The 104,022-nt window shown below is 36.9% G+C and carries 104 protein-coding genes, 1 tRNA gene and 8 pseudogenes (1 of these 113 only partly in view); 38 read left to right on the top strand and 75 right to left on the bottom strand.

The window, feature by feature from the left end; translation table 11 throughout:
- Positions 1-108 precede the first annotated feature (108 nt).
- From gyrB to E4O00_RS13950, 4 genes and pseudogenes are all read left to right on the top strand, one after another.
- A complete protein-coding gene (gene gyrB / locus E4O00_RS13970) occupies positions 109-2,025 on the top strand; it encodes a DNA topoisomerase (ATP-hydrolyzing) subunit B (RefSeq protein ID WP_253677947.1) in 1,917 nt (638 codons plus the stop codon).
- A gap of 198 nt (positions 2,026-2,223) precedes the next feature.
- Positions 2,224-2,944: pseudogene (locus E4O00_RS13960) on the top strand (DUF5058 family protein).
- Positions 2,945-2,969: 25 nt separating this feature from the next.
- Entirely contained in the window at positions 2,970-3,644 is a 675-nt protein-coding gene (locus E4O00_RS13955) for a hypothetical protein (RefSeq protein WP_253677945.1), read from the top strand.
- Complete coding sequence (locus E4O00_RS13950; RefSeq protein WP_253677944.1) at positions 3,645-5,483, top strand: ABC transporter ATP-binding protein; 1,839 nt, start codon at positions 3,645-3,647, stop codon at positions 5,481-5,483.
- Here the strand turns inward: E4O00_RS13950 and E4O00_RS13945 are convergent.
- The 7 genes from E4O00_RS13945 to E4O00_RS13915 all read right to left on the bottom strand — a co-directional run bounded on the left by E4O00_RS13945 (position 5,480) and on the right by E4O00_RS13915 (position 12,329).
- A complete protein-coding gene (locus tag E4O00_RS13945) occupies positions 5,480-5,833 on the bottom strand; it encodes an arsenate reductase family protein (protein WP_253677943.1) in 354 nt (117 codons plus the stop codon). The genes E4O00_RS13950 and E4O00_RS13945 overlap by 4 nt on opposite strands.
- Positions 5,834-5,855: 22 nt before the next feature.
- Positions 5,856-7,739: a tetratricopeptide repeat protein gene (locus E4O00_RS13940; protein ID WP_253677942.1), complete on the bottom strand. Its 1,884-nt coding sequence runs from the start codon at positions 7,737-7,739 to the stop codon at positions 5,856-5,858.
- Between the two features lie 4 nt (positions 7,740-7,743).
- Positions 7,744-8,751, bottom strand: a complete 1,008-nt coding sequence (gene pta / locus E4O00_RS13935; RefSeq protein WP_253677941.1) for a phosphate acetyltransferase — start codon at positions 8,749-8,751, stop codon at positions 7,744-7,746.
- An 11-nt stretch (positions 8,752-8,762) separates the two neighbouring features.
- Positions 8,763-10,184 (bottom strand): polysaccharide biosynthesis/export family protein, encoded by a 1,422-nt coding sequence (locus tag E4O00_RS13930; RefSeq protein ID WP_253677940.1) that lies wholly within the window; start codon positions 10,182-10,184, stop codon positions 8,763-8,765.
- A complete protein-coding gene (locus tag E4O00_RS13925; RefSeq protein ID WP_253677939.1) occupies positions 10,171-10,566 on the bottom strand; it encodes a hypothetical protein in 396 nt (131 codons plus the stop codon). Before E4O00_RS13925 ends, E4O00_RS13930 begins: the two co-directional genes overlap by 14 nt.
- 19 nt (positions 10,567-10,585) lie before the next feature.
- Positions 10,586-11,188, bottom strand: coding sequence for a GumC domain-containing protein (locus E4O00_RS13920; protein ID WP_253677938.1), 603 nt, complete (start codon positions 11,186-11,188; stop codon positions 10,586-10,588).
- A gap of 67 nt (positions 11,189-11,255) precedes the next feature.
- Positions 11,256-12,329 carry a biotin--[acetyl-CoA-carboxylase] ligase gene (locus E4O00_RS13915; RefSeq protein WP_253679748.1) on the bottom strand — a complete coding sequence of 358 codons (1,074 nt, stop codon included), beginning with the start codon at positions 12,327-12,329 and terminating at the stop codon, positions 11,256-11,258.
- Between the two features lie 86 nt (positions 12,330-12,415).
- On the opposite strand from E4O00_RS13915, the pseudogene E4O00_RS13910 reads away from it, so the two are divergent.
- From E4O00_RS13910 to E4O00_RS13860, 11 genes and pseudogenes are all read left to right on the top strand, one after another.
- Positions 12,416-14,069, top strand: a pseudogene (locus tag E4O00_RS13910) (AMP-binding protein).
- Between the two features lie 143 nt (positions 14,070-14,212).
- A pseudogene (gene fabF, locus E4O00_RS13905) lies at positions 14,213-15,461 on the top strand (beta-ketoacyl-ACP synthase II).
- A 315-nt stretch (positions 15,462-15,776) separates the two neighbouring features.
- The gene (locus tag E4O00_RS13900) at positions 15,777-16,019 is read left to right on the top strand and encodes a hypothetical protein (protein WP_253677937.1); all 243 of its coding nucleotides are present in this window, start codon (positions 15,777-15,779) and stop codon (positions 16,017-16,019) included.
- A complete protein-coding gene (locus E4O00_RS13895) occupies positions 16,012-16,428 on the top strand; it encodes a type II toxin-antitoxin system VapC family toxin (protein WP_253677936.1) in 417 nt (138 codons plus the stop codon). Before E4O00_RS13900 ends, E4O00_RS13895 begins: the two co-directional genes overlap by 8 nt.
- Positions 16,429-16,705: 277 nt before the next feature.
- Entirely contained in the window at positions 16,706-17,131 is a 426-nt protein-coding gene (locus E4O00_RS13890) for an HIT family protein (protein WP_253677935.1), read from the top strand.
- Between the two features lie 72 nt (positions 17,132-17,203).
- Positions 17,204-19,096, top strand: a complete 1,893-nt coding sequence (locus E4O00_RS13885; protein ID WP_253677934.1) for an McrB family protein — start codon at positions 17,204-17,206, stop codon at positions 19,094-19,096.
- A gap of 5 nt (positions 19,097-19,101) precedes the next feature.
- On the top strand, positions 19,102-20,457 hold the full coding sequence (locus E4O00_RS13880; protein ID WP_253677933.1) for an McrC family protein: 1,356 nt from the start codon (positions 19,102-19,104) through the stop codon (positions 20,455-20,457).
- An 89-nt stretch (positions 20,458-20,546) separates the two neighbouring features.
- Entirely contained in the window at positions 20,547-21,281 is a 735-nt protein-coding gene (locus E4O00_RS13875; protein ID WP_253677932.1) for a hypothetical protein, read from the top strand.
- Between the two features lie 30 nt (positions 21,282-21,311).
- Complete coding sequence (locus E4O00_RS13870; RefSeq protein WP_253677931.1) at positions 21,312-22,091, top strand: hypothetical protein; 780 nt, start codon at positions 21,312-21,314, stop codon at positions 22,089-22,091.
- A gap of 53 nt (positions 22,092-22,144) precedes the next feature.
- The gene (locus tag E4O00_RS13865; protein WP_253677930.1) at positions 22,145-23,143 is read left to right on the top strand and encodes a DHH family phosphoesterase; all 999 of its coding nucleotides are present in this window, start codon (positions 22,145-22,147) and stop codon (positions 23,141-23,143) included.
- Positions 23,116-24,306, top strand: coding sequence for a TraB/GumN family protein (locus tag E4O00_RS13860; protein ID WP_253677929.1), 1,191 nt, complete (start codon positions 23,116-23,118; stop codon positions 24,304-24,306). Before E4O00_RS13865 ends, E4O00_RS13860 begins: the two co-directional genes overlap by 28 nt.
- A gap of 77 nt (positions 24,307-24,383) precedes the next feature.
- On the opposite strand, the gene E4O00_RS13855 is transcribed toward E4O00_RS13860, so the two are convergent.
- Positions 24,384-24,455 (bottom strand) — tRNA-Cys (locus E4O00_RS13855).
- A gap of 83 nt (positions 24,456-24,538) precedes the next feature.
- Here E4O00_RS13855 and E4O00_RS13850 point away from each other — a divergent pair.
- From E4O00_RS13850 to E4O00_RS13840, 3 genes and pseudogenes are all read left to right on the top strand, one after another.
- Positions 24,539-24,997 carry a hypothetical protein gene (locus E4O00_RS13850; protein ID WP_253677928.1) on the top strand — a complete coding sequence of 153 codons (459 nt, stop codon included), beginning with the start codon at positions 24,539-24,541 and terminating at the stop codon, positions 24,995-24,997.
- Between the two features lie 8 nt (positions 24,998-25,005).
- Positions 25,006-26,680 (top strand): annotated as a pseudogene (locus E4O00_RS13845) (glycoside hydrolase family 3 protein).
- Positions 26,680-27,576, top strand: a complete 897-nt coding sequence (locus E4O00_RS13840; RefSeq protein WP_253677927.1) for a GNAT family N-acetyltransferase — start codon at positions 26,680-26,682, stop codon at positions 27,574-27,576. The pseudogene E4O00_RS13845 and the gene E4O00_RS13840 overlap by 1 nt, the downstream one beginning before the upstream one ends.
- Here the strand turns inward: E4O00_RS13840 and E4O00_RS13835 are convergent.
- Genes E4O00_RS13835 through E4O00_RS13825 form a run of 3 tightly spaced genes read right to left on the bottom strand, consistent with a single transcriptional unit; the run spans position 27,573 to position 30,567 of the window.
- Positions 27,573-28,142, bottom strand: coding sequence for a hypothetical protein (locus E4O00_RS13835; protein ID WP_253677926.1), 570 nt, complete (start codon positions 28,140-28,142; stop codon positions 27,573-27,575). The genes E4O00_RS13840 and E4O00_RS13835 overlap by 4 nt on opposite strands.
- Before the next feature lie 20 nt (positions 28,143-28,162).
- On the bottom strand, positions 28,163-29,200 hold the full coding sequence (locus E4O00_RS13830; RefSeq protein ID WP_253677925.1) for a CDP-alcohol phosphatidyltransferase family protein: 1,038 nt from the start codon (positions 29,198-29,200) through the stop codon (positions 28,163-28,165).
- A gap of 14 nt (positions 29,201-29,214) precedes the next feature.
- Positions 29,215-30,567 (bottom strand): glycine--tRNA ligase, encoded by a 1,353-nt coding sequence (locus E4O00_RS13825; protein WP_253677924.1) that lies wholly within the window; start codon positions 30,565-30,567, stop codon positions 29,215-29,217.
- Positions 30,568-30,739: 172 nt separating this feature from the next.
- Here E4O00_RS13825 and E4O00_RS13820 point away from each other — a divergent pair, with 172 nt between their 5' ends.
- The 3 genes from E4O00_RS13820 (at position 30,740) to E4O00_RS13810 (ending at position 34,149) form a co-directional block, all read left to right on the top strand.
- Positions 30,740-32,404, top strand: coding sequence for a formate--tetrahydrofolate ligase (locus E4O00_RS13820; RefSeq protein ID WP_253677923.1), 1,665 nt, complete (start codon positions 30,740-30,742; stop codon positions 32,402-32,404).
- Positions 32,405-32,527: 123 nt separating this feature from the next.
- Entirely contained in the window at positions 32,528-33,028 is a 501-nt protein-coding gene (locus tag E4O00_RS13815; protein WP_253677922.1) for a LysM peptidoglycan-binding domain-containing protein, read from the top strand.
- 92 nt (positions 33,029-33,120) lie between these two features.
- Entirely contained in the window at positions 33,121-34,149 is a 1,029-nt protein-coding gene (locus E4O00_RS13810; RefSeq protein ID WP_253677921.1) for a M42 family metallopeptidase, read from the top strand.
- Between the two features lie 70 nt (positions 34,150-34,219).
- On the opposite strand, the gene E4O00_RS13805 is transcribed toward E4O00_RS13810, so the two are convergent.
- The 3 genes from E4O00_RS13805 to E4O00_RS13795 are packed head-to-tail and all read right to left on the bottom strand — an operon-like array spanning position 34,220 to position 37,227.
- The gene (locus E4O00_RS13805) at positions 34,220-35,545 is read right to left on the bottom strand and encodes an AAA family ATPase (RefSeq protein WP_371922700.1); all 1,326 of its coding nucleotides are present in this window, start codon (positions 35,543-35,545) and stop codon (positions 34,220-34,222) included.
- On the bottom strand, positions 35,538-36,590 hold the full coding sequence (locus tag E4O00_RS13800; protein ID WP_253677920.1) for a hypothetical protein: 1,053 nt from the start codon (positions 36,588-36,590) through the stop codon (positions 35,538-35,540). The genes E4O00_RS13805 and E4O00_RS13800 overlap by 8 nt, the downstream gene beginning before the upstream one ends.
- 19 nt (positions 36,591-36,609) lie before the next feature.
- Entirely contained in the window at positions 36,610-37,227 is a 618-nt protein-coding gene (locus E4O00_RS13795) for a TP0733 family outer membrane beta-barrel protein (RefSeq protein ID WP_253677919.1), read from the bottom strand.
- Between the two features lie 201 nt (positions 37,228-37,428).
- Between E4O00_RS13795 and folD the strand changes: the two genes are divergently transcribed.
- On the top strand, positions 37,429-38,310 hold the full coding sequence (gene folD, locus E4O00_RS13790; RefSeq protein WP_253677918.1) for a bifunctional methylenetetrahydrofolate dehydrogenase/methenyltetrahydrofolate cyclohydrolase FolD: 882 nt from the start codon (positions 37,429-37,431) through the stop codon (positions 38,308-38,310).
- Positions 38,311-38,431: 121 nt separating this feature from the next.
- On the opposite strand, the gene E4O00_RS13785 is transcribed toward folD, so the two are convergent.
- The 3 genes from E4O00_RS13785 to E4O00_RS13775 all read right to left on the bottom strand — a co-directional run bounded on the left by E4O00_RS13785 (position 38,432) and on the right by E4O00_RS13775 (position 40,299).
- Complete coding sequence (locus tag E4O00_RS13785) at positions 38,432-39,079, bottom strand: peroxiredoxin (protein WP_253677917.1); 648 nt, start codon at positions 39,077-39,079, stop codon at positions 38,432-38,434.
- Positions 39,080-39,097: 18 nt separating this feature from the next.
- Positions 39,098-39,535, bottom strand: coding sequence for a Dps family protein (locus E4O00_RS13780; protein ID WP_253677916.1), 438 nt, complete (start codon positions 39,533-39,535; stop codon positions 39,098-39,100).
- Between the two features lie 197 nt (positions 39,536-39,732).
- Entirely contained in the window at positions 39,733-40,299 is a 567-nt protein-coding gene (locus E4O00_RS13775) for an NUDIX hydrolase (protein WP_253677915.1), read from the bottom strand.
- Positions 40,300-40,383: 84 nt separating this feature from the next.
- Here E4O00_RS13775 and E4O00_RS13770 point away from each other — a divergent pair, with 84 nt between their 5' ends.
- Positions 40,384-41,205, top strand: a complete 822-nt coding sequence (locus tag E4O00_RS13770) for a cytidylate kinase family protein (protein WP_253677914.1) — start codon at positions 40,384-40,386, stop codon at positions 41,203-41,205.
- Positions 41,206-41,310: 105 nt separating this feature from the next.
- On the opposite strand, the gene E4O00_RS13765 is transcribed toward E4O00_RS13770, so the two are convergent.
- Entirely contained in the window at positions 41,311-43,923 is a 2,613-nt protein-coding gene (locus tag E4O00_RS13765) for a heavy metal translocating P-type ATPase (protein ID WP_253677913.1), read from the bottom strand.
- Between the two features lie 280 nt (positions 43,924-44,203).
- Between E4O00_RS13765 and E4O00_RS13760 the strand changes: the two genes are divergently transcribed.
- The 4 genes and pseudogenes from E4O00_RS13760 to E4O00_RS13745 all read left to right on the top strand — a co-directional run bounded on the left by E4O00_RS13760 (position 44,204) and on the right by E4O00_RS13745 (position 52,766).
- Positions 44,204-46,087 (top strand): MBL fold metallo-hydrolase, encoded by a 1,884-nt coding sequence (locus E4O00_RS13760; protein ID WP_253677912.1) that lies wholly within the window; start codon positions 44,204-44,206, stop codon positions 46,085-46,087.
- Between the two features lie 289 nt (positions 46,088-46,376).
- On the top strand, positions 46,377-49,976 hold the full coding sequence (locus tag E4O00_RS13755; RefSeq protein ID WP_253677911.1) for a DEAD/DEAH box helicase: 3,600 nt from the start codon (positions 46,377-46,379) through the stop codon (positions 49,974-49,976).
- A 70-nt stretch (positions 49,977-50,046) separates the two neighbouring features.
- A pseudogene (locus tag E4O00_RS13750) lies at positions 50,047-51,667 on the top strand (ATP-binding protein).
- Positions 51,668-51,719: 52 nt separating this feature from the next.
- Positions 51,720-52,766: a threonine aldolase family protein gene (locus E4O00_RS13745; RefSeq protein WP_253677910.1), complete on the top strand. Its 1,047-nt coding sequence runs from the start codon at positions 51,720-51,722 to the stop codon at positions 52,764-52,766.
- A 72-nt stretch (positions 52,767-52,838) separates the two neighbouring features.
- Here E4O00_RS13745 and E4O00_RS13740 read toward each other — a convergent pair whose 3' ends face one another.
- The 3 genes from E4O00_RS13740 to E4O00_RS13730 are packed head-to-tail and all read right to left on the bottom strand — an operon-like array spanning position 52,839 to position 55,428.
- Positions 52,839-53,480 (bottom strand): cyclodeaminase/cyclohydrolase family protein, encoded by a 642-nt coding sequence (locus tag E4O00_RS13740; protein ID WP_253677909.1) that lies wholly within the window; start codon positions 53,478-53,480, stop codon positions 52,839-52,841.
- Between the two features lie 40 nt (positions 53,481-53,520).
- Positions 53,521-54,762, bottom strand: a complete 1,242-nt coding sequence (gene hutI / locus E4O00_RS13735) for an imidazolonepropionase (RefSeq protein ID WP_253677908.1) — start codon at positions 54,760-54,762, stop codon at positions 53,521-53,523.
- Positions 54,763-54,792: 30 nt separating this feature from the next.
- Entirely contained in the window at positions 54,793-55,428 is a 636-nt protein-coding gene (locus tag E4O00_RS13730) for a hypothetical protein (RefSeq protein WP_253677907.1), read from the bottom strand.
- A 558-nt stretch (positions 55,429-55,986) separates the two neighbouring features.
- Between E4O00_RS13730 and E4O00_RS13725 the strand changes: the two genes are divergently transcribed.
- From E4O00_RS13725 to E4O00_RS13715, 3 genes are all read left to right on the top strand, one after another.
- The gene (locus tag E4O00_RS13725; RefSeq protein WP_253677906.1) at positions 55,987-57,996 is read left to right on the top strand and encodes a leucine-rich repeat domain-containing protein; all 2,010 of its coding nucleotides are present in this window, start codon (positions 55,987-55,989) and stop codon (positions 57,994-57,996) included.
- Positions 57,997-58,085: 89 nt separating this feature from the next.
- Positions 58,086-58,547 carry a hypothetical protein gene (locus E4O00_RS13720; RefSeq protein ID WP_253677905.1) on the top strand — a complete coding sequence of 154 codons (462 nt, stop codon included), beginning with the start codon at positions 58,086-58,088 and terminating at the stop codon, positions 58,545-58,547.
- Positions 58,548-58,557: 10 nt separating this feature from the next.
- On the top strand, positions 58,558-59,400 hold the full coding sequence (locus tag E4O00_RS13715; protein WP_253677904.1) for a RipA family octameric membrane protein: 843 nt from the start codon (positions 58,558-58,560) through the stop codon (positions 59,398-59,400).
- Between the two features lies 1 nt (position 59,401).
- Here the strand turns inward: E4O00_RS13715 and E4O00_RS13710 are convergent, their stop codons facing one another.
- The 3 genes from E4O00_RS13710 to E4O00_RS13700 form a co-directional block, all read right to left on the bottom strand.
- Positions 59,402-60,292, bottom strand: coding sequence for an Rpn family recombination-promoting nuclease/putative transposase (locus tag E4O00_RS13710; protein WP_253677903.1), 891 nt, complete (start codon positions 60,290-60,292; stop codon positions 59,402-59,404).
- Between the two features lie 165 nt (positions 60,293-60,457).
- Positions 60,458-61,243 (bottom strand): TrmH family RNA methyltransferase, encoded by a 786-nt coding sequence (locus E4O00_RS13705; RefSeq protein ID WP_253677902.1) that lies wholly within the window; start codon positions 61,241-61,243, stop codon positions 60,458-60,460.
- Between the two features lies 1 nt (position 61,244).
- Positions 61,245-62,396: an iron-containing alcohol dehydrogenase gene (locus E4O00_RS13700; protein WP_253677901.1), complete on the bottom strand. Its 1,152-nt coding sequence runs from the start codon at positions 62,394-62,396 to the stop codon at positions 61,245-61,247.
- A gap of 130 nt (positions 62,397-62,526) precedes the next feature.
- Between E4O00_RS13700 and fliQ the strand changes: the two genes are divergently transcribed.
- The 6 genes and pseudogenes from fliQ to miaA all read left to right on the top strand — a co-directional run bounded on the left by fliQ (position 62,527) and on the right by miaA (position 68,144).
- Positions 62,527-62,796 carry a flagellar biosynthesis protein FliQ gene (gene fliQ, locus E4O00_RS13695; protein ID WP_002666830.1) on the top strand — a complete coding sequence of 90 codons (270 nt, stop codon included), beginning with the start codon at positions 62,527-62,529 and terminating at the stop codon, positions 62,794-62,796.
- A gap of 24 nt (positions 62,797-62,820) precedes the next feature.
- Positions 62,821-63,616: pseudogene (gene fliR / locus E4O00_RS13690) on the top strand (flagellar biosynthetic protein FliR).
- Positions 63,613-64,794 carry a flagellar biosynthesis protein FlhB gene (gene flhB, locus E4O00_RS13685; RefSeq protein WP_253677900.1) on the top strand — a complete coding sequence of 394 codons (1,182 nt, stop codon included), beginning with the start codon at positions 63,613-63,615 and terminating at the stop codon, positions 64,792-64,794. The pseudogene fliR and the gene flhB overlap by 4 nt, the downstream one beginning before the upstream one ends.
- Complete coding sequence (gene flhA / locus E4O00_RS13680; protein ID WP_253677899.1) at positions 64,795-66,888, top strand: flagellar biosynthesis protein FlhA; 2,094 nt, start codon at positions 64,795-64,797, stop codon at positions 66,886-66,888.
- Positions 66,889-66,926: 38 nt separating this feature from the next.
- A complete protein-coding gene (locus tag E4O00_RS13675; RefSeq protein ID WP_253677898.1) occupies positions 66,927-67,133 on the top strand; it encodes a DNA-directed RNA polymerase subunit omega in 207 nt (68 codons plus the stop codon).
- An 18-nt stretch (positions 67,134-67,151) separates the two neighbouring features.
- Positions 67,152-68,144: a tRNA (adenosine(37)-N6)-dimethylallyltransferase MiaA gene (miaA, locus tag E4O00_RS13670; RefSeq protein WP_253677897.1), complete on the top strand. Its 993-nt coding sequence runs from the start codon at positions 67,152-67,154 to the stop codon at positions 68,142-68,144.
- 48 nt (positions 68,145-68,192) lie between these two features.
- Here miaA and E4O00_RS13665 read toward each other — a convergent pair whose 3' ends face one another.
- From E4O00_RS13665 to E4O00_RS13430, 49 genes and pseudogenes are all read right to left on the bottom strand, one after another.
- Positions 68,193-68,417: a hypothetical protein gene (locus E4O00_RS13665; protein ID WP_253677896.1), complete on the bottom strand. Its 225-nt coding sequence runs from the start codon at positions 68,415-68,417 to the stop codon at positions 68,193-68,195.
- A gap of 232 nt (positions 68,418-68,649) precedes the next feature.
- Positions 68,650-69,207, bottom strand: coding sequence for a DUF4143 domain-containing protein (locus tag E4O00_RS13660; protein ID WP_253677895.1), 558 nt, complete (start codon positions 69,205-69,207; stop codon positions 68,650-68,652).
- 239 nt (positions 69,208-69,446) lie between these two features.
- Positions 69,447-69,593 (bottom strand): ASCH domain-containing protein, encoded by a 147-nt coding sequence (locus E4O00_RS13655; RefSeq protein ID WP_253677894.1) that lies wholly within the window; start codon positions 69,591-69,593, stop codon positions 69,447-69,449.
- 75 nt (positions 69,594-69,668) lie between these two features.
- The gene (locus E4O00_RS13650; RefSeq protein ID WP_253677893.1) at positions 69,669-70,064 is read right to left on the bottom strand and encodes a DUF3021 family protein; all 396 of its coding nucleotides are present in this window, start codon (positions 70,062-70,064) and stop codon (positions 69,669-69,671) included.
- A gap of 251 nt (positions 70,065-70,315) precedes the next feature.
- Positions 70,316-70,546, bottom strand: coding sequence for a helix-turn-helix domain-containing protein (locus E4O00_RS13645; protein WP_253677892.1), 231 nt, complete (start codon positions 70,544-70,546; stop codon positions 70,316-70,318).
- A 136-nt stretch (positions 70,547-70,682) separates the two neighbouring features.
- Positions 70,683-70,925, bottom strand: coding sequence for a single-stranded DNA-binding protein (locus tag E4O00_RS13640; protein WP_371922699.1), 243 nt, complete (start codon positions 70,923-70,925; stop codon positions 70,683-70,685).
- A gap of 772 nt (positions 70,926-71,697) precedes the next feature.
- Positions 71,698-72,555: a DUF5071 domain-containing protein gene (locus tag E4O00_RS13635; RefSeq protein ID WP_253677891.1), complete on the bottom strand. Its 858-nt coding sequence runs from the start codon at positions 72,553-72,555 to the stop codon at positions 71,698-71,700.
- Positions 72,556-72,577: 22 nt separating this feature from the next.
- The gene (locus E4O00_RS13630) at positions 72,578-73,258 is read right to left on the bottom strand and encodes a hypothetical protein (protein WP_253677890.1); all 681 of its coding nucleotides are present in this window, start codon (positions 73,256-73,258) and stop codon (positions 72,578-72,580) included.
- A 67-nt stretch (positions 73,259-73,325) separates the two neighbouring features.
- On the bottom strand, positions 73,326-73,730 hold the full coding sequence (locus E4O00_RS13625) for a hypothetical protein (protein WP_253677889.1): 405 nt from the start codon (positions 73,728-73,730) through the stop codon (positions 73,326-73,328).
- 86 nt (positions 73,731-73,816) lie between these two features.
- Complete coding sequence (locus E4O00_RS14380) at positions 73,817-73,942, bottom strand: SMI1/KNR4 family protein (protein ID WP_371922698.1); 126 nt, start codon at positions 73,940-73,942, stop codon at positions 73,817-73,819.
- A gap of 93 nt (positions 73,943-74,035) precedes the next feature.
- Positions 74,036-74,242 (bottom strand): hypothetical protein, encoded by a 207-nt coding sequence (locus tag E4O00_RS13620; protein ID WP_253677888.1) that lies wholly within the window; start codon positions 74,240-74,242, stop codon positions 74,036-74,038.
- A gap of 23 nt (positions 74,243-74,265) precedes the next feature.
- A complete protein-coding gene (locus tag E4O00_RS13615) occupies positions 74,266-74,505 on the bottom strand; it encodes a hypothetical protein (protein WP_253677887.1) in 240 nt (79 codons plus the stop codon).
- Positions 74,506-74,515: 10 nt separating this feature from the next.
- The gene (locus tag E4O00_RS13610; RefSeq protein ID WP_253677886.1) at positions 74,516-74,911 is read right to left on the bottom strand and encodes a hypothetical protein; all 396 of its coding nucleotides are present in this window, start codon (positions 74,909-74,911) and stop codon (positions 74,516-74,518) included.
- A gap of 29 nt (positions 74,912-74,940) precedes the next feature.
- Entirely contained in the window at positions 74,941-75,333 is a 393-nt protein-coding gene (locus tag E4O00_RS13605) for a hypothetical protein (protein WP_253677885.1), read from the bottom strand.
- Between the two features lie 24 nt (positions 75,334-75,357).
- Positions 75,358-76,068 (bottom strand): DUF4241 domain-containing protein, encoded by a 711-nt coding sequence (locus tag E4O00_RS13600; RefSeq protein WP_253677884.1) that lies wholly within the window; start codon positions 76,066-76,068, stop codon positions 75,358-75,360.
- Positions 76,069-76,094: 26 nt separating this feature from the next.
- The gene (locus E4O00_RS13595) at positions 76,095-76,457 is read right to left on the bottom strand and encodes an Rpn family recombination-promoting nuclease/putative transposase (RefSeq protein WP_253677883.1); all 363 of its coding nucleotides are present in this window, start codon (positions 76,455-76,457) and stop codon (positions 76,095-76,097) included.
- A gap of 10 nt (positions 76,458-76,467) precedes the next feature.
- Positions 76,468-77,073: a hypothetical protein gene (locus E4O00_RS13590; protein ID WP_253677882.1), complete on the bottom strand. Its 606-nt coding sequence runs from the start codon at positions 77,071-77,073 to the stop codon at positions 76,468-76,470.
- Between the two features lie 35 nt (positions 77,074-77,108).
- A complete protein-coding gene (locus tag E4O00_RS13585) occupies positions 77,109-78,011 on the bottom strand; it encodes a hypothetical protein (RefSeq protein ID WP_253677881.1) in 903 nt (300 codons plus the stop codon).
- Positions 78,012-78,247: 236 nt separating this feature from the next.
- Positions 78,248-78,802 carry a hypothetical protein gene (locus tag E4O00_RS13580; RefSeq protein WP_253677880.1) on the bottom strand — a complete coding sequence of 185 codons (555 nt, stop codon included), beginning with the start codon at positions 78,800-78,802 and terminating at the stop codon, positions 78,248-78,250.
- 14 nt (positions 78,803-78,816) lie between these two features.
- Positions 78,817-79,260, bottom strand: coding sequence for a hypothetical protein (locus tag E4O00_RS13575; RefSeq protein ID WP_253677879.1), 444 nt, complete (start codon positions 79,258-79,260; stop codon positions 78,817-78,819).
- 18 nt (positions 79,261-79,278) lie between these two features.
- Entirely contained in the window at positions 79,279-79,671 is a 393-nt protein-coding gene (locus E4O00_RS13570) for a DUF5071 domain-containing protein (RefSeq protein ID WP_253677878.1), read from the bottom strand.
- Positions 79,672-79,785: 114 nt separating this feature from the next.
- Positions 79,786-80,808 carry a DMP19 family protein gene (locus tag E4O00_RS13565; RefSeq protein WP_253677877.1) on the bottom strand — a complete coding sequence of 341 codons (1,023 nt, stop codon included), beginning with the start codon at positions 80,806-80,808 and terminating at the stop codon, positions 79,786-79,788.
- Between the two features lie 60 nt (positions 80,809-80,868).
- Complete coding sequence (locus tag E4O00_RS13560; RefSeq protein ID WP_253677876.1) at positions 80,869-81,294, bottom strand: DUF1294 domain-containing protein; 426 nt, start codon at positions 81,292-81,294, stop codon at positions 80,869-80,871.
- The gene (locus E4O00_RS13555) at positions 81,291-81,626 is read right to left on the bottom strand and encodes a DUF2200 domain-containing protein (RefSeq protein ID WP_253677875.1); all 336 of its coding nucleotides are present in this window, start codon (positions 81,624-81,626) and stop codon (positions 81,291-81,293) included. The genes E4O00_RS13560 and E4O00_RS13555 overlap by 4 nt, the downstream gene beginning before the upstream one ends.
- Before the next feature lie 46 nt (positions 81,627-81,672).
- Entirely contained in the window at positions 81,673-82,341 is a 669-nt protein-coding gene (locus tag E4O00_RS13550) for a hypothetical protein (protein WP_253677874.1), read from the bottom strand.
- A gap of 49 nt (positions 82,342-82,390) precedes the next feature.
- Complete coding sequence (locus E4O00_RS13545) at positions 82,391-82,543, bottom strand: hypothetical protein (protein WP_253677873.1); 153 nt, start codon at positions 82,541-82,543, stop codon at positions 82,391-82,393.
- A 116-nt stretch (positions 82,544-82,659) separates the two neighbouring features.
- Positions 82,660-83,913 carry an ATP-binding protein gene (locus E4O00_RS13540; RefSeq protein ID WP_253677872.1) on the bottom strand — a complete coding sequence of 418 codons (1,254 nt, stop codon included), beginning with the start codon at positions 83,911-83,913 and terminating at the stop codon, positions 82,660-82,662.
- A 166-nt stretch (positions 83,914-84,079) separates the two neighbouring features.
- On the bottom strand, positions 84,080-84,328 hold the full coding sequence (locus E4O00_RS13535) for an immunity 17 family protein (RefSeq protein ID WP_253677871.1): 249 nt from the start codon (positions 84,326-84,328) through the stop codon (positions 84,080-84,082).
- A 178-nt stretch (positions 84,329-84,506) separates the two neighbouring features.
- On the bottom strand, positions 84,507-84,941 hold the full coding sequence (locus tag E4O00_RS13530) for a DUF2004 domain-containing protein (RefSeq protein WP_253677870.1): 435 nt from the start codon (positions 84,939-84,941) through the stop codon (positions 84,507-84,509).
- Complete coding sequence (locus E4O00_RS13525) at positions 84,919-85,659, bottom strand: hypothetical protein (RefSeq protein ID WP_253677869.1); 741 nt, start codon at positions 85,657-85,659, stop codon at positions 84,919-84,921. Before E4O00_RS13525 ends, E4O00_RS13530 begins: the two co-directional genes overlap by 23 nt.
- Before the next feature lie 273 nt (positions 85,660-85,932).
- Positions 85,933-86,841 carry a hypothetical protein gene (locus E4O00_RS13520; RefSeq protein WP_253677868.1) on the bottom strand — a complete coding sequence of 303 codons (909 nt, stop codon included), beginning with the start codon at positions 86,839-86,841 and terminating at the stop codon, positions 85,933-85,935.
- A gap of 92 nt (positions 86,842-86,933) precedes the next feature.
- On the bottom strand, positions 86,934-87,263 hold the full coding sequence (locus tag E4O00_RS13515; protein ID WP_253677867.1) for an integrase core domain-containing protein: 330 nt from the start codon (positions 87,261-87,263) through the stop codon (positions 86,934-86,936).
- 17 nt (positions 87,264-87,280) lie between these two features.
- Positions 87,281-87,808 carry a DDE-type integrase/transposase/recombinase gene (locus tag E4O00_RS13510; protein WP_253677866.1) on the bottom strand — a complete coding sequence of 176 codons (528 nt, stop codon included), beginning with the start codon at positions 87,806-87,808 and terminating at the stop codon, positions 87,281-87,283.
- Positions 87,809-87,834: 26 nt separating this feature from the next.
- Positions 87,835-88,113: a transposase gene (locus tag E4O00_RS13505; protein WP_210121237.1), complete on the bottom strand. Its 279-nt coding sequence runs from the start codon at positions 88,111-88,113 to the stop codon at positions 87,835-87,837.
- 148 nt (positions 88,114-88,261) lie between these two features.
- The gene (locus E4O00_RS13500) at positions 88,262-89,953 is read right to left on the bottom strand and encodes an SMI1/KNR4 family protein (RefSeq protein ID WP_253677865.1); all 1,692 of its coding nucleotides are present in this window, start codon (positions 89,951-89,953) and stop codon (positions 88,262-88,264) included.
- Entirely contained in the window at positions 89,938-90,309 is a 372-nt protein-coding gene (locus tag E4O00_RS13495; RefSeq protein WP_253677864.1) for a hypothetical protein, read from the bottom strand. The genes E4O00_RS13500 and E4O00_RS13495 overlap by 16 nt, the downstream gene beginning before the upstream one ends.
- Before the next feature lie 4 nt (positions 90,310-90,313).
- Positions 90,314-90,673: a hypothetical protein gene (locus E4O00_RS13490; RefSeq protein ID WP_253677863.1), complete on the bottom strand. Its 360-nt coding sequence runs from the start codon at positions 90,671-90,673 to the stop codon at positions 90,314-90,316.
- A complete protein-coding gene (locus E4O00_RS13485) occupies positions 90,670-91,560 on the bottom strand; it encodes a hypothetical protein (protein ID WP_253677862.1) in 891 nt (296 codons plus the stop codon). Before E4O00_RS13485 ends, E4O00_RS13490 begins: the two co-directional genes overlap by 4 nt.
- Positions 91,561-91,599: 39 nt before the next feature.
- Entirely contained in the window at positions 91,600-92,244 is a 645-nt protein-coding gene (locus tag E4O00_RS13480) for a DUF4304 domain-containing protein (protein WP_253677861.1), read from the bottom strand.
- 540 nt (positions 92,245-92,784) lie between these two features.
- Positions 92,785-93,897, bottom strand: a complete 1,113-nt coding sequence (locus E4O00_RS13475) for a tetratricopeptide repeat protein (protein WP_253677860.1) — start codon at positions 93,895-93,897, stop codon at positions 92,785-92,787.
- 121 nt (positions 93,898-94,018) lie between these two features.
- Positions 94,019-94,843 (bottom strand): annotated as a pseudogene (locus E4O00_RS13470) (VirD4-like conjugal transfer protein, CD1115 family); the annotation flags it as partial.
- Between the two features lie 11 nt (positions 94,844-94,854).
- A complete protein-coding gene (locus E4O00_RS13465) occupies positions 94,855-95,040 on the bottom strand; it encodes a transposon-encoded TnpW family protein (protein ID WP_253677859.1) in 186 nt (61 codons plus the stop codon).
- 235 nt (positions 95,041-95,275) lie between these two features.
- Complete coding sequence (locus E4O00_RS13460; protein WP_253677858.1) at positions 95,276-95,899, bottom strand: hypothetical protein; 624 nt, start codon at positions 95,897-95,899, stop codon at positions 95,276-95,278.
- 227 nt (positions 95,900-96,126) lie between these two features.
- Positions 96,127-96,708 (bottom strand): hypothetical protein, encoded by a 582-nt coding sequence (locus E4O00_RS13455; protein WP_253677857.1) that lies wholly within the window; start codon positions 96,706-96,708, stop codon positions 96,127-96,129.
- An 83-nt stretch (positions 96,709-96,791) separates the two neighbouring features.
- Positions 96,792-97,970 (bottom strand): annotated as a pseudogene (locus tag E4O00_RS13450) (MobA/MobL family protein); the annotation flags it as partial.
- Positions 97,971-98,110: 140 nt separating this feature from the next.
- Positions 98,111-98,659: a DUF2812 domain-containing protein gene (locus tag E4O00_RS13445; protein WP_253677855.1), complete on the bottom strand. Its 549-nt coding sequence runs from the start codon at positions 98,657-98,659 to the stop codon at positions 98,111-98,113.
- Entirely contained in the window at positions 98,643-98,981 is a 339-nt protein-coding gene (locus E4O00_RS13440; protein ID WP_253677854.1) for a PadR family transcriptional regulator, read from the bottom strand. The genes E4O00_RS13445 and E4O00_RS13440 overlap by 17 nt, the downstream gene beginning before the upstream one ends.
- 134 nt (positions 98,982-99,115) lie before the next feature.
- Positions 99,116-99,580: a hypothetical protein gene (locus E4O00_RS13435; RefSeq protein WP_253677853.1), complete on the bottom strand. Its 465-nt coding sequence runs from the start codon at positions 99,578-99,580 to the stop codon at positions 99,116-99,118.
- 69 nt (positions 99,581-99,649) lie between these two features.
- The gene (locus E4O00_RS13430) at positions 99,650-100,156 is read right to left on the bottom strand and encodes a YfbM family protein (protein ID WP_253677852.1); all 507 of its coding nucleotides are present in this window, start codon (positions 100,154-100,156) and stop codon (positions 99,650-99,652) included.
- Positions 100,157-100,334: 178 nt separating this feature from the next.
- On the opposite strand from E4O00_RS13430, the gene E4O00_RS13425 reads away from it, so the two are divergent.
- Both E4O00_RS13425 and E4O00_RS13420 read left to right on the top strand, forming a co-directional pair.
- A complete protein-coding gene (locus E4O00_RS13425; protein WP_253677851.1) occupies positions 100,335-100,826 on the top strand; it encodes a PTS sugar transporter subunit IIA in 492 nt (163 codons plus the stop codon).
- Between the two features lie 179 nt (positions 100,827-101,005).
- Complete coding sequence (locus E4O00_RS13420) at positions 101,006-102,493, top strand: DUF5312 family protein (RefSeq protein ID WP_253677850.1); 1,488 nt, start codon at positions 101,006-101,008, stop codon at positions 102,491-102,493.
- 35 nt (positions 102,494-102,528) lie between these two features.
- Here E4O00_RS13420 and E4O00_RS13415 read toward each other — a convergent pair whose 3' ends face one another.
- Positions 102,529-103,845 carry an ATP-dependent 6-phosphofructokinase gene (locus tag E4O00_RS13415; protein WP_253677849.1) on the bottom strand — a complete coding sequence of 439 codons (1,317 nt, stop codon included), beginning with the start codon at positions 103,843-103,845 and terminating at the stop codon, positions 102,529-102,531.
- A 13-nt stretch (positions 103,846-103,858) separates the two neighbouring features.
- Positions 103,859-104,022, bottom strand: the final stretch of a protein-coding gene (locus E4O00_RS13410) for a DUF192 domain-containing protein (RefSeq protein ID WP_253677848.1). The gene runs 352 nt beyond the window's last position; the window shows 164 of its 516 coding nt (coding positions 353-516); its start codon lies off the right edge, out of view; it ends in the stop codon at positions 103,859-103,861.

Here is a 104,022-nt window from a genome sequence, read left to right as displayed (position 1 = left end):
AGTCTGCCATTATACTACTTCTTTACTTTTTTTTGCAATAATGATAGAATAAAAAGAGGCATTTATTGTCAAATTTTATGGGAATTTATAAGTTTTTAAGGAAAAAAAATGACAAAGTCAAATTATTCGGCAAATAATATTACGGTTTTAAAGGGATTGGAAGCGGTCAGAAAAAGACCGGGTATGTATATAGGTTCAACGGGGCCGGACGGCCTTCATCATCTTGTTTATGAGGTTGTAGATAACTGTATAGACGAGGCTATGGCCGGCTTTTGCGATAAAATCTTGGTAGTTCTTGAACCGAACGATATTGTGCGTGTAGAGGACAACGGCCGAGGTATTCCTGTAGATATTCACCCGACAGAAAAAATAAGCGCCTTAGAGCTGGTTTTAACCCGCCTCCATGCCGGAGGTAAGTTCGACAAGGGCTCCTACAAGGTTTCGGGCGGTTTGCACGGTGTAGGTGTTTCGGTTGTAAATGCCCTTTCAGTATGGATGGAAGCCAAGGTCTACAAGGACGGCTTTGAGCACTATGCAAAGTTCGAAAAAGGCTCAATCCTTGAACCGGTAAAAAAAATAGGCGAAACAGAAAAAAGCGGTACGGTTATCAGGTGGGCAGTCGATTCTTCCATCTTTACCGAAACTACAGTATACAATTTTGAAGTGCTTGCAACCCGCTTGAGGGAATTGGCCTTCTTAAACAGCCGAATTTCCATCACGATGAGGGATGAACGCCTTTCTACTCCAAAAGAAATTACCTTTGCCTTTGAGGGCGGAATATCTCAGTTTGTGTCATACCTAAATGCCTCAAAACAAGTTTTCCCCAAAACTCCGGTTTTTATCGAAGGTGAAAAAAACGATATTATCTGTGAGGCTGCCCTTCAGTACAATGACGGATATAACGAAAACCTTCTTTCCTTTGTAAACGATATAAATACCCGCGAGGGAGGAACTCATCTTGAAGGCTTTAAGACAGCCCTCACCCGCGTAATGAACGAGTTTTTAAAGAAATATCCTAAACTTGTAAAAAAGATGGACAAGGAAGAAAAGCTCACGGGTGAAGATGTCCGCGCAGGTCTTACAGCCATCGTTTCCGTGAAAGTGCCCGAACCCCAGTTTGAAGGACAAACCAAGACAAAGCTGGGCAACAGCGATGTTCGCGGTATAGTTGACTCCTTTGTAAACGAAAAGCTCACCCTCTTTTTTGAACAAAACCCGAACGAGGTCGAAAAGGTTTTGGAAAAATGCGTTGCCGAGGCTGCAGCCCGAATTGCAGCCCGCAGGGCAAAGGAAGCTACCAGAAGAAAGAGCGGTTTGGACAGCTTCGGTCTCCCCGGAAAACTTGCAGACTGCTCCTTAAAAGACCCCGAATCTTGCGAGGTTTATATAGTTGAGGGAGACTCTGCAGGCGGTTCAGCCAAAAAAGGCAGGGACAGCAAAACTCAGGCCATCCTCCCCCTTTGGGGAAAAATGCTCAATGTCGAAAAAACCCGCCTCGACAAGGTTGTAAACAACGAGAAACTTCAGCCGATTATTGCCACCCTCGGCACAGGTATAGGCAAGGATTTTAATATAGAAAAACTTCGCTATCACAAGGTTATAATAATGGCCGACGCCGACGTTGACGGCTCCCATATCCGCACCCTGCTATTGACCTTCTTTTTTAGATATATGCCTCAAGTTATCGAAAAGGGCTATGTCTACATTGCCATGCCTCCCCTTTATAAAATTTCTCACAATAAAAAAGAATGGTATGTCTACAATGATGATGAAAGGGATTCGGTTTTGGACCAAATAGGGCGCGGAAACAATGCAGCTGTTCAGCGCTATAAGGGTTTGGGTGAAATGGACGGAACCCAGCTTTGGGAAACGACCATGGACCCTGCAAGGCGGAAGATGATGAGGGTTACCCTCCCCGATGCCGTTGAGGCCGATAGAATTTTCAGCACCCTAATGGGCGAAGAAGTAGAGCCCCGCCGAAAGTTCATCGAAGAAAACGCCGTCTATGCAAATCTGGATGTATGATAAATAGTTGATTAATTAATAAAAAAGTTTTTATGGAGGTGTGATAAACAGTTCGGCACAAATGCTGCCTCTCTGTTTATCTTCGAGTTTGCCTTTCAGGCAAACATCGAGTTATTCTATGCGGTTCGTAAACAAACCGCATCAAAAAACTTTTTTCGGAAATTGATATTTCCTGCAAAAAGTTTTTATGGAGGTAGGATGTTTGATGTTAATAGTTCTGTGCTCTTTTGGTTTGCAGGAGTTGTGATTCTCTTTGTTCTGCTTCAATCAGTCTTTTTTTTGGTAAAGGCTTTAAGGCGGGCAAAAGAGTTAAACATGCCCAAAAAAAAAGATAAAGCAAATTATTTCCGGAGCGGCGGTTTTTACGATTGCTCCGGCCATTTCCATCATTCTCGGAATGATAAGCCTTTCCAAATTTTTAGGTCTTCCTCTGCCCTGGCTTCGCCTTTCGGTTCTAGGAGCCTTGACCTATGAGCTTACGGCAGCAAGCACGGCAGCCTCGGTCTTGGATATACCCTTGGATCAGCCGATATCAGATGCAGCAGCCTATACCACGATTTCTTGGGTTATGGCCCTCGGAATAATTTCCGGGATTGTGGTGATTGCTCTTTTTTTACCCAAGATGCAAAAAAATCTTATTCGAATGAAGTCCAAGGATGAAAAATGGAGCAAGCTACTCATCGATGCCCTCTTTATGGGAATGATTTCAGCCTTTTTAGGAATGATATTTTCCGAAATTCGTCTGGGACTCAAGGGATGGATTCCCGTTTTTGTGATGTTCTTTTCGGCCCTCTTAATGCTTATCTGCGGTTTAATCGTAAAGAAGACAAGGGCTAAATGGCTTGAAAGCTATGCTATGCCGATAAGCCTTTTGGGCGGGATGGCCTTTTCCATTCCGATTACAATGCTGATAGGTTAAATCAGCGGTTCTTATAGGGGGAATTATGCAAGATAAACAGATTGAATTCAGTTCATATGAAAAAAACATACATAGGTGGGGAAGAATATGGATGGTAGGAGCCATTATGATGTTTCTTTCTTATCCTCTTTTTACCTGCATTTATTATAATACTTGGCCCAACTTTTGGCTTCTTTTGAGGGGGCTTTTCGGTGTTGCCGTTATTTTTTGGCCGGTAGGAATTATTGAAGCCTTTACCTTTGCCCCCATGCTCGGTGCAGGCGGAACCTATGTAGGCTTTATCACAGGAAACTTAACAAACCTAAAGGTGCCCTGCGGAGTTTTAGCCTTGGAGGCTGCAAAGGTTGAAGCCAACACCGAAGAAGGCGATGTCGTTACCACAATAGCCGTAGCGGTTTCTTCCATTACCACAACCCTTATCTTGGTCTTGGGAATGCTTTTGTTAACTCAGCTAAAACCAATTTTGGAATCCCCCATCATGGCCCCGGCCTTTAAAAATATCCTGCCGGCCCTTTTCGGCGGACTCTTGGTAGTCTTCGTCGCAAAAAATCCCAAGATTGCCGTTGTTCCCTTTGCCTTTATGCTGATTCTTTTTATTGCCATGCCTCAGCTGGGAAAAGCCATAAGTATGCTCATCCCAGTAGGAGCTATTATCACGATAGTCTACACGAGGATAATGTATAAGACCGGAAAAATCTAAATGACCAAATACCCCTTTATCAGAACCTTTAAGCTTTTTTTTAAGGCGTCTCCTTTTAGGGTAAGTGCCGTAATTGTGCTGACCCTTGCCTTGGGAATTTTCCCTTCTTTGAGAATTTTTATTTCGATGAAGCTCATAGACTTAATAGCAAGCTTTTTGCAAAGCTCAGCGGAAATCGCCTTTGGGGAAACTTTTAAGCTTTTGACAGCTTGGGCTGCTATCACACTTGCTTCCGAATTGGCAGTAAAACTGCAAGGCACCTTAAATACCCTCATCCACGAAAAATTCTCTGCCTCCATTATGACAGGGCTATCCGAAAAGTTGGCAAGCCTTACCGATCTTTCTTTTTTTGAAAAAAGAGAAAACCTCGTAAAAGTCGATATGGTAAGAGAGCAATTACAGGTAAGGCCTCAAAACTATGTTTTTAACATCATTTTAAATTTTCAGCGAATTGTAAATTTAATAAGTATGTTTGCAGTTTTGTTTTCGATAGATTATTCTTTACCTCTTTTAATGATTTTTTCAACCCTGCCCGTGTTTTTAATTTCGCAAAAAGCGGGAAGACTTCAATGGGCAGAAACCGAAAAGCTCCAAGATAAGAGACTCAAGATGGCTACATACATTAAGCACGGACTTGAAGGCGAAAAAGCAAAGGATAATTTTTTATTCGGCTTTACCAAAAACTTTAAAAACACTTATTTGAGCATAAGAGATGAGTACCTAAAGAACTTTATCAAAATTGCTCATAGGGGTTTGGTCTTTCAATTGATTACAAGTTTGGTTTCTGCCCTGATTATGATAGCCTTATTTTTCTTAATGATTTTTATTGTCGTAAAAAAAAGAATTGCAGTCGGTGCCGTAGCAGGTTATGTACAAGCCTTTATGTACACCCAATACGAGATACAGGACCTCGCTATGTACGGAAGATGGTATTTTACGATAATGGGGTACTTTCAAAACTATTTTGATATTATGGATTGGAGCGAGAAACATCAGGGTATTGAAAAATCCGAGCGGATAATCTTAAACGAAAAAATAGAATCCATCGAGTTAAAGAATATCCGTTTTGCTTATAGAGGAAAGGAATTCGACAAGGACGGAAACGATATAAGCGATTATGCAATAAAAGATTTATCTCTTTTTATAGACGGTAAAAAAACTTATGCAGTTGTAGGAAAAAACGGCAGCGGCAAAACCACCTTGATAAAACTTTTAACGGGCTTTTACACGCCCCAAGAAGGAAGCATCATAATAAACGGTAAATACAATCTTTGTGATTTGGATATGGATTCATACAGGGAAAGGCTCTCGGCGATATTTCAAGACTTTGCCGTTTACGCAGGCTACACTGTGGACGAAAATATTTTTGTAAAGCCCAGACACTGTGAAGAAGAAGAAAAAGAAAAGATAGAAAAGGTAAAATATTTAGGAAAAGACTTTGAAAAGAAGCTTGAAAATAATTACTCCCTTGTTTTAGGAATGCAATACGGCGGCAAAGAATTTTCAGGAGGGCAAAGACAGAGGCTTGCAGCCTTGCGTTCCTTCATCAAAAAAAGCGATATAATATTTTTTGACGAACCTACCTCAGCGATAGACCCGATAGCCGAAAACGAATTTATCGAAAGCATTCTTATGCAGGGCAAGGGAAAAATCTCGCTTATCGTAACTCATAGGATGGGAAGCGTAAAGTCCTGCAGCGATATAATCGTAATAGATTCCGGCTGCGTAATCGAAAAAGGGACCTTTGAAAGCCTTCTAGCTCAAAACGGTTTATTTGCAGAACTTTATAACAGCCAAAGAAAAAATTTTATAGAAGAAGAACTTGACTCAGAGACTTAGTTTAAAAGAGCAGCTTCCCAATCCTTAGGTTTAAAACCGATGATGACAGAAGTTTCGGTAATTAACAAGGGGCGTTTTACCAACATACCGTCGCTTGCGAGAAGATTATACATTTCTTCTTCGCTCATATTAGGTAATTTTTCTTTAAGGTTTAAACCGCGATAAACCAAACCGCTTGTGTTAAAAAATTTCTTTAAGGGCAGGCCGCTCTTTTTATGCCATTTTTTAATCTCGGCGGCTGTAGGATTTTTCTCCTTGATATGTCTTTCGGTATAAGACAGTCCATTCTCATCAAGCCATTTTTTTGCATTTATACATGTAGTACATTTCGGGTAATAAATAAAAATCATCTTTCCTCCATAAACAAAGTAATTACTTCACGTAAGCTTTTTCCAAAAATTCAGCTGCATGTTTATTTTTAGGTTCTTTTTCCAATATGTATTGAAAAGTTTTTATTGCATCTTCTTTCTTTTTTAAGCGCATTTGAAGGATACCCTTGATAAGCAGAGAATCGGTTTTAATACCGAACATTTTTTCGGCAGCTTTTAATAGGTCGAGGGCAATCTTTGTTTGTCCCATCTTATCAAGGCAGAATACAAGATTGTGTAATAAAAGCCTTTCTTCAGGTTTTGCCCTAAGCATCTTTCTATATAGGATAGCGGCTTTTTGGTACTGCCCGGCTTTTCGCCGGAACAAGGCAAGCTCAGGATCAAAATTAACTTTTTCGCCCTGACTCATCAAAATTTCAAGTTGGTTGCCGGCATCTTCCCAACGTTCGCATTTTTCCAAAAATAGTACGTAGTCCCGCCTTATGTAAATGTTCTTTTCCCATTCTTTTAGATAGGCTTGATAGGCTTCATCGGCTTCTTTATTTAATTGCAAATTTTCGTAAGAAGCGATAACTCCTATTTTAGCTTCCTCATCTTTTTCATTGATGCTTAAAGTTCTTTCATACCAGTTGAGAGCCAAATCGGGCATGTTAAGCTTTATGTAGCAGCAGCCCATCGCATTAAAGATGACCGAATCGGCTTTTCCGTTTTGAATAAGGGCTTGAAGATGCGGTAAAACATCTTCGGGCGGATTATCGATATGGGCGGCAGTAATTATTTTATAATAATAAATATCGTCCGCATCGCAAACTCCGCTTGCTTCGGCCCGCAGGATTGCGGAACTAAGCTCTTCCCAACGGTATGCTTCTTGGAGAGAAAGCATTATGCCGTAATGCGGATAAGGGTTTTCAGGTTCGTGTTCAAGTGCACATTTATAATGCCCTAAGGCCGTGTTGGTGTTGCCCATAGAACGCTGAGCTTCTGCAGCAAGAAGCCTGATTTCGGCATCGCTTCCAAAACTTTTTATAAAGATGCGGGCAGCAACGGCAGCCCTGGAATAGTCTCCCCGTTCCATGTGTTTTTTGATAACACCCATTGCAAAAAAGCGGTCCGAAACTCCGTCATCGGGAAGCTCAATTCCCAGCTTTGCAAAGTCTTCAGCGGCTCCGGCAGCATCGCCCAGCTGCATCTTTATCATTGCAGGGTACCATTTTAGTGCCGGATCATCGGGCTCGAACTCGCAGGCAGCCTCGTACTGACATAGAGCTTCGGAAAGATAGCCTTCCATTTTGAGGGCGTGCGCGAGATAAAGACGCGGAGCAACCCCGTCTATTCCGTTTTTTATTGCAAAGCTGAACATTTGGCGGGCCATATTTGCGTTACCGCCTCTTAATTCATAGACACCCTCAACAAAAAGAGAGTTTAAATATCCGGTATTCAGCTTTGCATCGGAAGGAGCAAATTTTAAGGCTTCTTCAAATGTTTCTCTGGCAAGCCTCGGTTTTTTCCATTTTAAATAGGCCGAGCCCAGCATTGCCCTCGTTTCAAGAGGATGTGGGTTGAGTTTTAAGCTTTTTTCAAGGCAATAAACAGCCTTGTCATACTGTCCTGCAGCCAAATAGGATCGGCCCAAAAAAAAGAAGCCCATGGGCAAATCCGCATTACAGGAGGCCGAATCGGCTGAACATCTTTTAATGTAGGCTTTTCCATAGACTATGGATCTGCCGTAATTGTTTACGGCAGCCCAAGCCCTTGATAGGTATAAATATATTTCGGGATGTCCCTTTTTTTCGGCGTAAAAGGGAGAAGATACTTCGGCTAAGCCTTCTGCAGCTAATTTTTCTAAAATTAAAATTGAAGTCTTATAATCGCGTTTTTTTCCGGCTTCAACAGCTTCATTTATTAACCCGCTTACAGACTTAGCCATAGTTTTATTTTCTTCCGGCTTGAACCAAGGTTACAGCCGAGGTGGTGATTATGTCATCTATCGAACAGCCTCTGGAAAGGTCGGATATTGGTTTTGCAAAGCCCTGGAGGAAGGGACCGAGGGCCTCTGCTCCGGCAATTCTTTGTACCAGTTTGTATCCGATGTTTCCGGCTCCAAGGTCAGGGAAGATCAGGGTATTGGCCTGTCCCTTGACGGGAGAATCGGCGGCCTTCTTTTGCATAACGGAAGGAACTATAGCACAGTCCAACTGAATTTCTCCGTCAAAGACAAAGTCGGGCTTTCTTTCCTCTAAGATTTTTACGGCTTCGCGGACGCGTAAAATATTTTCATCCTTGTCGCCTCCGGAGCCCTTTGTAGAAAAGGAGAGCATCGCAACAACGGGTTCAACTCCTGCAAAGGTTCTACAGCTCATGGCAGCAGAGCAGGCAATGTCGGCCAGCTGTTCCGAGCTGGGAGTAGGAATTACGGCACAGTCCGAAAAGATAAAGACTCCGTTTGCTCCGAGTTTGGGATTTTTTGTATCCATCAAAAAACATGAAGAAGCGGTTTTCATTCCGGGAAGAGTTCCGATAACCTTTAAGCCTGCACGGAGAACATCAGCTGTTGTGTTTAAGGCTCCTGCAACCATTGCATCTGCCTTATCTTGAACGAGCATCATTGCGGCAAAGCCGAGTTCTGCACTCATATCTATTTTAGCCTGTTCGAGTGTCATGCCCTTGGCCTTTCTTTTTTCGTAATAGCTTTCGGCAAAGGAATCAAGCCATTCGGATTTTTTCGGATCAATTACCTTAATCCCGTCCAGCTTTACTCCTGCCTTAGAAGCGGCAGCAGAAACAGCCTCATCAGAACCGATTAAAAAAAGTTCCGACACCAATTTTTCATCTACGATAGATCGGGCTGCTTTAAGAGTTCTTTCTTCAGTACCCTCAGGCAAAACAAGACGGTTTGCGTACATTTTTGCCTTTCTTTTCATTTCGTCTACAAAACTCATAACTTTATCTCCTATTTTTTTAAGTTTCCAACTATTGTAAAAACAGTGCCAATTATTGTAAGAACGGTAGCAACAAATGAAAGGTAAGGCATCACATTATATAAAAATGCATTGGAGCTCGCCGTTATTATTGAACCGGGGAGAACATAATCTTTTTTATTGGCTTTTTTACCTGAAACATCTTTAATTTTTACTGATGATATAGCATTTCTCTGTAAATCAAAACCGCCAGCCAAAGCTATATAATACTCATATGTCTTTCCTGGAACATATGGATAAGCACCAGGCCTAAGAACGGCTCCTATGACGATTACAGTTTGTTGCAATACCGGTACTACAATTACATCGCCTCGTTCCAACACTATTAATTCATTATAATCTATGTCATAAAAAATTCTATTAAAATTAGTATATACTTTTTCACCATTTCGCATCAAATAAGCATTTTTTGTATCCGAAAGCGGGGAAAATTTGCCTCTATATGACCTAACAACTGATACTAAATCTGCCCCTTCTGTAAAAGGAATATGTGTAATACCCGATCCTGCATCCAATATGATAGATGACTTAAATTCCATTTCATTAGGAATATGTACAATATCATTATTATTAAGTTTAAATGGTGCTATGCTTTCTTTATTTTCTATTTTGAAAAAACTTCCTACAGGGAAATCTTCTGTTTTATTATTTCTAGTTACAGTAATTTTAGATATATCCGTAAACTCTTTTAGACCTCCGGCATAAATCTCAATAAGATCTTTTAAATTTTCATTTTCTAACAGTTCATAGACCCCAGGCCGTTCAACACTGCCGCTTATCGTTACCCTACGCTCAACTCTTTGAATAACAACTGTATCTCCTGGCCGCAAAAAAGGATTTTGAGAAAAATCACCATTACGTGAGGCTTGAAAAAGATCATATTCTTTCTTATTTCCTTCTACAGATATGACTTGAATATTTCGGCTGGAAGAGTAAGTTGTAAAAAAATTTTTAACAACAGACGAGAGCCTTGTTAAAGATGATACTCTAACCTCCCCAGAAGATATGACTTCGCCCTTTACGGCAACAGTAAAAACTGCAGGTTTTATCATAATAAGCTGAACACCGCTTAAAGGATAATTCTGCCTTATAATATCCTCGACTCGTTTCTTAAATTGAGTATAAGTTAGACCATTTACAGAAATAGTTGCAAGATTCAAAATCTTTACATTGTAGGAGATGTCTATTATAAGCTTAACCGAAACAGGCTTATCACGCAAAACAAAAGCAAGTTCATATACGTCTCCTGCAGATACCAAGTAATTAGGATTAGACATTGCTATCTCTGCACTTAAAACTTCATCCACAGCTTTAAATTGTAATGATGCATCCTGTGAAAAAACAGCAAGATGAATAATCAAAATAAAAGCAATTATAAATCTAGTTTTTTTCATTATTCTTTCCCCTTAATTTTCTCATTGCCTCTGGATCTTGCCTTATAGTATTAATAGCATTAAGTAAAAATGCCAAAAATATAGAAAAAAACAAGGCTGCAAAAGTAAAAATTATGGATAGTTTACCTCTACTGGGATCTGATTTTAAATCCGGCACCTCAGGATATTCTAAAACTTGTAATATCGGAGTATTGCTATTTATCTTAATTTTAACCATTTCATATTGAGCCTTTAATTGAGCATAAATAGCCTTTTGTGCAGATAGTTCTGCTCCAAGTTTTTCGGCATCAATACCAACAGAAGGTATATTATTATCATAAACATTCATGGAAGCAGTCTCAAGTCTTTTTAATTTCTCCGTAATATTGTCTATTTCTCCCAAAACATTTTTTATACTCTTTTCAAGATTTTTCTTTTTCTATTCTATCTTTATCCAAACCAAGTTCAATAAATTTATCATCATAGTATTTAACACAAAACATAACTACTTTTTGTGCAAATTCCGGATCTATATCTTTAAATCCTATTTCAAAAACACCAGTTTTATCATCGAATTTAGTTTTTAGGTTCTTTGACAAAGCTTTACGGCTTTCTGCTTTTAGATGTTTTTTTATATTATATCTTTCAATTAAATCAAACTCTTCAACCACGCTATCCAAGAACGAATTTGTAGTTGCCAAAAACATTGCCAGGCGGCTATAAGTTTGACCTACAGCAGTCCCCCCCATTAAACCGGCAAGACTACCTAAACCTGTCGACTCAAGTTTTCCTGCTAAATTTCCTCCTTTAGAATTGGAATCGTTTATAAGCATAAGAGCCTTAGGCATATACACATTAGGTAAATAAGACTTTTCAGGCGGCAGTTTTAAAGAAATTAAGGAATACGTAAAAATAAAAACCGCTGCAAAAAAGGTAGTAAATATTATCAGCTTCTTGTATTTTAGTAATACGGCAAATAAGTCAATTAAACTTATTTCATCATTTGTGTTTTCTTGAATATCCATAGAATTGTAATTTTAGCATTTTTTTTGATTTATGTCTAGCAAAATGCCGATACTAAAAATAAAGTTTTCAAGCCTCAAACTCTAAACTTACCTCGCCCGAAACCAATTCATTTTTTTTGCCATCCTTAGTTTCCATTATAAGATGACCCAAATCGCTGATTCCCAAAACCAAGGCTTCATAGGGGGAACCGGCAAAGGGCAGAACCATCACTTTTTTTCCTGTAAGGAGGGATAGGCTTTTATATTCTTCCATTAATTTGCTTTGAGAATGCAGGCCGTAAAGGGCTTCTATCAGCCTCGATATAATAGAAGAAGCTAGGGCATTCCGGCTGAAAGAAGAGACTTCTTTAAACGGGATACCGGCTTTGCCGGAAAGTGAAAGAGTCTCACTAAAAAGTGAGCCGGCCTTGTTTTTGAGTTCGGGAGGAAAATTCGAGTCTTTTACGTTGAGGCCTATGCCTATAATTACGGCTTGCACTGAGGAAGTTTCCATATCGATAATTCCCTCGCTTAAAATGCCGCAGATTTTTTTTCCGTTAAGATAGATATCGTTTACCCATTTTATTTTTGGAGCAAAGCCCAGTTCCTGTAAACAGCGGCAGATGACTACTGCCGAAATTGCCGTGTAAAGACTTGGATCGGGAGCTTCCCTATTATCTTTTACCCGAATTGAGGGGGAAAAAATAAGACTAAAATAGAGGCCTGCTCCTTCAGGTGAATAAAAGTTTCGCGAAAAGCGGCCCCTTCCGGCACTTTGGTGCTCAGCAAAGAGAAGAGTTCCGTGGAGCAGCTCTGAATTGCTGCAAGAATTCAACCTCCTTTTCGCCTCGGTGTTTGTAGAATCTATCGTCTTAAAAACCTCGATTTTACCGCCGCAAACAGATTTCGCAAGGCCGGATAAGTTCTTTTCGATAAAAAAAGCGTTTAACACATCGGAAGAAGACTTTAGGACATAGCCTCTATTTTTTCCGCCTTCAATATCATAGCCTTCACCCCGCAGTTTTTGTACGGCCTTCCAAACGGAAACCCGCGAAAGCCCCAAGCGCAAAGCAGCTTCTTCACCCGAAAGAGGTTTTCCGTTTTGTTCTATCAGCATATCCAAAAGGATATCGCTCGTTGTCCTTGATATAAGCTCTCCCATAAAACCGAATTCTAGCATATTTTTCCTTTTTTTTCTATTGCAACCTTTTGGGAACGGCCTTGTCTATAATCTTATAAGGTGAAAAAATGTTTTACAAAGAATACATAAACTATATTGAAAGCGATGATTGGGAAACAGTACATAACTCTTTTTCAGTCAAAGCTCCCGAAAATTTTAATTTTGCTTATGATATAATAGATAGAATGGCTAAGGAAAGCCCTGAAACTGAAGCCCTCGTCTGGTGTGATGAAACCGAAGAAAGGATTTTTTCGTTCGGAGAATTGGCAAAACAAATAAATAAGACAGCCAACTTTTTTAAGGCGATGGGAATAGGAAGAGGCGACACGGTTTTGCTTTTTTTGAGAAGAAGATACGAGTTTTGGTTCGTTCTTCCGGCTCTGCACAAGATCGGAGCCATAGCCGTCCCTGCGACGGTTCAGCTTGCAGCCCACGACATTGAGTACAGAATTCAATCCGCCAATATAAAAATGGTCATGGCCGTACAAGAAAAAAACTTGCAGGAAGAAATTCAAAAGGCTGCCGAATCAGCCTATAATAAGCCCCTTCTTGTTTGGGTACATGACGAGATGGAAGGCTGGATTTCCTTTGATAAGCTTGTAAAAAATATGAGCGATGAGTTTACGCCCCCCGCAGGAGAAGCCTATCCTTGCGGAAAAGACATAGCTCTTTTGTACTTTACTTCCGGCACTTCGGGTAATCCCAAAATGGTAGAACATAATTTTCTATATCCGCTCGGACATATAGCAACGGCAAAGTTTTGGCAAAATGTCAAAGAAGGCGGAAGGCATTTAAGCGTTGCGGAAACAGGCTGGGCGAAAGCCATGTGGGGAAAAAATCTACGGGCAGTGGCTTTGCGGCTGTTCCGTCTTTGTGTACGACATGAAAATGTTCATACCTAAAAACATGCTCGAAAAACTATCGAAATACAAAATAACTTCATTTTGCGCTCCGCCGACGGTTTACAGATACTTAATCCGCGAAAATATAGAAGACTATGATTTATCTTCTCTCGAAGAGTGCACAACGGCTGGCGAAGCCCTGAGCATGGATATTTTCAACACCTTTAAAGAAAAAACCGGATTGGAGCTGCGCGAGGGCTACGGCCAAACGGAACTTACCCTCACAACCGGCACCTTCCCGGGAATGAAAATAAAACCCGGCTCGATGGGAAAACCTGCCCCCGGCTATGAAATAGATATTATCCGCCCCGACGGTTCTTCTTGCGAGGCAGGAGAATCGGGAGAAATAATTCTGCGTCTGGATAAAAAAGTTCCCTTCGGAATGTTCGGCGGCTATTATAAAAATGAAGAAAAAACGGCAGAAGTTTTTAAGGACGGAGTTTATCACACGGGAGATGCAGCCTATAGGGATGAGGACGGCTATTTTTGGTTTGAAAGCCGAACCGATGACCTTATAAAAAGCTCCGGCTTCCGTATAAGCCCCTTCGAGGTGGAATCGGTTTTGCTTCAACACCCGGCTGTTTTTGAATGTGCGGTAACCGGAGTTCCCGACCCAAAAAGAGGACAGGCTGTAAAGGCCTTTGTTGTTTTAAACAAAACGTACAAGCCGAGCCAAGCCTTGGAAAAGGAGCTTATGTTCTTTGCAAAGAAAAATGCAGCCCTTTACAAGGCTCCGCGCTCTCTCGAATTTGTAGAAGCCCTGCCTAAGACCCACAACGGAAAGATAAGCAGAGCCGCCATAAGGAGTCAAAAGGCTTGATAAGGCCTAACTTGACATAGAAGCCCTAAGCAAGTACACTTTAGGCAGCATAGGCTTAAAACGGCCTATTTAAAATGAAATACCTTGTTCTTTTTTAGGAACAATAAAAATTAGCGAAAAATTGACGCAAAAAAGGAGTTTATATGAGAAGAGTTGTAATTACAGGCCTCGGTGCCGTAACCCCCATAGGAAACACTCTTGATGAAACATGGGAAGGAATCAAAGAAGGTAAATGCGGAATCGGAAACATTACCCAATTTGATTGTTCCGATTTTAAGATTCAGATAGCGGCAGAGGTAAAAAACTTTGACGCTTCACAATTTATGGATAAAAAAGATGCCCGTAAAATGGCTCGGTTTACTCAATTTGCCGTAGCCGCGGCTTCACAAGCGATGAAGGACGCAGGCCTTTCAAAAGAAACCATCGATGCAACCCGCACAGGTATAATACTCGGAAACGGTATAGGCGGTTTTGAAATCTACCAAGAAGCCTTTAAAAAATACTTTCAAGTCGCTCCCGACCGCATTCCTCCCATGACTGTTCCCCTTCTTATTCCTAATGAGGCAGCCGGAAACATAAGTATGCAGTTTGGTATAAAAGGCCCGTCTTGGACATTGGCCACAGCCTGTGCCTCAGGTACCGATGCCCTCGGAAACGCCTTAGACCTCGTACGCTCAGGCCGTGTAGATGTTTGCGTTTCGGGCGGAACGGAATCCACAATTACAGGTTTCGGAATAAGCGGCTTTACAATTTTGCAAACCCTCGCTTCGGGCGATCCGGCACAGGCTTGCTGCCCCTTCGATAAAAAAGCGCTCAGGCTTTGTAATGGGTGAGGGCTCAGGCATTCTCATCCTCGAAGAATATGAACACGCAAAAAAAAGAGGAGCCAAAATATACGCAGAGTTTGCAGGCTATGGAGCCTCCTCCGATGCCTACCACTTAACCAGCCCCGATCCTTCAGGAGACGGAGGAGCATTGGCCATCACAAACGCACTCGCCGATGCAGGCGTAAAACCTGAAGAAGTTCAATACTATAACGCTCACGGAACTTCAACACCGATCAACGACCCTGCAGAAACTGCCATGATTAAAAAAGCCTTCGGAGACCATGCATATAAAATGAAGGTTTCTTCTACCAAGTCGATGATAGGTCACTGCTTAGGTGCCGCAGGAGCTCTTGAAGCTATTTTCTGTATAAAGGCAATGGAAGAAGGATTTTATCCCCCGACCATCAACCTAACCGAACCCGACCTTGAAGCAGGCTGCGATTTGGACTATGTTCCGAACAAGGGCGTCAAAGGCGAAATAAACTGTGCCGCCTCAGGCTCCCTCGGTTTCGGAGGCCACAACGGTGTCGCCGTCTTCAAAAAAGATAAAGTAAGGGCTTTTTAAAAAGCAGTAAACGGATGAGATAAAACCGTTCAAAATGTATGGACTTCCGACATTTTGAACGGTTTTTTGTTAGTTGAAAAAGGACAGGTTTTGATGTAGGATATAAATAGGGCTGATTTATGTTATGTGAACTGCCTTCCGGACAGCATTTGCTAAAATAGGAAACAGAAAGTGGAAAACTTTATTAAGTATTGCATATTTTTGATAAATTCAGTTGACTGTGTCATATCACAAAATACAAAAAAATAACCGTATAGAAAAATTTGATACAATATGCTATAATCAGAAATAAGATTTACTTTTGGAGGTTTTATTATGGAAACAGCACTTGCTAGAGTAACAGCCACAGCTGTAGCACTTCCATACGAAGACAGGGTTGAACTCCTCTCAGTTTTAGTAAAATCTATAGCTAAACCTGTAAGCCATGACTCAAAAAAAGAAGATAAAAATTGGTCTAAAATGCTTGACTCTTATACAGGATGTATGGGTGGACTTTGGGCAAACGAGGATCCTGTTGAATATCAGCGGAGATTGCGCGAGGATAGAATAATTGGCTGAGTGTGTTTTTGTTGATACAAACCCGTTGATTTATCTTCTTGATAATGTACAGCCATTTGTTTTACCCGTAAAAAAATTTCTTCTGAGATATAAAAATTTAAATGCAGAATTTTATACCTCGACAGTTACCGATGCTGAATTTTTTGTAAAACCGATAGAAGAAAACCAGTTGGATAAAATTGACTTGTATAAGAATTTTCTTTTAAATTTTGGTTTTCTGAAATGCTATATAAACGATGCGATTGCTGAACGAGCTGCAAAAATACGTGCAAAACATAAAGGCGTAAAATTGGGTGATGCATTACAGTTGGCTTCAAGTATAGAATGCGGATGCAATTATTTTCTTACAAATGATGCACATCTAAAACAAGTTGTGGAAGTTAATGTTGTATACATAGGTGATTTGTAAAAAGGTACACATAAAACCCGCCTCAACCTAACATTGCGTACAAGCCGCAAATGCAGGTTAAGCGAATATTCAGCTATCATTTTATCATTTATCTGCCATACTGCATAGCCATGCTGAGTTAGATCTTTGCTATGGCTTTTACTCTGTAACTATGGGTACATTCTCTGGCTTGTAGACACAAATGCTTTTTTCTTACTTGAAAAAAATAAGGTATTGATGTAGGATTAAGGATGAAGAAGTTTTGTTAAGAATATAATCTAAATAGGAGACAGCAAAAATGGATAATTGTATATTTTGTAAAATTATTAAGGGCGAAATACCCGCAAGTAAGATTTATGAAGATGATGATTGCTTAGCATTTTTGGATATTCAGCCTGTAAACGCAGGCCATGTATTAATAATTCCCAAAATACACGAACAATACATATATAAAATCGATGACAAGATAACATCTAAAATGTTTATGGTAACAAATAAAATTAACAAAGCAATACGCCAATCTAAAATAAAATGTGAGGGTATTAACTATTTTTTAGCAGATGGAGAAGCAGCCTTTCAAGAAGTGAGCCATGCTCATATACATTGTTTCCCAAGATATAAAGATGACGGATTTAAACTACAGTTTTCTGAAAGGTACTATAATCACAAACCGAATAGAGAAGAATTAGAGAGTGTAGCTAAGGAAATACGAGAAAATTTGTAAAGCAAACAGTGATGATAAAATAAAATTATTTTTATCTTATTAAACATATCAACTAAATATGGAGACAAATAAATGTTAACTGATGCTATTGAACGAGAAAAAGATAAAATTTACGAAGAATTCAACAATGAATTTCCTTTAGAAAGAGTACGAAATTTAACTTTGGAAGAATATACAAATACAGAAAGGAGTAACTCATTTTGTTATTGGGTTGAGAAAAAAACAGAAAAGCTCGGCTCGATATGGGGCGGATCAGCTTATAAATTTGGAATATTTAAAATAGGCGGTAAAATAAAGGGAAGAAATGGAACTTTATCAGATAATGAATATGCCTGGTATAATAAATATGGAAAAGATCGACAGGAAGCCTATGAAAATGTACATTCAAATATTATAAAAATTATTGAAGCAGCTCAAAATGGTAATTTTGAAGCAATAGATTTAATTGATTTAGGAGACGCATATAAATGGAAAATTGCTTTTTTATACTCTAATAAAAAACTGCTAAATATTTATTTGTCAAAAGCCATATTATATTTGGCAAATAAATATGATGGAAGTTTTACTATAAACAGTCCTATTTCAAAAATGCAAGAAGTTATACTTTCGAACTGCGATTCTAAAAAAACTGTATGGCAAAAAGGTGAGGAATTATGGAGTATTTGGGAAAATAGCCCTGAGGCAAGAAAAGATAATCCTGAGCAAGAAGAGGATGAATCTGATACAAATGATTTAATTCTCAAAACAAATATACAAAATTACAAAAACTTCCTTAAAAAGCATCACAATATAATTTTACACGGTGCTCCCGGAACGGGGAAAACATATCTTGCAAAACATATAGCAGAACTCATGAATGCAGAAACGGAATTTGTTCAGTTTCATCCAAGTTATGACTATACGGATTTTGTTGAAGGCCTAAGGCCTGTAAACAATGCCGATAAAACTAACATGATTTTTGAGCGTAAAGACGGTTCCTTTAAGGCGTTCTGTAAAAAAGCATTTCGGAATTTACAAGATAGTAAAAAATCTATTCATGAAGTGCAGCAAGAAGTTTCTTTCAAAGATAAATTCTTTGAATTGCTTGATAAGATACGTAATGAAGAATTGAAAGAATTGCAGCAAAGGACAAACATTCCTCTGGATATTTTACAAGTAACAGATAATGATAATATTATTGTAAAAACGAAATCTTCCGAAACAGAAAGAACATATACCGTTTCTTACGAGCGTCTTGAAAAACTATCAAAGGTATTTGTTGATAAACAAAGTTTGGATAATATAAAAAATATTGATAAAGAATTTAGAAATGTGATAGGAGGTTCTCACGCTTCCGCATATTGGGCTGCATTAAATTGGATTTATACAAATCAAAATTCTTCAAGTATTTCGGAAATCTCCGAGCCTATAAAGCAAAAAGATTTTATTTTTATTATCGATGAAATAAATCGCGGAGAAATAAGTAAAATTTTTGGAGAACTTTTCTTTTCCGTTGATCCCGGTTACCGTGGTGAAAAAGGACTTGTAAAAACACAGTATCAGAATCTTGTTGAAACAGGCGATATTTTTGAAGACGGCTTTTATGTTCCCGAAAATGTTTACATCATCGGTACAATGAACGATATTGACCGCAGTGTTGAAAACATGGATTTTGCTATGAGACGAAGGTTTGCTTTTAAAGAAATTACAGCCGCTCAGAGTGCAGAAAATTTTGAACTTTCAGAAAACACAAAAAAACGTATGGAGAGCCTCAACAATGCAATAAGCAAAATTGACGGTCTTAATTCTGCATATCATATAGGAGCTGCTTACTTTAAGCAACTGGATGACGGCATGGAAACTTCTGATGAACTTTGGGAAAATTCTTTGCATGATCTTCTTGTTGAATATTTAAAAGGAAATGGAAATGAAGAAAGCAATCTTGAATTATTAAAGAATGCTTTTGATATGATAAATATTGAATAATTTTTATGGCTATTTTTAAGACTACTGATAATAACGGCGGCAAACAGTTACAAGCCATTAATCAAGAATATGGAGAAATTGATTTTAAAGCTGCCGTAAGTGATATAAAAAAAATTTCAAATAAAACGCTTGCAGAACTTTCAGTGGAAGAAAACCTTTTGATATTTCCGACAAAGTTGGAAGATTCCGCAGATTTACTAAAAGACTCAAAACTCGGAAACCTTTCAAAATCGGATAATGAAAAAGATTATATCTTTTATACGGAAAATGTGGCAGGCTTCGTTGGCATAAATGATACGGATATTTCCATAACCTCACGATTTGCAAAAAACGAAGAAGATTTTTTTCTTCATTACATGATTCAAAAAGTATTAAATCTTAATATTACAAATCTCAGTTTTTCATCTTCACAAGAAAATGTATTAAATTTACTTATTTATATATTCCCTCGGCTTTTGCAAAAAGCTCTCTCTCAAGGCATGTACAAAGAATATAAAACTTTTCATAAAAATGATGAAAACGTCAGGGGAGTCATTGAGATTTCCCGTCATATTCAAAAAAATATTCCGTTTGAAGGAAAGATTGCATATAAAACAAGAGAATATTCTTATGACAATACAACAACAGAACTTATACGGCACACTATTGAATACATCTCAGCCAAAAAAGACATTGCCGGTATTTTAACTTCTTCCCAAGAAATTCGTGATGCCGTAAAAACAATCAAAACGGCAACACCGCTTTACAATGCAGGCGAAAGACAAAAAATAATAGCTTCTGCCATAAAAAAACAAAACCATCCGTATTTCACCTATTATGTTCCGTTAAAAAAATTATGTATACAAATTCTTCAAAGGAAGAAAATAAAATTTTCAAGAAAAAAGAATCGTGTATACGGTATTTTATTTGATGTTTCATGGCTTTGGGAACAGTATCTTGCAACAATATTAAAACAAAGCGGATTTATTCACCCTGAAAATAGAAAAGGAATCGGTTCAATATCTGTTTTAACCAATAACATCGGCCGCTTTATTCCTGATTTTTATAACGATGATTTTGTGCTGGATGCTAAATATAAACCTTTTGACAAAAGGAATCCGCCGTCCGATGATTTAGCCCAAGTTATAGCCTATATGCATATTTTAAAAACTATGAAGGGAGCTTACATATATCCATCTGAAAATGAAAATGCAGAAATTTTAAATGAGTTAGGAGAAATAAAGGGAATGGGAGGAATGCTTTACCTATGTCCTTTTTATATTCCGCAAAATTGCAGTACTTTTTTCGAATTTTCAGAAAAAATAAAAAAAATGGAAGCAAAATTAGTAAATATAAATGAAAATGGATATAACACCAATTAAAGGATATATCTTGACACCATCTATAACACCATGTAGAATATAAACCTGGCTCAATGGGAAAAATTTATGACGATTATAGGAGACATTCAATGAAAAAAATATCGTTTGAATTAATCAAAAAAATTGATTTTGTGTTAATTTTTATTTTCTCGATTTTAGGAATTGTTACATGGGTTATTATTATGATAAGTATATTTGACCCATTCAGAAGCCGCCGCAGCGTATCAAATGAAGTCGCGATTGTTGAAGACGAAACTAAAGAAGAAATACGGGAATATATAGAATTCAATGAAAAGATAAAAGATGTTTTTATTTTTAATATTAAAAGTTCTAAAATAAAAGCCGACGGACTGTATGATGATATACCTAAAGTTTCTCTTAAATCCGGCCCAAGTTTTTCGGCAAAATCCGGTAATGAAGGAATTACCAACTTAATTTTTATAAAAGATAAAAATTACGAAGAGTATAAACTATTTGAATCAAATATTTTTATATATAGATATCGATTTGCTGAAAGCTCAAACAGAAATAACATTTCTTGCGATAAAAATATTTATGCTGTTGTAAATGAAGACACAAATAACGATAAAACTCTAAATACAAAGGATAATGTAGCCTTATATGTTTCCGGTTATGACGGTAAAAATTTAATTCAAATTTCAAACTCGGTATACAAAGTTATAATTATAGACAAGAACCAACTTTTGTTTACTGAATATGACGGAACTCTTTTGACATTTTTTTTGTATGATATTGATTTAAATAAAAAAACAAAACTAAGATCAATCGAGCAAGAATGTCCGGAAAAGGAGATTTATCTATAATTATTAAGAGTATTAAATTGAGGAAAAAAAATGAAAAATCTTAAAAATTTACTTTTATTGTTATCGTTATTTCAGATCTTTTCATGCAGTTATAATAATATAGTAAGTATAATAGCTCCGCATGAGGAGATAGAGATTGCAAAAGAATATATATCTAAATTTAAAGAAAAAGATTTTAACTTTATATATGAAAATTCAGATGAAAATATAAAAAAACAGCTTACGCAAGAAACATTTAATAATATTGAAACACTCATCCCAAATTCAAAAGTAAGTAATATTATAATGTTAGGCACACATAAAAAAATACTAAATGGGCAAACTTATTATGAGTTTTTATTTGAATATGAATATCAAAATAAAGAATTTCGAATTATATCCTTAAACTTTAAAAAAGAAAACACACTAATACTACAGGGCTTTCGTATAACAGCAGCTCCTGATTCACAAAAAAACATAAACAAATTCACATTAAAAGATAAAACATGGAAACACATTACTATTCTTTTACTCGCAATTTTAATGCCGTTATACTCCATATTTATTTTTGTTTTATGTATAAAAACTCCTAAGTTCAAAAAGAAAGTATTATGGTGTATTTTAATCTTGTTTGGCATATTTTCTGTCTCAATAAACTGGACGACAGGCAGCGTGAATTTATCTTTTTTTGCTGTTTATTTTTTATCTGCATCAGCAATGGCAGCAAGCCCATATGCAGCATGGAATATAAGTTTTTCAATACCTTTGTTTGCAATTTTATTCTTATTTAAAAGAAAAAAACTTATTAAAAATAAGCAGACGCAAGCCTGATTGAAAAACACTGTTTTTTATGCTATATTGTTCTCATACTTTAGGATTAGATTATGGAAGAAAAATTTTCTACACTTTGTTCGATTTTAGACAAAAATCAGCCGGTACTTGTACAAACTCATGATTTTCCCGATCATGATGCAATAGGGGCAGCCTATGCTCTTTCAAAACTTTTAGAAAATCACGGCTATACAACCGAAATAGCTTACGGAGGTCTTGTTCAAAGCCTTCCTTTAATTGAATTCGTCAAATACCTAAATCACCCTCTTTTAAAAGTAGAAGAAATTGAAGACCTTAAAAAATATCAAGTGATAATTGTAGACGGCTCTCCTTTTAAGGCTACGGTTTCAAAAGTTGCAGGAATCCTAAAAGCCGTTATCGATCATCATCCCCCGCGAACAAAATCGGCAGCAGAATATATGGACATAAGACCTGAAATGGGTGCCTGCTGCTCAATTATCTGGTCTTACTGGAAAGAAAGCGGCAAAGAATATGACGGAATGACAGCCACAGCGATGATTGCAGGCATTCAGCTTGATACATCTTTTTTGACAAGAAGGGTAAACCCTCTCGATATGGATGCCTATTATGAGCTCTATTTTAAATCCGATGTTCAAACAATGTATCAAATGATTAAGACGACAATCAACATCGATGAGCTTGAAGAAATAGGACGAGCATTTACCGATTACTTTCAGATAGGTAATTTTTTGCTTGTAGAATTGGGAGAAGACTACTCAAGAGCTCTTTTATCTGTGCTTGCCGATTTTTTGATTTGGATAAAAGATATTTCGTTTGTTATCGTAATAGAAACGAGCGGCACCGAATACAAACTGTCGGCCAGAAGCCGCGATAAAACTCTCGATGCAGGTTATCTGGTTAAGGAAGCCCTTAACGGTATTGGAAGCGGAGGCGGACATGCACACATGGCCGGAGGCGTAATTCAGCCGAAAAAATATCCCGGAAAAAAAGTACTTTTAGGCTCAATCGTTGAGCTTGCAAATTCAGACAGAAAGGAATCACTGTGGACGAAAATAATGAAAAAACTTTAAAGCGTATTCTTTTAAAGGACCGCGAAATTATTCTTTTAGGAACAGCACATGTTTCTAAAGAAAGTATTAAGGATGTTGAATCTACAATTCGAAAAGAAAATCCCGATTGTGTATGCGTCGAATTGGATGAGGGCCGTTACAAATCTTTAACTTCAAAAGATGCGTGGCAGCAAATTAATATTTCCCAAGTATTGCGGGAAGGCAAAGGCTTTTTACTTCTTGCAAATTTGGTTCTAGCGTCTTTTCAAAAAAAACTTGGAAGCGACCTCGGCGTAAAACCGGGAGATGAAATGAAGGCCGCAATCGAAGTTTCTCAAGAATTAAACATAAAAACCGAGATGGTAGACCGTCCTATCCATACAACACTAAAAAGAGCTTGGGCAAAAAACCGGGGCTGGGGCAGATCAAAACTTTTGGCAACCCTTTTAAGTGCAGCCTTTTCCAACGAAAAACTTGAAGAAGGCGAAATTGAAAAATTAAAAAATCAAAGTGCAATGGATAACATGATGCAGGAAATGGCGGAATACCTTCCTAACATAAAAGGCGTTTTAATCGATGAAAGAGACCGTTATCTTGCATCAAAAATTTGGGAAAGCAGCGGAAAAAAAATCGTTGCCGTCTTAGGTGCAGGCCATCTTCCCGGAACGGAACGCTTTATAAGAGAACTTGAGGCTGGCACAAAAACAACAGATGTTTCCGACATTGAAGTAATTCCCCCTAAAAGTACAGGCAGTAAAATTGCCTCGTGGATATTTCCGGTAATTATAATCGGCTTAATCATTCTCGGCTTCTTTAAAGGCGGCGGAATAAAAACAGGTCAAATGCTATTATCATTTGTTCTATGGAACGGAGGTCTTGCGGCCATAGGGGCCTTAATTGCACTCGGCCATCCTCTAGCTATTCTAGCTTCATTTTTAGGAGCACCATTTACCACAATAAATCCGCTTTTAGGCATAGGAATGATTTCGGGACTAGTACAGGCTTGGGCAAAAAAACCTCAAGTCAAAGATATGGAAAACCTCACAAACGATGCAGCAAAATTTTCAGGCTGGTATAAAAACAGAATAACAAAGGTTCTTCTTGTTTTTATACTTTCATCTCTTGGAAGCTCCATAGGAACATTTATAACTGTTCCGGCTCTTATTGCTAATCTGATTAAATAAAAAACTGGGGCTATAAAAAAGGAGGGGAACCCCTGTGGGAGGTTCCCATTATGAAAAAAAAACTAAAAAATGGAAAAAGGCGCCGATCAGAATCGAACTGATGAATGAAGGTTTTGCAGACCTGTCCCTTACCACTTGGGTACGGCGCCGAAGTTTCAATATTATATCAAAAAATACAAACTTTGACAAGGGCTTATAGCAATTTTAATAAAAAAATAGTATAATAAGCATTATGTTTGAAATGAAACCCATTATCACAAAGACAATATTTAAAAACAAACCTCATTATATACTTACATGGTCGCCGCTTACAAAGGCCGATAAATACAAAATAAACCGTGCAGTTCCTGCCGTTTCGGGAGTGTACGAATTATATAAAATGGATAAGGAAAAACATCTAAATCTTTTATCGGTAACTCATGCTTGGTACGGCGGTTTAAGAAGTAATATTCGGGAAGCGATAGAACCCGATACAAAAACAGATCCTGAAAGAAGAAAAATATTGGAAGATGATGATATAGAGCTTTATTACAGATATTCATGTTCCGACTGTTTTGGAGATCTGCTGGATGTTGTTTGGTTTTTACATTCAACATATTTTCCTGACGATATTCGTGTAGAATCATCAAAACGATATGAAAATTTTTTCCTTACGGAAAGAGCTCCCGATAAGGTTTACTGGCTGGAATAAATAAACTTATGAAAAAAAAATTCTCCCTTACAAAAAAGAATCTTCTATCTTTGCTATGTGTTTTTGTATTAACTGTTAATTTAAATTCAAATTCTGCATTAAAAAAACTGCCTAACTTTTACGATAATGTGCCGAGTGAAAAACTGGCTTCCGATATAGTAGAAAACATGACCGATGAGGAGCTTTTGGCTCAAACATTTATGTTCGGCTGGGCCGGGCAAGATCCCGGAGATTTGCTTTTATCATGGATTGAAGAATCCGGACTGGGAAGCATAAAAATATTCGGCTGGAATACCGGCGACTCGCACAAACTTGCAAAATCCATTTCGCTCTTACAAAAAAAATCACTCGAAGGAAGATTCGGTATTCCTCTTTTTGTTGCAACCGATCAAGAAGGCGGATGGGTACGGCATGTAAAGGGCCTGACCTCCGAAACTCCCGGTAACCTTGCAATAGGAGCATCAGGCAGACCTCAAGACTCCTACTATTCCGGTTATTATATTTCAAGAGAAATAAGGGCGCTCGGTATAAATTTAAATTTTGCTCCTACCGTAGATCTTTTAACCGATCATGACTCATCAATCATAGGCCCTAGGTCCTTCGGAGACTCTCCCCATGCTGCAGGAATCTTAGGAGCAGCCTTCGTAAAAGGGAGCAGGGATGCAGGCGTACTTACAACAGCAAAGCATTTCCCTGGCCACGGAGATACAAGCATCGACAGTCACGGCCGTCTGCCTAAAATAAACATATCCGAAGAAACCTTCCGTAACAGGGAGCTGATTCCTTTTAAGTATCTGATAGATGCCGGCGTTCCTGCCATTATGACAGGCCACCTAAATTTTTCATCAATCTTACCAAATGGAGAGCCGGCAACATTTTCTAAATACCTTTTAACGGATATTCTACGCGGAGAACTAGGCTTTAAGGGCCTTATCATTACCGACGACATGATGATGCATGGAGCTATGAATTTTGCAGGAGGAATTGCAAATGCCGTCAAAATGGCCTTAGAAGCCGGAAACGATATAATAGAATCCTCTACAACTCCTCGGCACTATCAAGCTTTTTGGAAAGATAATATCAGAGCAATGCGGAATGATCCTCAATTTAAATCAAGAGTAAAGGATGCGGCTTTTAGAATTTTAGTTGAAAAATTAAAATATTTTAAAAGCGATAACCATGTTCCCATTCTGCCCGATATGGAAAAATTGCATGATAGCATCCCCGACAAGGAAGGCCAAAAATTCTTTTTGAGTTTGGCAGGGCGCTCAACCACAATAGTGCGCGATGCGGCTATTCCTTTTAAACCTGAAGAAAATGAGGATATTCTTCTTGTATCTGCCTATAAAGATTTTTTTTACACACGGATTAAAACGCTTTCCCAAGGCAAAAATAATAGAAGTCGAATCCGCCCATCACCATGCACGCCGATTTGATACAATAATTTTTTGTCTTTCAGATAAATACTCCTTAAGTATTCTGCAAAAAATAATGAATAAATACCCTAAGAAAAAATATATAGTTATCTCTGTTTTGTCCCCGGCATTCTTGGCAAAGGTTCCTCAGGCCGAAACGGCTATTGCCATTTACAGCTATTCGCCGGCCTCCTTTACCGCAGCATTCGGAGCTCTTTGCGGAGATTTTAGTGCCGGAGGAAAACTTCCTATTTCGGGAATCAAATAATGAATTGCACTGCCGTTCATCTTACAAATAAAAATATAAATATCTTCATCAATAGCATTCTGCCCTATGAGCACATATGCGTAAATCTTGCCGAGTGTCTGAAAAAACAAAAAAGATTTTTTGATACAGAGCAAAATCTTTTTAACTTTATAAAGGCGGATGCTTTTTTTTCACAGAATCAAGAATTTATAGGTATCTTATTTTTGGCTGCCCATGGTGTTTTACTCCACTGTTTTCCTAAAAATATTACAGAAGAAATTAAACAGTACATCAAGAAAGATTTTTTAAAGCACACAAATCCGCTTTCTGTTATGGGAGAAAAAAATACTTCAATCTATTTGGAAAAATTAATAAATGAAAGTCTATCCCTTGTACCGGAGCGGTTTGAAGATTATAAACTCCTTACACTAACAAATAAACCGGCTTCATCAAATATTTTTTGCATACGGGCTTCAGATAATTTGAATAGCAAGTTGGAATTTATAAAACCTCCGATTGAAGATACTAAAATCCTCTGCCCAATGGAAATAGAATACAATGAAACCGAAGTATTGGCCCCCGGAATAAAAGCCTCCCGCAGCTCCTGCCTAAAACTTTTAAAAAAAAGAATAAACAGCCATGCTCTTTATGCAGTAAAAAAAGAGGGCAAATATATTGCAAAGGCCTGTATAAACGCATCCGGATTTTACTGGAATCAAATAGGAGGGGTCTTTACACTGCCCGAATGTAGAAATAAGGGTGTGGGAGCCGCGAATATGATGATGCTGATAAATGACAGCTTCCAATACAAGAAAAAATGTGCTCTCTTTGTAAAAATTAAAAATCAGGCAGCAAGACAAATGTATAAGAAAATAGGCTTTAAGGAATTTTGCGAGTTTAGAATTTCATATTTTTAAAAATTCGCTAAAAAGAACATTGCCAACAAGGAAGCATATCTTGCTTTTTCTTCAGATATAATTTCAACCTTTGAAAGACGCGTAACATAATACCAAAAAAATCCGAAGTCAGGATCAATACGGAAAGCATACTCTACAAACGAATCCGTCTTGACCAAGTCTCCAAAAAGAAGAGCAACAACATCATGTAAAATTGCAAAACACTCTTCAAAAGATTCCTTATATACTGCAGAATTTTTTGAAGTCATAAGTTTTTCACATAAAGAATTTATCCTGTATAAGGTATCTTCCTTACTTTCCTCATCGTCTTTTTCAACCCAGGTTTTTTGAACAAGGAGCTGAATGTTTTTCATAAAACTTTCTATCAAATTTTTTTCGGTATCAATCTTGGTTTTATCCGTATAAATTTCAAAAGATGCACCTCGGCCGAAGGCCTTGGATATTTTTAAAGCCGATGATACGAGCTCACTATCTGCAGCATCTATAAATTTAGGAATTTCAAACACTGCTATTTCTTTTACTTCAGGAGACATTAAAAATTCATCATTAAATATCGGATCAACCATAATTATACATTGCTATTTTATCAAGATTTTGTCAATACCCTTAAAAGAATTTTATCTATTTTTTTTACAGCAACAGGATTTTTCCAATACCAGCAATGCCTGTATTTTTTAAAAAATATTAAAAATCGTATTACTATTCTGATTAAAAGGTATGCAATTTGAACTGTACCAATAACAATGGAATATTCTAAAAAAACAAAATAAAGGAAGCAGCTTATAGGCACAAGTAAATCAGGTAAAGACTCTTTAGTCTTATCCGCTGTTGCCGAAAGAACCGATTGAATAAAAAATACATTATAAAATGTAATAATCATAGTTTGTATAAATATAGGAGCTTGAACTTGCCAAACCAAAACAGCCCCTAGAAAAGCGGAAAAAACAAGATGCAAAAATAAGCGTACAGTCAATTTTTTAGTCTTTAAAATAGTAATGATGCCTGTAACAAAAGCGGCAGCAAAACCTGCAATCATAATTATATAAATAATACTTAATCCTAAAACCACAGGCTGGACACTATAATCTCGAATAGTTTTAAATGACGCAAGAGCCGTCATGACGGCAATTGTCATAACACCTTCGCTTGTGCTGAATGTTGAAAACTGCATCACTCCATTTTTAAAACGGCCCCAAAATGTACCTATCTGCCCAACATATAAAAACTGATATACAAAAAAAAGCAAAAAAGGATTTGTAACCCTAAAACAAAGCATTAAAGTACCGGTAAGAAGGCCTGTAACAAAGCTGTCCAAAAAATGGTCAAAATATTCTCCAAGCGGGGAACCTGTCTTTGTCCGCCTTGCCTGTACTCCATCAGAATAATCTCCTACAATATAAGTCCAAGAAAAAATAGGAATCAGCCACAAAAGCCTATAAGCATCATGCAAATAATTTACATAAGCTAATGCAAAAGAAACCAATATAAAGCTATTAGAGCAAATTGTTATTATATTAGCAGGAACAGACTCAGGTAAAATCCTTACAAGAGGAAAAACAAAACATTTATAAATCAGAGGACTAAGTAAGGACTTGTCCTCTGCACTGTATGAGTAATTTTCCATTAATTATTCTTTTACTATACTCTTTTATAGTTTTTAATTTCAGACTGTATTCTTGAAATTAATTCAGCTCTGGGAATTCTAACCTGCTCCATGGAATCTCTAAAACGCAGGGTAACAGTATTATCTTCTTTTGAATCATAATCGACTGTTACACAGAAAGGAGTTCCAACCTCATCTTGACGGCGGTATCTTTTTCCGATAGCACCTGACTGGTCGTAATCGGTTTTAAATTCCTCTTTAAGCTCATTCCTAATTTCAGCAGCCAATTCGGCAAGACCGTCTTTTTTCATCAAGGGAAGAACAGCTACAGTTATAGGAGCAATATTCGGATGGAAGCGAAGCACGGTTCTCCAATCATCATCATTTCCCTTATCGGCAACCTTTTCTTCATCGTAGGCATCACAGATAAACATAAGGACATTCCGTGTTAAGCCCGCCGAGGTTTCGATTATGTAGGGAATGTACTTTTCGTTTCCGTTATCTTGATCAATGTACTGCATATCCTTACCTGAATACTCGGTATGGCGTGTAAGGTCATAGTTGGTTCGGTTGTGTACACCCTCAAGCTCCTTAAAGCCCATCGGGAATTCGTATTCAATATCGTAAGCATCCTTTGCGTAATGGGCAAGCTCATCCTTACCGTGCTGATGCCATTGGAGTTTATTTGTTCTTACTCCGTATTTTTCATAAAAGGCCCAACGCTGTTTTTTCCAATAGTCGAACCACTCATCATCACTTCCGGGTTTTACAAAAAACTGCATCTCCATCTGTTCAAATTCACAGGTTCTAAAAATAAAGTTTTTTGTAACAATCTCGTTTCGGAAGGCTTTGCCGATCTGAGCAATACCGAAGGGAATCTTCATTCGATTCGATTGGATAATATTTTTATAGTTTACATAAATACCTTGGGCTGTTTCAGGGCGTAAATAAATAACGCTAGAATTATCTTCTGTTGCTCCTATGTGAGTTTTAAACATAAGATTGAATTTACGTGTATCGGTAAGTTCGCCGCCGCAGTCTGGACAAAGTTTTTTTTCAAGATTTTCGGGAGAAAGATGATCTGCTCTAAATCGGCTTTTACATTTTTTACAGTCAACTAAAGGATCGGTAAAATTTTCAACATGACCTGAAGCCTCCCATGTACGGGGATGCATCAAAATTGAAGCATCAAGCCCTACAATATTGTCATGGAGCTGAGTCATCTCCTTCCACCATGCACGCGAAACATTATTTTTTAATTCTATTCCTAAAGGGCCGTAATCCCATGCACCGTTTTGTCCTCCGTAAATTTCTGATGACTGAAAAACAAAACCTCTTCTTTTACAAAGACTTACAATTTTTTCCATTGAAATTTTATGATCTTCCATAAAGCATCTCCCTTATTACAATAACAGTTTTAGATTATAGTCTTTTTTTTATCTTTATACAAGTACCAATTAAAAGAGGTATGATAATCGGAATAAACAAATGAAAGCCTAGTTTAACAAAAACAGTACTTTGACAGTTGAAAATATACTTATTTTATGTCATAATATTGATATGAAAACTGATATAGAAATAGCTAGAGAAGCGAAGCTAAATAAAATCGCTGAAATTGCAGACGGCTTAGGGATTCATGAAGATCATGTTATTCCCTATGGAAAGTACATAGCCAAGGTTCCCTATAGCGTTATAGATGATGAAAAGGTAAAAAAGAATAATCTAATCCTTGTTACCGCTATCACGCCTACAAAGGCCGGAATCGGAAAGACTACCGTTTCTATCGGTCTTGCCTTGGGCTTAAACAAAATCGGAAAAAAGGCTGTTGTCGCCTTGAGGGAGCCCTCTTTGGGCCCCTGTTTCGGTATGAAGGGAGGAGCTGCAGGAGGCGGATACGCACAAGTTCTCCCCATGGAAGATATTAACCTTCATTTTACGGGCGACTTCCATGCTATTACTTCGGCCCACAATATGATAAGTGCTCTGTTCGACAACTATATTTTCAGAACTCAAGGAACTCCAAAGGCCATTAAAAAAATTCTTTGGAAGAGGGTTTTGGACGTAAATGACAGAAACTTACGCCAAGTAATCACCGGTTTGGGAGACGGAAACGGCGTATTGATGGAGTCGGGATTTGATATTACACCGGCTTCAGAAATCATGGCTATCTTCTGTCTTGCAAAAGATATTGAAGATCTACGCCGAAGAATAGAAAACATTATCTTAGGCTATGATGCAGAAGATAAGGCCGTAACCGTCAAGGATCTGGGAATTGCCGGTTCAATCGTTGTTCTTTTAAAGAATGCCATTAACCCTAACCTTGTTCAAACTACGGAAAACACACCAGCCTTTATCCACGGCGGCCCCTTTGCAAACATCGCTCACGGATGTAACTCCGTAATCGCAACAAAGACAGCCCTCACCTACGGCGAATATGTAGTTACCGAAGCTGGATTCGCTGCCGACCTAGGTGCCGAAAAATTCTTCGATATCAAGTGCCGAAAAGCCGGATTAAGCCCCAAACTTACCGTTATTGCTGCTACAACCGGCGGCTTAAAGATGCACGGAAACGTTCCTGAAAAGGAAATTTCAAAACCGAATGCTGAAGCCCTCAAAAAAGGTTTGGCTAACCTCGATAAGCACATCGAAAACATGAAGAAATTCGGACAGACTGTCGTTGTAGCCCTTAACCGCTACGGATACGACCTTGATTCCGAATTGGATTTGGTAAAGGCCCACTGCGAAGCTCAGGGAGTAGGATTTGCCGTAAACAATGCCTTTGTCGAAGGCGGAAAAGGCGCTGTTCCCCTTGCAGAGCTTGTAGTAAAAACCATCGAATCCAATCCTTCAAAGCCCTTACAGTTTGTTTATGATGACAAGGACTGCATCAAAACAAAGATCGAAAAAATCTGTAAGAATATCTACGGAGCAGCCGAAGTTACCTACTCAGGTGCAGCAGACAAGATGATCAAAAAGATTGAGGAAGCAGGCATGGCAGATTACCCAATCTGTATTGCAAAAACTCAATATTCATTCTCTTCAGATCCTAAACTTTGCGGAGTACCTTCCGGCTTTGAGCTAAATGTAAGAGACATAGTTCTCAACTCAGGCTCCGAGATGATAGTCGCAATTATGGGAGACATGATGAGAATGCCAGGTCTGCCTAAAGATCCTCAGGCCGTAAGAATAGACTTGGTAAACGGCAATGTTGAAGGCTTGTCATAAAAATTTATAAAAATATACTATACTATTTGATTTTTACATCATAATATCGTATAATATAGGTTAGCGTTTTATAAACTTGCCGAAAGGCAAGTTTATAAATTATTATTCATTAAGGAGTAAAACATGAAGAACGTTTTGAAAATTTTAACCTTGTTGGCGGTTTTTTCTTTTATATTTACCAGCTGCGGAACGCCTCCGCCAGCTCCTAAAGAAGAAAAGCCGGCACCGGTTATGGTAGAAGAGCCTAAACCGGAGGTAAAACCTGAGCCGATGCCCGAACCTGAACCAACACCTGTCGTTGAAGAACCAAGAGAAGTTCCCGTAAAGGAATATATCGTTGTAGAAGGAGATACCCTATCCGAAATTGCTTTAAAATTTTACGGAACAAGAGAAAAAGCCTACTACTTCCCAATAATTATGTCTCTCAATCCCGGCAAGGTTCAACATCCGGATAAACTAACACCTAAAACAAAACTTCTAGTTCCAGATTTTGAGCTTTTCATGAAGCACTCGCCTTCAAAAATGCTTGCAAGGCCTGACTTTGAAAAATGTATTAAAATTTATGAGGATGAAGGAAAATCAGGAGTGGTTGAATCCTTGAAACGAAGGCTTAAAGAATTTTAGTCTTTAGTCTAAGACTTCCTCCTTGAAAGGGAGGAAGTTTTTTTATTCTCAATACAACTATAATCTTACAAACAATTAGGAGAATTTAATTTATGAATATAAGATATGCAGTAGACCTTACAAAAGAACTTTTACAAATCCACAGCCCCGGAGGCTACACAAAAGAAATCATCGACAGAATCAAAAAAGAATTTGATTCTTTAGGTATAAAGTATACCGAAACAAATAAGGGGGCTATTTACGGCACCATTGAAGGAAAAAACACTTCAAAACACAGGGTAGTTTCAGCTCATGCCGACACCCTCGGTGCAATGGTACGCCAGATTAAGCCCAACGGCTGCTTAAAACTCGCTCCTATCGGCGGCATAGCCTTTAACAGCATCGAAGGAGAAAATCTTTACATAATTACAAGAACAGGAAAAATCATCACAGGCACCGGACTTCCCGAAAAGGCCTCTGTTCATATTTTTGAATCGATAGAAAAGGAAGAGCGAAACGGCGAAACCTTTGAAGTCCGTCTTGACGCTGAAACTCACTCAAAGGAAGAAACCTTAGCCCTCGGTGTAAACATAGGCGACTTTGTAGCCTTTGAACCCCGCACACTCGAGACAGAAGACGGCTATATAAAATCCCGCCATCTGGATGACAAGGCCTGTATCGGTATGCTTTTTGCAGCCTGCAAGGCTCTAAAAGAAAGAGGAGAAAAACCTGCTTACACCACTCACTTTTTTATAAGCAATTATGAAGAAATAGGTCACGGCTTTTACGGTATTCCTAAAGAGAGTTTTGAGGTTTTAGCTCTGGATATCGGAACGGTCGGAGGCTGCCAAAATTCGGATGAACACGCAGTAACCATCATCGCCAAGGATTCGCGGACTCCCTATGACTTCGGCTTTAGACATAGGCTTGAAAACCTTGCTATCGAAAATAAGATCAATTACAGAACCGATGTTATGTTCAGATACGGCTCGGATGCAAGTATGTATGTCTTGCAGGGATTCGATATTAACTTTGCCTGTTTCGGCCCTGGAGTAAGTGCTACCCACCACTATGAAAGAACCCATATAGATTCTTATAAAGAAACGATCAATCTCTTATATGCTTACCTAATGAGCGAGTAGGCTTTAGAATTGAATTAAAATTTTTAATCAAGAAATTTGAAAGGCGGCAAATCTATAAGGCTGTAAGTCTTTAGGCTTGCCGCTTTTTTAAAATTTCAGGCCTTATCTTACCCTCATAGCCCTGATCACTAGGCTCATAAAAGTGAGTACCTTCAAGCCCGTCGGGAAGATATTGCTGCTTAACCCAATGCCCGTCAAAACTATGCGGATATAAATAATTATTACCGTGCCCTAAATCCTTTCCGTCCCTACTTGGATCTTTTAAGTGATTAGGAACTTCCCTATTTTCTTTTTGAACAAAATCAAGAGCCTTAAAAAAAGCTTCGGCACTGTTTGATTTAGGGCAGGTCGCCAAATAGAGGGCTGCATGGGCCAGATGATACCTTCCTTCAGGCATTCCAACACGGTCAAAGGCCTCGGCCGCTCCTGCGACCACGCTGACAGCTCCGGGAGAGGCAAGCCCCACATCTTCACAGGCGGAAATCAGCATCCTTCTAAAAATAAAGCGGGGCTCTTCTCCTGCAGCAATCATTCGGGCAAGCCAGTAAACAGCCGCATCGGGATCACTTCCGCGAATCGACTTTATAAAGGCGCTTATAACATCATAATGATAGTCGCCGTCCCTGTCGTATAGCACTACCTTCTTTTGGATGCTTTCTTCTGCAATTTTAAGACTGATTGTTATTTTAAAGCCTTCGTCAGGAGGCCAGTGCTCTACACTTGTTTCAACTGCAAGCTCAAGGGCATTTAAAAGGCTCCTCGCATCCCCTGAAGCCGTATCTATTAAATGCTCTAAGGCTCCATCTTCAAATTCCACCTTCCAGCGGCCGTATCCTCTTTCCTTATCGGTAAGCACAAGCTGAACGACTTTTTTTAAGTCTTCATTTGTCAAAGCTTTTAACTCGAAAATTCGGCTTCGGCTTACAAGAGCCTTGTTTACTTCAAAATAAGGATTTTCTGTTGTGGCCCCGATTAGGATTATCGTACCGTTTTCGACCCAGGGCAGGAGGGCATCTTGCTGGGACTTATTCCAGCGGTGAACCTCATCCACAAAAAGAATAGTCTTGCGGTTGTAAAGCTTTTTGTTTTCTTCGGCATTGGATATAGCTTCCCTTATCTGCTGAACCCCTGCTAAAACTGCGTTTAAATTTAAAAAATTGCTTTTGGTGGTATTTGCGATTACCCTTGCAAGGGTGGTTTTTCCGGTTCCGGGAGGGCCGAAAAAGATGATGGAAGAAAGCCTATCGGCTTGGATTGCCCTTCTTAAAAGGCAGCCCTCGCCGATGATATGCTCCTGCCCTACGTATTCATCCAGATTAAGAGGCCTCATACGGGAGGCAAGAGGTTCATTTTGTCTAGAACTTGAAGCTGCAGCTTCAAAAAGATCCTTACTCACGGTTCCATTCGCGTTTATCGCTGTAAAACCCCCAAAGACCTGTATTACGCTGAATAATACCGGAGCTTATTCCCAGAAAAACGGCATAATCGCTACCGCCTTTAGAAATACCCAAAATGGGATCAGAATGATAACCTCCAAGAGTTGTTTGATATTGAGAAGCAGAGCCGGGAGGAGTTGTAGAACCGTCCTCACCGGGATTAACTTGTTTTGCTTTTGAAAGATTTGTTAAATCAGTATCATCCAACTTTACCTCAGTATATCCGTTTTGGCAGCCTACGAGTATGGTTCTCCTTTCTTTAAAGTATGAAATACTTAGAGGAACGTATGAAATATTGTGATGGTTTTTGCCGGATATTGATATTGTCTTATCACTCCAAGAACTCCCATTATAATAATGGATTGAGGATCCGGCCAGTACAAATATTTTACCGGCATCACCTGCTGAACACATACCCTTTACTCCGCCGGGTAAGCCTGCCACAACAGCGGCAGAAGAAGTATCTGCCTTATACATAGTTTCAGAGCTGCCTGACTTTACTACAACATAGTTCCCTGCCGCAAAAAGACTATCAACCTTACCGGAGTGTATTACTTCGGAAGGAGCGGCATTTTTTACTATCTTAAAAACTTTTTCTTGGCTCTCATCATATCCGAAAACAATATTATCACCGGCAATAATGCGTATATTTCCGGAGCCGGGAACATCTTTCCAATTTCCGGCTTCATAATATTTTACATTACCGGATTCAAAGCAGACAAATACATTGTCGGAATTGCTTGCTATCTTTTGAATACCTCTGTCAGCTGTTAAAATTTCTTTCCAGTTAGCTTCATCATTTTTATTCTTTACATATACGCCGGCCCTATTTGCTACATAAACATTATTATCTTTTTCAATAAGTCCAAGCACATTTCCTTCAACAGAAAATTTTTTTAAAGATATTTCATTTTCAATGACCGAAAATATAGGAGTATTATTACATGAGGCAAAAAAAATAAATATAACCGAAAATAAAATAAAAATATATCTTTTAGTTTTCATAATACATTTCTCCGTTTAATTAAAGGTGATATCTGGCTGCAAGGCTGATACCTAAAAAATTTGCTGTTCTATTGAGACTCGAATTTTTATGCCATTCAGGAACAACATTCCAAGACACATCTCCACCGAATGACCATTCGGGCGAATACTGATAGTAAGTACCTGCATCAAACCTAAAAATCATACCGAAATACTGAGCTCCATTTCCGCTATACGATTGAATAGAACCTCCTATGCCTCCGCCAAGAGGAAAACGCCACTTTCCGGCAGCAAATGTATAGCCCATATCAAAAGTTATAGGAACAGCAAAGTATAGGTTTTTTGCCAATGTGGGATAAAACTGAAAACTTATGCTTCCTCCCAATGAAAAGCCGTCTAAAACATAATACCCGAAGGATGCATTTATAGAGCCGCCCGGCCAAATATTAGGTTTAATGGCAAATTTTGTATTCGAAGTATTAAAAAGAGGCACTCCCAAGGATAGGCCTATTTTTATAAATTTGTCGCCTTGCCGGACCGGCCTAAATACGGCTGTACCGTCTATTTTACTGTTTGAAGGAGGCTCTGCCTCTTCTTGTGCAAAAACAGGAATCAAAAAAACACTTATAATTAAGAAACAGAAAATAAATTTCTTCACTTTTAATTCACCTCTAACTTGATAAAATAGTATATCTTATTTTTTACAAGAATGTCTATATGTAAGTCTTGCACAAAACCTTATTATGTTATAACATAGTAAATATGAGATAACATATAAAACTCTTGTCTTTTTAAACTAACATGAGTTTACAACAAACAAAAATGATAATAGTTACTTGCATAACTAATGGAGGAAAAAATGAGTGCAAAAATTATTGACGGCTCGCAGATAGCCGCAGATTTGCGAGCAGATATTGCAAAAGATGTTGAAAAAATAAAGGCAAAGGGAGTTCAACCGACTCTAGCCGTTATTTTGGTCGGAAATGATCCTGCATCCCAGTCATATGTAAAGGGAAAAACAAATGCTCTTCACGAGGTTGGAATGAATGACAGGACATTCAGACTTCCCGAAACAACAACTCAGGATGAACTGCTTAAACTTATTAAAGAACTGAATGCCGATAAGCTGGTGAACGGGATTTTGGTACAATTACCCTTGCCTAAGCAAATCGATCCTGATACGGTAATTGAAACTATAAGCCCCGAAAAAGATGTAGACGGTTTCCATCCGGTAAATGTAGGTAAGCTCCTTTTAGGACACGATACCTTCATTCCTTGCACCCCCCACGGCGTAATTCATCTTTTAAAGAGAACCGGAGTTGAAACAAGCGGGGCAAAAGTCGTAATTGTAGGCCGTTCCAACATAGTAGGAAAACCTCTTTCAGTTTTAATGATGAATAAGGATGTAAATGCCACAGTAACGGTTTGCCACAGCGGTACCAAGAATTTACCTGAGGTTACAAAAGAGGCCGATATTTTGGTTGCAGCCATGGGCAAGCCTCAATTTATTAAGGCCGATATGATTAAAAAAGGTGCTGTCGTTATAGATGTCGGTGTAAACAGAATTGATGACAGCTCAAAAAAGAGCGGCTTTAGACTTGTAGGCGATGTCGACTTTGAGCCCGCCTGCGAAATTGCTTCAGCGATAACACCCGTACCCAAGGGAGTGGGGCCCATGACAATCGCAATGCTTGTTGCAAACACGCTGATCGCGGCAAAACGTCAAAACGGTTTAGAATAAATCTAAAATTTATGTTTTTAGATAATTTAATTGACTAAACTGTCTAATCCTAATAAAAGCCCCGAATTGAAGTTCTCAACTCGGGGCTCTTTTATTTTAACTTTTTTAAATTATTTTAAGATTATAATGACTTATGGCAGAACCAGAAGTCATAGCCCTCATATTCTTTTAACCGCTTTTTGGCTTCCTCTTCTGTGGGAGGCGGAGGGATGATGACCTTATCCTTGAGCAAGCAGTTGTTCGGCCAATCTGCGGGCATAGCAACCTTGTTCTTGTCGGAAATCTGAAGAGCTTTAACGGCTCTAAGAATTTCTTCCATGTTTCGGCCGATTTCCTGCGGATAGTAAAGCACAAGTCTAACTTTTCCGTTAGGATCTACGATAAATACGGCACGGACAGTGTTTGTACCTTTTCCGGGGTGCAAGAGTCCGATCTGGTTTGCAATGCTGTCGTTTGCAGCAATTACGGGGAAGGTAATTTCAACCCCAAGCTTTTCCTTAATCCACTCAATCCACTTTAAGTGGCTCTGCATTTGGTCTACAGAAAGACCGATGAGCTTTACACCGAGCTTTTCAAATTCGGGTGTTAACTTTTGAAACGCTACAAATTCCGTAGTACATACGGGTGTAAAGTCGGCAGGGTGGCTAAAGAGCACAAACCAACTGCCTTTAAGATCACAGGGAAGCTTCATAGGTCCATGTGTTGTCGCAACCGCTAACTGAGGGAAGTCATCTCCCAAAAGGGGCATATTCATTGCCATTTGTTCCATAATTTTCTCCTTAAAAATTTATTTCAAAGTGGATTTTAACATCCATATTTCTTTGTCAAAGTATTCGATAATCCCGCTAAGGATTCCGTCTGTAGCTACATCATTGCTGTCTGCAGCTTCAATTTGAGTTACCTTTATTTCTTTTGCAATGTACTCGAAATCGCCTAAGATTTTTTTAAGAGCATCTGCGGTTTTAAACGATTTATCTGTTTCTTCCTCTATTCCCGTTATTGCCAAATACTCTTTCATAGAAGAGGGAGCTTTTTCGTTTAGCTGTAAAATTCTTTCGGCAACGGAATCATAAAAATCGCTCATAGTATCGTAATATGACTCTATCATTTCATGCACAGGCTTAAAATCGAACCCTTCTACATGCCAGTGATAATTATGCAGCTTTATATAAAGAACTGCAAAGTCGGCAGTGTGGACTGATAATCTTTTAATTATATTGTTCATAAACACCTCCATATGTGTTCAGTTATATATAAGCAATTTTCATGCTAAATATAAAAAACGAATGAAAAAGCATTTTTTAAGCAAAATAGAGGAATTTTTATATAAATATCCGGAATTTTAATAAAAAAGATTGTTTCTATAGGAATTTTCACTGATATATCAGTACTTAATCACCGACATATCAGTGTACTGGTATATCAGTGATATTTCTTTTCTTTTAAGTAAAGGAAAAGGGCTGCATTCATTATTGCATGAGTATAAGGAGGATTGCCCATATTTTGAATGACATTTTTAACCGGAATTTCAAGGATGTTTAAGAATTCGTCTTCATCCAAATTTTGCTTGACTTCGCCTTTGTCAAGTTCAGCCAAAAAAATGGAGCAAGAGTTTTCCATTATTGCAGGATTGGGAGATAAAACCGACAAGCATTTTATATTTTTAGGAGTCCGTCCGGTTTCTTCAACAAGTTCTCTCAAAGCGGCATCTTCCGGTCTTTCGCCTGCATCTACAACACCGCCGGGAAATTCCACACAAACATTTTCGGAGCCGTGCCGCCATTGCTGTACCATCACAAAGATGTCTTCCCCTGACGAGTTTCGGTATACTGGAACAACAATAACCCAGCTGGGAGCTTTTAAAGAAATAAAGGTCTTTTTTTCTCCTTCAGGAGAAATACTGTCTTTTTCACAGACGGTAAAGACCCCTGTTTTTAAGATTTCTCTGGAAGCATCGGGCTTCCACATAATCTCATTATTCTTTTCCATAAAAATCGCAATTCTCCATTTGACATATCGAGGATTTCGAGTTATTCTATTATAAAGAGAATTTAATTGCAATAGGAGGTTTTTATGGCAATTATAACTATTTCAAGAAAAATCGCTTCCTTTGGCGATGAAACAGCAATTGAGCTGGCCAAGCTTTTAAATTATAATTTTATCGACCGTAAGTCGTTGGAGAAAGATTTGCTCGCAAGAGGAATTTCGGAAGCCCAGCTAAAAAAATATGATGAACGCAAGCCCGGTTTTTGGGCATCGCTTTCAAGGGAGAGAGATTCCTATTTTGATTATCTGCGTGAGGCTGTATACGAACACGCTTCTTCAGGCAACAGTATTTTTATAGGAAGAGGAGGTTTCGCTCTTTTGAGGAATGTTCCCGGGCTTTATTCGGTTCGCCTTGTTGCCGCCGACGATGTAAGAATTTCAAGATTGATGAAAGAATTTAACTATTCCGAAAAAGATGCAAGAGCCAGAATGGAAGAAAGCGACAATAACCGTGACGGATTCCACAAGAGCTTTTTTAACACGGCTAATGAGGACGCTTCGGAATACAACTTGGTTATAAATACAGGACACATTACCCCCCTTCAAGCTGCCGAGATAATCAAATTCGGTTTTGAGAAAACCGTAAGCAAAGAAGAAGCAGCTTTAGGAGATAAAAGATTAAAAGAACTTTTACTGGCCCAAAAAATCGTCAATCATATCTCTTTTGATTTGAAGCTTCAGATTTATTTTCTTGAAGCTGATATTTCGGAAGATGAGGTTATTTTACACGGAGTTGCAGACAATGCAGGTCTTATTCAAAAGGCGGTAGCAGTTGCTCAAGAAATGGCCGAAGGCCGTAAGGTTTCTTCTGCGATAAGCATGGTAAATGAGTATAAACCCTTCCCATAATACCGGCAACAGGCTTTAAACTCCGGAACAAAGAAAAATCGGCCGCGTTAAGTGAGGCCGATTTTCTTTGCTAAATTGAAGTCTTAAAAAGTTAAAACTTTTAAGTTATTCTACCGTGTATCCGGCTTCTTCAATAGCTTTTTTTAGATCTGCAGCTGCAACATTTTCAGGATGAGTTATAGTTGCAGTTTTTGCTCCTAGGTCTATTTCGGCAGAAACACCCGAAATCTTTGTTAAGGCTTCTTTAACATGGGAAACACAGTGTTGGCACTGCATTCCGTTTACCTTTAATACAGTATTCATAAATTCTTTCTCCTTAATTTTATTTTTTTCCGTTATGCAAGATTCCGCATTACGGTTTATTTTATGTTTTCGTTTGGGCTTAAAATAATTTAATCGCAGGGCATTGCTTACAACCGATACCGAACTCAAGCTCATTGCAGCAGCCGCAATCATGGGGCTTAACACAATACCGAAGACAGGATAGAAAACTCCTGCCGCCAAGGGTATACATAGCGAATTATAAAAGAGAGCCCAAAATAGGTTTTCTTTTATATTACGCATAACAACACGGCTTAATTGAATCGAATCAACCGCAGATTGCAGACTGTCATTCATCAAGATAATATCCGCACTTTCAATCGCTATATCTGTGCCGTTGCCTATGGCTATACCCACATCGGCCGTCATAAGGGCCGGAGCATCGTTTATGCCGTCGCCTATCATAGCCGTTTTATGACCTGCTTGATGAAGTTTTTCGATTTCACTCTTTTTGTTTTGAGGCAAAAGCTCGGCAGCAAAATCGTCGACTCCTGTTTGAGCCTTTATGGCATTTGCAGTTTTTTTGTTGTCTCCTGTCAGCATTATAGTTTTGATGCCCATAGCCTTAAACTCTGCAATCGCCTCGATGCTGCCTTCCTTAATTTTGTCGGCAACAGCTATAATTCCGATGAGCTTTGCACCTGAATCGGTTCCTGAAGAACTTCCGTCCTTAGCACCGCTTAGACCTATTAAAAGAGGAGTTGCGCCCTTTTCTGCAAGAGCATCAATTTCTGATGCAGCATGGGAAATTTCGATATTGTTTTTTTGGAAGAGCTTTTCATTACCGGCAAATATTTTTAATCCCGAAGCCTCTTCGATACCCGAAATACCGAAACCGTGTTCAGCCTTAAAATCCTTAATTTTTAAAACATCCAAGCCTTTTTCTTTTGCATGTTTTATAACGGCATTTGCCAAAGGATGCTCGGAAAGAACTTCCAAACTGTATGCAAACTTGAGCACTTCGTCCCCGCTGAAATTATCTATCTTTTTAATCTCGATTACATCGGGGCGGCCTTGGGTTATCGTTCCTGTCTTGTCCAAGACTACTGTGTTTGTTTTGTGGGCAGTTTCAAGGGCCTCAGCCGAGCGGATTAAGATACCGAGCCGGGCACCCTTCCCTGTTCCGGCCATAATGGCGGTGGGGGTTGCAAGACCTAGGGCACAGGGGCAGGAAATGACAAGAACCGAAATAGCCCTCGAAAGAGCAAATTCAAAACCCTCTCCTGCGGCGAGCCAGACAAACAAGGTAATCACCGCAATAAGAATAACGGCCGGTACAAAGTAATTGCTTATCTTATCTGCTAATTTTGAAACAGGAGCCTTTGAGGCCGAGGCTTCTTCTACAAGGGCAATTATTTGGGAAAGGGTTGTGTCATCGCCTACCCTTTCAGCCTTAAATGTAAAGGTTCCCGAAAGGTTAATGGAAGCGCTTATAACCTTGTCTCCTGCAGCCTTTTCGACCGGGAGGCTCTCACCGGTAATTGCAGCCTCATCTACCGAAGAGCTTCCTTCAACTATAATGCCGTCAACGGGAATGGAAAAACCGGGCTTGATTAAAACAAGATCGCCCTTTACAATTTCTTCGACCGGAATTTCTTCTTCCTTACCGTTTCTGATAACGAGGGCGGTTTTAGGCCGAAGATTCATCAGTTTTGTAATCGCATCCGATGTTTTTCCCTTTGCATTGGCTTCAAGGAATTTTCCCAAGGTTACAAGGGCCAAAATAACGGCAGCCGATTCAAAATAAAGATCATGAGCAAACCGCTCTACAGTTGCCGTATCGCCGTGCCCCATTCCGTATGCCATCTTATAAATGGCAAAAATTCCATAAATAACGGCCGCCCCTGAACCGACTGCAACAAGAGAATCCATATTTGGAGCCTTGTTCAAAAAAGCCTTGAAGCCGCCTATAAAGAATTTTTTGTTTAATACCAAAACAGGAAGGGTCAATAAAAACTGGGTAAAACTAAAAAGAATAGCATTTTCTATCCCATGCAAAAAATGAGGAATCGGGGCTCCCGCCATGTGCCCCATAGAAATATAAAAAAGAGGAAGCACAAAAATCAAGGACCAAATAAGTCTTGTTTTTACCTGATCCCGCTCACGCTTTGCAGCATCCGTCTGAGATGAACGCTTTGCCCCATCTTTGGATGAATCCGAAAGAGAAGGCTTTGTTAATCCATCTACATCCTCGGCTCCATAGCCGGCCTTTGTAACCGCTTCTATAATCTTATCGGGTGTCAAAAGATTTTCATCATAATTGACACTCATACTATTGGTTAAAAGATTTACCTGTACCTCGGCAGCCCCCTCAAGCTTTTCTACAGCTCTTTGAACATGAGAAGAACACGCCGAGCAGGTCATACCGGTAATATTAAATTTTGTCTTTTTACTCATGTTAATAATATACAACTTTTTAAGTAAAAGGTCTAGGAAAAGGAAATAATCAAACGATTTTTTCAACTAAAAATGCCTTGACAGTATATGATAAATAAAGTAGAATAGAGCCGAATAATAAGGTTTCTTGTTATTTTGCATCTCCTTGTAATAATCTTGCAAGTATGCCTGACTTGTAATATTAAGTCCTATCTATAATTTGTAGATCTTAATTTATAAACCAATAGGTGCTTGTGCAGCTCCTATGCTGCATCATAAGAAAATTTTATGGGAGAATCATATGAATAATACAAAAAAAGAAAACAAACTACGAATTGCTTTTATGGGAGCCATCAACTGCGTATCAGGCTCATGTACCTTGCTGGAATATAGTAATTCGGAAAAAAATATCTGCAATTATTACTTGGTAGATTGCGGAGAATATCAAGAAACAAATCAAAATTATGCCTACAACAAAAAAAGAGTTCTTGATTTAGCAAAAAAAATTAAAGCTGTTTTTTTAACTCATGCTCATGCTGACCATATAGGACTATTACCTGATCTTATTGAAAACGGTTTTAAAGGAAAAATCTACTGTACTAAAGCAACAATGGATCTTACTAAGATTATGCTTGAAGATGCTCTACACATAAAAGAACCGGAAAATAAGGATATAAAACAATTCATAAACCGAATGAATTTTGAACCGATAGATGAAAGACCGGGATTTTTATTCGGTAATGCAAAAAATCCTATATCCATCGACGACGGTTTATGTATGTATCCGCTCAGAACAGGGCATATACTCGGCTCTTGCTCGTTTACATTTACATGGATTAAAGAAAATTCTAAACCGGCCGAAAACAATAAGTATGAACATTGGGAAACAATTTGTTTTTCAGGAGATGTCGGTCCATGCGATGAGCTTTCGGTAAAAAACGGAGAGGCTCAAAGTATATTGCTAAAAGATTTTGCAACACCTTATTACAGTGAAACAAATCGTTATATCGTGTTAGAATCTACATATGGAGATAGGATACGCAATAAAAAAAATCTTTTTAATAAAAAAATATATAAGCTTTGGAGCATCATAATTAAAACAAAAGAAAAAGGCGGAACAGTTTTAATACCGGCCTTTGTTTTAAACAGAATGCAGGAAATCCTAACCGATTTATATTACATTAAAAATAAGACGATACAGTTTGCAAGAGAAAGCTTTATCGAAAAAAAGGTAACGGAAGAAGAATGGTTAAGCTATCTTGATTTAATAAAGAGCAACATTCCTACTTCAGAAGAAAATGTGGAATTTCAAAATGCATTATATTTAAAAGAATTTCCGCGGCCTGATAAAATTAAAAATTATGTATCGTGGTATAACGATAAATATAGTAGTGATACACTTTTTGAAACCTTGCCTGAACATGCTCAAATAGGAATAATTAATATATTAAATGCTTTGTACAAAAAATTCTATAACGGAACGAATATCAGTTACAGCTATTATTCATCCTTAACCGATGAAGTAAATAAGATTTATCAAAAAAATCTCTTTCACTGCACCATGAATAAGAACAAAGAGATAAAATATCACTACATATCACCCCAATTTTTTAAAGCCTTTACTCCTCAAATTACTGAAGCAGAAAAAAAATTAGAAGAAGGTAAAAAAATCATTAGTAATATTTTATCTGATAATTATTCTCACTCACGGGAATCCTCAATGGGGCAGGATGAAAAATTTGATAAATTCTTTTTTTATAATGATGTCTGTTTATTTTCAAATAATTTTTTAAATAGCGAAAATATAAATAAATTGGTTGAATTTCTAAAAGATGAAAAAAATACGCTTGTTTTAACGGGGTATCAAGGAGAAGGAACAAATGGGGCTTTTTTTAAAAAATTAAACCAAGGTACATATAGCGAGCAAGATTTATTTAACTTAAAACTAAGCAACACTGAGCTGCGCTTGTCTGAAATAAAATGCAAAATAGAAGATATGTCCGGATTCTATTCGGGGCATGCGGATCAGGAGCAGCTTGTTGAATATGTTCACGGATTTCATAATACACGAGGAACACAAAATATCTTTCCCGCGACAGTATTTTTTAAATCACGGCACACAAACACAAAGAGAAGCATTAAAACAAGCTATAGAAGAAAAAAATCATTATTCTCATCAAATTAAGGCTGTACTACCGGAGCCTTTTAAGTGGATAAACTTAAACACCGGTGAATATGAAGAATCAGCCGATCTTGAAATTAAGAATAAGGATTCGGTAAATTCTTATAAAGCTAAAATAACGGTTAAAGATACAATAGACATTTTTTATCCTGAAACTTTTGACCCGCAGCTTTTAGCAAAAATTATAAATGCCGTTAACAATATCTTAGAGTAAAAAATCTAAGGATTTGAATATTACCAGTAGATGCACCTCTGATTGTCATAACCTTACCATTTTGTTATACTCCTCATAATGGCAAGACAAAGTTACGGGACGACACCATGGGGTGCATGGTTTTTGGAGATGCTCAAGGCCTACGATGATTCAGGGCGATTGTCTCGCGGGAAGACTTATGCAAATACCGGAAAGGTAAATTCTCTTGTGGTAAACGGACAAACGGCGGGAGCAAAGGTTAAGGGAAACTATGCTCCCTGGTACCATGTATATTTTAAATTTCCGCCCCTTTCAAAAACAAATGAAAATGCAATCCGCTCAATCTTAGAAAAGCATCCTATTGAGCTCGCAGGCCTCCGAGCCGGAATTATGAGCCCGGCCCTAATCGAAGCCTTAAAGAAAAAGAAGGTTAGGCTCATTCCTACCCGCTGGAATTTAATCGAAAGGGACTGCACCTGCCCCGATTCGGGCGATCCTTGTAAGCACATGGCAGCCGTTCTTTTTTTGCTTGCCAAAGAAATAGACCATGACCCCCGCCTCTTGTTTAAGCTTGCGGGTTTCGATCTCGATTCCGTAAACATACCCGAAGGTGCAGCTTCCAAAAATGCTGGTCCTGAAAAGGAGAGAAACTTTGCCCTCCTCCAAGAACATCCCGTTCCCTTAAGTCTCCGCAAAAATGAAACTTTAAATGAGACAGGCCTCACTTCAGACTCATCGGGCAATAAGGCAGCTCAGCCTCCTTGCGAATTAGAAGCACCTTTGAAGTTCAGCCTTGGAGAATCCTATCTTCCGCTTATAACCAGTATCCTTCCGCCTGAACCCAATTTTACATCGAGCGATTTTATAATAAAGCTTACGGAATTTTATCACAAGGCGGTTTTAAATTACGGGCTTAACTTTTACAGTCAAGAAAAGCAAGGCGAAGAAGAAAAATCGGTAAACCCTTTTTTGTTTGCAAGGGTAAAAATAAACATCGACAATATCCGAAAGCAAAAAAGAGTCTTTCCGCTTGAGCCTAAAAGCCCTCTAACGGTAAGCATAAAATTAGGCGAAAACCAAGAGATAAATCAAACCCTTTTGCAGGCTCAAAATTTTTATAAAACAAGAAGCAGTTTAAACGAGATGAGCCCCTCGGTCAAAATTCTTTTTTCTCTCTTTGCCATTGCGGGAAAACTAATCCAAAGCTCGGCACTTATACCTGCCGTATTTACCGAAAACAAAAAACTTTTTATCTTTTGGAAAAGCCTTTCGGCCTCTTCCGAAATAAAGGCCGACATTCTTAAATTTGCAGCTTCCCTCACAAAGGACTTTTTTCTTCCGGTCGAAAAATGGGGCAGGCTCTACTGTGCCGAACTTTTACTTACAGCCCTTTTAACCGAGTATGCGGCATCTTTAAAATTTTTCCCGAGTAAGTCCTATACCAAGGATAAAGAAATAGACTCTCTCTTTTTTTCAAATGAAGAAATCGATATAAGCGTTCCCGGCAAGCGGAATTTGGATACGGTAATTTACTCTTGGCTTTCGGTTTTAAATTACAGCAATTGCGGCTATGAATACCGCCTGACTTTGGACTCACTAAAAGAAGACGAGTTCTTTTTGCTTTCCGCCCTTGTGCGTAAGGCTAAAGAAAACTCCGGTGAAAGCACATCCTTTGAAAGCGATGCATCTTCCTTTTCTCTCGAAGCGGAAGCTCCATTTACCGAGTTAAATATCGCAGCAAAGAGGAGCAAAAATCCCGACGATATTTTGCGCTTTCCTGCAAGCCTTTCGGCCTACTTACCGGCTCTTTCGATTCTTGCAGTCAAAAAAAATATTATGCTCTCACGCGAAGAAGCAGGCCTCTTTTTGCAAAGGGCGGCCAAACTTTTGCAGCGGTTCGGCATCGACATAGTTTTACCTAAGAGCCTAAAAAACGTTTTGACGCCCAAGCCCGTCATAAGCGTAAAATCCGTAAAGGGAGCGGGAAATGTAGTTTCGTTTTTAAACCTTGATGACGTTCTTTCCTATGACCGGGCCGTAATGCTTGGAGACACCGTAATAGACATAGACGAATTTAAAAAGCTCTTTTTAAATAAATCGGGCTTGGTAAAATTTAACGATCAATTCCTTTTGCTCGACCCCGAAGAAGTTGCCAAAATGTTAAAGGCATTTGAAAAACCGGCAGACATGAGGGAAGCCCTTCAAGCGGTTCTTTCGGGGAATGCAGTCTGCTCCAAACCGGCCGCAGAAATTATCGACGGCATTTTCAGGCAAGATGACATTCCTGTTCCTCAAAACTTAAATGCGGAATTGCGGCCCTATCAGGAAAAGGGATTCCGCTGGCTTTATGCAAATATCAAAAGCGGCTTCGGCTGTCTTTTGGCCGATGACATGGGCTTGGGCAAAACCGTACAAATTATAAGCTTGATACTGGCCTTTAAAAATTCAAAAGAAGCAGAGGAGCCTTTTTTGGTTATAGCTCCTGCAAGCCTTCTTTCAAACTGGGAACACGAAATAGCCAAATTTGCTCCATCCCTTAAAGTTGACCTTTATCACGGAGCAAGGCGCAAGTTCAATACCGAAGCCGACGTAATAATAAGCACCTACCAGACGATGCAAAAAGATATAGAAAAATTAAAGGATAAAAAAGTTTTTTGTATTATTTTGGATGAGGCTCAGGCTATAAAAAATTCGGGAACAAAGAAGGCCCATGCAGTAAAGGCAATTCAGGCAAGGGGCAGAATCGCTCTTACCGGTACCCCTGTCGAAAACAACCTTGAAGATATGCGCTCCATATTCGACTTTTTTCTCCCCGGCTATCTGGGCTCGGCTGATGAGTTTAGAAAAAAATGGCGCATTCCGATTGAGCTTCACAATTCCGAAATTGAAGCAGATGATTTAAAGAAAATCACTTCACCCTTTTTGCTCCGCCGCCTAAAAACCGATCCCAAGGTTATCTCCGACTTACCCGACAAGATAATTACAAATCAATATTGCAATCTGACGCCCGAGCAGCTGGCAATTTACGAAAACCTTGTAGAAACGGAATTACACAAGGTGATGGGAGCCGAAACTAAGATTGAAAGGCAGGCCTATGTCCTAAAACTTTTAACGGCCCTAAAACAGGTATGCAATCATCCGAGGGCCTATGACAAGGAAACTCCGAGCGAGATGAAACATTCCGGTAAAGTTACCGCCCTCATCGAGCTTTTAAGCGAGATAATTTCTTCAGGCGAAAAGGCAATTATTTTCAGTCAATATGTAGGCACCCTCGACATTTTAAAAACCATTATTCAAAAAGAATTGGGAACCGAACCCCTTTTGCTTCACGGCCAAATGCCCGCCGCAAAACGCAAAAAAGCCGTCGGCCTTTTTCAAACGGATCCTGCATACCGTATCTTTTTAATTTCGCTTAAGGCGGGAGGAACGGGTCTTAACCTGACGGCGGCTAACAGGGTAATTCACTTTGACCTTTGGTACAATCCCGCAGTTGAAGATCAGGCCACAGACAGGGCATTTAGAATCGGCCAGACTAAAAACGTATTTGTGCACCGCTTTATTTGCTCCGGTACCTTTGAAGAAAAAGTTGATGAGATGATTCAAAAAAAACGGGAAATAAGCGGCATGAGTATTTCTTCAGGCGAAACTTGGATTTCAAAATTAAGCAATGAAGAGCTCGCAGGCCTTTTTAAGAAATAGGCGGCTGCAAATTCCGCAACATTGAATAATACCCTGTCTTATGTTATAATCATCTTTGAGGAGGCTTGATATGGATTTTGATTTATCGCGAAAGATACCTATAGGCGTTCAAAGCTTTGAAAAAATGAGGAATGATAATTATTTATATGTAGATAAAACTCGTTATATTTTTAGCCTTGTTCGTACTTCCTCTCCATACTTTTTAAGCCGTCCGCGCCGCTTCGGTAAAAGCCTCTTTCTTTCAACCTTGAGGTCTTACTTTTTAGGCCAAAAAGAATTATTTACCGGCCTGTACATCGAAAAGGCCGAAGAAAAAAAGAGCCGAAATTGAAAAGACCGATGCTTGGATAGAATATCCTGTACTTTATTTGGACTTTAATACAAAATATTATAAGAATGAAGAAGCTCTTCTAACTATTATAAATTTACACTTAGATGACTGGGAAAAACTTTATAGTATCACAAAAACATCTGGAAGTATTGAAGATAGATTTAAATCTATAGTTACAACCTTATATGAAAAAACCGGCCGTCAAGTAGTTATTTTAGTAGACGAGTACGACAAACCTCTTTTACAGACTATGGGGGTAAACGAAGCCTTGAACGAAGAGTACCGTAACACGCTAAAAGCCTTTTATTCTGTAATAAAAACCTGCGATCAATACATACGCTTTGCCTTTTTGACGGGTGTAACAAAGTTCAGCAAAATAAGCATCTTCAGCGATTTAAATAATTTACAGGATATAAGTATGCTGAATGACTATGCCGAAATATGCGGACTGACACAAAACGAAATAGAAAACACCTTTAAACCCGAAATAGAAAGATTAGCAAATAACACTAAAAACTCTTATGACAAAATGCTTGAAGAATTAAAAAAGCGCTATGACGGTTATAAGTTCAGTGTTTTAGGAGAATCGGTATATAATCCTTTTAGCATATTAAACACACTTAATGCCGGTCAATTAAAGGATTACTGGTTCTCAACAGGAACTCCGACTTTTTTGGTAAACTACTTAAAAGATGCTTATTACAATATACCCAAACTGGACGGAAAAGTTGAACTTGATGAGTCAGGTATAGAGCTATATAGGGCAGATGCAAAAAATCCCCTTCCCATACTTTTTCAATCGGGATATTTAACGATAAAAGAATACATAGAAGAATCTAACCTTTACCGTTTAGGCTTTCCTAATGATGAGGTGAGGTTCGGCTTTTTAAAAAACCTTTTGCCTGCCTACTCCTCTCTTGGGCCTGACGAAACAGGTGTTTCTGTATGGGAGTTTGTAGAGGATGTAAGGGACGGGAATATAAACGGGTTTATGGAGCGGATGCAGGCGATAATCGCCGGCGTTCCTTATGACAATCTTCCAAAAGACAAGCTAAAGTTAAGAGAGCAAAACTACCAGACTGCCGTCTACTTAATCTTTAAACTTATGGGACAATTTGTGCAGACGGAAATCCACTGTGCAAAGGGCAGGGCAGACTGTATAGTTCACACTAAGGATTCAATATATATCTTTGAGTTTAAGCTGATGAGTGCAGGAAGCCCTGAAGATGCAATAGCTCAAATAAAGGAAAAAGGCTATGCCGAGCAATACAAGACAACAGGAAAGAAGATAATTCTCATAGGTTCCAGCTTTGATGAAGAAGAAAGAACTATCGACGAATGGAAAACGGAAGAACTTTAAAAAATGAAATTCGGAAATTACTTGCAAAAAAGTTTTATAGGAGATAAAAAATATGTATTTTTTTATAAACGATTACAGTGAGGGCTGTCACCCCAAAATTCTTAAAACATTAACGGAAACAAATGAAGAACAAACTGTAGGTTACGGCTGTGACCAATATTGTACAGAAGCTGCAAACCTTATCTTAAAGGAGCTGGATGCACCTCAAAGCAAGGTTTATTTTTTCTCGGGCGGAACACAAACAAACCTGACAATGATAGCCTCAGTACTAAGGCCGCATCAGGGAGTAATAGCGGCCGATACCGGGCATATAAATGTGCATGAATCGGGTGCTATAGAAGCATGCGGACACAAGGTTCTTACCATCGAATCGCCAAACGGAAAAATAACGGCAGATCAGGTTGAAGCTCTTATAAGGGCCCATTATGATGACCCTACTGCCGAACACATGGTTCAGCCCGGGATGATTTATATTTCAAACCCTACCGAATTAGGCACCATTTATTCAAAAAAAGAATTACAGGATTTAAAGCTCACTGCTCAAAAATATTCCGTCCCGCTCTATGTTGACGGGGCCCGCCTAGGCACTGCCCTCACTGCGGACAAAAACGATTTAAGCCTTGCAGACTTGGCAAGATATACGGATGCCTTTTATATAGGCGGAACAAAGCTGGGAGCTCTTTTCGGTGAAGCCCTTATAATAAATAATCCCGATCTTCAAAAAGATTTTAGGTACATACAAAAACAAAAGGGAGGGCTCTTTGCAAAGGGCAGGCTTTTAGGTCTTCAGTTTAAAACTCTTTTTACAGACAGCCTTTATTTTGAAATAGGAAAAACAATGAACGAAACGGCAAAGATGATACGCAAGGGATTTTCAGACCGAGGCTTTTCTTTTTTTATGGAAAGTGAAACAAATCAAAGTTTTCCCATAATCGAAAACAGCCTTTTAGCTAAAATAGAAAAAGAATTTAAATGCGAATTTTGGGCAAAAATTTCAGAAAATCAAACAGCCGTGCGTTTTTGCACATCTTGGGCTACAACAAAAGAAGCCGTAAAAAAATTCTTTGAATACTTGGACAAAATATCTGCAAAAAATTAAAACAAAAAAAGCACCTTCCAAAAAGGAAGGAGCTTTTTTTCGGTTAACGCTAAATTTCTCGAAACTTTAAACCTATTCAATCTTTGAATAGATAGTCTTCAAAATTTCGGTCTTTAGTTTTTCGCCTTCTTCAAGCATCTTATTGCATTCTACCCTTGTCTTTTCGCAGAGGGGAGCATCGTCAATACCGCCGAGGTTTATCTTGACATTTAAGATAGCTCCTTCCAAACCGGAGCGGGCATTAAGGGCTGCAACGCCGGCATCGGACGCGGCATTTTTGTTTCCGTGAACGGCAACAATGGGCAAAAAGCGTAAAACATCCAAACAGGTTTTAGCTGTTTCAAGCGGAACCTGCATGGCTACAACAGTAGCATCGGACATAGCCTTATTCCGTTTTGCCTTTTGCTCATCAGTGTCCTTAGGCAGCTTTAAGGCTTCCATAAAGGCATTAAAGGCCTGAGTGTCTTCATCAATAATTTCGACCAATCGTTTTTGTGCCTTTTCCAATTTAGGAAGCTGAGCCTTAAATTCTTCTTGAGTCTTTTCGTCAAGGGAAGCAAAGGCTTTTTTTCCTGTTGTCAGGCGGATAACCATCTGACCGAGGGCAGAGGCGAGCGAACCTGCCAAGGCAGAAACCGAACCGCCTCCGGGGGCCGGAGAATCGCTTGCTGTTTCGTCAACAAAGGCACTTACCGTCATCTTTACTAATTCCATAAAAAATCTCCTATGTTCAAACTATTTTGTTTATTTAAATTCAGTTCTTGTAAACTACCTGTCTTTTTTCGGCAGCGAGTTTTCCCTTTTTCCAAACCTGATCAACGGAATTTACACCAAAGTGATAAACAAGGTAATCGATATTGGGGGCATCAAAGATAACAAGGTCTGCCTGTTTTCCTTCTTCGATGCTGCCTATATTTTTTTCTCGGTCGATTGCATAGGCCGCATTGATGGTTACACCGCGTAAAATCTGAGCAGGTAAAAGCTTCATCTTAAAACAAGCCGCCCACATGGACATTTGCAGGTTTTCTGTAGGGCTGCTTCCGGGGTTATAATCGGTTGCAAGGGCTACCCTTACGCCTTCTTCAATCATCTTTTTTGCAGGTGCATAAATGGGCGACATCAAAAAGAAAGAGGTGGCCGGAAGAAGAACGGCAACCGTTCCCGATTTTGCAAGGGCCGTAATTCCCTCATCAGAGATCGCCATCAGGTGCTCTGCAGAATGTGCGTTCATCTTTGCTGCAAGCTCGGCACCCTTTAAAGGAACAATTTCATCGGCGTGCAGCTTTAACTTAAATCCCAGGTCTTTAGCAGCCTTCATTATTCTTTCCGTTTCTTCTACAGAAAAAATCTTGTCCTCACAAAAGGCATCCGAAAATTCCGCCAAGCCCCTTCTTTTAACCTCGGGCATAACCTCTTCTATCATAAACTTGATATAGCCTTCTTTGTTGTCCTTGAATTCGGGCGGGGTTGCGTGGGCTCCCATATAGGTCGAAACAATGTCGATAGGATGATTTTCGTTTAGGTAAGAATTTATCTCAAGACACTTAATTTCGGTATCCATGTCGAGGCCGTAACCGCTCTTTGATTCTACTGTTGTTGTACCGTGAATTAGCATTCGGTCAAGACTGGTCATAGCCTTCTGTGTCAACTCTTCTTTTGAAGCAGCCCTCGTAGATCTTACGGTGCTGAAAATACCTCCGCCGCTTGCATGGATTTCAAGATAACTCTTTCCTTCGAGTTTCATTGCAAGTTCATGCTCGCGCGAGCCGCCATGTACCAAGTGGGTGTGGGCATCGACAAGACCGGCAGTAATAGTCTTTCCTCTTGCATCTATTATTTTTTCGGCTTGGCTTTTTAAATTTTCGGGAGCATCGCCCTTACCAACCTTTTGAATAATACCGTTTTCTACAACGATGTAACCGGCAAAGGCCTTATCAAAATCGTCGCCTTTTTTTTCGGTAGAAGTAAAAATACTGTCACTGATAAATAAAATCATTTTAAATCCTCCATAAAAATAAAATTAATCTTAATTTATAAAATATCTTAAAATATTACCCAAATTTAAATTTAGGGCACTATTAACAAATTTAAACAAATCATCCTCTGTTATTTTATTTAAGGTTTTAAAAAATGTCAAAGGATTTTTTAGTTCGCCGATACGGCTTAATCCGGCAAGTTCAAGAGCATAATCAGCAAGACCTTCAAAATTTTCAAATTTCCATTCTTGAGTCATACTAAAAAGAGCCCTGCCCTTTTTATCAAAAAAGACCGAATAGTTTTTTTTGTCATTCGGATTATATTTGTTTTTTATATTTCCATTCCACTTTAAAGGAAAACAATCGGCATCAAAACCGGCTTCTTTTACCTTATCCCTGATAGCTCTTTCAATACCGTCAGATACAACTATAATTTGAAATTGCTCTTTTAAGCCGGCACTTTCAGATACTTTTTTGTAATAATCGGAGGCCTTTTTATAAGCTGCCGAATTTAATGCATCGCTGTCATCTGCAAATATCAGCCATGTTATGGTATGCCCTTGTAAATCTTCATCTTTAATCTGCTTGATTATTTCACTTTCTCTAGCCAAGGAATCTAAAAGTTCACATCCCGTAAAAATAAATGTAAGAACGGCCATAAAAAACACAATTTTAATTTTTTTCATTTTAACCTCTACGATTAAATAAGATAACACTAAAAAGAATGTTTTTCAATAGGCTTACAATTAAAAAGAGCCTTGCTATTCCATATAAAATATTATATAATACTTAATATGAAAGGAAAGATAAAAAAGTCGGCCAAACTACTTGACAAAATCAAAGCCGCCCCCATAATTGCTCGACACTCGACACTCGACACTCGACACTCGACACTCGACACTCGACACTCGACACTCGACACTCGACACTCGACACTCGACACTCGACACTCAACACTCTTTTAGATAAGCCGCAAAGAATAATTAAAAAACACCTTACAAATTCTTCCTCACATTCCTTAACACCCTTGTGCTCTCTGCGGTTAAATTTAAACAATCACACACAAGATATAATTTTCTCACATCGTTTAATAAAACCGCAAGGAACGCAAAGCGTTGAGCTTCGCTCAACTTCGCAAAGGATTATAAAGGAATGTCATATAAAGACTACCTTAAAAATCTTTGCGTCCTTGGCGCCCTTAGCGGTTAAATTAAAAAACAAAAAATATAAGGAAGGAAAGAGAAATGAGTAAAAGAAAATCATTTTTTGGGGCAGTAAATCTTAATGCATTGGTATTGGCAGCCGGGCTGCTGATGGGATTATTGACGGGTCTGTTGACCGGCTGTAAGCCTAAGATAGATCCTAAGTATAATTACACGGTAGAACACTTGCAGCAAAATATCGGCAACGATGAGTACACCGTATACGAGAGGGAAATCTTAAGCGGCAAGGCAGGCGAAACCACATCTGCGGCAGCCAAAACCTATGAAGGCTTTACGGTGCAAGATTTTAGCCAAGCGGCAATAAATGCAGACGGGTCTACGGTAGTGCAGATTAAGTATAACAGAAACGAAATTACCATCACACTTGATTTACAAGGCGGAAGTACTACTACACCTCTTATAGATGGTGATAAGTTAAAGGGCAGATACGGAGCAGATATAACTCTTGTTCAGCCGACAAAGGATGGAATTATTTTTTGGCATTGGAAGCCCGAACTTCCTTCAACCTTTCCTGCTCAAAATACAACCTACACCGCCTCTTGGATTAACGGATATATCGTTACCATAAAAGGAGATGAAAGAACAGACATACCTCAAGAGACCTTTGTCAAAGTCCCCATTACCGAAACCAAAACTTGGGGAGAAATAAAAGAAGAAGCAAAAGCCAAAGTAAGATTGGGAAGCGGCTGGGATAACGGCGATTATGAATTTTACGAATGGAGACTTGACAATGAAAACGGAGCAAAACTGACCGACGGCTACCAGATAGACAAGCACATAACCGTATACGCCGTAACCAACTATGCCAAAGCCAAATTTAATATTGTAGACAACAAAATCAAACTTACGGCAGACGGCAAAGGCTATACAGGAGAAACACCCAAAGGCAAAATAATAATCCCCGACGGTATTACCGAAATAGAATATCTTACCAACCAGAATAAGGGAGCCTTTAGAGATTGTAGCGGAATAACTTCCGTAAAGTTACCTCAAAGCCTTACCCAAATAGGCGACTATGCTTTTAGCCAGTGTACGGGCTTAACAAGCATAGACCTAGCTTCTTGCACAAAGCTGAATACAATAGGCTGGGCTGCTTTTAGCGGCTGTGCGGGCTTAACAAGCATAGACCTATCTTCTTGCACAAAACTGACTACAATAAACGGCTATGCTTTTTCCGAATGTACCGGCTTAACAAGCATAGACCTATCTTCTTGCAAAAAGCTGAATACAATAAAAGACAGTGCTTTTTCCGGCTGTACGGGCTTAACAAGCATAAACTTACCTGCAAGTCTGACTACAATAGAAGACACTGCTTTTTCCGACTGCACGGGCTTAACAAGCATAAACTTACCTGCTAGTCTGAATACAATAGGCCAATATGCTTTTACCGGCTGTACGGGCTTAATAACTCTTACGGTAGCTTCCGGCAACCAACACTATCAGGCTGTAGAAAATGTATTGTATACAAAGGACGGCTTGACCCTTGTTTATGCCGCAGGAGGTTTAACTTCGGTAAATATCCTTAACAAGATTACTGCAATAGGCCAAGGGGCTTTTAGCGGCTGTACGGGCTTAACAAGTATAGACCTATCTTCTTGCACAAATCTGAAGAAAATAAGCCTTGCGGCTTTTAGCGACTGTACGGGCTTAACAAGCATAAACCTATCTTCTTGCACAAATCTGGATACAATAGACTTTCTTGCTTTTGCAAGCTGTAAGAGATTAACAAGCATAGACCTATCTCCTTGCACAAAACTGACTACAATAGGACGGGAAGCTTTTAAAGACTGTGAGGACTTAAAAAGCATAAACTTACCCGCAAGTCTGACTAAAATATATTGGGCTGCTTTTTCTGACTGTGATAAGTTAACAAGTGCAGTATTTGCAGACCCTGCCGGTTGGGCTGTGTATGATTCTATAGACTATTCAGGAACATCTACACCCATAAATGAAGAAGAATTGAAAGACCCCAAAACAGCGGCTAGTTTTTTAAGCAGAGAGTATTACACGAAATACTGGAAGAAAAACTAAAATAAATTAGGAATTATAAATGCTTAATTAGGAATTGACTTAATTCTTAATTAAGCATTGTAAATTGAATATTTTAAGGAGAAAAATTTATGAGCGGAGAAACGAAATTACCGGCTGAAGACTACATAAAAAATTTGCAAATGCCGATCTGCACTTATGTAATATTTATGCTTTTAAGTCTTTTTGCGATTGGACTGTTAATTTTTTTATGGTTAATTGTTTACCCTTTAGGCAATCAATATGTATTTATCATAACTTCACTTTTTATAGGTATTACTATAGTTTTTATTATTGCTTTTACCGTAATCAATCTTATATTTTCAGAAGATGATCGCAAACAAGCCCTATTAACATACGCCTATGATGAGGCTCTTAAAAGATTAGAAGACGATAGGGATAAACATATGGTAAATACACCTAAAGGAGATATGGACTTAAAAACAACCAAAAATCCTACACCAACCGAAGAGATTATAACTATGAATAGGTATTATAAAAAACAGCTTACCAAAATATTCGAAACTTATTGTCAAAACATCACTTCAAAATAAGGAGACTTTTATGGCCGATACATCAAAGGACGAACAAAAAGACAGACCCACAGCAAAGGACATTTACGATTATCTTTGGCACGGGAGGGATTTTGAGCTTGAACACCTTTGGCAAAGGTCTGTTTTCCTTGGTGCTTTTTTACTCGGCATTGCAAGCGTCTATGCTTTTTATATAAAAGACATCTTTATTCCGCATTTAAGCCCAAATCAAATTACTGTAACACTTAATGCGGACAAAAAAGAGGCAGAAGGTTCAACGGAGTATACACTAATCATAAACCCGAACAACAACCCCGAAACTAAAACTTCAATTAAAAAAGATAAGTCTTTTTCGCTACTTTTTACATTCGGTGCGGTTCCGATCCTCATTTCCCTTTTAGGTATAATCTTTTCGGTGCTTTGGATTATTATGGGCAAGGGCTCAAAGGCTTGGTACGAAATCTACGAAAGCAACTTGGCAAAAATGAGCAGTAACCTCCGATTCTGGAAGAGTAAAGATGAAGCCGAAGGCAAATCCGAGCTCGATAAAATCTTTTGCAATAAAACCACCGGACGATACAGCGAATATGTTTTTGGGCGTCTTAAAAATTGCCACGGCGACCCCATAGACAAAAGCCTCTTTTCGACTGCCGCAGGCTCTTTTTCTGTTTCTAAGGTCAACATAATGATAGGCATAATAAGCTTCAAGTTTTTTATCCTCGCCCTATTTTTCCACATTTATTGGCTCTGTAAAACCATCTTTGCCGACCCTTGGCCGCCCATCCTCATCAGCTTTCCCACAGCAATCTTACTCCTCATTTTGCTTATTTACCGCTTAAAGAAAAAACTCGGCTCATCGTATCTTGATAATTAATTTAAAGGCTTTCGATTTCTTCTTGGCTTAGACCCGATATTGTGCAAATATCATCAATAGGATAATTCATACCCTTCATCAATTTTGCTGTTTCAAGTTTGTTTTGGTACAAGCCCTGAGAGATTCCTTGAGATATTCCTTGAGATATTCCTTCAGCAAAGGCTATTTCTCTCTCTTCTGCTCGTTGTACAGCTATATCTGTTTCATAATCATATTCGGCTAGTAACATATTCAACACCTCCTTAGTCTTACGCTTTAAATAGTCTCTCAAAATATTGTTTTGTATACATTCTTCAATCGCTTTTTCAAAGCCGTTTTTAGGGTCTGCCTTTTTCCATCTCCGCACTGTTTCTACAAATACTGTGTATTCATACATCGTCTTGCAGTTTTCAAGTATCGGATGACTGTTTTGCTTATTTATGTTTATTATCTTAACGGTCAGCTCAAGATTAGTTTCTGTTGCTTTTTCTATAAATGCATCCGATAGTTTCAGTGTTTTATCACAAGGATGGCTTTCTTCCCCATTGTAAAAGACATAAAATTCAGGTCTTGGAATTTTTAGGAGTTTACGGCTGTATTTTTCTTTTGATTCAAAGATGGTTTCATAAAGGCGGCTTATGTATTCAAGACAACGTAAAGGCATATTTGGGTTGATTGTCGATTGATGCTCTGCTAAAACTATGATTTTGTTATCTACAAGGTAGGATACATCATTATAAAATGACATATATAAAACTTGATCAAGCCTGACGTTTTTCAGCTGTTCCGTATCTTTAAGTTCAGTACCATGCAAGGCATTGTAAAGAGATAAAAAGTTTTCTTTTGCTTTTTCGTCTTCACTGAATAAATCGACGAAGACTGAATCTTTATATTTTCTGTTTGAAGTACTCATAGCCTTTCTCTCACATTATAATTATACATCTTTTTTTGTGAAAAATCCATACTAAACTGTAGAGAAATTTGAGAGAGTGTATTTTAATTTTTAATGGGTAGTGGGTAATTGGTAATGCGTGGTTTGAATTGAGTAATTACCAATTAAAAACCTAGAGTCCCGCAATCAGTCCCTAAGGGCCTCACACCATTTTTGCATACAGATACCGAAGGCAACGCTTACATTTATCGAAGCCTTTATTCCGTACATAGGAATAGTGATAACCCTTCCTTGGGCTTTTTTTATAACTTCGGGGCTGACACCCAATTCTTCCGAGCCTATCACTACAATTCCTTTTTTGGGGAATTCAAACTTCGAAATATCGGTTCCTCCCGTTTCAAGCACAATCAGAGGAAGGTCAGGCAGGTTTTCAAGCCCGGCCCTCTCCCATGGAAGATACTCGGTACAGCCCATCGCCGTTCTTTTAGCCTTGGGGCTGTCAGGAGAAACGCAGTCGTGAGACAAAAAAACTTTTTCGACCCCGAAGGATTCTGCGGTTCTAAAAATCGAGCCTATGTTAAAAGGGGTGCGGATATCTTCGGCATAGACATAGACTCCTTCAAAAAAAGTCCGCCTGAAATTTGCAATTTCATCAGCAGAGGAATTAGGCAAAATCAGATCCCACTCGGCAGGTGCTGTATCAAGTTTTTTGTAAAGCTCATACCTTACAAAGTTGATAATTTTTCTTTTATCTTTTTCTTGCGGGTCTTCAATCCATTTTTGCACCTTTAAGGCGGAGCCCGAATCCAAATCTTCAAGAATAATTTTTAAAAGAGAACGGAGGTAAAAAGCATCCAAAAATTCGTCCGCCTTGTTTTGCACAAGGGAAGCTTCAGCCGATTCCAAGATACGCAGTATTTTACGGCATCTTTGTTTTTGCGGTAAGTTATAAAGTTTAAAAATCTCGGGCATCTTAAAAGGCTTGCTTTATAATTTCAAAAATATCGTGATTTGCAAGAGGCCTTGGACTGTAGTTCATAAAACTCAAGCGGGCGGCATCCTCTGCAACGGGCACAAGCGATTCGATGGTTAAATCTATATCTTTTAGACGGATGGGTAAATTGGCTTCGGCGAGCCTTCTTCTAATTTCCTCGATACCTCTTTTTGCAACCTCGGCAGCATCTCCGCCTTCAAGCATGGTTTCTCCCAACATTCTTGCTACGGCAACAGTCTTTGAAAGACTTGAAGAAATTGCATCATTTACTACATGAGGGAGCAATATACTTGAGATAAGAGGGCTTGCCATTCTGTGTCTTCCGCCGGCTGCAAGAGCTATGGCAGTTCCAAGTCCCGGAGCAGAGGCCGCAATTCCTATAGCCGAAAGGCAGGCAGCCTGAGCCACAAGTTCTTCTCTGGGCATTCCGACCTGTTTTTCATGCTGGGGATCAAGGGAAATTAAAAATATCTCGACAGCTTTTCCTAAGATTGTCTCAGAAAAAAAACTGCCCCTTGTTGAAACATAGGCTTCAAATGTAGAACAAAGGCCTGCAAAAATCATTGAAGTCATTGCGTTTGGAGCAAGACCTGCATAGGTATTTGAATCGAAAATTACAAGATCGCAAAGATCTTCTTTTATCTTTAATAAATTTACGGTTCGATTTCTTGAATCGACAATAAAGCTCGATGTTCCGAATAAAAACGGATCACTGCATGTTGTGGGAATTTGAATAAGCGGTAATGATTCGGCCGTAATGGGCTCGCCTTCAATATATCTGTAGACAGGTTTATCTTCATTATAAAGAGCCGCTATAGCTCTTCCGATAGCACATGCAGTCATATCCCCGCAGGCAATTACTCCGCGTATATGAGCACCTCGGGCTAATGAAAGAGCTCTTTCGACAACCTCGGAATCGGCGGTCTGTTCAAAACCGTTAAACACAAAAAGAGATATATGCTTTTCTTCAAGAGATTTTCGAATCTTATCGACCAAGCCCATATCTTCAAAAAAAGGATCTACGACAAACATAAAATTACTGCCGAATTTTACGACTTCTTCACCGATGCGGGCAAGAGAATAGTTACCTAAAATAACCTTTGATGAAAGTTTAAATACAAAATCTGCCATCTTTTCAAATTCCTCTACAGAATAAATTTTCGGCATATTTTTTTTAAACTTGAATTTTAATTCCTGCCTTGAAAAATATAGCATTTTTGTTTATAATGACAGAAAACCCTAGGTCATTATGGAGGGGACTATGACTACAGGTACTATAGTTACTTTAATGCGTGAAGGGATAGGTATTATACTGATGCTTTCCGCACCCATCTTAGTTGCAGCTCTTTTAGTAGGCTTAATTGTTGCAATATTTCAGGCGACTACCTCGATACAAGAACAGACGCTGACCTTTGTTCCTAAAATTTTAACTATTTTAGGAATGATTGCCCTTTTGGCAACTTGGATGATTACGGTGTTAAGGGAATATTTTGTTTCTTTAATGAATTTAATTCCGCAGCTTGTAAGATAAATTAAGGAATAATTCTATAAATAAATGCAGCCCTTTGACTTTATCCTAAATAAAGAACCCATTTTTTTACTCGCGGCAGTCAGAATTTTTGCCGTTCTTATGACATCTCCCCTAATGTCAATGCGCAATGTTTCCAGAACTGCAAAGGTTGCTTTAGCGGGTCTGGCTGCATTTATGGTAACCCCATATGCCTATCCAAACTTCGTCAATTTAAATGCATTCAGTCTTGAGTATCTTCTTTTACTTGTAGGAGAAGGACTTATCGGCGTTTTAACAGGCTTTTTTATAAGCATCTTGTTTTCTACATTCAGTACGGCAGGACAATTCTTTTCGTTTCAAATGGGATTCGGAGCTTCGGGAGTTTTTGATGCCCTTGCTCAGGTTGAAAATCCTCTTGTAGGCCAATACTTTAACTTTATTGCAGTCCTTATTTTTTTTACGCATAAACGGATTCCAGCGTCTTTTCTTAGGCGGAATAATGAAAAGCATTGAACATGTAAATTGCTTTATGTTTTTAGAAAGACAGGAGGAGTTTTCAGGCTATCTTTTAAATGCTGTCGGTCAGCTTTTCTTAAATGCAATGATAATTGCATTGCCTGTCATGGGAACCCTGATTTTAATTCATATAACAATGGGACTTTTAACAAAGGCTGCTCCTCAGATGAACCTTTTATCCGAAGGCTTCCCAATTACTATTTTAACCGCATTTTTTATTTTGGCTCTTGCTCTGCCTTTTTTTATAAACACATTTGAAATTATTTTAGAAAAAGGTTTTTCGGATTTTTGGCGGCTGTTAGACAGCTTAGGAGGTGCCAGATGATATCGGGAAAATCAACCATCCTATACCAAAAATATTTTTCGCAAGAAGATCTCCTACTCAATAAAAAGATAGGCTTGCAGTGGTTCGCTGCCGAAGATGAAGGCAGAACTGAAGACCCAACCGAATACAAAATACGCAAGGCCCGGGAAGAAGGAAGAGTTGCAAAAAGTCAGGATCTAAATGCGGCCATGGTGGTGCTCCTTCCGGTAATTACTCTTATAATAATGGGCCCCTACATATTTAAATCCTTAATGCAGGTAATCTCTTTCTTTTTTGAACGATGCACAACAGAGGATGTTTTAAACGGAGCATGGTTCGGTATCTTTGTTTCGTATTTTTTTAGAACGGTTTTCCCAATAACGGCAGTAGCCTTAATTTCAGGCGTTTTGGGAAATATTATTCAAAACAGGGGCTTTTTATTTTCAACAAAACCTATTACGCCCGACTTTAAAAGAATTACACCCAACTTTGCAAGGTTCTTTAAAAGAGCCTTATTTTCTGCAGAGGGACTTTTCAATCTTGCAAAATCGCTTTTTAAGGTTGTCATCATAGGTTTTATAGGCTATCTTGTTATAAAAAACAATATCATAAAGATGATAGCCTTGCTTCAATCCGATTTTACCAATTCTATAATCTTTATAGCAAAAACGGCAGCTCAAATATTGGTTTACGCTTCTATAGCTCTGGTTCTTTTAAGTATTCCCGATTACTTTTTTCAAAAACGGCAATTTTCCGAATCCCTCAAGATGTCAAAAACAGAAATAACGGATGAATATAAAGAGTTGGAAGGGGATCCGATGATAAAAGCTCAAATCAACAGGCAGATGCAGGCAATCTTGCAAAAGACGGGCATAAAAAATGTTCCGGATGCCGATGTCGTCATTACAAACCCGACCCACTATGCCGTGGCAATCCAATGGAACCTTGGAATTATGCCAGGCCCTACAGTAATATCAAAGGGTGTTGATGCAACAGCTCAAAACATAAAAAGAATAGCCAAAGAAAACAACATTCCCACAATCGAAAATGTTCCTTTGGCACGAGCACTTTATGCAAATGTAGATTTAGGACAGATAATTCCAAGCGAATACTATAATACACTTCGTATTATATTTATGAAAGTATCCTCATTGAAGGAAAAGGAAAAAATAAAGAAAAAGATGGAGGTAACCAGATAAATGGCAGAAAACAGACTGTTTAAAGACATACCGGATGCCTTGGTAGCCGTAGCAACTATCATGGTGATATTTATAATTATTATTCCTATACCTACAGTTCTTTTAGACTTTTTTATGGCACTGAATCTTATATTCAGTCTGATGATACTGCTAATAGTTTTATTTTTGGATAAACCCACAGATTTTACGGTTTTCCCTTCTTTGCTATTAGTTTCTACCATATTCGGGCTTGCTCTAAACGTTTCTTCTACAAAACTTATCCTAACCTATGGAGAAAAATTTGACGGAAAGATGATTGCAGCCTTCAGTCAATTCGTTATAGGTTCTTCAGGAAATCAGGGTTTGATTATAGGCTTTGTAGTTTTTATCATCTTGATTGCGGTACAAGCCTTTGTAATCACAAAGGGAGCTACACGCATTGCTGAAGTTGCAGCCCGCTTCGCCTTGGACTTTAATAATACAAGAAGTATGTCCATAGAGGCAGAGTATAATGCAGGTGTTATAACTGAAGCCGAAGCCCGAAAGAAAAAAGAAGACTTGCAAAAATCTACCGATTTTTACGGGGCTATGGACGGTGCGAGTAAATTCGTTTCAGGAAACGTAAAAATAGGTATATTTATCACAGTTGTAAATATTGTAGCAGGCTTAATTATCGGCGTGTGGAGAAATGAAGAGTTCACTAAAGCATTACAGATGTACACAAGGTTTACAATAGGTGACGGACTTTTAGCCCAACTTCCTTCCCTATTTATATCCGTTGCAACAGGTCTTGTAGTAACCCGCTCGGCTTCAACCGGTTCTTTCGGAAAAGACATCTCAGACCAATTTGCACGCAACTCGACTGTGTATTACATAGCTGCCGTTACCTTGACAGTAATGGCCGTTTTGCCCGGCTTCCCCTCAATAGTCTTAATAATTATTGCACTAAGCCTCGCCTTCTTAGGCTGGCGCTTACAGACAACAAAGGTAACAAGGGCTCAAAAAGAACAGGCAGCCAAAGAAGCCCAAGCAGCAACTGAACAGGCAACAAAAACCGACACGGATGATACCAAGGCGGTAAGCCCCTATGACGATCTATCCTTACAGTTCGGATACGGCCTTATTCCTCTGGTCGATGAAAAAAGAGGCTCCGATCTTGTACCCAGAGTTAAACGCATAAGAAAAGAAATAGCCCTCGAAACAGGTCTGGTCATGCCCGTTATCAGAATGATGGATGCAATGAATCTTCCTCCCGATGAATATTGTATCAAAATACAGGGAGCCGAGGTGGCAAGAGCAAAGATAAGAATGGGTGCATATTTAGCCATAAAATCGGGAAATGTTCAAGACGAAATCCCGGGAGAGCCCACATTGGATCCGACCTTCGGACTCCCGGCTATCTGGATTTCGGAATCAAACCAAGCAGCCGCCGAAAGGGCAGGGTACATGGTTATAGATCCGCCTTCGATAATAGCGACTCATTTAACTCAGGTTATAAAAACACATGCAGACGATATCTTGTCAAGACAGATGGTTAGCAACATCTTGGATTCCGCAAAAAAACTAAACCCAATCGTAGTTGACGAAATTCAATCAAACGACAAGCTGACATTAGGCGACCTGCAAACAGTATTTAAGCTTCTTCTTAGGGAAAATGTTTCCATACGCAACACAACCGCCATCCTTGAAACAATATCGGACTATCGGCGCATCACAGGAGACATGTATATAATCGCCGAAAAAGTCAGACAAAGACTGGGAAGACAAATTGTTCAGCAATATTTGGGAGAGGACAAGGTTTTAAGAGCATTTATGGTCGACCCTGCCTTTTTCCAAACCGTTTTGGCAAACCGTGTCGATACCCTTACCGGTCCTCACCCGGCAATCGAATCTGATCTAAGAAAAGCTTGGCTTAGGGCAGTTCAAACTGCATACAACAACTTTAATGCACAATTTGTAGGTATCGCTGTCATACTTGTACCTGAAGAAGGCCGTCTTCTACTAAAGAGACTTATTGAACAAGAACTCCCCATGGTTCCAGTCCTATCCGTCCCCGAAATTCCGAAGGATGTTTCGGTAATCGGCATGGGAAACATAACGCCTGAAATTCAATAATGATTGACTTTTTTCTTAAATGATGTTAGAATAGCCCTATGATATTTCCATTAGAAGAACTCATCGAGTTTGATGACAATATTTACGAGATTACATGTGCATCGACAAGAAGGGCTTATCAGCTGGCTAAAATTCAAGATCCCAATGTCGAAAAAAGCGGAGACAAGGTTGTTTCAGCCGGAGCAAAGCAGATTTTTACCGGCGAGGTAAATTATCAGATAGAAAAACACCCCGAATTCAACTAAAATTTCAGCTTTAAAAGTTTGCGTGTTCCTGTATTGATTTTTTTCGGGGCAACCGCTTCGGGGAAAACAAGCTTAGCTTCCGAAATATTTTCTTATAAACATTCAAAAGATTTCTCAAAAAAAGGCGGAGTGTCGGCTCTTTCGGCCTGTGCCGAAATTATAAGTGCCGATTCGGTTCAGGTGTATAAACACCTGCATATCGGCTCGGCTTCTCCTTCAAAAGAAGAATTGGAAGACCTTCCCCATCATCTAATCGCCGTAAAAGAGCCTTCCGAAGAATTTTCGGCGGCCGATTTTGTAAGGGAGGCCGATAAGCTTTGTCCCGAAATATATGCGAGGGGAAAACTTCCGGTCTTGATGGGAGGCACGGCTTTTTTCTTAAAGAATTTTATCTATGGACTTCCCGTTACTCCTATCGCCGATCTTAAAATCCGGGAGCACTTTCAAAAACGCACAAAGGAAGAGGGTGCTGCCGTCCTTTTGGATGAACTAAAAAAAATAGATCCGGTCTCGGCCCAAAGGCTTCATGTCCATGACGAATACAGGATAATAAGAGCCCACGAGGTTTTTGCCGCCTCAGGAAAGCCTTTAAGTTCTTTTGCCCTCCCCGAAGCAGCAAGAGAAGAATACGAGTTTTTTATCCTAAGTATTGAAAGAACCCGCTCTCTCTTATATGAAAGAATAGAAAAGAGGGTCGATTCGATGTTTGACGAGGGGCTATATGATGAGGTAAAAAAGCTTTATGAGATGGGCTATACGGCAAAAAGCCCCGGACTAAAAGCCATAGGCTACAGGGAATTCTTTGATGAAAACAACCGCTTAAAACCCGAATCGGCCTTGGAAGAAGTCTCGGCCCTTATAAAACGGAACACCAAGCACTACGCCAAGCGGCAGGAAACTTTTTTTAAGACCATACCCGATGTTCACCGCTACTTTATAGAAGACGAGGCTGAGGCATCAAGGCTTTATAAGGATATTTGCGGGTTTTATGGGAAGAGACGAATATCTTAACTTAGTACGGCAGGAAAAAGTTTAAAACGATACAAATGGACGGACTCTTTACTCTTCATCTTCTTCGGCTTCAGACTCTTCTTCGGGGGGAGGAGTTTTTTCTTTTTCAGGCTTGGGAGTTTTCTTTTTTGTGACAAAGTGCCTAGGCTTTTTCTTATAGCTCATTACATAAAAAATAAAGCTTAAAAGCAGGCCGCAAACGATAGTAACACCAATTACTATGGGAGAAAGGACAACATTTTTTACCACATAAAAAAAACCGGTTGAATTCATACTCTTTTATCGGAAAAACCTACAAAAAATTTTAGCGGCTTCTACGGTTGCTGCCTATCCAAATATTTCCTTTCGTCTAATTATACTATGTTTTTAGGAGATTGTTAAGTGTATAGGCAGTGACGACAACTTCTCATCTACGCAATATCCAAAATATCCGTATTGAGTAGGAAATCTTTCATATCCATAATGACAAAACCATCTTCATTTCTCCACGGTTTCTTGCGGCCGCTTATAATGATAATCTTCTTAAAAGAATCGGGAATGTTATGCAGTGAATAAAACTCTTGATTTTGTTTAGCTTCCGAATTGATGTCAAATGCAACTTGAATATAATATCGCCGGTTCCCCTGATTTGCCGCAAAGTCAACCTCCAGCTGCTTGCGGATACGCTTGCCCTCTTTGTCATATAGACCGTTCCGGCATCCGCATTATAGCTGCGAATCAATAACTCATTATAGACAATATTCTCCATGATATGAGTAGGCTGCTGCTGTCTGAAATTAAAACGAGCGTTTCGAAGTCCTAAATCCGTAAAGTAATATTTCATATTTGCTCCAATATACTTCCGCCCCTTAATATCATACCGGCTCGCCTTGGAAATCAAAAAGGCATCCGCCAAATGTTCAATATGGTTGGAAATCGTCTTATTGGTATAAATCATTTGATGCTCACTTGCAAAGGTATTGGCAATTTTCGTAGGATTGGTTGAAGCACCGATTACAGAGGCAAGCAAGTCAACCAAAACTCCAAGCTCATCCGCACTTTGAATCTTGTTTCTTTCAATCACATCTTTTAGATATACATTTGTAAAAAATATTTTTTAGGTGATTCTCTTTATCCCTTTCACTCTTTATTTTTGTTCATTTGCACACTTTTTATTAACGATATTCTATCACAAATTACTGCCGATTTCAATATTCATTCCATTTTAAGGAAGTATCGGCTATTTGCTTTTACTTCTTTTTAGTGATTTTATTTAATTGCTTTAGTGCGGCAAACTGGGATTTGTCTAAAATACTTCGCATATCATCGAAGCTTGTTCATAGAAATTTTTCCTACCGATTTATATTCTTCAGAAAAAAAGCTGTCATGAACATCTCTCCAATACCGATAGATCCTATCTTCCTCTCCTTCATGCCATGCATGTTCCGTTGTAATTAATTTATAAGGCATTATATCCACCATTCCGAGGTCAGTTCCCCTTCCTGAATCAATGGGTTTAAACTCTTTTCAGCCTCTATTACAAAATCATTTTTCTTCCGGGACATTTTTCAATATATATTTACTTACCAAATAACCGATAGAAGCAAGTACAATTCCAACACCCGCAAAAGAGGCCAAGGCAATAAAGTAGCCTGAAATCTTACTTGTATCAAACCATCCGCTGTATAATAAAGCCGGATAAACGGTACAAAGCATAGCTATAGTATGAAGAGTGATTTTTTTCTTAACGCTCCAAACATCATAGTCATATAATGCCGAAAACCCTGATACTGAAGCCGATATAATCGTAATTGCAACCATCATCCGAAATTGCTTAAGATCTCCGCTTTTATAAGTAAAATATGTGCCGATACCCATAATAATCAATAAGATGCCGCCTCTCAGCAGACCACTCCTAATCACTTTTCTTTTCAGTTTCATATGTTTCTCCCTTCTAAATAGATAGTTATTTTTAAGATAATCTCTTTTCTTATATCTTGCCGATTCATGTTATTTAAAACTACTGCTCTTCAGTATCCGTCATATTTCACACAACCATTCTGCGTTTCTCTAAACACTAAATATGCATCAGACAGCTTCTAATTTATATCATCACAATATAGTTACTTAAATAAGCAACTATAATATTAATTTCATCATAAAATACATTCATTGCACTTTCATCTTTTAACTTAATTTCTCTCATCTTCTTCCTTTCCATAATTATCATCAAAACTAATCACATCATTCGTAGTGCATTCAAGTGCCTTGCATATTCTCTCAAGGTTTTTGAATGTAATCGGCTTATTTTTACCCATCTGTGCCATAACATTAGTGGTGAGTCCCGCCATTCTTATGACATCGACTTTCATTAGATCCTTTTTTATTAGTTGTATCCATAACGGTTTATAATTAAGTGCCATCGTTCATTCTACTATCTGCATAAACTTTATCAATTATACCATATAAATTGAATAAACTCAATCTAATGTTCTCGAATTTAAGTTTTGCAAACCTTGTTTCACTTGTTATTCCGTCTTTATTCTGCCATTAAATGCTTTACGCCTTAGCTCTTTCCTTGAAGTAGCCGAACACATGGATAAAATCGCCTTTCTTAAAATCCCTTGCCATCTCACTTTTTTCGCCATACACCGAGCATTTGGTGTATTCCTTACCGCCTCCGTACTTCTTCACCAAGGTGAAGTTTGCCACCTTTACCTCTTCGCAATCTTTTTCAAATGAGCTAAACACCGGTTCTTCCACAAGACTGGCATTGATGTTAATCATTTTTTCTTTGTCCATTTCCTTATCCTTTCGTATTTTGAGTAAAAAAATAGACGATAGGATTCCTCTCTATCGCCTTAACCACTAGCCTATTCTGATTATTTCCACCGATATAGTGGGGGATCTATTCCTTATTTTCATTTCTTCCTCCTTGTTTTTTAGCATTAAAAAAGGAAGTATCGGCTATTTGCTTTTACTTCCTCTTTCTCCATTTTTAATGCTAAATTCAGCTAGTATATTACTAATCTCTTTTATATAGTCTTTCATCTTACTCGTTTATTTCTCCATTTTCTAATTTATTGCAAATACCAATACTTGTAAATGTATCGTCAATATTTACTGTACTATAATTTTCTTCATTAATATAAGTTGGAATTCTCATTTTCGTTTCCTCCATAAGTTTTTATAAAGTTTTTTATTTAATATTAAAATATGATTTTAATTTTTTTTTTGCAAATTTTCTGGTATTGGATATTATGAAAGTCTCTCCATTAATCCCTACTTTCAGTCATTGAATATCGAAAGCTCAAAGCCTACTAATATTATGTTATCCTCCTGTAATACTAAAGTATCGTCATATTCATAAATAAGCCTGACCCCACTTTCTAATATCATTTCAATGCCATCATTACTTTTTTGAACTAAGTAATTGATATTTTCTTTTTTTAGTTCTCGTACTACCTCTTGAAACGAATACACTCTTCGCATTTTGAAAACCCTAATTCTATATCTCCAAATTTTCCTGTTTTTAAAAAATCTAAAATAGATATTTTATACATAATCTAAACCTCTAAATATTTTCTTCTTCAATCAAATATTCCATATCTCCACTATTCCAAATGTACATAATAGCTGATACAGGCACTTTATCTTTTTCCCAAAGCCAACCCATGTAAGTGGTGCTATTTCCAAAATAACCCTCTGTAATGATTTCAAATTCTGCGTCTTTATACTTGTCCATAAATTCTTCTAAATAAAATGACTTTCCTGTAAAACGTCCTTTACCTAAAGTTTTATTAAAAATAAGGATATCGCATAAGTCTATATCACAGTCTTTAAAACAAATTCTTCCTTTGTATATTTTTTCTTCACCATTAATATATTCAAATATTGAATCAACTTTTAGTGTTAGTGTTTTATTATGAAACTTAATATCCTTTACTCTACTGTCATGCAGACTGTAAGGAATATTTCTATTTTTATCAAATTTAAAAATTTTATTATTTTTGATCATATTTTCATCATTTTTATATTTTTTATTTAAAATAAAATGCAAAAGCTCAATAACATTCATATCATCTTCATCTTTTTCCTCTTTTAAAGAAAGCTTATTAAAACACTTTTCAAGTTGCTTATTTATCAACATTTTATTTTTAGCTGTTAATCTGGGATATAATTCACTTAAAATCCAATATTGCCATATTACATTATTTGTATTAAAGACTTTTGATATTTCATCCATAGCAATATCTTGTTTTGCTATAAAAAGTTTTACTATTTCAGGAAAAATAACCCAATTTCCATCTTGCAACCAAGTTAGTAATTCACTAGAAACTTCAATAAATTGCTTATCACTTAGCTTATAGAGATTTTTACAAGTTTCTAAATCAAATTTATCTTTTGGAAGAATTATACTTTTATTTCTCATTATTCTATTTATCCTTTCAAAATTAAATAGTGTCGTTAAATACGATATACGGAATAGATATTTTCTCTGTATCAATTTCTTTACTCTCTAAGAAGTGCTTAAATCCATATTTCTCTTTTAAACTCAAATATTCAAACCATAATGGATAATATGTTTTACAGTAGGAAACTAGAAATTCAAAATCTTTATTCTTATAACCTAATTTACCAGCCGCTTCTTCCATATCTTTTACAGATTGTAATTCTTCTTCTAAACTACCTTCTACAAGTACTCCCCAAGGCAATTCGTGGAGATTAAAATCGTGATACCGAATTAAAGTTTTCAATTTTAATTTTAATGCTTTAATATGATTTGGATTATATTCAAGTACTGATGAAACTAATTCCATATGAGAAATATCAAACTTCCACATCATTTCCTCTAAGCCCATTTCTATTATAAATTTCGCAAACTTATGACTATTTTTTAAATCCTCTTGCCAAACAGATTCAAATTTTTGAAAAAATTGTGGATTGATTTGTACAATGTCTTTATTTTTTGTAATAAACTCTATCAATTCATCAAGAGTAGGTAATTCTTTTATTTCTGATTTTTCCCAATCTACCAACAGATTATGACGAATTTCCCTTTCCTCTTTGGTAAAGTAATTATCAATAGGAAGTTTTTGATATATTTCTAAGTATTGTTTTAGGTGTATATTCATATCTTAAATCCTTTAAAAAAATTAATCACTAATTCTTTATATCTCTATGAAAAACTGGAATTTATATTTAAGTTTCATCACACCATATTTTAACCTTACAATATTCTTTATTTTTTGCATAAGTAAAAATTTTTGAATTTCTAATGTAATCAAATATGTTTTGACTTAAATCTTCATCCCATACTGTCTCATTAAAGAATTTATTTTCATTGTCAGGTTCATATAAAATATCTACACAAACTTGATAAAACTCTTCATCTTCATTAGAGAATTGTCTAACGAATGAAATTTGAAAACTTTGCTCATCTTTTGAAGTATTAAATATCCCTGTTTCAAATAAAATCATATCTTCTTTGGCAGGTATTTTACACATTTTTTCAAATATATTAATAATACTCTCTAACGATGCTTTATTTCTTATATTCCCTTTTAAAAAATCTATTAAATTTTCCATACATTCCTTTTTATCCATTCATCCCACCAAATTCTATATTGTATTCCTCATCAATTTCTAATGTAGCTAAATGTCCAAATAAATAATCCGATTCAGAAACTAAGTCAATCATTTGCATTTTCTTTTATCCAATAATTTTTCATCGGTTTTCCACCATTTTGAATTTTCATAAGATTAATATAAGATTCAGGTAGCTTGTATCCTAATTTACTTTCCGTAAATGTTATCATTTCTTCTTTTCCACCTATTGATAAATGTTCTAAATTTTCTTGATGACAAAAACATACTTTAATTCTTTTTCACTTAAAGATTTATTAATTGACTTATTCATCTTCAACTCTCATTATTTTTTTATATATCTTTTCCTCTAAATAGCAATTTACACATCTACCATTTTCAAATTTATGTTGGCAATTTTTATAACCATAGAGATAGTGGGAACAATTCGGGCACAAATTAGCCATTTTAGAACTATCTGCAAAATATTCACTTTCACATTCATCACAAATATTAATTGTCTTATTCTTCATAAAATTCTCCTGATATATTAAAATTATTTTCTCTTATTAATAAAATAAGCATATTCAAGAAGTTTATGGACTAAGTCATTATTAAAATCACAACTATCAACTAATATTCTCGAATAAGTTAGCTGAAATTGTGGATTTTTCTCAAGATGCTCGAGTTCAAAAAGAACTCGTTTCATCATATTCATTCCAATTATATCTGATACACTTTCTCTATTTTTAATTTCTAATTGTACTAAATTTTGAAGTTCTTGATTTTTCATCATTGGTATCCTTTTAATGATCATTTACTGATAACAGTAAACTCTCTAAATGTATCTTAAACAAGCTTTCAGATGTAATCACAAAGCCCTCCTCTGTGATTTTTTTATTAAAAAATGCAACAGATTCATCATGATTCAAAAAATGATTGCCGGTAAGGTATTGCTGAATTTCATCTAATAAATAAGCACTTTGTCTTAGCTCCTCATCTTTAAATCCATTGGCATAATGAATACTTTTCATAACTTTTTTTAATTTTGTTTTAGGAAAATGCTCTTTGAATAAATCCTTTAACAAAAGGACGGATTCATACATATTTTTATCAAGAAAAATATTCATATCAATCTCTAGGATTTTTTCATCTCTCAAATGCTGAATAAAATTCATAAAACACTGTTTTAACCGATCCATACAATCTCTCCTCACCACTCTTTCATCATCTACCCATCGATTCCAACAGAAAATATATCATCATATAAACCTTCAAATTCAATATCTAAAATATGATCATAATCAATCGTGTGTTCCACATAAGTTAACATAGTAGTCTTTCCCATTCTTCTAAATATCGGCTTACCTAACTTCCCGGGGATGCTATCTACATCTTCATGAGGATAACAATACTTGAAGGTATCCGATTCTACACAAGCGATTGCAATGTTAGGTAATTTTTTCTCATAAAGATTCACTAATTGATTCGTAAACATCACTTCTTCATCAGAAAAATCTGCTTGCGAAATTTGAATGATAAAGGCTTCATTTTCAAACTCATAACAGGCAGAATACGCATCGGTTTCTAAACTAAAGTCTTCTTTTTTAAATGAATACACCATAGATAACTCCTTTTATTATTAATACTATAATGGTATATATTCCAACACAACATCACAAAGATTTCCCTTTTCATCATACCCAAAATATACAGGATATTGACCATCTCCAAACCCGGATTGAATCATAGGAATAAATAAATCTGTATTAGGTATTTTGAAGTTAATCCAATCTCCATCTTTTCTTTGATATTTGGGATTTTCTATTGCATTTTTCTTAAATAATTCAGCAAAAAAATCATCATAGATATTTCCTTCAGGATTTTCTTGATACCACGCATCTACGAAATCACAATATTTATCCCTTATCTCTACATCAACAATTGTTGCCAATCCGGCATCAACCATAAATCCAAAAATACTTTCATTATCTACACCCTCTAGGTTTTCATCACCTTTTAGTGCTTCGTAATAAATCACAGGCTTATTTTCGTTAAATTTTACCCTTGTCAACACATAACGATAGTGATCTTCTTCTATTTTGGCAACCAAAGTTTCAATTTTATACTTTCCTGTTGGAACTTTAGTTAAATAAGGTTTTTCTTTTTTATGAAGCCAAACCAAAGGATCTCTTACTAAAATTTCTCCGGTAGGAAAGATGATTTCTCCCATTTCTAAGACAAATAATTGTTTTCCATGAATTTCATTTTTTTCAAAAACTTCTGCATAATTCACAGGGGCAGTAAGTAAATGTTTTACAGCTTCATATTTTTCTAACCATTCTTTCGTTGTATTCATATCGATACTCCTTTAAAAATTAAAATTTATTCTTCTTCTAAATTAAGGTAATGCAAATCCCCTTGTACAAAGCAAATTCCATTCATATTTGTTTTTGAAGTACAAATATCAAACTTTTTATTTTCTAAATTTCCTGTTACAACATAACAGTATCCGAAATTTTGTAAAGTTGATAATAGAAAAAAGACTTTATCTTCAAAGCTCTCTTCAATACTTTCTTCTATATAGGCAAAAGAATTGCTTTGTATATCATATTCTAAAGTTATACTTTCTAAATCCAAAATGTTTTTAAGCTTATCAAGAATTTTATTTTTCATATTTTCTTTTGCTTTTTCTGATTTTGCCTCTATTTGAAAAATCATTGCCATAAATAATTTTTGTTCTTCCATAGCTTCTCCTTTAAAAATTTAAATTTATTCTATTAATCATATCTTGATAGTATTTTTTACCACCTTCATTGTTTGCCATTTCATATTTTTCTTGTAAAAACTCTAATATTTCTTGTTTATATTCACTTGGAATATCATTTATATTGCTCTCAATAATTTTTACTAAATTTTGATGAGCAATTTTCTTTGGGCTCATTTTCTTAAGACTTACAAAATATTGCCATTTATTAGGATATTCTTTAAATCCTTTTAAGTTAGGTAAATAAATTGAAACATATCCTGCTAAATTTTTCTTGTTTGCATTTTCCAAGACAAAATTATAAATAGCCTTTGTTTCTTGTAAATCATATCTTAAAACCATATTGCAAAGTAAAGAGATAATATTTAGAGTTATTTTTTTGTTATCACTATATTTACTTGCTATTTCAAACAAAATTTCAGCAAAACTATCGTCTTTAAAATAAGGAAAGAAATAAGAAGATATTTCAGCTCTTGTCATTTTTTCAAATTCCTTAATAAGATACGCTAACTCCTCTTCTGTTTTATCACTCCATAGACTAATTTTATTTTTAAGTTCATTGAGAGCATTTATTTTTTTATTTATTTTACGATTCATACTTTTACCTCTTTTAAAAAATAAAAATTTTTTCACTACCTTGTTAATACACGAGTCAGAAATTCCTCCTCTATCTCTGCAACATTCATTTTTGTTCTCACATCAGGGTTATTTTCATAATTTTTTGTAAGTTCTCTCATCACGCATTCTCTAAATTCTTCTGCTGTTTTTTGCCTATAATAATCAAAGTAATGAAAAGCACCACTTGAGCATCTTCCCCAATCAGCTAAATAACCAATAATTTCAAAAGCATGGTCATTATATTTTTCAAATCTTTTTGTTCCACTACTTTTTAAATATCCGGAGACTAAATTTACAAAATAATGGTAGTATATTGGATCACGAAACGAATTGTATTCTTTGCTATGAAAACTTGGATCAATAATATGTGCTTTTAACACGTCATTCATTGTCGGTTTATCTTTCATTTTAATATCTGTTTGAATATAGTGATAAAATGTTTCTTTATCATAAAATTTACTTTCAACAGCGATAACAACTCCCCACATTCCATCTACATAATTAAATAACATCACTGCACCATTTCTGTATTTACTTTCTACTTCTACAGGAGGAGCTACTCTTTTCTTCGGTTTTTCTTTTCTTGTACTGATTTTTTCAAAAAACTTTTCTAAATTTTTATTTCTTTGTTTAATAAATTTATTATCTGCACCTAACTCTTCATTTATTTTTAAATCTTCACCGCTAATAATGATATGTTTTATTTCATTTAAAAATTCATCATCTAACTGTCCAACTTCCCACATACAGTAAGCAAGTGCAAAAATAACATTAAATCTATCTTCATCATCTTCTTCTAATAGTAGAGAATTTTTAATATCACGCACTTCTTCTCCAAGATTAAATCTTCTAAAAAATTCATCTTTGATATCAAGGGAAGTATCATTCCCAAAAATGCTCGCATTCCAAGCTCCCATAGTTTCTCCTTTTTTATTACGGAATCAAACAACAATACAAAAAGCAATACGAATAATTTATGTTGTAAGCCACAGTTTTTATTCGTTTCACTCTAATTCCACATTCACTAAAACTATCCTCACCCCTATCTCTTCCAAATTTCGTATAATAACTATCTCTATATGTCAGATTAAAGTTACCAATAACACAGCTGTCCTTTCCTTTTACAGAAAATCTCCTAACTAAAACATTTTCGTCACGCAAGCTCCAACTCACAAATCACTCTTTCCTCTCCCTCTTCATCGACTGCCGTAATCTTGATATAATCAAAGCAATTTTTCTGAACTTCCTCAAAGGACATTCTTTCTCCACTCATGGTTTCTATCTTATCCTCTTCATCAAAATCAAAGTCCTCTTTTTCTTCCTCAAAATCAATGTTATAGGCAAATTCTATCTCGATTTTAGAGTTTGGAATTTCAAGTTTAGAAAGTGGACGATTTTTGATATCCTCTAAATCAACTTCATCACAAAAAACAGGATTATAGCCATATTTCGCCTCATCATAAAGTAAAATCTCTTTTCCTGTCTGAATGCAACGAGCCTTAATCAAACAAGACTTTTTCCTCTCTATTTCTTCCTCAAAAATGCCACGAATCATCGTATCAAAAACCACTTCTCCATAATAATAAATCTCATAACGTTCATTCCATCCTTCATTTTCTAATGGATTGCAAATACGGATGTTTGACAAGGTGTCGTCAAGATTTAACACCTTATAATTTTCTTCCTTTAGATAAGTCGGTATTCTCATTTCATTTTCCCCCTCTAAGTATTTTCTTTATTGATAAGGTACTCCATCTCCCCGCTATTCCAAATATAGAGAATAGCGGATACAGGCTCTTTCCCTTCTTCCCATAGCCAACCCATGTAAGTGGTGCTATTTCCGTAATAACCCTCCGTAATGATTTCAAACTCCGCATTTTTATACTTTTCCATAAATTCCTCTAAATAAAAAGCTTTTCCATTAAAATATCCTTTCCCTAAAGTCTTATTAAAAATAAGGATATCGCACAAGTCCAAATCACAATCTTTAAAACAAATCTTTCCTTGATAAGAATGCGTTTCCCCATCAACATATTCAAAAATGGAATCCACTTTTAATGTTAGTGTTTTATTATGGAATTTTATTTCTTTTACCCTGCTGTCGTGAAGACTGTAAGTAAGGTTTTTATTTTTATCAAATTTAAAATTTTTATCGTTTTCGTTCATATTTTCCTTTTTTTTGTCTTAATTTAAAATCAAATCCAACATCTCTAAGAGATTTATTTCATCATCATCTTTTTTCACTTTCAAAGATAGCTTATTTGAACATCTTTTCAATCCTTCTTTTAGAAACAGTTTATTTTTTTCTGATAAATTTGGATACAATTCACTCAAAATCCAATATTGCCATATTACATCACTTGTATCAAAGATTTTTGATATTTCATCTATTACGATATCTTGTTTCAATGTAAAAACTTTTATTATTTCAGGAAAAATAGGCCAATTTCCATCTTGTAACCAAGTAAGTAATTCAGGAGCAATTTCTAAAAACGCTTCGTCTGTCAGGTCATAAAAATTTTTACAAGTATCTAAATCAAACTTATCTTTAGGCATCATCATTTCCTTATTTAACATTATATTACCTCTTTAGAATTGATAGAAAATTTTTCTATCATAAGACTTCTCAAATTCAGGGTAATAGTTTACTTTTATCACTGATAAAAACTCTGCAAAATATCCCCTTTAAAATCAAAATCCCTCATACTCCCCCTCAAATACAAACTTTTCAGGGTGAGCCTTTATGTAATTCAGCTCATTTCCTTCCCCCTCATAGTTATAAATAAAATCATCCGCCTCATCTAAAACCTCAAAAAACTCTTCTTTATTCTTCTCTTCCAATGATTCAAGCATATTCCATCTTTCTTCTCTATCCAAGGAAATACTTCCACCACAATAATCAATTACTTTCCTAAAATTAGCTGCAAACTCTGGCATTTTAAAATGTTTAAAACCATTTAACACATCTTCCCAAACAATGCCTGTGGAATTATAGAAAAACTGATGATGTCCTCCATTATTTACTTCTGCAAAATACCAAGTTATCGCAAATAAATACCTTTGTTCTAATGTGAAATTTTCTGCTGATTTTATATAATCTTCATAACCTTCGTAAATATTGATAATAAACCACAACGGCTCACAAATATCCCAAGAATCATCAATCTTTTTTATATCTTCTATTGTAATTTTTTTGTAGATTTTTTCCTTCTCCATTTTTAACTCCCCCTCTCCTTTCCTATCTTTGTATTCAAAATATTTTTCTGCTATATTCGGATATACTTCTTTATAATTTTCTAAAAACTTATCAAAGGCTCTACTATAACAAATAAGTTCTACACATTCTTTCGTAACCCCTTCCCCTTCACTTAATCGAACAGCCTTATTTAGCATAACCAAGGCATTTTTTGCCTTCGTTTCAAAGTCATTCTGAAGATTTTCCGCTAACTCACAATAAGCAAGGCCCATACGATAATACCACCACGCATCTCTTTCCTCTTCCTCTACCATGTCTAAAATAATAATTGCCGTTTCGTACTCTGCGTTATTATTATAGGCTCTACCAAGTTCATTCAAGAGTTTCGCATTTAAGGTTTCTAAATCGCAATGTGAGAGGAGTTCGATAATCTCATCCCTATCTACTAGGTAATCTAAGCCTTCTACTACCTTAACTTTTTCTTCATTGCTTAATAACTTAAACTCTTCTTTTTTCATCTTCCTCACTCATCCTTTCGAAAACAACATCTTACCTTTCATTTTACACACTGCTCCCCTCTACCTCCCCACATTCATGAAGAAACAAATGACAGCCCCCTGTGTCAGCATGATAAGAGGAAGTCCTAAAGTAAAGTAAATCTTCTTAGTTTTATGACGAAACAGGAGCATGGCAAAAAGCCCTCCTACCGAGCCTCCAATAAAAGAAAAACCCAGTAAAGTCATAATTTTAATGCGTGACCGTTTTTTGATTGCTGTCCATTTATCAAAGCCAAATAAGAAAAAAGTTAAAATATTGATAAATCCCAAAATTTGAAAAACAAAGATATGCTCCTTAAAAAATGTGAAAAAATCAAAATTTAAGCTTTCCTTCGTCTTCTCTTTCCATAAATAGTAAACTATGGAAACAATCATAATCCCACAAACTAGAATAAGCTTCCATATAATAAAATCCTTATTGATTCCTTGTTTCTTATTATCCCTCATCTAAGCACCTTATCTAACGATTTCCCTTTCGCCAACTCATCCACCAATTTGTCTAGCCATCTGATTTTCTGCATGAGAGGATCTTCAATCAGCTCCACCTGAACTCCACATACCTTCCCTTTAATCAGTTCCGCCCTCGGATTTATGGCAGGAGCTTTGTTAAAAAAATCTTCGTAAGTCATATCCTGATTCACTTCATTCATATTATAACCTGTCAGCCATTCGATAACGGCATCCAGCTCTTCCTTCGTCCTTCCCTTACGCTCCACTTTCTGAAGAAGTAAAGGATAAATCTTTGAAAACTTCATCTCAAAAATGCTTGTTCTAGGCATAATGCTTCCTCCTCGTAGGCTAATCTAAGCCCTTATCTAACCTATTTTATAACTTCAATCCATTTTCCAAAACATAAGCATCCTTTTCTGCCTTTATTTCTTTTTTCTGCTGAAAATAAGTTTTTAAATCCATTTCTCCCCTAGCCTTTTTCTCTGCTAAAATCAGCTCTTTTTTCATAATTTCAAGATAATAAATTAAAGTTAAAAATGTAGTTTCAGGGTTTATCTTCTTCAATCTTACATATTCCACCACATCATACTCCAAGCTGAACATTCGGCTGGAAGGAGTTATTTCATAAAAAAACTTGTGAAATGTGTTTCCAAAGCTTTTTTCTAAAAGTTCCCACTCATCATGGCTTAGCACAGAAAATCCAAAGGCATCATCACCCATCTCCTCAGCAAACAAGCGGATAGAATAATCCTCTTTCACAATTTCGTTTGTCCATATTATCGTAGTATCCCTATCCATATTGTCCTTGTATGGAATCATCAAGGATTTATCTTTATATTTTAAATAGATATCCTCTCCATAAGATTTTCCGTTATCTTTTAATTCCATTTCTATCTGATTTCCCATTTTTTCATTAAAATAAGTAACAATATCTTCATCATACTCCCTATGGTCAACCCAAACTATCGCATCCGACTTCATAAAGGAAGCAATATCTTCAGGATTTTCTAAAAACTTTTTTATTAAATTGTATGTTGTTTTCATTCGTTCTCCTTCTCGAATTTTCGAATGTTCGCTTTTAGGTTCTCAATGTTTACTTTTTCAACATTTCCACATACTCCTTGATGTCTTCCTTTAATCTTTCCTTATTTTCACTTAAAGCAGGATATTCTCCTGTAACCCCATAGGAAATCATGCTGAATAATGCCGTAAACCGATAGGAAAGTTCGATATACTCCTCAATCACAAATCTCCTTTCTATCCTATTTCAAATTTGTCATTTCTTCAATCTAATGCAATTCAAAGTATGTCAATTCTTCAATTCTATTCTCTATAATTAAATCCCCTATAAACAGAAAACCTTTAAAACTCCAAACTATCTTCATTCAGTAAAAACTCTTTCATTCCCATAACAACAAAACCATCTTCATTTCTCCAAGGCTTACTTTTACTATTTACAATAATAATTTTCTTAAAAGAATCAGGAATATTTCGTAAGGAATTCATTTCCTGATTTTGTTTCTCTTCCGAATTCATCTCAAGTGAAACCTGAATATAATACCTTTTACTTCCCTGATTTGCGACAAAATCAACCTCCAGCTGTTTACGAACACGCTTCCCCTCTTTATCCCTACCAAAGATTTCAACAACTCCCACATCCACATTGAATCCACGAATCAATAATTCATTATAAACAATATTCTCCATAATATGTGTTGACTCTTGTTGTCTGAAATTTAAGCGAGCATTTCGCAATCCCAAATCTGTAAAATAATATTTTAAATTTGCACCAATGTATTTCCTACCCTTTATATCATATCGATTCGCCTTAGAAATCAAAAAAGCATCCGATAAATGGTCAATATGATTAGAAATTGTTTTATTAGTATAAGACATCTGTCGCTCGCTCGAAAAGATTTTTGCAATTTTCGTAGGATTCGTTGGTGCACCAATAGCAGATGCCAGTATATTTACCAAAATACCAATCTCATCCATACTCTGAATTTTATTTCTTTCAATAACGTCTTTTAAATATACATTCTCAAAAAGATTCTTTAAGTGATTTTCTTTTTGTCTTTCACTTTTAAATTCTATAAGCTGTGGAAGTCCCCCATAAATCATATATTCATTCCATGCATCATCATAATCCCCATCATATACGGAATAAAATTCAGCAAAAGAAAGAGGATATACTCTGACTTCATCTCCTCTCCCCCGAAACTCTGTTATAATATCACTGGAAAGAAATTTAGAATTACTTCCTGTGACATAAACATCTAAGTTCCTTATGCGAAGTAGACTATTTAGCACTTCCTCAAAGCGTGGCATAAACTGTACCTCATCCAATAAGAGATAATAATTACTATCATCACGCATGGCATCTTTAATAAACTGAAAACAGACCTTCGGATTCCTTAGCTCTTCATTTTCAATCCCATCCAATGTAATCTCTATGATATGATCCTCACTAATACCGCTTTCCTGTAAATGTCTTTTCAATATAGTAAATAACAGAAAGGATTTACCACAACGACGAATCCCGGTAATCACCTTTATCATTCCGTTGTCTTTTCTCTCAATTAGTTGTTTTAGGTAAGAGTCTCTTTTAACTTCCATTCTTCCATTCCTTTTTTTTGTTCATCTGCACATTTTTTAGTAATTGTATTTTACCAGTCTTTTATTTTCTAATCAACTTCAAATATGCTGTAATCTTCAAGCTCGGTTCCAATTCTTCAAAAATTCAGAATGTAACAACTTATATCTTCTTATTTCCTCAGGCTCTTTATTTACCAAATATTAGTAGCACCACACCACAAATAATTAACATCACTCCAAAGAATATACTGATTCCCTTTAAGCCTTTTCTCCCCCATTTATCCATGATAGCAGAGAAAATAAAAGAATTTTTCATCTTCCCTGATGGCTCAAGCACCCAATCCCAATCTAAAAGAGAGCCTATGATTTCAAGCAAACCAAAGCCGATTACTACCCACTGATAATGTGCTTTTAAAAATTCAAATATATTTTCCATATTTTCCCCTTCCTTCCATCTGATATACATGGTAATCATCAACTAATCTGCCCTGTTTTCCTATAAGAAACCTTGATTTCTATAATAAAGGAGGGCTTTACACCTTCTTAAAAATTAGCCTAGTTTTCCTATAAGAAATCTTAGTTTCTATATAGGTAGGGCAGATAGTTTCTCAAAATCAGCTCTCCCACGCAATATCTACAAATTCCAAATTGCTGTCAAATTTTACTGCCAGTATCTCATCGCTTTCTTCCGGATCTATCATATAGTCTACAATAATTGAATTTTCTCCATCTATCCAAAGACCGATATTCGTAACCTTCATCTCCTTGGTAAATTCTTTTACATCTTCCGGTACATCAAGTTCTATCTCTTCCCTATGAAAAACTATATATTCATCGTCTTCGGATAAGTATTCTTCTAACGCCAATCTGGCTTTTTTATCATTATCCTTAAAATCCGTTACAAACTTAGCGAAAGCATCTAAAAGTTCGGTTGTAATCGGACTCCCTTTCCCATACCAAAGAGTTGTATTGATTTCATTGATTTCTTCTTCCCAAAGCACAATCACATCATTACTAAAATCAATCTCATCTTCCAGTCCCTTTACCAAGTCTAATTCTCCAAAAAAAATCGTGTGTTATTTTTTCCATAATTTTTCCTCCGTTTTTATATTTGTTTACACTCTCTAAATCTTCCAGTACATTTTCAATAACATCTAAAATATCTTCTTCCTCTACTGCATAGTCTTTTATCGCTAAGTAAATTTCTTCGTCAATTTCCTCTAATTCTTCATTCTCTCGATTACTATAATCAAGGGAATCTGTAATTTTATGACTTTTTAAAATCTCCACTACTATTTCATAGACCTTGGATAATACTGCCTTTTTCACTCTATTTTTTAGTGCTTGCTTACATTCCTCTACTACCGCCATTGCATCTTTATCACTAGGATCAAGTTCTGCCCAATGAAGTGCATAGGGAATTGCAAATTCTTCTTTGTCCTCTAAATATTGATATCCATAAGCCATACGCATATTCCATTTCGCCTTATTTTCTCCTTCTTCTCTTACTGATTCTAAAATAGAAATAGATGTTAATAGCAGTTCTCTTCCTAGTTCAATTTCTGTTCCTTTTTCATTCTCTCCTATGATTGCAAAATTTTGATAAGCACGAGCCAGCTCATAGCAAATTCTATAATCTCGCTTCTCTTTCGGTATGCTCTCCAATGTCTCAATACACGCAAGAAATTGATTTTTATCCGTTAATTCTTCTATTCTTTTGAAAAAGTATTCCTCATTTTCTTTGCTATATTGAATGATATTTTCCATAATTTCCTCCTTTTAAAATTATTTTATTCTTCAAAATTCTCTGTTACCTCAATCCACTTTTCTACATCAATCTCTTCATCATTCATATACTTTTCAAGATAAAAAATAATGGTTTCTGATTTGTCAAAGAAAGCTCGATAATGCTTAAAGTCCCCCTCATTCTCATATTTTCTCCTCCTTTACTTTCAGTATACTGAAAATAACTTCACTTTTCCACTATTATTTTCAGTATATTGAAATATACTGAAATTCTTACACACTTCCCACTTTATTTCACTCCACCTTCAATCCCTCCACCTCTATATCTCTTACCTCCCTCGTTTTTAAGTCAATCGCCTTAAAGCCTTCTCCGAAAGGTACTGCCAAAGCTCCAAAATATTTTGAAAGTCTGCCTTTTACTTTTTTCTCTTTTTCGGTTATTTCTCCGGCTTCAAGATTCAGCCTAATATGCTCATACATATCGAAAATAATTTCATCCTCGAATAGAATGCCCCTCGGAGCAAAATAAAGTTCATCAAAATCTAAGTTTGTTTTCCAAGAAATATTGCCTACTTTATCTATTTTCATAGCATCCATTTTCTCATTGATAACAAAATATTCTCCTTGTTTCAATGGCAAAACCGTCTGCACCTTGCATTTTTCTTTTAAGGCGATACTTCTTTCTGTAAGAGTATGGAAGTCGAACACAAGGATTTCATCCTTCTTTTTTGAGTTCGGATAAACAAAAGTCTGATTCTTTTCGTCAATCCCTCCATATTCCAGGCAAAACTCTCCTTTCATGATATGAAGGACTTCTTTTTTCTCGGTATCATAGACAAAGACTTTGTTTGATTTTTTCTGAATAGCACCTCTAACAAGAATCAAATTCGGCTTTGGTGTAAAAAGAGCCTCATAACCGAAGAAATCTCTTGTTTCAAATAAGACCTCTCCACTTTTTATGTCAAAGATTTTCGTTTTTCTCTCTTTTTTTACATAGCTATCTGTAATCGTAATAATTTTCTGTCCGCAAGGAGAAATATCAAAAATTTCAAACTCCGGATTCTCATTAAAAAAATGATATTTTTGATTTATGTTATGGTCATATACAAATAAGTCGACGGTTTCTGCCTTTTCATTTGTAATATGATATGCCGCAATATTATGCTCCTCATTGACAATGGTCTTTACCCTTAGTTTACTCATATTCTCTCCCTCCAAGCACTTGTTATCCATTTCTTCAAAGTTACCTGAAAAAGTCAATAATAGTGCATACCCTAAATTCCCTAAAATATAGTTTAAGCTGCCGGTTTTGATAAACCGGTTTCAAACAGTTCCCGATAAATCGCAGGAGGATAACCTTTCGGATTCATTGTGGTAATCCTTCGTCGGTTGTAGTAGACAATAAACCTCCAGACGATTTTCTTTACTTCTTCCCTTTTCAATTTTGTTGTATCTATGCGGTATAGCTTCTCCTTCTTGAGTGTCGCAAAAAAGGATTCCATTCTCGCATTATCATAACATTTTCCCACACCGCTCATGCTTTGAATTGCATGACGGCGAGCCAACTCAAGTTTGTACGCCTCACTCGTGTATTGAGTAAGCATCACTGTGATGTATGAGCCCATCAGTAAGCTTTCTTAATTCATATGCCTCCTTTAGAGCTTTTATACAAAGCTCTTTTTTTCATGTTGTCGTCCATCGCTACTGCGATTATCTCTCCTGCAAAGCAGTCCATCATCGGTGCAATATACAGCTTTCCATCTTTGCACGGAACCTGCGTTATATCGGTCAGCCATTTCTTGTTAGGAGCGTCTGCGCTAAAGTCCCCTTTAAGAAGATTTTCAGGCCTTTGCGCCTTTCTGTCGGCTTTGGTAAGTCCATCAGGGCTTCTTCTGCTCTTATGAAGCAGATTCCCCTTCCTCATCGCTCTGATTATAGTCGAGCGAGAAACTTTTATGCCTCGCTGCTCAAGTGCTAATCGCATTCTCTGTATTCCATAATTATCGTTTTCAGGATCTTGTGAAAGAATCTTGTGTATTTCGACCAGAAGAAGTTGCCAGCGTTTCATCTTTGTACGGTTCCGTTTCCACTTGTAAAAACCCGTTTCGCTCACCTTTAGGGTTCTACACAGCTTTACAATTGACCACATTTTCTCTTTTGCATTTTCCAAAATATAGCTGAATAACCCTTGCGTACTTACTTCTTCCGGTCTACGACGAAAAAACCGAGAGCGTCCTTGAGTATTTCGTTTGCTTTTTTCAGCTCCTGTATTTCTCGCTGCATGGCAAGCTCTCTCTCGTTTAACGGTGTTTTGTCCGATGCGATTCTCTCTTCCTTCGCCTTTCGGCTTCTCACCTTCCTCCACTCTGCAATCGTGTAATAACTGAGTCCCAGCTGTTCGGCTGCCTTTTTCACTCCTATCTCATCTGACAATAGCAGTGCCTGTTCCTTAAATTCTTTATTGTACTTGACCATATCTTCCCTTCCTTTATTTTTCGGGTTTTTAGGTCTGCACTTTTATGATAACGGTTCAACCTTTACCCTTACTTTACTCATACCTTACCCCTCCGACCACTTGTTATTATCTTCTTTTATAATATATTTTCTCTAAATCACTCCTCTCTTAACTCCCTAAGTTCACCTCAAATACAGGAAGTCCCTCTGCCCTTTCTACTAAACCTTTTACCTCGGTTTCCTGCCCCAGATAGTCAAAGCCCTCAAAATGAACATAATCAAAAAGCTCCTTATTCGCCATCTGATTGTGAGCCTTCATCATCAGTTCGCCAAGTGCAAAGCCTTTTTTAGCTTCCGACTTCAAACGAGCAAGAATAGTTACCTGCCACAAGCCATCTTCTTTCTCTTCTTCTAAAAGCGTTTCCCCATCTTCCAGTTCCAACACTTCGTTTTCCTTTAACTGCGATACTTCCTCTATCCACGCCTCATAAGCGATGATTATTTCCCTTTCTTCGAGTACAATTTCTTTTAATTCTGCTATGGTAATAGCTTCTTCCATAGATTTCATATATTTTTTCAGGTCTTTGTTAAATTCTTTAATATCTTTATAAGTTGTTTTCGCAAATTCCCAAAATATACTTTCTGCGGCTTCTTCTAAATCATCATATTCTTCCTCAGAGTCATCGACATCGAATTTTTCGTTCTTAGTAATTTTTTGAAACATATCATAAAAATCATTATTCAGCATATCCAGTAAAAATTCATCCAAAGATTTTGAGGCAGTGCAGTATGAGTTATCGTCCTGTGAATAAACGATAATCTGTCCATAATCTCCCTCATTACTTGGATGAAAATCAATATATAGCTCACAAGAGTCATACTCCGGTTCCGAATACGCAAGCGGTAATACATGGATATTCTCTAAATCATTACTGATAAATTTATCGAATTCTACACCCATATTTGCAATTCTGTTTATTATCGGTTTTTTAGCCAGTTCTTTATTTATAATCATTTGTTTTGCGGATAACAAATTAAGAGGGATTTCCGCTTCTACCGTAGTAAAAACCGGCAGATTGACCAATCCTTTTTCGTGGTTGGTATCCCAAGTTCCATCAATAATTTTAAGTAAATCAATTAAAGATCCAGGTATATTCGGATATTCTTTTAAAAGTGCATCAATATCTTCCTCACTTGCCCCCTGATAAATGTCTTTTACACTCTCCCAAAGTTTTATGTTTTCTACTTTATAGCGTCTTCTAAGCACTGAAAAATATCTGTGTGCAATACCATATCCACTACGAGAAGTCTTTATGTCCATGTTAGTTATCTCTTTTTGATTTTCAAGGAAAGCCTCGATGATCGGCAAGGATATATCCACATCGACAACATAAAGAAAATACCTGACTTCCTTTCCAAAAATATAAGAATGACTTACGACACAGAGTTCATCCAAATAATCACACTCCAGCTTATCTTCCAGTTTGTCTACTTTTTTCTTAATATTTTTAGCCGTATCAAAGGTATAATTTACTTCAATTTGACTTAAAGTACCTACCGGAATCGTAACTTCTTCATTCTGTAATACCGATCCGAGAGGAACTCCTATTTCATCTATTATTTCTAATAATTCATTAAATGCATTCTCTCTATCGGGTACATCAATATAGATAAGGGAATGTGTAGGAATTTTATCTGTTATATTTTTACTGCCGGTTTCCTCATCTACATAACATACTTTCGTCATATCCCTATCTACAAATCCCAAATAATTCCGAGATAAAAAGCCTTGTAAATAAGCCTCAAAATTTCTTGTATCCTCGAGATTAAATGTTCCGTTTAATTTTAATGTGTATCGCATACATCCTCCTTCTTATTTTCATAAAATAATTGCCCCTGTATAAAAATCACACCACTCATCTTTGCCTTAGAAGTACAGATATCAAACTCCTTCTCCTCTAAATTCCCCGTAACCACATAAGAGTATCCGAAGTTTTGTAGTGTTTTTAATAGAAAGATAGCCTTTTCATCAAAGCTTTCTTTCACATCTTCTTCCATATAAGCAAAAGTATTTGTATTCTCATCAAATTCAAGAAATAGGTTCGATTTTTCTAAAATGGTTTCCAGTTTTTCTTTGATTCTATTTCTCAAACTTTCTTTTGCTTTTTCCGATTTTGCATCGATTTGAAATATCATTGACATATATAATTTCTGCATATTCTTAATCTCCACTGCCATACAAGGCACAATCTTTTTCCAAGGCATAAGAAACGATTGCCATCAGCTTATATATCAGATTTATTTGTTCTTTCCTCTCTTTATTCGACAAGTTCTCCCACAGTTCCAAATCCATATACTTCATCAAATTATTCCTTGCTATTTTTAATTCTTCTATAGAAAAAGTATAATCCTCGTAGTATCTCTCCCATAGCTTTTTAATAAAGGAAATCTCTTTTTCATATAGAGCATTTAAGGCTTTTTCTTCTGAATATTCAATCACCGCAAACTCTTTATGAAATTCATTTTCCAAGCTGAAACTGTACATCCCTCCGCTCCTTTCATTAAAATTTGTATTCATCATTCACAAGATACAAATCGATTCTTAACCCATTCCTTGATTATTTTTTTATTGATTCCTTTTGAAACCGATACATATGCCGGTTCATCCGTTTGAAAGGTTGTATCGAAATAGGTTTCCGCCTCTTTCAAAAATAAATCCAGTCTGCATAGATTGGGTGTTTGAAAGGATTTTTCATTCACATCGATGGTAAATACACCGTCGTCGGAACACTCTTCAAATCTTATTTTCTTTCGCCTTTCAGACAGGCTGTTTTGAATTTCAATTTGAAATGTGCTGTTGAGTCCTCCCGGACTTCCAATGAGAATACTCATGGTATATTGTTTTTCCATTTCCTCCTTCGTCAATCCGTTTGTTGTGTACCATTCGCCAAAGTTGATAAGTTTTATCATTACAAACCAGCCAAATTTATCGGGAGGAGTAATCCCTAACAATCCTATTAGCTTATAAGAAGCCAATTTCTTTGACAAATTCTCATAGAAGCTGATTAGCATATCCGTATATGGATGTTTGACAAGCTCATGACGGAAGTAGGAAAGTAAATAATGTAAATAAAATCTCTTATTCAAACTTTCTCCTAAAATCAGCCTATGAAAATAGTCAAGAACATTCTTCTCTCTTGAAAAAGCCAGTACCGCCCATACGGAACGAAGACTGATGACATCATGATTTCCGTGATAAAACCGTTCCGTTTCGTCATATTTTTGTATACACTCCAGTAAAAAAGTGCATACTTCAGGGTTTGCAAACTCCTGTAATTTTACAATGTTCTTATCATCAACAAAATAGCCATCAATTTTTATCTTGTTGTAAAATTTATTCACAAGTTTTAAGCTTGATTTTGGTAAAGTTCCTTTTTTCAACTCTATTATTTGAAGCAAATCTCTCATTTTTTATCCTCCAACTTTATAGTATGGCTATTTTTTACCCTATATTTCTATCCCTTGTAAATAAGCAAATTTCAGTGTATTTGCACCGGTAAATTCACTGAAATAAATGTCTATATGCTCTCTTGGTACCTTTTCTAATGATTTATAAAACCCGATATACTTATTTTTTAATTTACTTTCACGGATAAAATCTTGTAAATATCTTTCCGCTTTCTCTTTGCCTCCAAAGTAATGGACATAATAAAATAAATCTAAACCCATATTATTCTTTTCAAGTATTTTATCAATACTCTGTTCTATATCTTCAAAATCATCACACAATGGAATCATATACTGTTTCAATAGTTTAATCACCTCATCTACGGAATACGAATAACTTGCTCCTGCCAGTTCAAACCAGCGAAAACCTCTTCCTCTGTTAATAAGCGTTTCCAGCTCTCCACCATAGACGAATCCGTTGTTAATATTATCTTTTTTCATTGCTTTCGATTCAATCAAAAAATGCACACTGAACTCTACACTACACGCATAGTTTCTTCGATTTGCCTGAAAAGAAATTAAAAAAGTTAAATCTTTGTTTTTTGAAACTTTTTTCAAAGTTTGACCATTTTTTGCTATCTTAAAATCAGGAAATTTACTTCCTATTTCAAGCCAAGCCTGTTGACATATTTCTTTCGGTTTCATAAACCCTCCTTTGACAATCATTGTTTGCCGTCCGGCTCCATCCAATTGTTATACTCCCCTATTTTAATACAAGATAAATCCTTATAAATGATTGCTTTTTTCTCTTCCAAAACAGGATTCTTACCATTTTTCACATAGTTAATAGAATAATACTCTATTGTATTTTCCGTTTCGTTTGAATAACACTCATAAACAATTTAATTGCCATTTACCATATATTCGCATAACACACTTCCTTCTTGTATTTTGCTCACATAAGTATAGGTCGGATAAGCATTTCCACCTTTAAAAAAAGGAATAAAATAAGATTTTTTCTGCATATCCTGATTTTATTCCGATAAATGCTTGCCTTTTCGTAGGCAAATATGTAACAGAATATAGATTTGTATTTAATTTATGAATTTCAAAATTCTCTCTAACTTCCTTTACTTCATCAATCAATGAATTTAAATATTGAAAATTGAAATACATTTCTGTTTCTCCTTAAAAATTAAAGTTTACACTTTATAATAATATCCCAAACTTATCAATTTCTTCCATTCAAAAACGATGCCTGATACAATCCACTAAATAACAGCCATATTGCGGATAAAGTTCCAGTTTTGCAATTGGCTTATAATTTTCATTTTTTATTTTATGTTCTATTTTAATAAGCATATCTAAATCTTCTTGATAACTTTTAATATATCCGGTTCTTTCTTCTTCATCTTCAAAATCTTCATCTATTTTTGTTTCTTCTATACTAGAGATAATTTGCTTCTTATCTTTTTCTAATACTTCATCAAGTTTTTGATATCTCTTTCTAATAAAAAGAGCGTAGTAGTAATAATAAGAAAATTCATTAAAAAATTGAGTATACACAACATTTTCATATTCTTTTAAAAACAATTCATACTCTTCTAAAACATAATAAGCATCATAGATTTGATAATCACCAATATCATCTGTACTTAAATGATAGTTTTCATCTTGTCCTTCTTTTACTAGTTTTAAATATTCAAGTGCTTTTTCCTTATTTCCTAAATAAACCTCGCAATAAGCAATACTCAGTATCAACCGCATTCTATTCGGATATTCGATAAGTAGTTTTTCAAATAGTTCTTTCGCCTTTTCATATTGTTTCAACTCAAACAAACATACCCCGTACCCAAATCGCATTTCATAGCGATTGTCTAACACAAGTCCTTTTTCAAACGCACGTATGCTTTTTTTCAAGTCTAAAACCTCTTTTTCCTGTTGATACTTAGAAAAATAGCATAACGCCAACCCTTTATAGGTCCACACAAAAGGAGAAGCATTTTTTTCCGCATTTAATAAATAGTAGGTTTCTTTCTCATCCCCATCATGGTAAAAAGCAAGGTTGGTATCAATTCTTGCTCTATCTACAGCCCTTAAATCCTCTTGATTATTTGAAACAAAATTCTCCAGCAACTCTATGGCACGCCCTTCTTCCCTTAATTCCATTTCAACCGATGCAAGGGTACAAACAACATCTACATTTCGTGGATTCTTCCGTAAACGTTCCTCTAAAAATGCTTTGAACTCCATAAAAAATGGCTTTGTGCGGTCATAGTCTTTCATAAATGGCTCTTGATATTCATTTTCATATTTATTTTTCAGAGTATTCCAATAATCTTTTATCGCTCTTTCCATCTTATTTGTCCGATTCCCTTTTCTATTATCAAAAAATCATTTTCCTACCGAAATCCTTGAAAATTCTAATTTGTCAATTTCTCATCCACCTCATTATATCACTTTTCCCATATTTTGTCATTTAATCAAGTTGAATATTCATTCTTGTAACCACTGTATTTTTTCTTAATTTTGCTTTTTCTCTTGTGGCAAGATACTTCTGAATATCAAAGAAATTCCTCTTGTCGTAGTCTTCTAAGAGTTTATAATTTTTATGCTTTGTGATGTCGAATTTATCCGATAGGAAAGGGCGAACACCACGAAGCTGAAAGATACATTTACCGCCGTCCATAACTGTAATCTCATCTTGACTCATCAGCTCTTTCCCGGTCTTTTGGTAATTTAATCCAAAACTCTTTTGATTGCTCCTTGTTTCCGAGGTGTTATAAAGGTCGATGGTTTCTTTTCCAAGTGTTTCAGAAAGCTCTTTTAATGTTGTTTTCTCTTTCCCTCCTAAGAATAGGGTACTATCACAGTTGCCGACAATCGTATCGGCGTTATCCTTGTAAATTGCCTTTAGCTGAGATTGTGCTTGCAAGATAATGCTCGCCGAAATCTCTCGGCTTCGGATTGAGGCAATCAGCTTCTCAAACTTTGGAATCAAACCGATATTTGCAAACTCGTCAAGTAGAAACCTCACATGAATTGGAAGCCTACCGCCATACTCGTCATCTGCCTTATCACATAATAGGTTAAAGAGTTGCGAGTACATAATCGAAACAACAAAGTTAAAGGTATCATCAGTATCCGAAATAATGACGAATAGAGCAGTTTTCTTTTCACCAAGGGTATCAAGCTCCAGTTCATCTTCACTCATCAACTCTCTAAGTTCGCCAATGTCAAAGGGAGCAAGCCTTGCACCACAAGAAATAAGAATCGACTTCGCAGTTTTGCCTGTTGCTACTTGTCAAGGACTTTTTAATCAAAATCATCTTTTTTTTCGTCCGATTTTCTCCGAAACTCCCTCAGCATTATTCTTGTCAGCTTATCTTGCATTGTTTCCCTTGCATTTTCATTGAAATGGACAACAACCTCATAGGTGGTCTTTCCAATCTTTCTCTTTGTGCTAATGCCTTTTTTATCTGTGTTTTTCAGTTCTTCCATAAATTCTCCTTTTTGTTTTTTGAATTTTTGACAACAAAAAAAGGAAGTATCGGCAATTTGCTTTTACTTCCTCTCTATAATTTTATTTAATTGTTTTACTTTGACAAACTGGGATTTGATGATTTAATTCTCTTTATCATATAAAGAATTATCCAATTTCCTCTTTTTGTCCTTACTATCTAATGATCCACCAATAGCAATCCATGACGAACCTATACAAAAATACTATTTAATATTATTTCAATACAGATTCTATGGCTATTCTCAATTCTTCCTTTGTCCAAAAAGTATTCAAATAACTTTCCAAATCACCTTCATTATCTATTTCAATAAACCACTCTTCATGGTCAGTAGCAAAAACAGTTGGATTCTCAGAATTTATATCTTGACTTGCAACATAAACGCAATCTGGATAGCCATACCCATAAAATAAATGGATAAAATCTGTAGTCTTATTATTGGTAACAGAATATATTTCCTTAAAAGAATACAAATCTCCTTTGAACATATCATTCCATTCATTAAAATCTGGGCTTCCATCTTTAAAAGGAGTAAACATTTTACCATGCCAAAAATACTGTCCATAAGGTTCTTCTGTTAAAGTGAAATATTTCTCATATAATTTTTGAAAGAACTCTTCTTTATCTTCCTGAAATAATTTTATGTTCTCGTCAACAAAATTTCCTAAGCTCTCAATCGGTTCTTGATTATCTGCATCAGCCCAGGGTGTATCAATCGGCTTTCGATATAAAACTGTTTTAAATGTAATACTACATAAATCCTCTGCCATAGACTCTCCCTTAACAGATGATATATCACCACCTAATGCTTGTATTCTATCTAAAATGTCTTTTTTCATAACTTGTTCTCCTTCCACTACAAATTCTAATTTGTCAATTTCTCATCCATCTCATTATATCACTTTTTTCATACTACAAACAGCACCCTCTATATCGCCTTTTTTCATTTGCATAGATGCTTTATTTACATATAGTTCAGCTTTCATTTTTTATTTTCTCCTATAACTTAAATTTTGCTAATCTCGACAATATGAGATTTGATTTGCTATTGATACTTTGAATGTATTTAATTTTCAAAAATTTTCCTAATATAATCCAAAACACTTTTCCAACCATCGTCTTCTGTCCCATAGCCCCAAAGTTTTTCTGAAATATCTTCCAACTTTCCTATTTCAGCCTTATATTTTTTACTTACTATTTTTCTATCATCCATACTAATATAATTTAGTTTTTCGTCTTTAACTTCGAATCTATGATTACTCAAAAAGTTTATTACATCATAGTGAGCTTTTTCATCCAATTCCTTTTCAAAATTAAGAAATTCAACTCCTGCATTTCCAAAATATTCCTTTAACCAGAAAACAGTATTGTCGAATTGATTTTTTAATTCTATCAATCCTAATTCATTCAATGCTCCTGATATGTATGGCAATATTAAATGCCCTTCCGCAAAAATATAACCCCACCCGTCACATTTCCAGTTGCCTATCATATTTACAATTATATGAAATGTGAAAGTTTCATAACTAACTTCTTTTTTGATTTCTTCAAGTGAACCCAGTTGCCAAATATCATCAGAAATACTTGCAAATTTTGATTCATAATCCAAATCATTATAATTTTCTAATAGTATTTTTAAATCGTTCATACTTATAAACCTCTGTTCACATTTTTCAATTTCATCTTATTTCACTCTATATTTATGATATTATACCATATTTAAGTCAAGTTTTATAGGTCTAACTCATTCCGTTTTACCTGTGATAGTTCTCTGTTTTCTTGTTGTAACTTCTCTATACAGCTTCTTACACTTTCAGCTTGTTCCACTTCTTTCCGTAGGTCTATGATTTGAGAATACATACTATCTTTCTCTTTCTTCAAGGCGGTTACTTCCGATTTCCATTTAGATATAGTTAAGGACTTGCTTTCTCCTAAATGTTCTTTCAAATATTTCTTCGCACTTTCAAATAAAACAATCTCTGCTGTATGCTCATTATAAAAATCTTCCTGTTTACTTTTCTTTAACTTGGTATAGACTTTGTAGGTATCTTTATGTTTCAAATACTTTTCTGCTTGGTCAATAAGTTTGGTTTTATCATCAATGCTCTTTTCGGTGTCTTTGATGATTCTTGTAGTCTTATAGTTCTTATCTCGTAATGCCGATATACTTTTTTTCAGTTCCGATAAGAAAGTAATGCTTTTTTCTTTTAGATACTGATAGCTTTCAATATACTTTTCTAAGTTTACATTATGATTTTCTGCATTTTTACGGATAAGGTTTTCAAAAAGGGCTAATAAATTGTCTTTATGTGGTAGTGTAGATTGGTTATTTTCGGTTTCTGTATTTTCCTCTTTCCCTATTCCTCTTATCCAATTTAGTAAGGCTTTTATTCTTCTTGAGATTTCTTTTAATATCTTGTTTTGATGTTTGATTTCTCGGTTGATGTTTCCTCTATCGGTGGCTATGCCTTTCTTTTCCATTTGGGTGACTGATACTCCTAAATGAATCGTCGGTATTTGCTCTATGCCCTGTCTTTGATAAGAACGATGGTCTACCTTGTACTGTATGTTGTTTTCTTCAAGATATTTGTTTGTAATATCTGCCCATGCTTTTCGCCACTCTTCCGCTTTTTCTTGCTCGTTCCAATCAACTGTATTAATTTTTTTGGTTTTGTAATTACCGTTTTTGAGTTTTACTTTTTCTCCGTTTTCATCAAGGATATATCCTTTTTTTGATTTCGCTCCCCATGTTGTATCTTCGTTGAACGGTCGCATAGTAAGTAAAATATGAGCGTGTGGGTTTCCGTCATTTTTATCGTGTAAGGCAATATCGGCACACATACCGGCATTTACAAAATTTTCTTTTACATATTCCCTAACAAGTTCTATCTGTTTTTCTCGGCCTAATTCTAAAGTATCTGCCCCTTCAGGACAACAAAAAAGCAGCAAATCTTTTCAGACCAACTGCGTTTTACCACGATAATGGGCGAAGTTTATTCAGTTCCTATAAGAGAGATGTATTCTCTTTGCAAACTTACGCAAATATCAATCTATTCCCAAATATCTTTTTCTTCTTTTGGCAGAGAATATTTCCTATGCTTTCGAACACCCAAGATGAAGAAGATGATCCCGGAAATAATTAAGCCGATATCAATAACAACGGCGATCCAAAACGGAACACCTTTCGACTTCACATAGTACAGTGTTTGAATCAACATAATGATACCCAACATGAACTGCCCTATGCCGGTGATAAAGAAATGAGAACATCTTTTGTTCATTTGCTTTTTGATCTCCTTCTTTTCGGTGTACAAATCCAGCGGACCATCGGCTGCATTCTTCCTGAGATACACCCTTCCGCCATACTCCGCCGCTACAGAAATACCAGTTTGTTCCAAGAAATCAAGATATTCTTTTTTCTTTCTGCCTGTATAATCGGGAATATCAATCTTATACTGATACTTCACCGGAGAAACATCTTCAAACTCATATTCTCCGCCATGATAGCCTATAAGCATTAGTCCTTTCTCACCTTGCTCATTCAGCCATTGTTCTTCCTTGCTGATGTCCAAAAAAGTTTTTTTAACATTTGTTTTCATTGGTATCCTCCTTCACTTTTTTTGCATTTTGTAACATTTCTTCCAAACGGATAAGCTCTTTTTCAAAGAACTGTTTTCCTGTGCTTGTGATGGCATATTCAATCCTTCTATCCTGCGGATGCTCGTCCAGTGCCTTAATCCAGCCTTTTTTTTGCAAAGTGTCGAATGCTCCGTAGAGAGAACCGGCACCGAGATTTACTCGCCCTCCTGTCATTTCTGCAATGTCTTTCATCAGGGCATAACCGTGAACCGGTTTATGAAGTAGTAGCAGAATGTAAAAGACTGATTCGGTAAGAGCTCCGCTGTTTGCTGTTCTACCCATGGCTTCTCCTTTCTATTACGAATTATGATATATCGCTATATGTAATATAACATAATTCGTAATATATGTCAATGGCAAAGCAGAAAATATTTATATCTTATGTCCATTCCAACTACCAGCGAATAATGCAATGTTCATTCGTCATCATGTTTTGCAGCCCATTCAAATGGGACAGGAACACTATCTGCTAAACAGTCATATACTTTGTCAATCAACTCGCTATTAGTAAGATATTTGTACATTGTTGTCTGAAATTCGGGGAACTGCCGGTTAAACTCATCACAAAAAGCTTTCCCTGTGGAAGTCACGACTTTTCCATATTTTTTATAAAGAGCTTCTTCCGTAACTTTTCCGCCGTTCCATGCAGAAAACATTTCAATTACAGCATATCCGCAAGAAACATCCTGATTTATAACCTCTAGGCCCTCAACAAAAACCGGTATCCGATACTTTTCATTATTTATAGCAACAGCATAGTCATCTTGGATTCTATTTGTTTTTACTGCCAACACTGTAAAAGCGATTCCGACAATAAAAACAGGAATGATAGTAAATAACAAGATAGCAATCAACGCTATTTTTCTATTATTTTTCTGCACCTCTTTAGCCTCCGCAAATTATAATTTGGTTAATATCTTTTCCAATATTCTCTAAAATTTCAAATCCGGTTAATAAATAGTAACTAATACATTGCCGTTAACTTCGAGCACTTGCTTATAAAACTTTTTCATATTTTGAAAGCAGTCGATTAATTCCTCTTTTATTTCATCAGCCTCTTCTTCATAGCCCCAGATGTTCGGATATAAATCCGCTTTTTTGCATTCTTTCATACTGAATTTTTCTAAAGCTTTTTCTATATCAAAATTATCGAGAGCTGAAACAATATCAGCAATTCTGGTTTTTTCTGTATAAGCTATAAACTCTTCTACATCATCAAGAGAAGATACACCAACGACCGCTTCACTAAGAGGGTCATTTTCTATCGGCTTGCCGCTATCCACTCCGGTAAGCAGAAAATGAAGTGCATCCCACATCTTATCTATATCGAGTAATATCTCTGCATTTTCATTCCAATCTTCTGCAGTCTCAAAGATTTCATCTTCTTCTGCATTAAAAGATTTGAGTTCTTTTAAGTTTTCGTCACTTAAAAATTGATAATTTGCTCTTATTCCCATTTTTATTTCCTCCTAAACTTCTAATTTTTCAATTTTTCATTTAGTCCATTCTATCATTTTTTCCCGTATTTTGTCAGTAATTGAACAAAAAAGGCTTTTATTTTGCAATAATAAAAGAAATTTGAAAAAAAACTAAAAAAAACTTGACTTTTAGTCAAAAGAGGCTTAGAATGTATGCATGGAATTTAAAGATGCATTAAAACCCGATTCTGTAGATTTAAAGGATGTCATTACTCCTGAAACCATTAATCTGCACTTAAAAGGGACTACAAAAGAAGCTATTATTGATGAGTTACTTGATACGCTTGTAAAAGCCGGAAAAGTAAAGGACAAGGTTGCTACCAAGGCTTGTGTTATGGACAGGGAACGCAAGATGTCCACAGGTATGAAGCATGGTATTGCTATACCTCACGGAAAAACCGACTCAGTAAGCGATCTCGTTGCATGTATCGGAATTGCAGATAATCCGGTAGACTTTGATTCTCTTGATCAAGAACCGGCAAGAATATTTATTATGACTTTGTCTCCTCTGGATAAGACAGGCCCTCACTTGCAGTTCCTTGCACAGATAAGTTTATTATTCAAAAGTGCAGAAAAAAGAGAAGAACTTTTAAGAGCTGCAAGCGAGCAAGCCGTAATCAAGCTTTTAATGGAAAGCGATGAAGAGTAACTGGTTAAAAAGCTGTAAGTAATGGCCTCTGCAAAGATTTGCAAAGGCCGTTATTTTTTGCTCAACTTATTTTTACTCCATGAAAATCTGAACCGGTTGACAAATTTGTAAATTTAGCACATATTATTAACATGGCTGACAATAAAGAAAGTTTTTTCCAAAAATTATTAGGTTTGTTTATGTCCTCAGACAGTCCCGAGGCCTTAAAAAGGCGTAAATTGAAGGAAATTGCAAAAACTATAGGAAAAACCAGATACAGCAAGTGGTATAAAGCCGGTTCGCAGGAAGTATTGCCTCAAGCAGCACAATTTTTTTACAGTATATACAAGGTAGTAGGCCCTGCACGCCCCCTATTAGCCGGTGCTGCATCTTCAAAAGTACTAAAAAATGTTACAGTAGAAAATTCCCTTTCAGATAAGCAAAAAAAATTACTCGAAAAACTGTCTGAAGAGTCAATTCTCGAACAGTCAAAAAACGCAAATGCAGAAGCCCTCGCCGAAAAAGTAAAAAAAGAATTAAAAACCTTCGTGGGAGAATTCGATTCAAACCAAACGCAAAAAATCGACCTGGCCTACCAACATTTGGATGCCTTTATCCATTTTGTACTCTTTGACTACTATTTTCTGCTGCGCAAATTCGATTCTAACTTTGTGGAAAATAACTTCAACTATACGCCTAACTTTCAAGCCATAAGGGGAGAATACATTACCGAAGACTTAAAAGATTTTGCATCGGTTTTTTATCAACTAAGTGTCGATACCGATTGGAATCTTATCTTTGATATAATAAAAACCTATAAAAACATTCAGCCTGTTCATGCCGGTCAATGGAAAAAGCTTTTAGGAGCCCTACACGACCTTAGGCGTTCACGAGCTTTGGAATACATTATCCAGCATATTACAGAAGATATTATTTACACCGTCGAAACAACTCCATTTACCGAAAAAGTAACGGATACCTATGTTTCAAACATTAAAACAAATACCCAGAATGTTATCAATAAACTGATAGAAGAGCAAAGATCTTCAAAAGTTGCAGTTTTAATAACTAAGATATTCGGAAATCAGGTAGTTTCAGGAATGAAAAACTACACCGTAGATGCAAATACGGCTTTTACAAAAAGAGGATTATCCGGTTATGTTTATGCCGAAGAAATGAGTTATCTAAAATCTTTTTTGATAGAATATGTAAAAGCGGATGTCCGTACTCTTTGCGACTTATTTTTGGTACGGGGTAATTGGGGCAGCTTTGCAGGTACCACGGCAGATTTTTCCAACAGCTTCCATGCAATCATTCAGGTTGCCTCCAAAACTATAGAATTCGACGAGAAGCTTTCTGAAGTTTCTGATATAGGCGTAAAATTCCGCACACTTCTTTCAAGAATGGAAAGAGAAAAGGAAGCCGGCAGGCAGGCCGCAAAACTTTTAAATGATGTAAACGAAACAGCTCTTAAGCTTATAAATCTTTCGCTCAAGCACATAATAGTTATAGGAAATAACTTTAAGACTATAATAGCCGATTATGACAAGCCCCGCCGCGAGCTAATCCAAAACTGGAAAGAGATTGAGCAGCATTCAGAAAAACCTGTCAGGGAATGGCTTGTTGAGGCTTACAAAAAAATCTACGATTTTATCATGCTTATGCAGCTTTTTATCAAAAAAGAGTAAAAAGCTGCTTAAAAAATCTTACCTTTGTATTTAGATTACAGCATTGTTGTGGGCTGACCCGTAGCATCAAGGGCATCACGCCACAAAGATCCTTCCGGGTTTACATGCTTTCTTTCAGAGACGACTTGTTCAATAGGCAGGTGCACAAATTTATTGTTTACAAGCCCGATGAGGGTACGGGTTCTTCCTGCCATGGCGGCATGAACGGCATTATTTCCTAAGCGTTCGCAATAAACCGAATCGATAGGGGCGGCAATTGAAGATCGAATCTGATAGCTGGGATCGATGTATTTTAGGTTTATATGCATACCTATTTTTTCAAAATAGTCGGTTATTTCTTTCTTTAAGAATAAGCCTATATCTGCAAGTTTTTTATTGCCGGAAGCATCTGTTCCTTCTTCCATATTCATTAAATGCTGACCGGCTCCTTCGGCAGCAACAATGAGGGCATAACCGTTTTCGACAAGCTTTTTTTCCAAAAGCTTTAAAAAGCCGTTTTCGCCCTGCAATTCAAAGCGTACTTCAGGGATAAGAACAAAGTGAGCCTCATGGCAGGCGATTGCGGTATGGGTTGCTATAAATCCCGATTCCCTTCCCATTAGTTTTACCAAGCCTATACCGTTAATCTGGGAACTGGCCTCCATATTTGCTGCAGAAACAGACTCGGTCGCCTTTGCAATAGCCGTATCAAAGCCGAAAGATTTTTGGATAAAAGAAAGATCGTTATCTATCGTTTTCGGAATACCTATTACAGAAATTTTTAACTGCCTTCTTTCAATTTCTTTTGAAACTTCAAGAGCTCCTTTTTGTGTTCCGTCACCGCCGATAAAAAATACCATATTGACATTCATCTGCTCAATGCCGTCTACTATTTCGGTTACTCTGGTACCGCCGCCTCTGGAGGTTCCCAAGAAAGATCCTCCGGTCTTATGTATTCCGTTTACAACCTCAGGGGTTAATGGAACAGGGGAATAACCGTATTCCGAAATAAATCCTTTGTAGCCGAATTTGATTCCGCTGATTCGGCGCACTCCGTATCTTGTCCAAAGACATCTGACAACAGCCCTTATAACATCATTGATACCGGGGCATAAGCCTCCGCAGGTGGCAATAGCTGCGTGTACATAGTTGGGGCTAAAATATATTTTTTGGCGCGGGCCGGCTTTTTCAATAAGGTCAGCGTGAGTAAGAGCCTCCCCTACCTCGCCCATCGAGGCTTCCAAACTATACCTTATAAATTCTTTATCGGTAACATAATTTGCAATCAGATCCCCATGTGTTTCCGAAAGCATAATTGGGGACTGTATTTTACACTCTCCCAACGAAGTAATGGAAAAATCCGTTTTTTTCATTATAAACTCCTTTTTATTGAATCTTTCTTTTTAAAAGATAAATTGTTTCTTGTGTTAATTTATCGCCTTCTTTTATGTGCATTCTTTTAAACATACCTTGAGGCACCTCAAGTGCATAGCGTACGGAATAAGTACTTTCAATGGTTTCCAAGCTGTATGGAACCATATCATATATTT

This window comes from Treponema sp. OMZ 788 (assembly GCF_024181245.1).
Taxonomy (GTDB): Bacteria; Spirochaetota; Spirochaetia; order Treponematales; family Treponemataceae; genus Treponema_B.
The sequence above is the reverse complement of the archived record's forward strand: the minus strand, read 5'-3'. Positions and strand labels throughout refer to the sequence as shown.

Bases quoted from the DNA above. Each gene is read 5' to 3' on its own strand.
- E4O00_RS13825 (WP_253677924.1), bottom strand. From the start codon at position 30,567: ATGGAAGATCATAAAATTTCAATGGAAAAAATTGTAAGTCTTTGTAAA.
- E4O00_RS13755 (WP_253677911.1), top strand. From the start codon at position 46,377: ATGGCAAGACAAAGTTACGGGACGACACCATGGGGTGCATGGTTTTTG.
- E4O00_RS13740 (WP_253677909.1), bottom strand. From the start codon at position 53,480: ATGGAATTAGTAAAGATGACGGTAAGTGCCTTTGTTGACGAAACAGCA.
- E4O00_RS13520 (WP_253677868.1), bottom strand. From the start codon at position 86,841: ATGAGTAAACTAAGGGTAAAGACCATTGTCAATGAGGAGCATAATATT.
- E4O00_RS13595 (WP_253677883.1), bottom strand. From the start codon at position 76,457: ATGGAAGAACAAAAATTATTTATGGCAATGATTTTTCAAATAGAGGCA.
- E4O00_RS13770 (WP_253677914.1), top strand. From the start codon at position 40,384: ATGGCAATTATAACTATTTCAAGAAAAATCGCTTCCTTTGGCGATGAA.
- E4O00_RS13475 (WP_253677860.1), bottom strand. From the start codon at position 93,897: ATGGAAAGAGCGATAAAAGATTATTGGAATACTCTGAAAAATAAATAT.
- E4O00_RS13625 (WP_253677889.1), bottom strand. From the start codon at position 73,730: ATGGATAAAAAGGAATGTATGGAAAATTTAATAGATTTTTTAAAAGGG.
- E4O00_RS13875 (WP_253677932.1), top strand. From the start codon at position 20,547: ATGAAAAAAATATCGTTTGAATTAATCAAAAAAATTGATTTTGTGTTA.
- E4O00_RS14380 (WP_371922698.1), bottom strand. From the start codon at position 73,942: ATGATAACATTTACGGAAAGTAAATTAGGATACAAGCTACCTGAATCT.
- E4O00_RS13515 (WP_253677867.1), bottom strand. From the start codon at position 87,263: ATGGGCTCATACATCACAGTGATGCTTACTCAATACACGAGTGAGGCG.
- E4O00_RS13850 (WP_253677928.1), top strand. From the start codon at position 24,539: ATGTTTGAAATGAAACCCATTATCACAAAGACAATATTTAAAAACAAA.
- E4O00_RS13615 (WP_253677887.1), bottom strand. From the start codon at position 74,505: ATGATGAAAAATCAAGAACTTCAAAATTTAGTACAATTAGAAATTAAA.
- E4O00_RS13785 (WP_253677917.1), bottom strand. From the start codon at position 39,079: ATGGAACAAATGGCAATGAATATGCCCCTTTTGGGAGATGACTTCCCT.
- E4O00_RS13940 (WP_253677942.1), bottom strand. From the start codon at position 7,739: ATGGCTAAGTCTGTAAGCGGGTTAATAAATGAAGCTGTTGAAGCCGGA.
- E4O00_RS13880 (WP_253677933.1), top strand. From the start codon at position 19,102: ATGGCTATTTTTAAGACTACTGATAATAACGGCGGCAAACAGTTACAA.
- E4O00_RS13655 (WP_253677894.1), bottom strand. From the start codon at position 69,593: ATGCCTTATAAATTAATTACAACGGAACATGCATGGCATGAAGGAGAG.
- E4O00_RS13675 (WP_253677898.1), top strand. From the start codon at position 66,927: ATGATATTTCCATTAGAAGAACTCATCGAGTTTGATGACAATATTTAC.
- E4O00_RS13525 (WP_253677869.1), bottom strand. From the start codon at position 85,659: ATGGAAAATATCATTCAATATAGCAAAGAAAATGAGGAATACTTTTTC.
- E4O00_RS13620 (WP_253677888.1), bottom strand. From the start codon at position 74,242: ATGAAGAATAAGACAATTAATATTTGTGATGAATGTGAAAGTGAATAT.
- E4O00_RS13490 (WP_253677863.1), bottom strand. From the start codon at position 90,673: ATGATGAATACAAATTTTAATGAAAGGAGCGGAGGGATGTACAGTTTC.
- E4O00_RS13465 (WP_253677859.1), bottom strand. From the start codon at position 95,040: ATGGAAGAACTGAAAAACACAGATAAAAAAGGCATTAGCACAAAGAGA.
- E4O00_RS13485 (WP_253677862.1), bottom strand. From the start codon at position 91,560: ATGAGAGATTTGCTTCAAATAATAGAGTTGAAAAAAGGAACTTTACCA.
- E4O00_RS13505 (WP_210121237.1), bottom strand. From the start codon at position 88,113: ATGGTCAAGTACAATAAAGAATTTAAGGAACAGGCACTGCTATTGTCA.
- E4O00_RS13640 (WP_371922699.1), bottom strand. From the start codon at position 70,925: ATGGACAAAGAAAAAATGATTAACATCAATGCCAGTCTTGTGGAAGAA.
- E4O00_RS13945 (WP_253677943.1), bottom strand. From the start codon at position 5,833: ATGATTTTTATTTATTACCCGAAATGTACTACATGTATAAATGCAAAA.
- E4O00_RS13890 (WP_253677935.1), top strand. From the start codon at position 16,706: ATGGATAATTGTATATTTTGTAAAATTATTAAGGGCGAAATACCCGCA.
- E4O00_RS13870 (WP_253677931.1), top strand. From the start codon at position 21,312: ATGAAAAATCTTAAAAATTTACTTTTATTGTTATCGTTATTTCAGATC.
- E4O00_RS13635 (WP_253677891.1), bottom strand. From the start codon at position 72,555: ATGAGAAATAAAAGTATAATTCTTCCAAAAGATAAATTTGATTTAGAA.
- E4O00_RS13760 (WP_253677912.1), top strand. From the start codon at position 44,204: ATGAATAATACAAAAAAAGAAAACAAACTACGAATTGCTTTTATGGGA.
- E4O00_RS13420 (WP_253677850.1), top strand. From the start codon at position 101,006: ATGTCCTCAGACAGTCCCGAGGCCTTAAAAAGGCGTAAATTGAAGGAA.
- E4O00_RS13535 (WP_253677871.1), bottom strand. From the start codon at position 84,328: ATGGAAAATATATTTGAATTTTTAAAAGCACATTATCAGTGGGTAGTA.
- E4O00_RS13565 (WP_253677877.1), bottom strand. From the start codon at position 80,808: ATGAAAAAAGAAGAGTTTAAGTTATTAAGCAATGAAGAAAAAGTTAAG.
- E4O00_RS13500 (WP_253677865.1), bottom strand. From the start codon at position 89,953: ATGCGATACACATTAAAATTAAACGGAACATTTAATCTCGAGGATACA.
- folD (WP_253677918.1), top strand. From the start codon at position 37,429: ATGAGTGCAAAAATTATTGACGGCTCGCAGATAGCCGCAGATTTGCGA.
- E4O00_RS13710 (WP_253677903.1), bottom strand. From the start codon at position 60,292: ATGAGTACTTCAAACAGAAAATATAAAGATTCAGTCTTCGTCGATTTA.
- E4O00_RS13920 (WP_253677938.1), bottom strand. From the start codon at position 11,188: ATGGATATTCAAGAAAACACAAATGATGAAATAAGTTTAATTGACTTA.
- E4O00_RS13570 (WP_253677878.1), bottom strand. From the start codon at position 79,671: ATGTTAAATAAGGAAATGATGATGCCTAAAGATAAGTTTGATTTAGAT.
- E4O00_RS13950 (WP_253677944.1), top strand. From the start codon at position 3,645: ATGACCAAATACCCCTTTATCAGAACCTTTAAGCTTTTTTTTAAGGCG.
- E4O00_RS13555 (WP_253677875.1), bottom strand. From the start codon at position 81,626: ATGCCTAGAACAAGCATTTTTGAGATGAAGTTTTCAAAGATTTATCCT.
- E4O00_RS13900 (WP_253677937.1), top strand. From the start codon at position 15,777: ATGGAAACAGCACTTGCTAGAGTAACAGCCACAGCTGTAGCACTTCCA.
- E4O00_RS13730 (WP_253677907.1), bottom strand. From the start codon at position 55,428: ATGAAAAAAATTAAAATTGTGTTTTTTATGGCCGTTCTTACATTTATT.
- E4O00_RS13560 (WP_253677876.1), bottom strand. From the start codon at position 81,294: ATGAGGGATAATAAGAAACAAGGAATCAATAAGGATTTTATTATATGG.
- E4O00_RS13460 (WP_253677858.1), bottom strand. From the start codon at position 95,899: ATGAAAAAAGACATTTTAGATAGAATACAAGCATTAGGTGGTGATATA.
- E4O00_RS13830 (WP_253677925.1), bottom strand. From the start codon at position 29,200: ATGGAAAATTACTCATACAGTGCAGAGGACAAGTCCTTACTTAGTCCT.
- E4O00_RS13835 (WP_253677926.1), bottom strand. From the start codon at position 28,142: ATGGTTGATCCGATATTTAATGATGAATTTTTAATGTCTCCTGAAGTA.
- E4O00_RS13820 (WP_253677923.1), top strand. From the start codon at position 30,740: ATGAAAACTGATATAGAAATAGCTAGAGAAGCGAAGCTAAATAAAATC.
- E4O00_RS13415 (WP_253677849.1), bottom strand. From the start codon at position 103,845: ATGAAAAAAACGGATTTTTCCATTACTTCGTTGGGAGAGTGTAAAATA.
- E4O00_RS13630 (WP_253677890.1), bottom strand. From the start codon at position 73,258: ATGAATATACACCTAAAACAATACTTAGAAATATATCAAAAACTTCCT.
- flhB (WP_253677900.1), top strand. From the start codon at position 63,613: ATGATATCGGGAAAATCAACCATCCTATACCAAAAATATTTTTCGCAA.
- E4O00_RS13455 (WP_253677857.1), bottom strand. From the start codon at position 96,708: ATGAACGATTTAAAAATACTATTAGAAAATTATAATGATTTGGATTAT.
- E4O00_RS13425 (WP_253677851.1), top strand. From the start codon at position 100,335: ATGGAATTTAAAGATGCATTAAAACCCGATTCTGTAGATTTAAAGGAT.
- E4O00_RS13915 (WP_253679748.1), bottom strand. From the start codon at position 12,329: ATGGGAGAGCTTATATCAAGGACAACGAGCGATATCCTTTTGGATATG.
- E4O00_RS13885 (WP_253677934.1), top strand. From the start codon at position 17,204: ATGTTAACTGATGCTATTGAACGAGAAAAAGATAAAATTTACGAAGAA.
- E4O00_RS13585 (WP_253677881.1), bottom strand. From the start codon at position 78,011: ATGGGAGCTTGGAATGCGAGCATTTTTGGGAATGATACTTCCCTTGAT.
- E4O00_RS13815 (WP_253677922.1), top strand. From the start codon at position 32,528: ATGAAGAACGTTTTGAAAATTTTAACCTTGTTGGCGGTTTTTTCTTTT.
- fliQ (WP_002666830.1), top strand. From the start codon at position 62,527: ATGACTACAGGTACTATAGTTACTTTAATGCGTGAAGGGATAGGTATT.
- E4O00_RS13430 (WP_253677852.1), bottom strand. From the start codon at position 100,156: ATGGGAATAAGAGCAAATTATCAATTTTTAAGTGACGAAAACTTAAAA.
- E4O00_RS13765 (WP_253677913.1), bottom strand. From the start codon at position 43,923: ATGAGTAAAAAGACAAAATTTAATATTACCGGTATGACCTGCTCGGCG.
- E4O00_RS13645 (WP_253677892.1), bottom strand. From the start codon at position 70,546: ATGGCACTTAATTATAAACCGTTATGGATACAACTAATAAAAAAGGAT.
- E4O00_RS13480 (WP_253677861.1), bottom strand. From the start codon at position 92,244: ATGAAACCGAAAGAAATATGTCAACAGGCTTGGCTTGAAATAGGAAGT.
- E4O00_RS13810 (WP_253677921.1), top strand. From the start codon at position 33,121: ATGAATATAAGATATGCAGTAGACCTTACAAAAGAACTTTTACAAATC.
- E4O00_RS13930 (WP_253677940.1), bottom strand. From the start codon at position 10,184: ATGAAAAAAACTAGATTTATAATTGCTTTTATTTTGATTATTCATCTT.
- pta (WP_253677941.1), bottom strand. From the start codon at position 8,751: ATGAGTTTTGTAGACGAAATGAAAAGAAAGGCAAAAATGTACGCAAAC.
- E4O00_RS13700 (WP_253677901.1), bottom strand. From the start codon at position 62,396: ATGGCAGATTTTGTATTTAAACTTTCATCAAAGGTTATTTTAGGTAAC.
- E4O00_RS13610 (WP_253677886.1), bottom strand. From the start codon at position 74,911: ATGGATCGGTTAAAACAGTGTTTTATGAATTTTATTCAGCATTTGAGA.
- E4O00_RS13605 (WP_253677885.1), bottom strand. From the start codon at position 75,333: ATGGTGTATTCATTTAAAAAAGAAGACTTTAGTTTAGAAACCGATGCG.
- E4O00_RS13445 (WP_253677855.1), bottom strand. From the start codon at position 98,659: ATGAAAACAAATGTTAAAAAAACTTTTTTGGACATCAGCAAGGAAGAA.
- E4O00_RS13590 (WP_253677882.1), bottom strand. From the start codon at position 77,073: ATGAATCGTAAAATAAATAAAAAAATAAATGCTCTCAATGAACTTAAA.
- E4O00_RS13575 (WP_253677879.1), bottom strand. From the start codon at position 79,260: ATGAACGAAAACGATAAAAATTTTAAATTTGATAAAAATAAAAACCTT.
- hutI (WP_253677908.1), bottom strand. From the start codon at position 54,762: ATGATTTTATTTATCAGTGACAGTATTTTTACTTCTACCGAAAAAAAA.
- E4O00_RS13780 (WP_253677916.1), bottom strand. From the start codon at position 39,535: ATGAACAATATAATTAAAAGATTATCAGTCCACACTGCCGACTTTGCA.
- E4O00_RS13745 (WP_253677910.1), top strand. From the start codon at position 51,720: ATGTATTTTTTTATAAACGATTACAGTGAGGGCTGTCACCCCAAAATT.
- E4O00_RS13550 (WP_253677874.1), bottom strand. From the start codon at position 82,341: ATGAAAACAACATACAATTTAATAAAAAAGTTTTTAGAAAATCCTGAA.
- E4O00_RS13840 (WP_253677927.1), top strand. From the start codon at position 26,680: ATGAATTGCACTGCCGTTCATCTTACAAATAAAAATATAAATATCTTC.
- E4O00_RS13600 (WP_253677884.1), bottom strand. From the start codon at position 76,068: ATGAATACAACGAAAGAATGGTTAGAAAAATATGAAGCTGTAAAACAT.
- flhA (WP_253677899.1), top strand. From the start codon at position 64,795: ATGGCAGAAAACAGACTGTTTAAAGACATACCGGATGCCTTGGTAGCC.
- gyrB (WP_253677947.1), top strand. From the start codon at position 109: ATGACAAAGTCAAATTATTCGGCAAATAATATTACGGTTTTAAAGGGA.
- E4O00_RS13715 (WP_253677904.1), top strand. From the start codon at position 58,558: ATGGCCGATACATCAAAGGACGAACAAAAAGACAGACCCACAGCAAAG.
- E4O00_RS13540 (WP_253677872.1), bottom strand. From the start codon at position 83,913: ATGGAAGTTAAAAGAGACTCTTACCTAAAACAACTAATTGAGAGAAAA.
- E4O00_RS13865 (WP_253677930.1), top strand. From the start codon at position 22,145: ATGGAAGAAAAATTTTCTACACTTTGTTCGATTTTAGACAAAAATCAG.
- E4O00_RS13580 (WP_253677880.1), bottom strand. From the start codon at position 78,802: ATGAGAATACCGACTTATCTAAAGGAAGAAAATTATAAGGTGTTAAAT.
- E4O00_RS13440 (WP_253677854.1), bottom strand. From the start codon at position 98,981: ATGGGTAGAACAGCAAACAGCGGAGCTCTTACCGAATCAGTCTTTTAC.
- E4O00_RS13800 (WP_253677920.1), bottom strand. From the start codon at position 36,590: ATGAAAACTAAAAGATATATTTTTATTTTATTTTCGGTTATATTTATT.
- E4O00_RS13705 (WP_253677902.1), bottom strand. From the start codon at position 61,243: ATGCCCGAGATTTTTAAACTTTATAACTTACCGCAAAAACAAAGATGC.
- E4O00_RS13955 (WP_253677945.1), top strand. From the start codon at position 2,970: ATGCAAGATAAACAGATTGAATTCAGTTCATATGAAAAAAACATACAT.
- E4O00_RS13495 (WP_253677864.1), bottom strand. From the start codon at position 90,309: ATGCAGAAATTATATATGTCAATGATATTTCAAATCGATGCAAAATCG.
- E4O00_RS13650 (WP_253677893.1), bottom strand. From the start codon at position 70,064: ATGAAACTGAAAAGAAAAGTGATTAGGAGTGGTCTGCTGAGAGGCGGC.
- E4O00_RS13720 (WP_253677905.1), top strand. From the start codon at position 58,086: ATGAGCGGAGAAACGAAATTACCGGCTGAAGACTACATAAAAAATTTG.
- E4O00_RS13775 (WP_253677915.1), bottom strand. From the start codon at position 40,299: ATGGAAAAGAATAATGAGATTATGTGGAAGCCCGATGCTTCCAGAGAA.
- E4O00_RS13665 (WP_253677896.1), bottom strand. From the start codon at position 68,417: ATGAATTCAACCGGTTTTTTTTATGTGGTAAAAAATGTTGTCCTTTCT.
- E4O00_RS13725 (WP_253677906.1), top strand. From the start codon at position 55,987: ATGAGTAAAAGAAAATCATTTTTTGGGGCAGTAAATCTTAATGCATTG.